84 protein-coding genes and 1 pseudogene (1 of these 85 cut by a window edge) are annotated in these 89415 nt (G+C 70.7%); 38 read left to right on the top strand and 47 right to left on the bottom strand.

Translation table 11 applies throughout. From position 1 onward, the window contains the following. Positions 1-1068: DUF222 domain-containing protein (locus tag AB0F70_RS10090; RefSeq protein WP_357447034.1), on the top strand; the 1068-nt coding region annotated here is incomplete at its 5' end. Positions 1069-1380: 312 nt separating this feature from the next. On the opposite strand, the gene AB0F70_RS10085 is transcribed toward AB0F70_RS10090, so the two are convergent. Further along, entirely contained in the window at positions 1381-2091 is a 711-nt protein-coding gene (locus AB0F70_RS10085) for a GntR family transcriptional regulator (protein WP_357447031.1), read from the bottom strand. Between the two features lie 181 nt (positions 2092-2272). Between AB0F70_RS10085 and AB0F70_RS10080 the strand changes: the two genes are divergently transcribed. The 3 genes from AB0F70_RS10080 to AB0F70_RS10070 all read left to right on the top strand — a co-directional run bounded on the left by AB0F70_RS10080 (position 2273) and on the right by AB0F70_RS10070 (position 6733). Next, complete coding sequence (locus AB0F70_RS10080; protein WP_357447050.1) at positions 2273-3688, top strand: MFS transporter; 1416 nt, start codon at positions 2273-2275, stop codon at positions 3686-3688. After that, a complete protein-coding gene (locus AB0F70_RS10075) occupies positions 3685-4722 on the top strand; it encodes an L-idonate 5-dehydrogenase (protein ID WP_357447028.1) in 1038 nt (345 codons plus the stop codon). The genes AB0F70_RS10080 and AB0F70_RS10075 overlap by 4 nt, the downstream gene beginning before the upstream one ends. A 136-nt stretch (positions 4723-4858) precedes the next feature. Further along, a complete protein-coding gene (locus tag AB0F70_RS10070) occupies positions 4859-6733 on the top strand; it encodes a PhoX family phosphatase (protein ID WP_357447025.1) in 1875 nt (624 codons plus the stop codon). Positions 6734-6760: 27 nt separating this feature from the next. On the opposite strand, the gene AB0F70_RS10065 is transcribed toward AB0F70_RS10070, so the two are convergent. Beyond that, positions 6761-7987 (bottom strand): cytochrome P450, encoded by a 1227-nt coding sequence (locus AB0F70_RS10065; protein WP_357447022.1) that lies wholly within the window; start codon positions 7985-7987, stop codon positions 6761-6763. A 157-nt stretch (positions 7988-8144) separates the two neighbouring features. Between AB0F70_RS10065 and AB0F70_RS10060 the strand changes: the two genes are divergently transcribed. Further along, on the top strand, positions 8145-8780 hold the full coding sequence (locus AB0F70_RS10060; protein ID WP_357447019.1) for a helix-turn-helix domain-containing protein: 636 nt from the start codon (positions 8145-8147) through the stop codon (positions 8778-8780). A 73-nt stretch (positions 8781-8853) separates the two neighbouring features. Continuing rightward, entirely contained in the window at positions 8854-9372 is a 519-nt protein-coding gene (locus AB0F70_RS10055; RefSeq protein WP_357447016.1) for a DUF664 domain-containing protein, read from the top strand. A gap of 45 nt (positions 9373-9417) precedes the next feature. Here the strand turns inward: AB0F70_RS10055 and AB0F70_RS10050 are convergent, their stop codons facing one another. Beyond that, entirely contained in the window at positions 9418-10254 is an 837-nt protein-coding gene (locus tag AB0F70_RS10050; RefSeq protein WP_357447013.1) for an NAD(P)H-binding protein, read from the bottom strand. An 83-nt stretch (positions 10255-10337) separates the two neighbouring features. On the opposite strand from AB0F70_RS10050, the gene AB0F70_RS10045 reads away from it, so the two are divergent. The 3 genes from AB0F70_RS10045 (at position 10338) to AB0F70_RS10035 (ending at position 14573) form a co-directional block, all read left to right on the top strand. Beyond that, the gene (locus AB0F70_RS10045; RefSeq protein WP_357447010.1) at positions 10338-11300 is read left to right on the top strand and encodes an AraC family transcriptional regulator; all 963 of its coding nucleotides are present in this window, start codon (positions 10338-10340) and stop codon (positions 11298-11300) included. A gap of 130 nt (positions 11301-11430) precedes the next feature. Continuing rightward, the gene (locus AB0F70_RS10040; protein WP_357447007.1) at positions 11431-13461 is read left to right on the top strand and encodes a zf-HC2 domain-containing protein; all 2031 of its coding nucleotides are present in this window, start codon (positions 11431-11433) and stop codon (positions 13459-13461) included. A gap of 317 nt (positions 13462-13778) precedes the next feature. Continuing rightward, positions 13779-14573 carry an SDR family oxidoreductase gene (locus AB0F70_RS10035; protein WP_357447004.1) on the top strand — a complete coding sequence of 265 codons (795 nt, stop codon included), beginning with the start codon at positions 13779-13781 and terminating at the stop codon, positions 14571-14573. A gap of 35 nt (positions 14574-14608) precedes the next feature. Here the strand turns inward: AB0F70_RS10035 and AB0F70_RS10030 are convergent, their stop codons facing one another. Beyond that, complete coding sequence (locus tag AB0F70_RS10030) at positions 14609-15529, bottom strand: alpha/beta hydrolase (protein ID WP_357447001.1); 921 nt, start codon at positions 15527-15529, stop codon at positions 14609-14611. 116 nt (positions 15530-15645) lie between these two features. On the opposite strand from AB0F70_RS10030, the gene AB0F70_RS10025 reads away from it, so the two are divergent. Next, entirely contained in the window at positions 15646-16242 is a 597-nt protein-coding gene (locus tag AB0F70_RS10025; RefSeq protein WP_357446998.1) for a TetR/AcrR family transcriptional regulator C-terminal ligand-binding domain-containing protein, read from the top strand. Between the two features lie 78 nt (positions 16243-16320). Here AB0F70_RS10025 and AB0F70_RS10020 read toward each other — a convergent pair whose 3' ends face one another. Further along, complete coding sequence (locus tag AB0F70_RS10020; RefSeq protein WP_357446995.1) at positions 16321-17871, bottom strand: alanine/glycine:cation symporter family protein; 1551 nt, start codon at positions 17869-17871, stop codon at positions 16321-16323. A gap of 291 nt (positions 17872-18162) precedes the next feature. Here AB0F70_RS10020 and AB0F70_RS10015 point away from each other — a divergent pair, with 291 nt between their 5' ends. After that, positions 18163-19335, top strand: a complete 1173-nt coding sequence (locus AB0F70_RS10015; RefSeq protein WP_357446992.1) for a MarP family serine protease — start codon at positions 18163-18165, stop codon at positions 19333-19335. Positions 19336-19368: 33 nt separating this feature from the next. Here AB0F70_RS10015 and AB0F70_RS10010 read toward each other — a convergent pair whose 3' ends face one another. From AB0F70_RS10010 to AB0F70_RS10000, 3 genes are read right to left on the bottom strand one after another with little or no spacing between them, the layout of a single operon-like run. Then, entirely contained in the window at positions 19369-19998 is a 630-nt protein-coding gene (locus tag AB0F70_RS10010; protein WP_357446987.1) for a GNAT family N-acetyltransferase, read from the bottom strand. Between the two features lie 60 nt (positions 19999-20058). After that, positions 20059-20736 (bottom strand): NADPH-dependent F420 reductase, encoded by a 678-nt coding sequence (locus tag AB0F70_RS10005; RefSeq protein WP_357446984.1) that lies wholly within the window; start codon positions 20734-20736, stop codon positions 20059-20061. Continuing rightward, on the bottom strand, positions 20736-21824 hold the full coding sequence (locus AB0F70_RS10000) for an LLM class flavin-dependent oxidoreductase (RefSeq protein WP_357446981.1): 1089 nt from the start codon (positions 21822-21824) through the stop codon (positions 20736-20738). Before AB0F70_RS10000 ends, AB0F70_RS10005 begins: the two co-directional genes overlap by 1 nt. Positions 21825-21913: 89 nt before the next feature. Between AB0F70_RS10000 and AB0F70_RS09995 the strand changes: the two genes are divergently transcribed. Further along, entirely contained in the window at positions 21914-22399 is a 486-nt protein-coding gene (locus tag AB0F70_RS09995) for a MarR family transcriptional regulator (protein WP_357446978.1), read from the top strand. A gap of 69 nt (positions 22400-22468) precedes the next feature. Here the strand turns inward: AB0F70_RS09995 and AB0F70_RS09990 are convergent, their stop codons facing one another. Continuing rightward, positions 22469-22969, bottom strand: coding sequence for an SRPBCC family protein (locus AB0F70_RS09990; protein WP_357446975.1), 501 nt, complete (start codon positions 22967-22969; stop codon positions 22469-22471). 1 nt (position 22970) lies between these two features. Then, entirely contained in the window at positions 22971-23366 is a 396-nt protein-coding gene (locus AB0F70_RS09985) for a metalloregulator ArsR/SmtB family transcription factor (RefSeq protein ID WP_357446972.1), read from the bottom strand. Between the two features lie 72 nt (positions 23367-23438). Here AB0F70_RS09985 and AB0F70_RS09980 point away from each other — a divergent pair, with 72 nt between their 5' ends. After that, positions 23439-23984 (top strand): ferritin, encoded by a 546-nt coding sequence (locus AB0F70_RS09980; protein ID WP_357446969.1) that lies wholly within the window; start codon positions 23439-23441, stop codon positions 23982-23984. A gap of 139 nt (positions 23985-24123) precedes the next feature. On the opposite strand, the gene AB0F70_RS09975 is transcribed toward AB0F70_RS09980, so the two are convergent. Then, on the bottom strand, positions 24124-24447 hold the full coding sequence (locus AB0F70_RS09975; RefSeq protein WP_357446966.1) for a glycosyltransferase: 324 nt from the start codon (positions 24445-24447) through the stop codon (positions 24124-24126). 321 nt (positions 24448-24768) lie between these two features. On the opposite strand from AB0F70_RS09975, the gene AB0F70_RS09970 reads away from it, so the two are divergent. Beyond that, positions 24769-25203 carry a zf-HC2 domain-containing protein gene (locus AB0F70_RS09970; RefSeq protein ID WP_357446963.1) on the top strand — a complete coding sequence of 145 codons (435 nt, stop codon included), beginning with the start codon at positions 24769-24771 and terminating at the stop codon, positions 25201-25203. A gap of 45 nt (positions 25204-25248) precedes the next feature. On the opposite strand, the gene AB0F70_RS09965 is transcribed toward AB0F70_RS09970, so the two are convergent. After that, positions 25249-26763: an MFS transporter gene (locus tag AB0F70_RS09965; protein ID WP_357446960.1), complete on the bottom strand. Its 1515-nt coding sequence runs from the start codon at positions 26761-26763 to the stop codon at positions 25249-25251. Positions 26764-26893: 130 nt separating this feature from the next. Between AB0F70_RS09965 and AB0F70_RS09960 the strand changes: the two genes are divergently transcribed. Then, on the top strand, positions 26894-27448 hold the full coding sequence (locus AB0F70_RS09960) for a TetR/AcrR family transcriptional regulator (protein ID WP_357446957.1): 555 nt from the start codon (positions 26894-26896) through the stop codon (positions 27446-27448). Here AB0F70_RS09960 and AB0F70_RS09955 read toward each other — a convergent pair. Genes AB0F70_RS09955 through AB0F70_RS09925 form a run of 7 tightly spaced genes read right to left on the bottom strand, consistent with a single transcriptional unit; the run spans position 27441 to position 34650 of the window. Next, positions 27441-28043 carry a DUF899 family protein gene (locus AB0F70_RS09955; protein ID WP_357447047.1) on the bottom strand — a complete coding sequence of 201 codons (603 nt, stop codon included), beginning with the start codon at positions 28041-28043 and terminating at the stop codon, positions 27441-27443. The genes AB0F70_RS09960 and AB0F70_RS09955 overlap by 8 nt on opposite strands. Before the next feature lie 57 nt (positions 28044-28100). Further along, positions 28101-28910 carry an HpcH/HpaI aldolase/citrate lyase family protein gene (locus AB0F70_RS09950; RefSeq protein WP_357446954.1) on the bottom strand — a complete coding sequence of 270 codons (810 nt, stop codon included), beginning with the start codon at positions 28908-28910 and terminating at the stop codon, positions 28101-28103. Then, on the bottom strand, positions 28895-29680 hold the full coding sequence (gene hpaH / locus AB0F70_RS09945; protein WP_357446951.1) for a 2-oxo-hept-4-ene-1,7-dioate hydratase: 786 nt from the start codon (positions 29678-29680) through the stop codon (positions 28895-28897). Before hpaH ends, AB0F70_RS09950 begins: the two co-directional genes overlap by 16 nt. Positions 29681-29697: 17 nt before the next feature. After that, a complete protein-coding gene (gene hpaD, locus AB0F70_RS09940) occupies positions 29698-30807 on the bottom strand; it encodes a 3,4-dihydroxyphenylacetate 2,3-dioxygenase (protein WP_357446948.1) in 1110 nt (369 codons plus the stop codon). 2 nt (positions 30808-30809) lie between these two features. Beyond that, positions 30810-32330, bottom strand: coding sequence for a 5-carboxymethyl-2-hydroxymuconate semialdehyde dehydrogenase (gene hpaE / locus AB0F70_RS09935; RefSeq protein WP_357446945.1), 1521 nt, complete (start codon positions 32328-32330; stop codon positions 30810-30812). Next, complete coding sequence (locus AB0F70_RS09930; protein ID WP_357446942.1) at positions 32327-33076, bottom strand: GntR family transcriptional regulator; 750 nt, start codon at positions 33074-33076, stop codon at positions 32327-32329. Before AB0F70_RS09930 ends, hpaE begins: the two co-directional genes overlap by 4 nt. Continuing rightward, positions 33073-34650 (bottom strand): fumarylacetoacetate hydrolase family protein, encoded by a 1578-nt coding sequence (locus AB0F70_RS09925; RefSeq protein ID WP_357446938.1) that lies wholly within the window; start codon positions 34648-34650, stop codon positions 33073-33075. Before AB0F70_RS09925 ends, AB0F70_RS09930 begins: the two co-directional genes overlap by 4 nt. A gap of 812 nt (positions 34651-35462) precedes the next feature. Between AB0F70_RS09925 and AB0F70_RS09920 the strand changes: the two genes are divergently transcribed. Together AB0F70_RS09920 and AB0F70_RS09915 are read left to right on the top strand one after the other, a co-directional pair. Next, complete coding sequence (locus AB0F70_RS09920) at positions 35463-37415, top strand: FAD-binding monooxygenase (RefSeq protein WP_357446935.1); 1953 nt, start codon at positions 35463-35465, stop codon at positions 37413-37415. Beyond that, positions 37412-38875, top strand: coding sequence for an NAD-dependent succinate-semialdehyde dehydrogenase (locus AB0F70_RS09915; protein WP_357446932.1), 1464 nt, complete (start codon positions 37412-37414; stop codon positions 38873-38875). The genes AB0F70_RS09920 and AB0F70_RS09915 overlap by 4 nt, the downstream gene beginning before the upstream one ends. 129 nt (positions 38876-39004) lie before the next feature. Here AB0F70_RS09915 and AB0F70_RS09910 read toward each other — a convergent pair whose 3' ends face one another. Further along, the gene (locus tag AB0F70_RS09910; RefSeq protein ID WP_357446930.1) at positions 39005-39811 is read right to left on the bottom strand and encodes a hypothetical protein; all 807 of its coding nucleotides are present in this window, start codon (positions 39809-39811) and stop codon (positions 39005-39007) included. A gap of 284 nt (positions 39812-40095) precedes the next feature. Between AB0F70_RS09910 and AB0F70_RS09905 the strand changes: the two genes are divergently transcribed. The 4 genes from AB0F70_RS09905 to AB0F70_RS09890 all read left to right on the top strand — a co-directional run bounded on the left by AB0F70_RS09905 (position 40096) and on the right by AB0F70_RS09890 (position 45385). Beyond that, positions 40096-41760: a thiamine pyrophosphate-binding protein gene (locus AB0F70_RS09905; protein ID WP_357446928.1), complete on the top strand. Its 1665-nt coding sequence runs from the start codon at positions 40096-40098 to the stop codon at positions 41758-41760. A 287-nt stretch (positions 41761-42047) separates the two neighbouring features. After that, positions 42048-43352, top strand: a complete 1305-nt coding sequence (locus tag AB0F70_RS09900) for an extracellular solute-binding protein (RefSeq protein WP_357446925.1) — start codon at positions 42048-42050, stop codon at positions 43350-43352. Positions 43353-43358: 6 nt separating this feature from the next. After that, the gene (locus tag AB0F70_RS09895) at positions 43359-44426 is read left to right on the top strand and encodes a sugar ABC transporter permease (protein ID WP_357446922.1); all 1068 of its coding nucleotides are present in this window, start codon (positions 43359-43361) and stop codon (positions 44424-44426) included. Then, complete coding sequence (locus tag AB0F70_RS09890; RefSeq protein WP_357446919.1) at positions 44423-45385, top strand: carbohydrate ABC transporter permease; 963 nt, start codon at positions 44423-44425, stop codon at positions 45383-45385. Before AB0F70_RS09895 ends, AB0F70_RS09890 begins: the two co-directional genes overlap by 4 nt. On the opposite strand, the gene AB0F70_RS09885 is transcribed toward AB0F70_RS09890, so the two are convergent. Continuing rightward, a complete protein-coding gene (locus AB0F70_RS09885; RefSeq protein ID WP_357446916.1) occupies positions 45375-47381 on the bottom strand; it encodes a DUF2264 domain-containing protein in 2007 nt (668 codons plus the stop codon). The genes AB0F70_RS09890 and AB0F70_RS09885 overlap by 11 nt on opposite strands. Before the next feature lie 151 nt (positions 47382-47532). Between AB0F70_RS09885 and AB0F70_RS09880 the strand changes: the two genes are divergently transcribed. The 3 genes from AB0F70_RS09880 (at position 47533) to AB0F70_RS09870 (ending at position 52093) form a co-directional block, all read left to right on the top strand. Further along, positions 47533-48633 carry a substrate-binding domain-containing protein gene (locus AB0F70_RS09880; RefSeq protein ID WP_357446913.1) on the top strand — a complete coding sequence of 367 codons (1101 nt, stop codon included), beginning with the start codon at positions 47533-47535 and terminating at the stop codon, positions 48631-48633. A 79-nt stretch (positions 48634-48712) separates the two neighbouring features. Further along, entirely contained in the window at positions 48713-49723 is a 1011-nt protein-coding gene (locus AB0F70_RS09875) for a hydroxyacid dehydrogenase (RefSeq protein ID WP_357446910.1), read from the top strand. Between the two features lie 60 nt (positions 49724-49783). After that, entirely contained in the window at positions 49784-52093 is a 2310-nt protein-coding gene (locus AB0F70_RS09870) for a glycoside hydrolase family 9 protein (RefSeq protein WP_357446908.1), read from the top strand. A gap of 13 nt (positions 52094-52106) precedes the next feature. On the opposite strand, the gene AB0F70_RS09865 is transcribed toward AB0F70_RS09870, so the two are convergent. Next, positions 52107-53051 carry an alpha/beta hydrolase gene (locus tag AB0F70_RS09865; protein WP_357446905.1) on the bottom strand — a complete coding sequence of 315 codons (945 nt, stop codon included), beginning with the start codon at positions 53049-53051 and terminating at the stop codon, positions 52107-52109. Positions 53052-53133: 82 nt separating this feature from the next. On the opposite strand from AB0F70_RS09865, the gene AB0F70_RS09860 reads away from it, so the two are divergent. Beyond that, positions 53134-53709, top strand: coding sequence for a hypothetical protein (locus AB0F70_RS09860; protein WP_357446902.1), 576 nt, complete (start codon positions 53134-53136; stop codon positions 53707-53709). Between the two features lie 951 nt (positions 53710-54660). Here AB0F70_RS09860 and AB0F70_RS09855 read toward each other — a convergent pair. The 5 genes from AB0F70_RS09855 to AB0F70_RS09835 form a co-directional block, all read right to left on the bottom strand. Then, entirely contained in the window at positions 54661-55389 is a 729-nt protein-coding gene (locus AB0F70_RS09855) for an SDR family oxidoreductase (RefSeq protein WP_357446899.1), read from the bottom strand. 7 nt (positions 55390-55396) lie between these two features. Beyond that, positions 55397-56149, bottom strand: a complete 753-nt coding sequence (locus AB0F70_RS09850) for a hypothetical protein (RefSeq protein ID WP_357446896.1) — start codon at positions 56147-56149, stop codon at positions 55397-55399. Positions 56150-56293: 144 nt separating this feature from the next. Then, the gene (locus AB0F70_RS09845; RefSeq protein WP_357446893.1) at positions 56294-57358 is read right to left on the bottom strand and encodes a hypothetical protein; all 1065 of its coding nucleotides are present in this window, start codon (positions 57356-57358) and stop codon (positions 56294-56296) included. 37 nt (positions 57359-57395) lie between these two features. Continuing rightward, positions 57396-58220, bottom strand: a complete 825-nt coding sequence (locus tag AB0F70_RS09840; protein ID WP_357446889.1) for a class I SAM-dependent methyltransferase — start codon at positions 58218-58220, stop codon at positions 57396-57398. Beyond that, entirely contained in the window at positions 58217-58942 is a 726-nt protein-coding gene (locus tag AB0F70_RS09835) for a hypothetical protein (protein ID WP_357447043.1), read from the bottom strand. Before AB0F70_RS09835 ends, AB0F70_RS09840 begins: the two co-directional genes overlap by 4 nt. A 540-nt stretch (positions 58943-59482) precedes the next feature. Between AB0F70_RS09835 and AB0F70_RS09830 the strand changes: the two are divergent. After that, positions 59483-59853 (top strand): annotated as a pseudogene (locus tag AB0F70_RS09830) (hypothetical protein); the annotation flags it as partial. 509 nt (positions 59854-60362) lie between these two features. Here the strand turns inward: AB0F70_RS09830 and AB0F70_RS09825 are convergent. After that, positions 60363-60620 (bottom strand): hypothetical protein, encoded by a 258-nt coding sequence (locus AB0F70_RS09825; RefSeq protein WP_357446886.1) that lies wholly within the window; start codon positions 60618-60620, stop codon positions 60363-60365. A 138-nt stretch (positions 60621-60758) separates the two neighbouring features. Here AB0F70_RS09825 and AB0F70_RS09820 point away from each other — a divergent pair, with 138 nt between their 5' ends. Further along, the gene (locus tag AB0F70_RS09820) at positions 60759-61280 is read left to right on the top strand and encodes a PH domain-containing protein (RefSeq protein ID WP_357446883.1); all 522 of its coding nucleotides are present in this window, start codon (positions 60759-60761) and stop codon (positions 61278-61280) included. Positions 61281-61426: 146 nt separating this feature from the next. Beyond that, on the top strand, positions 61427-62863 hold the full coding sequence (locus AB0F70_RS09815) for a PH domain-containing protein (protein WP_357446880.1): 1437 nt from the start codon (positions 61427-61429) through the stop codon (positions 62861-62863). A gap of 21 nt (positions 62864-62884) precedes the next feature. On the opposite strand, the gene AB0F70_RS09810 is transcribed toward AB0F70_RS09815, so the two are convergent. The 3 genes from AB0F70_RS09810 to AB0F70_RS09800 form a co-directional block, all read right to left on the bottom strand. Further along, positions 62885-63211, bottom strand: a complete 327-nt coding sequence (locus AB0F70_RS09810; protein WP_357446877.1) for a DUF5808 domain-containing protein — start codon at positions 63209-63211, stop codon at positions 62885-62887. Positions 63212-63312: 101 nt separating this feature from the next. Continuing rightward, positions 63313-64260 carry a diacylglycerol kinase family protein gene (locus AB0F70_RS09805; protein ID WP_357446874.1) on the bottom strand — a complete coding sequence of 316 codons (948 nt, stop codon included), beginning with the start codon at positions 64258-64260 and terminating at the stop codon, positions 63313-63315. A gap of 64 nt (positions 64261-64324) precedes the next feature. Then, entirely contained in the window at positions 64325-65281 is a 957-nt protein-coding gene (locus AB0F70_RS09800) for a WYL domain-containing protein (RefSeq protein WP_357446871.1), read from the bottom strand. Positions 65282-65393: 112 nt separating this feature from the next. Between AB0F70_RS09800 and AB0F70_RS09795 the strand changes: the two genes are divergently transcribed. After that, complete coding sequence (locus AB0F70_RS09795; protein ID WP_357446868.1) at positions 65394-65843, top strand: SRPBCC family protein; 450 nt, start codon at positions 65394-65396, stop codon at positions 65841-65843. Between the two features lie 115 nt (positions 65844-65958). On the opposite strand, the gene AB0F70_RS09790 is transcribed toward AB0F70_RS09795, so the two are convergent. Then, a complete protein-coding gene (locus tag AB0F70_RS09790; protein ID WP_357446865.1) occupies positions 65959-66531 on the bottom strand; it encodes a dihydrofolate reductase family protein in 573 nt (190 codons plus the stop codon). 195 nt (positions 66532-66726) lie between these two features. Between AB0F70_RS09790 and AB0F70_RS09785 the strand changes: the two genes are divergently transcribed. After that, a complete protein-coding gene (locus AB0F70_RS09785) occupies positions 66727-67422 on the top strand; it encodes an alpha/beta hydrolase (RefSeq protein WP_357446862.1) in 696 nt (231 codons plus the stop codon). Between the two features lie 65 nt (positions 67423-67487). On the opposite strand, the gene AB0F70_RS09780 is transcribed toward AB0F70_RS09785, so the two are convergent. Continuing rightward, entirely contained in the window at positions 67488-68081 is a 594-nt protein-coding gene (locus AB0F70_RS09780; RefSeq protein WP_357446859.1) for a hypothetical protein, read from the bottom strand. A 158-nt stretch (positions 68082-68239) separates the two neighbouring features. Between AB0F70_RS09780 and AB0F70_RS09775 the strand changes: the two genes are divergently transcribed. The 3 genes from AB0F70_RS09775 (at position 68240) to AB0F70_RS09765 (ending at position 70225) form a co-directional block, all read left to right on the top strand. Then, positions 68240-68449 carry an EF-hand domain-containing protein gene (locus tag AB0F70_RS09775; RefSeq protein ID WP_357446856.1) on the top strand — a complete coding sequence of 70 codons (210 nt, stop codon included), beginning with the start codon at positions 68240-68242 and terminating at the stop codon, positions 68447-68449. Positions 68450-68497: 48 nt separating this feature from the next. Further along, positions 68498-68995, top strand: coding sequence for a hypothetical protein (locus AB0F70_RS09770; RefSeq protein WP_357446853.1), 498 nt, complete (start codon positions 68498-68500; stop codon positions 68993-68995). 72 nt (positions 68996-69067) lie between these two features. Then, on the top strand, positions 69068-70225 hold the full coding sequence (locus AB0F70_RS09765) for an ROK family transcriptional regulator (RefSeq protein WP_357446850.1): 1158 nt from the start codon (positions 69068-69070) through the stop codon (positions 70223-70225). Positions 70226-70261: 36 nt separating this feature from the next. Here the strand turns inward: AB0F70_RS09765 and AB0F70_RS09760 are convergent, their stop codons facing one another. The 4 genes from AB0F70_RS09760 to AB0F70_RS09745 form a co-directional block, all read right to left on the bottom strand. Continuing rightward, positions 70262-71767 (bottom strand): glycoside hydrolase family 36 protein, encoded by a 1506-nt coding sequence (locus AB0F70_RS09760; RefSeq protein ID WP_357446847.1) that lies wholly within the window; start codon positions 71765-71767, stop codon positions 70262-70264. Positions 71768-71915: 148 nt separating this feature from the next. Further along, entirely contained in the window at positions 71916-73259 is a 1344-nt protein-coding gene (locus tag AB0F70_RS09755; protein WP_357446844.1) for a sugar ABC transporter substrate-binding protein, read from the bottom strand. A gap of 26 nt (positions 73260-73285) precedes the next feature. Next, complete coding sequence (locus AB0F70_RS09750) at positions 73286-74242, bottom strand: carbohydrate ABC transporter permease (protein WP_357446841.1); 957 nt, start codon at positions 74240-74242, stop codon at positions 73286-73288. After that, the gene (locus AB0F70_RS09745) at positions 74239-75162 is read right to left on the bottom strand and encodes a sugar ABC transporter permease (RefSeq protein ID WP_357446838.1); all 924 of its coding nucleotides are present in this window, start codon (positions 75160-75162) and stop codon (positions 74239-74241) included. The genes AB0F70_RS09750 and AB0F70_RS09745 overlap by 4 nt, the downstream gene beginning before the upstream one ends. Positions 75163-75326: 164 nt before the next feature. Here AB0F70_RS09745 and AB0F70_RS09740 point away from each other — a divergent pair, with 164 nt between their 5' ends. Next, positions 75327-76874: a DUF4832 domain-containing protein gene (locus tag AB0F70_RS09740; RefSeq protein ID WP_357446835.1), complete on the top strand. Its 1548-nt coding sequence runs from the start codon at positions 75327-75329 to the stop codon at positions 76872-76874. A gap of 70 nt (positions 76875-76944) precedes the next feature. On the opposite strand, the gene AB0F70_RS09735 is transcribed toward AB0F70_RS09740, so the two are convergent. Both AB0F70_RS09735 and AB0F70_RS09730 read right to left on the bottom strand, forming a co-directional pair. Next, positions 76945-77796 carry a class II fructose-bisphosphate aldolase gene (locus tag AB0F70_RS09735; RefSeq protein ID WP_357446832.1) on the bottom strand — a complete coding sequence of 284 codons (852 nt, stop codon included), beginning with the start codon at positions 77794-77796 and terminating at the stop codon, positions 76945-76947. After that, positions 77793-79121, bottom strand: a complete 1329-nt coding sequence (locus AB0F70_RS09730) for an alpha-glucosidase/alpha-galactosidase (protein WP_357446829.1) — start codon at positions 79119-79121, stop codon at positions 77793-77795. The genes AB0F70_RS09735 and AB0F70_RS09730 overlap by 4 nt, the downstream gene beginning before the upstream one ends. A gap of 99 nt (positions 79122-79220) precedes the next feature. On the opposite strand from AB0F70_RS09730, the gene AB0F70_RS09725 reads away from it, so the two are divergent. Next, entirely contained in the window at positions 79221-80027 is an 807-nt protein-coding gene (locus AB0F70_RS09725) for a DeoR/GlpR family DNA-binding transcription regulator (RefSeq protein ID WP_357446826.1), read from the top strand. Positions 80028-80030: 3 nt separating this feature from the next. Here AB0F70_RS09725 and AB0F70_RS09720 read toward each other — a convergent pair whose 3' ends face one another. The 6 genes from AB0F70_RS09720 to AB0F70_RS09695 form a co-directional block, all read right to left on the bottom strand. Then, entirely contained in the window at positions 80031-80990 is a 960-nt protein-coding gene (locus AB0F70_RS09720) for a PfkB family carbohydrate kinase (protein ID WP_357446823.1), read from the bottom strand. Further along, positions 80987-82003 carry a carbohydrate kinase family protein gene (locus AB0F70_RS09715; RefSeq protein WP_357446820.1) on the bottom strand — a complete coding sequence of 339 codons (1017 nt, stop codon included), beginning with the start codon at positions 82001-82003 and terminating at the stop codon, positions 80987-80989. The genes AB0F70_RS09720 and AB0F70_RS09715 overlap by 4 nt, the downstream gene beginning before the upstream one ends. Next, entirely contained in the window at positions 82000-82890 is an 891-nt protein-coding gene (locus AB0F70_RS09710; protein ID WP_357446817.1) for a carbohydrate ABC transporter permease, read from the bottom strand. Before AB0F70_RS09710 ends, AB0F70_RS09715 begins: the two co-directional genes overlap by 4 nt. Further along, positions 82890-83822 carry a sugar ABC transporter permease gene (locus AB0F70_RS09705; RefSeq protein WP_357446814.1) on the bottom strand — a complete coding sequence of 311 codons (933 nt, stop codon included), beginning with the start codon at positions 83820-83822 and terminating at the stop codon, positions 82890-82892. The genes AB0F70_RS09710 and AB0F70_RS09705 overlap by 1 nt, the downstream gene beginning before the upstream one ends. Beyond that, positions 83819-85147, bottom strand: coding sequence for an ABC transporter substrate-binding protein (locus AB0F70_RS09700; protein ID WP_357446811.1), 1329 nt, complete (start codon positions 85145-85147; stop codon positions 83819-83821). The genes AB0F70_RS09705 and AB0F70_RS09700 overlap by 4 nt, the downstream gene beginning before the upstream one ends. A 71-nt stretch (positions 85148-85218) precedes the next feature. Next, positions 85219-86106: an SIS domain-containing protein gene (locus tag AB0F70_RS09695; protein ID WP_357446808.1), complete on the bottom strand. Its 888-nt coding sequence runs from the start codon at positions 86104-86106 to the stop codon at positions 85219-85221. 244 nt (positions 86107-86350) lie between these two features. Between AB0F70_RS09695 and AB0F70_RS09690 the strand changes: the two genes are divergently transcribed. The 3 genes from AB0F70_RS09690 to AB0F70_RS09680 all read left to right on the top strand — a co-directional run bounded on the left by AB0F70_RS09690 (position 86351) and on the right by AB0F70_RS09680 (position 88410). Further along, positions 86351-87451 (top strand): amidohydrolase family protein, encoded by a 1101-nt coding sequence (locus tag AB0F70_RS09690; RefSeq protein WP_357446805.1) that lies wholly within the window; start codon positions 86351-86353, stop codon positions 87449-87451. 56 nt (positions 87452-87507) lie between these two features. Further along, on the top strand, positions 87508-88152 hold the full coding sequence (locus AB0F70_RS09685; protein WP_357446802.1) for a TRIC cation channel family protein: 645 nt from the start codon (positions 87508-87510) through the stop codon (positions 88150-88152). Between the two features lie 108 nt (positions 88153-88260). Further along, complete coding sequence (locus tag AB0F70_RS09680) at positions 88261-88410, top strand: hypothetical protein (protein WP_357446799.1); 150 nt, start codon at positions 88261-88263, stop codon at positions 88408-88410. 84 nt (positions 88411-88494) lie between these two features. On the opposite strand, the gene pcaC is transcribed toward AB0F70_RS09680, so the two are convergent. Continuing rightward, the gene (gene pcaC, locus AB0F70_RS09675) at positions 88495-88884 is read right to left on the bottom strand and encodes a 4-carboxymuconolactone decarboxylase (RefSeq protein ID WP_357446796.1); all 390 of its coding nucleotides are present in this window, start codon (positions 88882-88884) and stop codon (positions 88495-88497) included. Then, on the bottom strand, positions 88881-89415 hold the 3' portion of the coding sequence (locus AB0F70_RS09670; RefSeq protein WP_357446793.1) for an alpha/beta fold hydrolase. The gene runs 287 nt beyond the window's last position; only the last 535 of its 822 coding nucleotides appear in the window; its start codon lies off the right edge, out of view; its stop codon occupies positions 88881-88883. Before AB0F70_RS09670 ends, pcaC begins: the two co-directional genes overlap by 4 nt.

Raw genomic sequence — 89415 nt, 5'->3', positions numbered from 1 at the left:
GCGGTCCTGGGCGCCCCGTCAACGGAAGACACCCGCACCACGACGCAGCGTCGCGCGCAGGGCCTCGCGGACGTCGCCCGGGTCGTCCTGGACACCAACCAGGCCTCCCCGGGAGCGGCCATCGCGCCGCACCTGAACGTGACGGTGTCCTGGAGCGAGTTCGTCGCTCAGGTCACCCGGACCCGTGACGGTCTGTGCCTGTCTTGCGGACAGGCACGGCCCGGTCGTGGCAAGCGCCTCGGCGCGGGTGTGAAGATCACGGGCACGGGCACCGACGCAGGTGCAGGCGCGGTGAACAGCGGCCCAGCGGCTGGAGAGCCGGTCGGAAGCCTCACTCCAAGCCCGGATGGAAGCCCGGAAAGGCCAGGTGGAGGTCCGAACGGCTGGGGTACGGCGGATACGACGTTGTCCGGGACAGTGTCCGGCTTCTTGTCCTCGGGTGGCCCGGTGTTCACCGAGACCGGCGGCCGTGCACCACGAGCGCTGGTACGCCGCCTGGCGTGCCACAGCGCCATCACCAGGATCGTGTTCGGACCCGACGGCGCCGTCCTGGACGTCGGACGCGCCCAACGCACCGTGTCGGGGCAGATGCGACGCGCCGTCATCGCCCGAGACCAACACTGCGTCTACCCCGGATGCGACCAACCACCCTCACGATGCGAGGTCCACCACGCCATCACCCACTGGGCCGACGGCGGAAACACCTCCGTCACCAACAGCGCGCTGCTGTGCTGGTACCACCACCAGCTCGTCGACACCAAGGGCATCACCATGCACTGGACCGGCAAGCCCGCCACCGCGGACAACGGTGCTGCCGCCGAGGCCCTGCTCGAGACCGGATGGGCCTTCACCGACGCCTACGGCCACCGCATCCGCCTAGCCGAACCCATCGAAGCCCCACCCCCAACGGGCACCGACCAGACCACGGAGCCGCCGTCACCCGCCGAAGCCGACCGACCGGCCAGCCGAACCTGGCGTGACCCAACCCGCCCGATCCGGCTGCCGAGCCCACCGAGCCCACCAAGCCCGCCGGACCCGTCACCGTCGGCGACCGCCGAGGCGGCCTGACCGGGAATCAATCAGGCCGCCTCGCTCCACTTATTTGCCTGACGAGTCGTGTCCGGCCCGCCCGCTGGCCGGCCGGCCAGCCAGCCAGCCGGCCAGGAACACGGTCACCATCGCCAGCAGTCCCGTGAGCCCGAGCACCGCTGCGTAGGCGGGCAGCCCCACGACATCGGGCAGGGCCCACAGGAGCGCCCCGGTCGCGGTGGACGCGGCGGCGGCGACGGCCGCCCCGCCCCGCCCCGTCCCGTCCCGCGAGCGCGCGCACGGAATCTGGCAGCGGCTTCGACGACCGCGCCGAACCCGCGTAGCCGCCAGCTACTCCCAGACGGCGATGCTGCGGCGCACCGGGACGGACCCGTCGTCCGCGGCGAAGAGCTCCGGCGAGCGCTGCCGGGTCTTCTCGATGTCGTCGAACACGGCGCGGAGGTGGCCCCGGAGGCTGTCGCGGGCGCTGGAGGCGTCGCCGGCGACCACCGCATCAAGAATGGAGTGGTGCTCGTCGACGAAGCGGCCCATGCCGTTCGTCTCCTGCAGGCCGAGGCGGCGCGCGCGGTCCAGGTGCCCCTTGGCGGCGACGACCGTCGACCAAGCCCTGCCGTGCCCGCTGAGGCGCAGGAGCCCGTGGTGGAACGCCTCATCCAGCTCGAAGAACTTCTCGAGGTCGTGCCGCGCCTCCCGCTGCTGCTCCAGGTTGGCGCGCAGCTCGGCGACCAGATCCGGGTCAAGGGCTTCCGGGATGTCGTCGAACGCGGCCAGCTCGACCGCCTCGCGGAGGAACTGCGCGTCCGCCACGCGTTCGGCGTCCACCCGGGACACGAACGACCCGACCTTGGGGAACACCCTGACCAGGCCCTCCTCGCCGAGGAGGATCAGGCTCTCGCGCACCGGCGTCCGGCTGACGCCGAGGGACGCCGCGAGCTCGTTCTCCGACAGGGAGGCGCCAGGCGGCAGCTCAAGGGTGAGCACCTTGCGGCGCAGCGTCTCGTAGACGACTCGCCTGTTGGACCGGTTCGAGGCTTCCCCCATGCCCGCGAGTCTAGGCGAGAGGAGGCACGCTTCCACACCACGACGGTTGACACCTCCTTGTCGACGCTGCTTACATACAAGAACTGCCACACATCAGTTAACCGGCGTTCCAGACAGCGACGTCAGCCAAGAAGGCAAGCCAAAGAAGGCAAGGAGCACTCTTCCAATGGCGGAAACAGCTATGACCCCACCAGGTACCCCGTCGGGCACTCCCTCGGACAAGACCGTCACCCGGTCGACCAAGGACCTCACCAAGGCTGCCGTCTCCGGCTGGCTCGGCACGGCCATGGAGTTCATGGACTTCCAGCTGTACTCGCTGGCGGCGGCGATCGTGTTCAACAAGATCTTCTTCCCTGACGTCAGCCCCGCGATCGGCCTGATCGCCGCGATGGCCACCTACGGCGTCGGCTACGTGGCGCGGCTCGCGGGCGCCATCTACTTCGGCCGCATGGGTGACCGGCTCGGCCGCCGCAAGGTCCTGTTCATCACCGTGGCACTCATGGGCGTGTCCACGACCCTGATCGGCGTCCTGCCGACGTACCAGATGGTCGGCATCCTGGCGCCGATCCTGCTCGTCGTGCTGCGGCTGGTCCAGGGCTTCGGCGCGGGCGCGGAGATCGCGGGCGCCACGGTGCTGCTCGCCGAGTACGCGCCCGTCCGACGTCGCGGCCTCGTCGCCTCGCTGGTCTCGCTCGGCACCAACTCCGGCACCCTGGCGGCGTCGGCCCTGTGGGCGCTGCTGCTTGCGGTGCTCAGCGAGCAGCAGCTGCTCAGCTGGGGCTGGCGGCTCCCGTTCCTGCTCAGCTTCGTGCTCATGATCTTCGCCGTCTGGATCCGCACCAACGTCAAGGAGAGCCCGGTCTTCGAGGCTCGTGCCGACGTCGTGGACGGCGTCGCCCTCTCGCGCGACGAGCTCTCCCGCAGCGACGAGCTCTCCCGCGACGAGGCCAAGACCGCCACCGCGGAGCCGGTGCTCCAAGCAGCCCTCAAGCAGCGCAAGGGCAAGGTGTTCTTCCTGGCGCTGGCCCTGCGGTTCGGCCAGGCCGGCAACTCCGGGCTGGTGCAGACCTTCCTGGTCGGCTACGTCGCCACCACGCTCGCGATGGACCGCGCGCTGGCCACCGAGGCCATCATGTGGGGCTCCATCATCGGCTTCGCGACGGTGCCCCTGATCGGCATGCTCGGCGACCGCTTCGGCCGGCGCCCGATGTACACCGCGCTGTCCCTGATCACCATCGCGCTCGCCTTCCCGATGATGCTGCTGATCACCAGCGGCACCACCACCGGCCTGATGCTCGGCATGATCGCCGGACTCAACCTCGGTGTCCTCGGCCTGTTCGCACTGGAGAGCGTCACCATGGCCGAGCTGTTCGGCGCCCGGAACCGGTTCACGCAGCTGGCCCTCTCCAAGGAGATCGGCGGCATCCTCGCCACCGCCATCGGCCCGGTCGTCGCCGCCTCGCTCACCGCGGCCACCGGCAGCTGGTGGCCCATCGCCGCGATGCTCATCGTCTACTCCACGATCACGCTGATCGCCGCCCGGCTCGCCCCCGAGACCCGTGGCCGCGACCTGGTCCGGCTGGAGGACGCCGCATGAGGGCCGTCGTCGTGCACGGCGCCGGCGACCTGCGGGTCGAGGAGCGCCCGGACCCCGTCGCCGGCCCCGGCGAGGTGGTCGTCGCCATGGAGTGGGGCGGGGTGTGCGGGTCGGACGTGTCCTACTGGAAGAACGGCGCGTCCGGCACCGCCGTCCTGCGCGACCCGCTCGTCCTCGGTCACGAGGTGGCCGGCCGGGTGGTCACGAGCGGGCCTGGCGTCACCGGCTGGGAGCCCGGCACGCCGGTCACCGTGCACCCGGCGCAGGCCGCCGACGGTTCGGTCCTGCCGCAACGGCTGGCAGGGCGGACCAACCTGCACTCGCGGGTGCGGTACTTCGGTTCGGCGGCCTTCCACCCGCACACCGACGGCGGGTTCAGCGAGCTGCGGGCGGTCCAGGCCCAGCAGCTGCGGCGGCTGCCCGACGGCGTGAGCACCGAGCAGGGCGCCCTCGCCGAGCCGCTGGCCGTGGCGATGCACGCGGTGAACCGCGCGGGCCAGATCGGCGCGGGTGTCCGCGGACGCGACGTGCTGGTCAACGGCGCCGGCCCCATCGGCTGCCTCGTCGTCGCCGCCGCGAAGCACGCGGGTGCGGCGTCGGTCACCGCGGCCGACCTCTCCGCGTCTTCGCTGGCCGTGGCCAAGGAGCTGGGCGCCGACCGGGTCCTCGACATCGGCTCGGGCGACCGGCTGCCCGAGGACTGCGAGCTCGTGTTCGAGGCCTCCGGCGCGCCGGCGGCCCTGGGCGGGGTGCTGCGGGCCACCGCGCGCGGCGGCACCGTCGTCCAGGTCGGCAACCTGCCCGGGACTGCCGCACCTGCTGCCCTCGGCGACCTCGTCACCCGCGAGATCACGTGGGTCGGGGCCTACCGGTTCGTCGAGGAGATCGGCGACGCCCTCGCTGCCCTCGGCGACGGGCTCGACGTGTCCGCGGTGGTCACGCACCGCTTCGGCATCGAGCAGGCGGGCGAGGCGCTGGCCGCTGCCGCCGGCCCGGGCAGCAGCAAGGTGCTGATCCGCCTGTCCTGCGACTGAGCCCCGGGGCCTGACCTGCACTCGGACCGTCTTTCGCCGTCGTTCACATGGGTGTGGGGACCCGGCCATCTCGGCTACCTACCGTGGCACGCGTCCCGGCCGCTCAGCGGTCCGCGCCCCTAGGTTGGAGCCCTCAGTGAACGCCGACATGCCCCGTCCGCCGTCGATCTCCGAGCTCGCCGAGCTCCGCCTGTCCCGCCGGACCGCGATGGCCGGCGGCCTGGCTGCCGCCGCCGCTGCGTTCTTCGGGGACCCGGACGCCGCGGCCGGCGTCGCGGAGAGCGCGGTCCACGCAGGTGGGCACGGCGGCGGACACGGCGGAGGGCGGCCGCTGCTCGGCTTCCCCGCCGTCGCGCCCAGCACGGCGGACGCCGTCGTGCTGCCGCCGGGCTACCGCTACCAGGTCCTCTACCCGTGGGGCCACCCGATCGTCCCGTCCGGGCCGGCTTTCGCCGAGGACGCGAGCAACAGCGCGGCCGACCAGGCCCGGCAGGCCGGGGACCACCACGACGGCATGTGGTTCTTCCCGCTGCGGGACCGCCGCTCCGGCCTGCTCTGCGTCAACCACGAGGCCACCACCGAGAACCTGCTGCACACGGACGGCCGGGCGGCCTGGTCCCCCGAGAAGACCGCCAAGTCGATGGCGGCGCACGGCGTCTCGGTCATCCAGGTCGAGGAGGACCGCGACGGCGGCTGGCACGTCGCCGAGTCGCGGTTCGCCCGCCGGATCACCATGACCACGCCGATCGAGATCACCGGCCCCGCGGCCAAGCACTCCCTGATGCGCACGAACGCGGACCCCGAGGGCGTGCGGGTGCTGGGCACCCTGAACAACTGCGCCAGCGGCCCCACGCCGTGGGACACGTACCTGACCTGCGAGGAGACGATCAACAAGTACTTCTACTACGGCGAGCAGCCGCCGCCCGCCGGGTCGGTCGAGGAGCGCTACGGCATCGGCTCGGAGAGCCCGTACCCCTGGCACACCACCGAGAGCCGGTTCGACATGCGGACCGAGCCGAACGAGTTCAACCGGTTCGGCTGGGTGGTGGAGGTCGACCCGTTCGACCCGGGGTCGACGCCGAAGAAGCGCACGGCGCTGGGCCGCATGGAGCACGAGAACGCCGTCGTCGTGCGGGGGCGCCGGGGCGAGGCCGTCGTCTACATGGGCGACGACACGCAGTTCGACTACTTCTACAAGTTCGTGGGCGCGGAGCCGATCGCCAAGGCGCGCCGGGCCGGGCGCAGCCCGCTCGACGAGGGCACGCTGTACGTCGCCAGGTTCGACGAGGACGGCTCCGGCCGGTGGCTCCCCCTGGTGCACGGCGAGCCCGGGCTGACCGCGGCGGACGGCTTCGCGGACCAGGCCGAGGTGCTGATCCACACACGCCTCGCCGCCGACGCCGTCGGCGCGACGCCGATGGACCGGCCGGAGTGGTGCACGGTGCAGCCGGGCACCGGCGCCGTGTACTTCACCTGCACGAACAACACCGCGCGCACCGAGACCGTGGACGCGGCGAACCCGCGCCTGAACAACCGGTTCGGGCACATCATGAAGATCGACGAGGACGGCAACCCGAGCGCGGTGCGGTTCGACTGGGACATCTTCCTGCTCGCCGGGGACCAGGCCAGCGGCGCCACGGTCCCGCCGGACCAGGCGTTCGGCTCCCCCGACGGCCTCTGGTTCGACGCCGTCGGCCGGCTCTGGATCCTGACCGACGGCGCCCAGCCCCAGGTCGACGGCGCCAACCAGAACAACCAGATGCTCGTGGCCGACACCCGGCGGGGCGACATCCGCCGGTTCCTGGTGGGTCCCCCGCGCTGCGAGATCACCGGCATCACCGCCACCCCGGACGGCCGGTCCCTGTTCGTCAACATCCAGCACCCCGGCGACACGGGAACTCCGGAGAACCCGCGCGCCAGCTCGAGCTGGCCCGACTACAGCCCGACCGGCCGCCCGCGGTCCGCCACGATCGTCATCACCCGGGAGGACGGCGGGGTGGTCGGCGCGTAGCCCTCTCGGGCGAGCTCCCGGTGAGGGCTACCAGGTCACCGGGAGCTCGCGGAGCCCGTAGACGATCGCGTCGTCCTTGAACGTCAGGTCCTCGACGGGCACGGCCGGACGGATGCCGGGGATACGGCGCAGCAGGGTGTCGACGACGACCTGCAGCTCCAGCCGGGCGAGGTTCTGGCCGAGGCACTGGTGCGCGCCGTAGCCGAAGGCGAGGTGACGACGGCCGCCGCGCTCCACGTCGAACTCGTCCGGATCCTCGAACACCTCAGGGTCGCGGTTGGCCACGTGCGAGAGCGTCAGGACGCCGTCCCCGGCTTTGAGGAGCTGGCCGCCCAGCTCGACGTCCTCCGTCACGGTCCGCGCGAGCACGGGCTCGGCGATGGTGAAGTAGCGCAGCATCTCGTCGACGGCGGACAAGGTCTTGTCCGGGTCCTGCTGGATCGTCTCGCGCGCCTTCGGATTCTGGCTCAGCTCGAGCACGCCCAGCCCGATCATGTTCGCCGTCGTCTCGTGCCCCGCGACCAGCAGGAGGAAGGACAGGCCGACCAGCTCCGCCCGGTCGACGGCGCCGTTCGTCTCACGCTGCCGGAGGATCTGCCGGCCCAGCAGGTCGTCGGCGGGAGTCTCCTCCTTGGCTCGCAGCAGCCCGTCGAGGTAGCCCGCGAGCTCCTGCATGGCCCGCTGGGCGTTGGGGGCGTCCTCTGGCCGATCGTTCTGCTTCACGATCAGCGCCGACCGCTCCTGGAAGAAGTCGTGGTCCTCGTACGGCACACCGAGCAGCTCGCAGATCACCAGCGACGGGACCGGTAGCGCCAGCGCCTGGATCAGATCGACCGGGCGCGGCCCCGCGAGCATCGCGTCGATGTGCTCGTCCACGATCTCCTGGATGCGCGGCTCGAGCGCGGCCAGCCGGCGATGGGTGAACTCACCGAGCACCGCGCGGCGGGCGGGTCCGTGCTCCGGTGCGTCCATGGAGAGCATCATCTTGGGGAACGGCGACGCGGGTCGCTCGGCGGGCTCCAGGTCCTGGGAGCCGATCCGGGGGAACCCGGGGCGGTCCCGGTCGGCGCTGAAGCGGGCGTCCGACAGCACCGTGCGGACGTCGCCGAAGCGGGCGACGACCCAGGCGTCGCTCCCCGAGGGCAGCGTGACCTTGCTGACCGGCTCCTGCTCCTGGAGCCGGACGTGCTCCGCGCGCGGGGCGTAAGGACAGGTGCGTCCGATGGGAAGGGTAGGTAGCGCTTCTGCGGTCACGATCGGCTCCCTTGGCTGGCCTTATCCGGAAGGATTCCCTCCGGTTACTCGGACGCTAACAAACCGGAACCCTTCCGTCCACATTTAGCCCGGCAGCGAATCAGATAGAGCGAATGAGATAGTTGGAGCCGACCCGACGACGAAGGTGCGTGACGCGATGACGGAGCCGCAGGCGCTTCGGATCGACGCGCGCCGCAACCGCGACCAGATCGTCGCGGCGGCCAAGACCCTGTTCGCCGAGCGCGGTGCTGACGTACCGATGGAGGAGATCGCCCGGCGGGCAGGCGTCGGCGTCGGAACGCTCTACCGGCGGTTTCCCGACCGCGAGGCGCTGGTCCGGGAGGTCGCGCGCGAGAGCCTCGCCGTCCTGCTGACGCACGCGAACCGAGCCCAGGCCGACGGCGGGCAGGGCTGGGAGTCGTTCCTCGGCGTGCTCGAGAACCTGCCGGACCTCTGGTTCACCCTGCGCTCCACGGTGCTGTCTCCGGCCATCCGGACGGTCATCCTGGACGACCCCGAGGCTCTGGCTACCGCCCAGGAGCTGCTGTCCGTGATCAACGGCCTGGTCCGCGCCGGGCAGCAGGCGGGAACGCTCCGTCCGGACGTCGACACCGGTGACGTGGTCATCCTGATCACCCTCGTGATCAGCGGGCTGCGGGCCTCCGCCGGAGCGCTGCCGGACACCGTGCACGCCCGGATGCTGGCCCTGACCCTGGACGGGCTACGGACGGGGTCCGGTTCGACGCTGCCCGGCAAGCCGCTCACCCCTGATCCGATGGACCTGCTGCGCTGACACCGCGGCCACCCGGCCCGTCGTGGCATCGTGGCACTGGAACGAGACGTCGAGCTCGAGAGGAACGATCGTCATGCGCGGTACCGACCTGCTCGTAGATGCGTTCGGCCGGATCAAGGAGACGGTGCACAGCGCCGTCCTCGGGCTGTCGGGCGAGGAGCTCGCGTTTCGCCTCGACGAGGACGCGAACTCGATCACCTGGCTCGTCTGGCACCTGACCCGGGTCCAGGACGACCACGTCGCGGACGCGGCGGGCACCAGCCAGGTCTGGTCGGACGACGGGTGGGACCGCCGCTTCGGGCTGCCCTTCCCGGCCGAGGAGACCGGGTACGGGCACGACACCGACGAGGTCTCCGCCGTCCGGGTCCCGTCGGGCGACCTGCTCACGGGTTATCACGACGCGGTGCACGAACGCACGCTGCGCTACCTGAGCACCCTGTCCGACGACGACCTCGACCGGGTGATCGACGAGTCGTGGGACCCGCCGGTCACCCTCGGTGTGCGGCTCGTCAGCGTGATCAACGACGACATGCAGCACGCCGGCCAGGCGGGCTTCCTCCGAGGTGTCGTGCTGCGCCGACGCGAGGGGTGACCGGCGGGCCGGCCGCTCAGGCCCGCCCGCTCAGGCCCCGCCCGCTCAGGCCGACCAAGCGCCGTCGGCCACAGCGGCCTTGACGAAGTCCGCGAAGTCGCGGGGCGGGCGGCCGAGCACCCGCTCGACGTCGCCGCTGACCGAGGCCAGGTCGCCGCTGCGGAACTGCGCGTAAAAGCCGTCCGACACCTGTACCCACTCCTCCGGTACGCCGAGCGCGCGCTGCTCGTCCGCGTACTCCTCGGCGGTCAGGGGCACGTAGCGGACGTCGCGGCCGGTCGCCTCGGCGATCGCCGCGACCGTGTCGTGGAACGTCAGCAGACGCGGGCCGGTCAGCTCGTACGCCTTGCCGTCGTGCCCGCTGCCGGTCAGCGCGGCGACCGCCACCTCGGCGATGTCGTCGGCGTCGACGAACGCCTCCCGGGCGTCACCGGCGGGGAGCCGGACCTCGCCGCTCAGGACGGGGTCACGCAGGAAGTCCTCGCTGAAGTTCTGGAAGAACCAGCGCAACCGCAGCGCCGTCCAGGCCAGGCCGGCCTCGCCGAGTGCCTGCTCGGCTGCCGCTACCGGGCCGTGGTCGGCGGTCCCGGCGGCGGGCAGCGACACGAGCACCGCGCGCCGGACGCCCAGGCCGGCCGCCTGCCGGGCGAACGCGGCCAGCGCCTCGGTCGCCTGCGGGGCGCCGAGCGCGGGGACGACCAGGTACGTCGCCGTCACGCCGCGCAGCGCCGGCTCCCAGGTGGCCGGGTCGTCCCAGTCGAACCGGGTGCTGCCGGAGCGCGAACCCTCCCGTACGGGGATGCCCCGCTCCTGGAGCAGTCGCACCACCCGCCGTCCCGTCTTGCCCGTCGCGCCTGTGACCAGGATCAGTTCGTCGCTCATGCCCTCCAGTCAATCGTTCGCGGCCGACGGCGGGCCATGGCGAGCAGGCTCGCCCGCATACTCGTTCGTCTACGCTGGCGAGCATGGGGGCCAGCTTGAAGGCGGGCATGACGGCGGGCGCGCAGGCGGGCACGGAAGCGCCGACGGCGGCCGCCGCCGACCCGATTGCGGAGATGCTCGACGGGGTCCGCACGCGCGGGGCGGTCTTCCACCAGTCGGCGCGTACCGGCATCTGGGAGCAGCACTTCGACGGGGGCTCGCCGCTGGCCCTGATCGGCGCCCTGCACGGCCCGGCGCTGGTACTCCCGCAGGGCGGCGACGCCGCGCGGCTCGGCCCCGGCGACATCGCCGTGCTGACCGGTGGCGGGCCCTATGTGGTCACGGACGACCACTACCAGCCGACTGCTCCGGCTGTCCCGGTTGCCCCGATCGCTGGCGGGGCCACGACCGTCCCGACCCTGCTGTTCAGCGGCCGGTACACGATGCGCGACGGCGTGCCAGGCCCGCTGGTCGCGGCACTGCCGACACTCGCGATCGTCCGCGCGGACGAGGGATCGTGCCCGGTCAGCCCCACCATCCTGGACGATCTCTCCACCGCCGGGCCGGGACAACAGACCCTGCTCGATCGCACGCTCGACCTGATGCTCATCGCCGCGCTGCACGCCTGGTTCAACCGCCCCGGCGCACCGCTGCCTGCCTGGTACCGGGCCCACGGCGACCCGGTGGTCGGGCAGGCACTGCGGCTGCTCGACGCCGGCCCCGACCAGCCGTGGACCGTGGCGACGCTGGCCGCGCGGACGAACACGTCCCGCGCCGCGCTCGCCCGCCGCTTCACCGCCCTGGTGGGCCGGCCTCCGATGACCTACCTCCGGGAACGGCGCCTCGCGCTCGCGGCCGACCTGCTGCGTCAGCCGGACGCGACCCTCGCCGCCGTCTCCCGCCGCGTCGGCTTCTCCAGCGCGTTCGCCCTCAGCGCGGCGTTCAAGCGCGAGCTCGGCATCAGCCCCAGCGAGTACCGCGCGCGGACGACGGCTGCCGCGCCCTGACGGGCCGGCTCCCCGGACGGCAGGAATCGCCGCGTTCCGGCCAATCAGTGCGTTGACGCACATCGTGTGATTCGTCGTGCGTCCTCCCGATCGCGGTGGAATTATCGCGGATCGGAAGGGGGCATCCGAGATGACGGCGGCACGCGCACTGCAGATTGACGACTGGATGGTGCATCGCCCCAACGTCGTACGCTCGGTCGCCGCCCGCGTGCCCGGCATCGACGCCGAAGAAGCCGCCAGCCGGGCCCTGGAAAAAATGGTCCGCCTCGCCTCCACGGGCACCATCATCGAGGACCCCGCCCCGTACTGGCGACGCGCCGCGGTCAACGAAGCCATCTCCATGACCCGCGAGGCCGGACGCGCCCACCCCGTCGAGGACGACACCCTCGACCGCCTCACACCCCCGGTCGCTGGAGCAGAGCTCGACGCCGAACGGCACGCCGACGTCACCATGCTGCGCGCCGCACTGTCCGACCTGGCCGACGACGACCGGCAGATCCTGCTCGAACGTCACGTCCACGACCGGGCCGTCGCCGACATCGCCACCAACCTCGGCGTGCGGCCCCACGCCGTCACCATGCGACTGCGCCGTGCGGAGGAACGCCTCGCCGGCGCCTTCGCCGCCGCCCATGCACAGGGCGTCAACGAACCCGAGTGCCGCACCACCCGCGCCGCGATGCACGACTACCTCAAGGACCGGCTGCTCCCCCGACGCCGCACCCGGTTCGAGGCCCACATGGACGGCTGCGCCGAGTGCACCAGGGCGTTCGTGGACGTCCGGGAGGTGTCCTGGATGCTCCGCGACCTCGGGCAACACGTCGTCGCAGGAGCGCTGGCCACCGGAGCTCTCGGCGCTGCGGTCGGCGGAGCAGCGGCCGGGGCGGCGGGTGGAGCGGCGGGTGCGGGTGGAGCAGGCGCGGCGGGGGCGGGTGGAGCAGGCGCGGCGGGGGCGGGCGCACCGCGTCCGTTCGGCAAGAAGGAGGCGGCGATCGCTGCGGGTGTCCTGGCGGTGCTCGGTCTCGGAGGTGGCGCCGCCGCGCTCGTCGCCAACCAGCCCGCTGATCCGCCTGCGGCCGAGTCTGCTCCGATTCCCGGTGCGGGTGCGGGTGCGGGTGCCGGTGGTGGTGCCGGTGGTGGTGCCGGTGGCAGTGGTGGTGAGGGCGGGGGCGGTGGCGGCGGTGGCGGTGCCGGCGGTGGCGGTGCTGGCGGGGGCAGTGCTGGTGATGAGGGCGCGGGCGGTGCGGGCGAGGGCGGCGAGGGTGCTGGTGGTGACTCCGGCACCAGCGGCGAGGGTGACGCTGGCGGTGGCGCAGGCGAGGGTGCTGGTAGCGGTGGTGCCAGCGAGGGCGGCGGTTCCACTCAGGGCGGCGGCGGTGAAGGCGTAAGCGATGGCAGCGAGGGCGCCAGCTCCGGCACTGGTAGCGGCGCTGACGACGGTGACTCCGGCGGCGGAGCGAACGCTGGTGGCGGCGACGGCGACGCAGGTGGCGACGACGGTGCAGGTGACGCGGGTGCTGGCGACGGAACAGGTGGGCCCGGCGGCACGGGTGGTGGCGGCAGCGGCTCAGCTAACGGTACGGACAGCCCGCCCGAAGGCGGAGCCGGGTCCGACTCCCCACCCGGGACCAACCGCTTCGAGGGCGACGGCGCTCAGGGTGGCGGCGCCGACGGTTCCGGGACTGCCGACGACCCGCTACCCGACATCGGCGCGGCGGTTACCGACTGGCTCGCCGGGTTTGGCATCGGCGGGGAGCCGTCCGACGAGCAGAACGGCGGATCGGACAACCCCGGAACCGGCTCCGCCAACGGAAGTGACACGGGCGGGACGGACGCGGGCGGGAGTGACGCAGGCGGGAGTGACGCAGGCGGCCAGCCCGCTGCGGGAGGCGATCCGCACACGGGCGGCCGAGACGGCACTGGTGACGGCAGCGGTGATGGCACGGGCGACGGCATCGGCACTGGTGAAGGCACGGTCGACGGCACTGGCACTGGCACTGGCACTGGCGACGGCACCACGACCGCCGACGGCGCGGAGATCGGCATCGGAGCAGAGGTGACGAACTGGCTCGGGAAGCTCGGCGCCATCGGGATACCCGGCTTTCTGCTGATCGTCCTGATCCTGTGGCTCTGGGAGCGGTGGACCCGCGCGGAAGAGGGCTAAGAACTCGGTCCACAACGGCGACGGCCGGCGCGACGACGGCCTCGACAGCCGTCCCGTCCCTGGCTCTCTGGGCGAGGTGCACTGTTTCGGAAGGTGCCAGGTAGGCCGGAATATGTTCGGCTGAGGACCGGTTCTGCGGGCTGTGCTGAATTGTTCGGCCTGGGTGAACTGGGGCGGGCGAGGCTGAACGAAATTCAACAGGCCCGGCACCTGCTCCACGGGTCCACTCACCGGCCGAGCCACGTGCGGGACAGCCCAGTCACGTGCAGGACAGCCAGCCACGTGCGGGCCAGCAAACAAGACAGCAAGGGGACAACATGCGCATCGATCTGACCGGTAAGACCGCGCTCGTGACCGGCTCGACCCAGGGCATCGGCCGCGCGATCGCCGCCACGCTCGCCGACGCGGGCGCCCGGGTGGCGATCAACGGGCGCCGCGCGGAGGGCGTGACGGACACGATCAACAAGCTTCGGACGGAGTCCGCGGACCGTGACCTGGTCGCCGCGGCCGGCGACGTCACCACTGCGTCCGGTGCGGCGGAGGTGCTCGCCGCCACCGGCGACGTCGACATCCTGGTCAACAACCTGGGCATCTTCGGCAGCATGCCGGCGCTCGAGATCGACGACGACGAGTGGCGCCGGTACTTCGACGTCAACGTGCTCGCCGCCGTCCGCCTGATCCGCTCCAGCCTGCCGGGCATGACCGCGCGCGGCTGGGGACGCGTGCTCAACATCGCGAGCGACTCCGCGATAGTCATCCCCGCCGAGATGATCCACTACGGCGTCTCCAAGACGGCGCTGCTGGGCGTCTCCCGCGGCTTCGCGAAGGAGGCAGCGGGCACCGGCGTCACTGTCAACTCCGTCATCGCCGGTCCCACGCACACCGGCGGGGTCGAGAAGTTCGTCTACGAGCTGGTCGACCCGGCCCTGCCGTGGGACGAGGCACAGCGCGAGTTCATGCGGCTGCACCGCCCGCAGTCGCTCCTCCAGCGGCTCATCGAGCCGGAGGAGATCGCGAACATGGTCGCCTACCTCAGCTCACCGCTCGCCTCGGCGACGACGGGCGCCGCCGTCCGGGTCGACGGCGGATACGTGGACTCGATACTCCCCTGACTCTCAGCCGAACTGCCCCTCGGCCGAACTGACCCTCAGCCGAGCCGCTCCCGCAGCCAGCGGTGCGCCCGTCCGAGATAGGCCACGGACACCTCGGTGTCCGCGCCGAGCGACTCGAAGGCGTGCGGGCCGCCGGGGACCACGTCGAACGTCGCGGGAACGCCGTCCGCCGTCAGCCGTTCCGCGTACGCCATGTTCTCGTCGTGGAAGAGGTCGATGTCGCCCGTACCGATCCACGCGGGCGGGAGGCCCGTGAGGTCCGTCCGCCGGGAGGGCACGGCGTAGTCGGGCACCACTGCGGCACCTGCGGTCCCGAGGTAGGCGCTCCAGCCGGTGCGGTTGGAGCGGTTGTGCCAGACGATGTGCCGGACGGCGTCCAGCTCCCGGTTCGCCGCCGTCCGGTCGTCGAGCATCGGGCAGAACAGCCACTGTGCGACCGGCTGCACGCCTCCCCGGTCGTGGATGCGCTGTGCGAGCGCCGCGGCCAGCCCACCACCAGCACTCTGACCGCCGACCGCCACCCGCTGAGGGTCGATCCCACGCGCGGCCGCGTTCTGCTGCAACCAGTCCCAGGCGTCCAGGCAGTCGTCGAGCGGCAGGGGGAACGGATGCTGCGGCGCCAGCCGGTACTCCGCCGACACGACCACCACGCCGAGCTCCTGCGCGATAGCGAAGCACCGGCGATCGTCCAAGACCGCGGCGCCGATCACCAGGCCGCCGCCGTGGATCCACAACAACGCAGCGCCGGAGCCTCCGCCCGACGGCGTGTAGACGCGCGCACCGCCCGCGTTGCCGAACCGGACCTTCTCCAGCGTCGCGCCCTCCGGCGCCTTGGCATCGGGGATCAGCGGCGTCAATCGCTGCATGAGCCTGAGCAGCAGCGGGTTGCTCACCGGCGTCGTCCGCATGATGCGGTAGGCCCGCCGGAGCTCCGGGTTCACCTCGGAGAGCTTCATGCCGTCGCGCCGATCACGACAACCACAACTTCAACCACTTCGTCAGCCATGGTGCTCCCTCGTGACTATCGAGACCTTGCGTCTCGTAAGTGGAGAATAGCCCATAGGATCGGTGCATGACAGGCACGAGGACCGGGCGGCCGCGGAGCGAGGCGACCCGGCTGGCGATCCTCGAGGCCGCCGCGGCCCTCACCACGGAGCTGGGCTACGACCACGTCACGATCGACGCGATAGCGTCGCGCGCCGGGGCCGGCAAGCAGACGATCTACAGGTGGTGGTCGGCCAAGCCGATGGTCGTCGCGGACGCCGTCATCGAGGGCTTCCTCCGGCTGCCCGCCCTGGACCTCCCCGACACCGGCGACCTGAGCGCCGACCTCAAGGCGTGGACCACCACGTCGGCGGCCGCGATGGGCGACTCCCGCTTCCTGCAGGTGGTCCGCGCACTGGTCACGGCGGCGACGGGCCCCGAGCAGGACGCGAGCCGGCTCTACGAGCACATCATGAGGCCGACCTACGAGCCCCTGCTGGCCCGGCTCAGGCGGGATCAGGACGCCGGCCTGCTCAGCACCGCCGTCAGCGCCGAGTCGGTCGCCGACGCCCTGCTGGGCACCCTGCTCTTCCGGGCGCTCGCCCGGCTGCCGATGCCCGAGACGATGGCCGGGATCATCGACGCCCTGCTGGCTCCCACTGCTGCTGCGGGGACTGACTGTTGAGTGCTGGGTATTCGCCCTTTCTGACGCCGCAGAAGGGCAAATATCCAGCACTCAACGGGTCAGCCGGCGCCAGCCCGGTCAGTCGCGGTCGGGCTGGTTCTCGGACCGTTCGCCGGCCGCGACCTGGAGCCGGCGGTCGGCGCGTTCCTCCCAGAAGGTCGCGTTCTCGATGCCGAGCCGCCGCGGGTCGAACTGCGGGTCCAGGCCCCGCTTCTTCTGCTCGCGGTAGTCCTTGAGCGCCTTCAGCGCGGGACGCTGGAGGAACAGGATGCCGATGATGTTCAGCCAGGCCATCGAGCCCACGCCGATGTCGCCGAGTCCCCAGGCCGCGCCGGCGGTGGTCACGGCGCCGTACGCCACCGAGACGAGCACCAGCGCCTGCAGCACGCGCAGCATGCCCCGCGCCGCGAGACGGTTCTTCATCTTGCGCGTGAGGTAGGTCAGGTTGGTCTCGGCCATGTAGTAGTACGCCACGATCGTGGTGAACACGAAGAACGCGAGCACGATGGCGATGAACGACGGGCCGGCACCCGGGAACACCGAGTCCAGGCCCTGCTGCACGAAGCCAGGGCCCGGCTCGACGTCGGTGCCAAGACCGCCGGTGCCCTCGTAGATCGCCTCGCTGGGCCAGGTCTCCCCGGCGAAGGTGTTGAACATGCCGGTCGAGAGAATGATGAACGCGGTAGCGGAGCAGACGAACAGGGTGTCGATGTAGACCGCGAAGGACTGCGCGAAGCCCTGCTTGGCCGGGTGCGAGACCTCGGCGGCGGCAGCGGCGTGCGGGCCGGTGCCCTGACCGGCCTCGTTCGAGTAGATGCCGCGCTGCACGCCCCACTTGACGGCGAGGCCGAGGATCGCTCCGAACACCGGCTGGACGCCGAAGGCGCTGCCGAAGATCAGCTCGAACACGCGGGGGATCTCGCTGAAGTTCATGAAGAACACGATGGCCGCGATGAGGATGTAGAGCAGGGCCATGGTCGGAACCACGATCACGGCGAAGTGCGCGATGCGCTTGACGCCGCCGATGACGATGAACGCCAGCAGGATCACCAGGCCGACGGCGGTGGCCCAGGTGGGGACGCCCCACGCGTTGTTGATGGCCGAGGCCATGCCGTTGGCCTGCACGCCCGGCAGGAAGAAGCTCATCGCGAGGATGGTGACCGCCGCGAAGACGATCCCGTAGGTCAGCGACAGGCCACGGGCCTTGTGCTTGTACGCCTTCTCGAAGTAGTAGGCCGGGCCACCGCGGTACTCACCGGTGTCCGGGTCCTTCTCCTTGTAGATCTGCCCGAGGGTGCACTCGACGAACGAGGTGGCGGCGCCGAGGAACGCCGAGGTCCACATCCAGAACACCGCGCCGGGGCCACCGAAGGCGATCGCCGTCGCGACACCGCCGATGTTGCCCATCCCTACGCGACCGGCGAGCGACATCATCAGTGACTGGAAGGAGGACGTGCCGTTCTCCGACTTCTCGCCCTTCTTGAGCTGGCTGAGCATGTCGGGGATGTGGCGGACCTGGAGGAACCCGGTGCGGAGGGAGAAGTACAGACCGGCGAGGAGGCAGAGGGCGATCAGCGGGATCGACCAGATCAGCTCGTTCGCGGTGCCGATGCGATCGGCGAAGCTCATAGGTGCTCCAGGGTAGGACGATTCGGACATGCGCGCGGGTGAAAAATCTGTGCACCCGCGGCGGCACCCTAACTGCCGCCGAGGCGCTCGCGCACGACGCGCGCGCACAGCCGCACGTACGACCGCACGCACGACACCCGAAGGAAAGGTGAAAGTGGCGGTGAACTTCTCACCGCAAATCGGCGGATCGGGTGATGGACGTGCGTTGCGGGCCGCGGCTCGCAGGTTCAGCGCTTACGGTCATCTCATCCTGCCCGACCGCCCGCAGCCCGCCGCCCCCGAAGGATCCCCGTGCAGCTGTTCGACCTGGTGCTTCTCGTGGTGCTGTTCATGGCCCTCATGGCGGGTCTGAGCCGTGGCCTCCTGGCTACGCTCGGCGGCCTGATCGGGCTCATCGTCGGCGGCGTCGCCGCCTTCTGGGCGGTCCCCGCCGTCAACGACCTGCTGCCCACCTCCGAGTGGCGCGGGCCGGTGTCCGTCGCCGTTGCCATCCTGCTGCCGCTGTTCTGCGCGTCCGTCGGGGCGGGGATGGGCAGGAGCCTGCGCCAGGGTGTGGACCGCACCTCGCTCCGTCCGCTCGAACGGCTGCTGGGCGGGGTCGCGAACGTGGGCGTCGTCGCCCTCGCGCTCTCGTTCGTCGGCAACGCGGTGAGCGCCACCGGCGCGCCCGGCGTCGCCTCGGCGGTCTCGTCGTCCGCCGTCCTGCGCACCATCGACGAGCTGACGCCGCCCGCCGTGGGCCGGCCGCTCGCCGAGATGCGCTCCATAGTGCTCGACGACGGCCTGCCGCGGCTGAACATCCTGATGGTGCCGCGCGACACTCCGGTGGTGCCCGCCGTCGACCTCGACAACGCCGAGCTGGAGGCCTCCGCGCAGTCGGTGGCCCGGATCTCGGGCATCGCGTACGCGTGCGGCAAGAGCTCGACCGGGTCGGGCTTCGTCGTGGCGCCCGACCGCCTGGTGACCAACGCGCACGTCGTCGCGGGCGTGGACCTTCCGGTCGTCGAGCTACCCGGTGGCGAGGTCCGGGAGGGCCGGGTCGTGTACTACGACCCCGTCGACGACCTTGCAGTGATCGCCGTCAACGGGCTGGCCGCCGACCCGCTCGCCATCGCGCCGACCCTGTCGGTGGGCGACCGCGCCGTCGTCCAGGGGTATCCCTACGGCGGCCCGTTCACCTCGGGCAGCGCCGGGGTGCTCAGCGTCAGCACCACCCGCGTGCCGGACTCGTACGGGCGCGGCGCGAACGACCGCGAGGTCTACTCCCTGGCCGCCGAGGTCCGCCCCGGCAACTCGGGAGGCCCGCTCCTGACCACCGGCGGCGACGTGGCCGGCGTCATCTTCGCGCGCGACGTCTCAGAGGAGAACATCGGCTACGCGATGACGAGCGCCGAGCTGCTCCCGGTCGCCGCCCAGGCCACCGGGCTGGACACCGCGGTGTCGACGGGGCAGTGCGCGAGCTGAGTGCCTGAACAGCGGCCAACGGCAGGTTCAGGTTCAGGTCGTCGCCCGGTAGACGAAGCCGGCGAGCGGCGCGTGCACCTGCCAGCCCAGCGCCTCGTACAGGGCGCGGCCCTCGGCGCTCGCCCCGAGCACGCCCGTCGAGGCGCCCCGTGCGACGGCGTCGTTCGCCAGCGTGCGCATCACCAGGCTGCCCAGGCCGCGGCGCTGGTGAGCGGGATCCGTCCCCACCTGGTCGACGACGGCGCTCTCGCCGGTCACCGCGATCTGTCCGCGGGCGGCGACCGCGCCGTCGGCGGAAAGCACGCGGACGAAGGTCACGCCCGCCTCGGTCTCGGCGGCCAGCGCATACCCGTCCGGGGCGCGCACCTCCGACGGGCGCAGCTCCGTGGCCATGAGAACAGTCGGCGGCCCGGACGTCCAGCCGGGCGGGAGCCAGGACGCGACGAGCTCCGGCGCGACGAACACCTTGAGCCACGTGTTCGCCACCGTGACCGACCCGGCGACCCTGCGGACGGCGGCCTCGTCGGCGTCGAGCAGCACGTACCGCGCCACGTGGTGCGGCAGGCCGACGTCGATACGGAAACCCTCCGCCTGCTCGACGGGCGGTGCGGTCCCCCGCGAGACGGCCCAGCCGAGCACCCACTGACGTGCGAGCCGCGTCACCATCGTTCCCCTTGCGTCCAGTTTGCGTCCAGTGCCGATCCGTCCAGTGGCAGCCTGATGCTATCGAGCGTTCTCCAGGTCGGTCGCTGTCAACCGGTCGCCGTCCAGCAGCTCCCCCAGCTGCCCGGCCTCGACGTTCGCCCCGAACACCGGCGTGCCGGGCTCCATGCGGATCCCCTCGGCGAGCTTTCCGACGACCACCGGGTCGAAGCCGAGCGCGTCCACGATCGCGGCAACCGTCGCGACGTCGGCTTGGTCGTCGCCGGCGATCCCTATCGCTTTGCGGCCGGGCAGCCCGGCCGGCCGGGCTCCGCCCTCGAGGTCGTGATAACCCATGTGGTTGAACGCCTTGACGACCCGCGTGCCCGGGAGCGCGGCCTGGACGAGCTCGCTCGTCGACTCCCCCGGCGGCAGGATCCCGTCGCGCGGGCCGTCGATCTCCCACCAGTGGTTCATCGTGTCGATGACGAGCTTGCCCTCCAGGGCAGCGGCCGGGATCGACCGGTACTTACCGAGCGGCAGGGCGAGGACGACGGCGTCCGCCTCGCGGGCCGCCGTCTCCCCGTCGACCGCGCGGGCCCCCGGTGCGAGGACCTCCACGGTGAGCGTGATCCGGGCCGGGTCGCGAGAGCCCGCGATGAGCACCCGGTACCCGGCCGCGACCGCGAGGCGGGCGAGCACGGTCCCGACCTTGCCGGCGCCGAGGATGCCGAGGGTGCGCACGGGGGCCGCCGCCATCACGCCACCTCCACCTTCGCCGGCTGCTCGGCGAGCAGCTCGCGGACCATCGGGATGACCTGCGTGCCGTAGAGCTCGACGGCGCGCAGCCGATCGCTCGCGCGCACCGTGCCCGCCGAGGAGTAGATGAGGTCGAACCGGCCGACGTCGAGGGCGCCGATGGCGCGGGCCATCTTGCGGGCGACGGTCTCGGGCGAGCCCACGTAGAGCGAGCCCTCTGCGACGTCCGCCTCGAACTCCTCGCGGCGCACGGGCGGCCAGCCGCGCAGGGCGCCGATGCGGTCCCGGATCACCTTGTACCCCGGGTAGAACAGCTCCATCGCCTTCTCGTCCGTCTCGGCGACGAAGCCCGGCGAGTGCATGCCGACCGGGTAGGCGGTGGTGCCGAGCTCCCTGGTCGCCCGGCGGTAGAGGTCGACGTACGGCACGAACCGCTCGGGCGCCCCGCCGATGATCGCGAGCATCAGCCGCAGCCCGTACTGGGCGGTGCGGATCACCGACTGCGGGGAGCCGCCGACGCCGACCCAGGTGGTCAGTCGGCCCGAGTCCGTCTTGGGGAAGACCTCCGCGTTCTCCAGCGAGGGCCGCAGCTTGCCCTCCCAGGTGACCGGCTTCTCGTCGAGGAGCTTCACGAACAGGTCGATCTTCTCCTCGAACAGCTGGTCGTAGTCGCGCAGGTCGTAGCCGAACAGCGGGAACGACTCGGTGAACGAACCGCGCCCGAGGATGACCTCGGCCCGGCCGTTGGACAGTGCGTCGACGGTCGCGAACCGCTGAAAGACCCGCACCGGGTCGTCCGAGCTCAGGACGGTCACGCCCGAGGCGAGCTTGATGTTCGAGGTGGTGGTCGCGATGCCGGCCAGCACCGTCTCCGGCGTGGAGATCGCGAACTCGGGCCGGTGGTGCTCGCCGACGGCGATCACGTCGATCCCGATCTGGTCCGCGAGCACGGCCTCCTCGACGGTGCTGCGGATCGCCGCGCCGTGGGACATGACCCCACCGCGGTCGTTCCGCGGCAGGTCGCCGAAAGTGTCGATGCCGAACTCGATGTCGCCCAGCTCGATGTGGCCCAGCTCGATGTCGCCCATAAGGACTCCTCCACGACTGCCCTGCACATTTGATTGACGTGTCAATCATGTACCCGATATGGTTGACACGTCAATCACTGGGGGTCACCGTGACGCAGGACACGCCGCCCCGCCCGAGCCGAGCCGGCACCCGGCAGTCACCGACGGCGGACGAGCTGCGCATCTGGCGCGGGTTCATCGAGACCGCGCAGGCGCTGAACACGCGGTTGAGCAGCCGCCTGCACGAGGAGTCGGCGCTGTCGCCCGGCGACTACGCGGTGCTGCTCGCCCTGAGCGAGGCGGACGGGCGCCGGCTGCGCTCCTCCGAGCTCGCGGACGCCGTCGGCTGGGAACGCAGCCGGCTGTCCCATCACATCTGGCGCATGGAGGGGCGCGGCCTCATCCGGCGCGACGACTGCGCCGTCGACTACCGCGGCGCCGAGGTGGTGCTCACCGACCAGGGCGCCCGCGTCTTCCGGAGCGCCTCGGTCCCGCACCTGCGCGCGGTCCGCGAGCTGTTCGTGGACGCGCTCACGCCGGAGCAGCTGGACCAGGTCGAGGAACTGACAAAAGCCCTCCGAACCGCCCTCCGTTGAGTGCTGGGTATTTGTCGATTTTCGGCTCGTGACACGACAAATACCCAGCACTCAACGACGCGGCGGGGGTCAGGATGCTGCCAGGGCGGCCGCCAGTTCCTCCAGGAGGTCGTAGCCCTCCTGCATGCCGCCCTCCATCCCCGAGTCGATGATCAGGTCGCGCAGCTCCTTGCTCGAGGTGACCGTGCGGACCGTGAGCGTGGTGCGCCCGTCCAGCTCGGTGAGGGCGTAGTGGTTCAGGGTGGGCTCCGAGTCGCCGTCGGGCGCTCCCTCGTAGACCTCCGTCTGCACCATGCTCGCCGGCGCGTCGATCTCGCGGAACTCGCCGTGGAAGCCCACCTCGAACCCGCCGTCGGCCGTCATGACGTACCGCCACGCGCCACCGACGCGGAGGTCGACGGACGCGCTCGTCACGGTCCCGCGCTGCCCGGCCCACCAGCGCTTGATCAGGTCCGGCTCGGTGAGCACCTTCCACACGAGGTGGCGCGGTGCGTTGAACTCCCGGGTGACCAGGATCTCGGTGTCGCTGGGCAGTGTCAGGACGGCACTGCCCTTGGTGGTGGTAGCCATGTCAATCTCCTCTTCCTGTTTCCTCTTCGGTTGTTGTCGTTGCCTTGGATGCTTCGGTCGCCTCGGACGCCGTTCGGGTGAGCTCGTCGAGGACGTCGTCGACCAGGTCGAACCGCTCGTTCCAGAGCCGCTCGTAGCGGACCACCCACTCGTGGACCGCGCGCAGCGGCGCGCCGTTCACGCGGTACAGGCGGCGGCGCCCGTCGTCGCGCACGTCCACCAGCCCCACCTCCCGCAGGACCCGCAGATGCTTGGACACCTGCGGCTGGGCGAGCCCGAGCAGCTCGGTCAGGTCGCCCACCGCGAGCTCGCCGCCGGCCAGGGCGTCGAGGATCTCGCGGCGGCGCGGCTCGGCCACCGCGTTGAACGCGTCGGTAGTGGTCGCTGCTCGTGCCATGGCTCAAACATATACCCATATGAGCATGCGTCAAGAGGCGGAGTGTCCCCGGCCCCGGGTAGCGTGAGGGGCATGACGACGACCTCGGAGAATTCGCAGTACCTGCGTCTGCTGGGCGAGCAGGTGGGCCATGAGCTGGCGGCGCACCTGCAGTACGTGGCGATCGCTGTCTGGTTCGACAGCCACGACCTGCCGCAGCTGGCCGCGCACTTCTACCGGCAGGCGCTCGAGGAGCGCAACCACGGGATGATGATCGTGCAGTACCACCTGGACCGGGGCATGCCCGTGCAGATCCCCGGGACTCCCGCGGTGCGCAACGACTTCGCGGACGTGATCGAGCCGCTCCAGCTCGCGCTGGACCAGGAGCAGCAGGTCACGCGGCAGATCGAGGCGATCTTCCGCGCGGCGCGCGAGGAGGGCGACGCCCTGGGCGAGCAGTTCCTCATGTGGTTCCTCGAGGAGCAGGTCGAGGAGGTCGCCGCAGCGACCACTCTCGTCACCGTCGCGAAGCGGGCCGGCGACAACCTGTTCGACCTGGAGAACTACGTGGCGCGCGAGACGATCGGCGACGCGGGCGAGTCCGCCGCCGCCCCGAAGGCCGCGGGCGGATCGCTCTGACCCACCGCGCCCGTTGAGTGCTGGATATTCGCCCCCTTTCTCGCTCGAGAAGGGCGAATACCCAGCACTCAACGGTCTGGGGTCGGTGGCTGCACCCGCCGGTCACCGCCGGGTCAGGAGCTTCCGCATGGCGGCTACCTCACCAGGGATCGGACGGCGCAGGCGGAGCGCCGTTGGCGCTTCTCGCAGGGCTCGGACCACACCGGACCGGTGGTCCGGGCCCTGCGCCGCGACGTGCCGGATCTCGCCGACGGCGTCGCGCCACGGCAGCCCGCAGTGCGCCGGGCGCCCACCACGAGTCGTCGTCGGCGAACGCCACGAACTGCGTGCGCGCGGCCCGCACCCCGACGGTCCGGACCGCGGCCCCGACGTTTCGGGGCAGCCGGATCACCGTGACGTCCGGGTGCGCCGCGGCGACGGCGTCGACGCTGCCGTCCGCGGAGCCGTTGTCCACCAGGATCACCGGCGCCCGGTGGAGGGCAGGGACGCGAGCAGGTCGGTGCGCCGGTTCCGGCTCCCCTCAGCGCTTCGACTCGTCGGGCGCTTCCAGCCTGGGCGCGGGTCCACCCAGCCGCATCCGGGACTACGGCGGGGAGCGTCGGCATGGCGCGCACCTGGCGCCGGCCTGCGGAGATAGCGTCGGGCATCGTGCCCGAGTTGCGGGACACCCAACTCGTGGAACTGTTGCCCAGCGGGTCGGAACACCAGGCAGTCGGCACACCGGGTCAAGTCACCGGGCCGAGTCACCAGGTCGGACACCAGGCATCGAGAGGGACGGGTTCGCATGACGACCACGGGCGATCCTCGGGTCGACCCGCTGCGCGCGGAGCCGGGCACCGCGCCGGTCGACAGGCCGGTCACCAAGCCGGCCGCCGACCAACCGACCGCCGTCGCCCAGCTCCGCTCCGCGCTGGCCGACCTGGCCGACCCCGCCGAGACGCCCGGGCGGTCCGCCGCCACCCGCACCCGGGGCGTGCGCCGGCCCGAGTGCCGCGTCGCCCGCGCCGCCCTGCACGACTACCTCCACGGACGTCTGGCGCCCAGCAGGCGCCACCGTGTCGAGCTCCACCTGGACGGCTGCGCCGGGTGCACGCGCGCGTTCATCGACGTCCGCGAGGTCTCCTGGACGCTCCGCGGCCTCAGGCGACGGCTGGTCGCCGACGGCCACCGGGGCGGACGGCACCGCGCGCCCGGCGCCGGTACCGCCAACCCGACCTGAGCCGTCGCAGTCCCGCAGGACCGGTGGCAACCGGCCCCCGCAGGCTCATCGGGCGTTCTTGCCCTCTGCCGGGATGAGCCGCCACGCGACCAGGGCGGCGACCGCGGTCAGCACGGCCGCCACCACGCACGCGACCTGCAGGGAGGCGACGAACGCCTCCTTGGCCGCGTCCAGGACGTCCGCCCGTTCGCCGGCGACCGCTACCGCAGAGGCGAGGGAGTCGCCCGCCTGCGCCCGGTCGCCGGCGGTCAGGTCGGCAGGCAGCGCGACACGTGCCTGATAGCCGAGCGTGACGAGCGAGCCGAGCACGGCGACGCCGAGGGCCACCCCGAGCTCGTAGGCGGTCTCGGAGATCGCCGAGGCCCCGCCCGCCTTCGCCGGTGGCACCGCGGAGACGACGGCGTCGGTGGTCAGCGTCATCGCCAGCCCGACCCCCAGGCCGGCGGGCACGAGGGCGAGCGCGAGCCATGCGTAGTGGTCGGCGCCCTCGGCCACCGCGATCGCGACCATGCCGAGCGCCGTGACCCCGAGGCCGAGGGCGATGGCGGGGCCGCGGCCGAACCGCGTGATGGACCAGCCCACCACCACGACCACGACGATGGAGGCGATGGTGGCCGGCAGCTCGGCGATACCGGCGACCAGCGGCGAGTAGCCCCGCACGAGCTGCAGGTACTGCGAGAAGAAGAACAGCATGCCGGTGAGCGCGAAGATCGCTATCAGGTTCGCCGCCACGGCTCCGCTGAACGCGGGGATCTTGAAGAGCCCGACGTCGAGCAGCGGGCCTCGCCCGTCCGCGACCAGCCGGGCCTGACGCCGCACGAAGCAGAGGCCGGCGAGCACCGCGAGCGCCAGCACCCCGACCGCCAGCGCGTCCACGCCCTCGGAGGCCGCGTGCTTGATCGACCACACCAGCGGCATCACCGCCGCGAACGACAGCACGACGGACAGGACGTCGAGGCGCCCGGGTTCAGGGTCCTTCGCCTCTGGCAGCAGCACGGTCCCCGCGATGACCAGCACGATGACCACCGGGACGTTCACGAGGAACACCGAACCCCACCAGAAGTGCTCGAGCAGCGCGCCGCCGACCAGGGGCCCGACCGCGGCGCCACCGCCGGCCGCCGCCGACCACGCCGCGATGGCTCGGCTGCGCTCGCGTGCCTCCGGGAACAGCGTGCGGATGAGCGAGAGCGTCGAGGGCATGATCGTCGCGCCCGCCACGCCGAGCAGGAGGCGGGCGAGGATGAGGATCTCGGCGCTGGGCGCGAAGGCCGCGAGCGCCGAGGCCGCGCCGAACGCCGTCGACCCGATGAGCAGGAGGCGCTTGCGCCCGACCCGGTCGGCAAGGGTCCCCATCGCGACGAGGAGTCCGGCGATGGCCAGCGAGTAGATGTCGCCGATCCAGAGCACCTGGGTGGCGGTCGGCGCGAGGTCGCGGGTCAGTGACGGGACCGCCAGGTAGAGGACGGTTCCGTCGATGGCGAGCAGGCCGACCGCGAGCACGAGGACGGCGAGCGCGGCCCACCGGCGGCGTGTGGAGAGGGCGGGAGATGAAGCGGTCACCGCACTACTGTACCGTCCAGCCGGTACAGTTTCGATCGGCGGGCTCTGTGTAGTTGGGCTCTATAGTCCATGCCGAGCAGTGCGTGTCGAGAGCAGTGCGTGTCGAGAGCAGAGGGTGAGGTGCTGGTCAGTGGGTCGGACGGCGGGCAGGGACCCGGAGCAGACGCGCGCCGCGCTGCTGGACGCGGCGAGCCGCCTGGTCCGCGAGCGCGGGATCTCGACGACCCTCGACGACGTCGCACGCCGCGCCGGGGTCTCCAAGGGCGGGCTGCTCTACCACTTCGCGAGCAAGCAGGAGCTTTTGCTGGCGATGGCTGCCGACTGGCTCGAGCGGTTCAGGGTCGCGGTGCTGGCCGCCGTTCCCCCGGACGACGACGCTCCCGGACGCCTGGTGCGCGCCTACGTGCGGGTGTCGATCGAGGGCGCGCTGGACCCGGCGGCGTCGCGCGACGCGCTGGTGGTGATCGCGCACCTGTCAACGGTGGACGCGGTCACCGAGCTCGCACGCGCCGACGCGCAGCGCTGGCAGGAGGACCTACGCGCCGACGGCCTCCCCGAGGACGTGCTCTCGCTCGTCCTCGCGGCCGCGGACGGCGTCAGCGCCCAGCCGGTCTGGGGCATGGAGCCCGCGCCGGAGGAACTGACGCGGCTCCGCGAACACCTGCTCGCGCTGACGTTCAGCTGAGCGCGTCGGAGCGGCCGGCTTCGATACGGGACCATTGGGCGATGGGGCGTCCGTTCGTCACCCAGTGGTGCCGCCCGGGTTCTTCGCTCCAGGGCTGGGGCCAGCCCTCGGGCGAGTCCTCCCACGTCTCCTGGCGTCCGTAGACGGTCATGTCCAGCAGCCCGTGGGTGGGGGTCATGACCTCGACACCGCGGCCGCCGGTGTAATAGGTCTCGAACACCCGATCACCGTCGCGGACGTAGCAGACGAGGTGGTGGACCTGCCAGTCGCGACCCTCCAGGAGCTGTGCCGCAGTCTTCTCGGCCGAGTACCACGGCATGTCCAGACCCATGAAGTCGCGGTAGCGGACGCTCTCCTCGTACGGGCCCTTGCAGAGGGTGGCGTACGTGATGTCGCGGGAATGGAGATAGGACAGCTCGCGTACCTGGCAGTTGAAGAACGTGCAGCCCTCGCACTGCTCCGCGGCGGGCCGGCCCGGCCACCAGGCGTGGAAGTACGCGATGAGCTGCTTGCGGCCCTCGAAGACGTCGAGGATCGTGATCGGCCCGTCCGGACCGATCACCTCGATGCCGGCGTCGACCTCCACCATCGGCAGCCGCCGCCGTATCGAGCCCGCCCAGTGGCCAGTACCCGGTGATGACGTGCGCGCGGGCTACTCCCCCGCGTCCGCCTCGTCCTCGCTGCTGCCGATCCAGGTGTCCGCCAGGGCTTCCGAACCGCGGGCCAGCAGCGCGACGTCGGCGCCGACCAGCACGAAGGATGCCCCCGCCTCCAGGTACGACCGAGCCACCGTCGGGTCGAAGGCGTTGACGCCGACGGGCTTGCCCGAGGCCCGCACCGCCTCGAAGGTCGCGCGGACGGCTGCGGTGACGTCCGAGTGCGTCTGCTGACCGAGCACGCCCATGGAGGCCGCCAGGTCGGACGGGCCCACGAAGACGCCGTCCACCCCGTCGACGGCCGCGATGTCCGCCGCGTTCTCGACGCCGGTCGCGGACTCGACCTGCACGAACAGGGAGACGTGCCGGTCGGCGTCGGCCATGTAGCCCTCCACGCGGTTCCAGCGTGCCCCCCGGGACAGCGCGCTGCCCACGCCGCGGATGCCCCGCGGCGGGTAGCGCACCGCCCGCACGACGGCGGCCGCCTGCTCGGCCGTGTCGACCATGGGCACCAGCAAGTTCTGCGCACCGAGGTCGAGCAGCTGCTTGAGCACCACCGCGTCGTCCGACGGCGCCCGCACCACCGGCGTGACCGGGTACGGCGCGACCGCCTGCAGCAGCGCCGACGTGGTCTCCAGGCCGATCGGCGAGTGCTCGCCGTCGATCAGCAGCCAGTCCAGGCCGGCGCCCGCGCAGATCTCCGCCACGAGCGGGCTGCCGGTGCACACCCACATGCCGACCTGCGGCCGGTCGGAGCCGGCGATGCGGTCGCGGAACGTGGGCGCGAGGGTCAGACGAATCGGCACGAGACGGTCCCCAGCTCTCGGTAGTCGGCAAACACGGTGTCGCCGGGCTCGATCCACACGGGCCGCGTGAAGGAGCCGGCGAGGACGATCTCCCCGGGCTCCAGCGCGTCGTCGTGCTGGGCGAGCTTGTTCGCCAGCCAGGCGACGCCGGTGGCCGGGTGGTTGAGGACCGCGGCGGCCACGCCGGACTCCTCGATGGTCTCGTTGCGGTAGAGCAGCGCCGAGACCCAGCGCAGGTCGGTCTCGTCCACCCGCACCGGGTTGCCGCCGTAGACCATGCCACCCATCGCCGCGTTGTCGCTGATCGTGTCGACGATGGTGCGCCCGGACATCTCGATGCGCGACGACAGGATCTCCAGGGCCGGCACCACGTACTCGGTAGCGCGCAGCACGTCGAACACCGTGACGTCCGGCCCCTTGAGCCCCTCGCGGAGCACGAAAGCCAGCTCCACCTCGATCCGCACGTTCGAGAACCGCGAGTGCTCGATGACCGAACCGTTGTCGAAGACCATGTCGGCGAAGATCGCGCCGTAGTCCGGCTCGGTGATGCCGGTGGCGGCCTGCATGACCTTCGACGTCAGCCCGATCTTGCGGCCCACCGGGCGGCGTCCGGCCTCGATGCCGCGCCGGCGCCACGTGTTCTGCACCGCGTAGGAGTCCTCGACGGTCATGCCGGGATACCGCGCCGTCAGGAGCGGCACTGTCGTGCGGTCGGCCTCCGCGCGGGCCAGCTCGTCGGCGATGGTGGTGATCGTCGCGTCGTCCAGCATGCGCTCCCCCGCCCCCGTCACAGCTGGTGTCCCAGCTTGTACTCGCCCTGCTTCCACGAGGGCAGCTCGTCGTCACCTGTGCGGGCGGAGTCCTCCGGACGCGTGTAGGAGAACCCGTCCGCGCCGATGGTCACGGCCATCTCGGAGGTGTCGGTCCGCGCGACGACCTGCTGCGGCTTGCCGTCCAGGTCCAGGACGAGCGACGCCTCGGTGTACCAGGACGGCACCACCGGGTTGCCCCACCAGTCACGGCGCTGGTTGTCGTGCACGTCCCAGGTCACCACCGGGTTGTCGGGGTCACCCGTGTAGTAGTCCTGCGTGTAGATCTCCACGCGGTGCCCGTCCGGGTCACGCAGGTACAGGTAGAAGGCATTGGACACACCGTGCCGGCCCGGGCCGCGCTCGATGTGGTCGGAGAGCCGCAGCGCTCCGAGCTTGTCGCAGATCGCGATGATGTTGTGCTTCTCGTGCGTCGCGAACGCGACGTGGTGCATGCGGGGGCCGTCGCCGCCCGTCATCGCCGTGTCGTGCACCGTCGGCTTGCGGCGCATCCACGCGGCGTACGTCGTGCCCTCAGCGTCCTGGATGTCCTCGGTGACGCGGAAGCCGAGGTCCTCCATGAACTTCACCGCACGCGGCACGTCCGGCGTCACCTGGTTGAAGTGGTCCAGGCGCACCAGTGCACCAGGGGTGTGCAGGTCGTACCGCCACGCGAGGCGTTCGACGTGGTCGACGTCGTAGAAGAACTCGTACGGGAAGCCGAGCGGGTCGACCACCCGCACCGAGTCCCCGATGCCCTTCGTGAAGCCCTCGGCGCGACGCTCGACGCGGCAGCCGAGCTCGGCGTAGAACGCGACCGCGCGGTCCAGCTCCTCGGGGCTGCGCACCCGGTACGAGAACGCGGCGACGGCGGCCACCGGGCCCTTGCGGAGGACCAGGTTGTGGTGGATGAACTCCTCGAGGCTGCGCAGGTAGACCGCGTCGTCGTCCTCCTCGGTGACGACCAGGCCGAGCACGTCGACGTAGAAGCTCCGCGAGGCGGCCAGGTCGGTGACCACGAGCTCCATGTAGGCGCACCGCAGGATGTCCGGCGGCGGCGCCAGGGGCGTGGGGATCGGGTCGGTCATCTTCAGGCTCCCTTGCCAAAAGTCTGGTTGTGCACCTTGCCGAGCGTGATGTGCACGGCCTGCTGGTCGGTGTAGAAGTCGACAGAGCGGTAGCCGCCCTCGTGCCCGAGACCGGAGGCCTTGACCCCGCCGAACGGCGTACGCAGGTCGCGCACGTTGTTCGAGTTGAGCCAGACCATGCCCGCCTCGATGGCCTGCGAGAAGTTGTGCGCGCGCTTCAGGTCGTTGGTCCACACATAGGCGGCCAGCCCGTACTTCACACCGTTGGCCAGCGCGAGCGCCTCTTCCTCGGTGTCGAACGGGGTGATCGCCACGACCGGGCCGAAGATCTCCTCCTGGAAGATCCGGGCCGACGACGGCACGTCGGCGAAGACCGTCGGCGCCACGTAGTTGCCGGTCTCGAAGCCCTCCGGACGTCCGCCGCCCGCCACGAGCCGGCCCTCGGTCTTGCCGATCTCGATGTAGGAGACGACCTTCTCGTAGTGCTCGGGGTGCACCAGCGCGCCCACCTCGGTCCGCGGATCCTGCGGGTCACCGACCACCACCCGCTTCGCCTGCTCGGCGTAGCGCTCGACGAACTCGTCGTAGACAGCCCGCTCCACGAGGATGCGGCTGCCGGCTGTGCAGCGCTCGCCGTTGAGCGAGAAGACGCCGAAGATCGTCGCGTCGATCGCGGCGCCCAGGTCGGCGTCGGCGAAGACGATGGCCGGTGACTTGCCACCCAGCTCCATCGACAGGCCCTTCAGGTACGGGGCCGCGTTGGCGAAGATGAGCTGCCCGGTGCTGCTCTCCCCCGTGAACGAGATCAGCGGCACGTCCGGGTGCTTGACCAGCGCGTCGCCCGCCTCCTCGCCGAGTCCGTTGACCAGGTTGAACACGCCGGCCGGGAGCCCCGCCTCCTCGAAGATGCCCGCCCACAGCGACGCCGACAGCGGCGTGAACTCCGCGGGCTTGAGCACCACGGTGTTGCCCGTCGCCAGCGCCGGGCCGAGCTTCCAGGACTCGAGCATGAACGGCGTGTTCCAGGGCGTGATGAGGCCTGCGACGCCTATCGGCTTGCGGTTGACGTAGTTGATCTGCCGGCCGGGGACCTTGAAGGTGTCGTCCGCCTGCGCCACGACGAGGTCGGCGAAGAACCGGAAGTTCTCCGCGGCCCGGCGGGCCTGGCCCAGCGCCTGCGTGATCGGCAGGCCCGAGTCGAAGCTTTCCAGCTCGGCGAGCCGGGCGTCGCGGGACTCGACGATGTCCGCGATCCGGTGCAGGATCCGCGAGCGCTCGCGCGGGAGCATCTTGGGCCAAGGTCCGTTCAGGAAGGCGTCACGCGCCGCCGCGACGGCCAGGTCGACGTCGGCCTGCTTGCCCGCCGCCGCCTGCAGGTAGACGTCGTTGGTCACCGGCTCGAGGACGTCGAACGTGTCGCCGTCGGCGGAGTCGACGAACTTTCCGCCGATGTAGTGCTGGATACGGCCGGGCAGGTCGGCCGGCACGTGGCGGGTCGGCTGATTGGTCGGCTCGTCGGTCACGGTGTCTCCCTGAGTGGTGTCGGGCGGGGCACTGCTCTGTCGGCCCTGCCTGCCCTGTCGGCGCGGGCGTCCAGAAAGGCCTGCATGGTCGCCCAGCGGTGGTTGCGTGCGGCGATCTCGACCTCGAGCGGGTCGGCGCCGCCGGCGATCAGGTCGAGGATGTGGGCGTGCTCGGCCACGGAGTCCCTGGCCCGGCCGGGCACGAACGCGAACGTGGAGTCCCGCAGGCCGGACAGCTGGGCCCAGCCGCGGTGGACCATGTCGAGCAGCAGCTTGTTGGGGCACGACTCGAACAGCACCGAGTGGAACTGCCGGTTCAGTGCGGTGAACGCGTGGGGGTCGAAGTGGTCGAGCACCGCGCGCAGGTGGTCGTTCACCTCGGTCGCCCGCTGAAGGTCCGCAGGGGAGATGGCGCGCGCGGAGAGGCCGGTGGCGGCCCCCTCGACGACGCCGAGGGCCTGCATGGCGTCGACGTACCCGTGCTCGTCGACCATCGCGACGCGCGCGCCGACGTTGCGCTCATAGGTGACCAGGCCCTCGGCCTCCAGCCGCCGGATCGCCTCGCGCACCGGCACGACGCTCATCGCCAGCTCGTCGGCGATGCTCTGCAGCACGAGCCGGTAGCCGGGGCTCAGCTCGTGCAACGCTATGCGGTCGCGCAGGTAGTCGTACGCGAGCTGGGACTTGCTGAGCGCGCCGGCGAACGCGGTCTCGACGGCCGACGCCGTCACGTCGCCGCCGGTCACCGCGACTTCCCATGCCCGTCAGGGGTCGGGGCCTGGGCCCCCTGCACCTGCGACTTCCAGGACTCGTACCGCGCCCGCCACTCGGCGTTCGGCGGGAACAGCCCGTCCACCGGGTGGCCGGCGGCCACCTGCTGCGCGACCCACGTGTCCTGCTCCTCCTGGGCGATCGTCGCGTCGGCCACCTCCTCGGCCAGGTGCGGCGGCACGACGACGACGCCGTCCGCATCGCCCACGACGATGTCACCGGGCAGCACCGTCGCTCCGCCGCAGGCGACCGCGACGTCGGTGTCCCACGGGACGTGCCGGCGGCCGAGCACCGCCGGGTGCGGACCGCCCGAGAAGACGGGCAGCCCCGTCGCGGCCACGGCCTCGAAGTCGCGCACGCCGCCGTCGGTGACCACCCCCGCCGCGCCGCGCACGTGCGCGCGCAGCGCCAGGACGTCGCCGAGGGTCGCCGACCCCTTCTCGCCGCGCGCCTCGATCACTATGACCTCGCCGGCGCCGACGGTGTCGAACATCCGCTTCTGGGCGTTGTAACCGCCGCCGTGCGCGGCGAACAGGTCCTCCCGGTTCGGCACGAACCGCAGGGTCCGCGCGCGGCCGACGATCGTCGCACCCGGCACGTTGGGCCGCACGCCCTCGATGATCACGTTGTCCAGGCCGCGCTTGCGCAGCTGGGCGGAGAGCCCCGCGACGGGCGCACGCCGCAGCTTGTCCGCGAGCTCTTCGGTAAGCGCGAACGGCTCCGCCTCGGCACCGGGCTCCGGCGTCAGGCCCGCCGCCTCGCGGCTCCCCCACGCCTCCGCCCGCTGCGTGTCGTCGACCTTCGGTCCGGCACCGACGTCAGAGAACGGCACGTCACCCTGCACCACCGTCGTGACCAGGCGGCCCGACGTCGGTGCGCCGGGCGCCGCCGGGGCGTCCACCTCGACCTCGACGACGTCGCCCGGCACCACCACGCTCGAACCGGCCGGCGTGCCCGTGAGCACGAGGTCGCCGGTCTCGAGCGTGAGGTGCTGGGACAGGTCGGCCACGAGCTGCGCGAACGGGAACAGGAGCGCGTCCTCGTTCGTGGTGTCCTCCTGCACGAGCTCCCCGTTGACCCAGGTGCGGACCCGCAGCCCGGCGGGATCGACCGCGCGGGCGTCGATGAGCGCAGGGCCGACGGGCGTGTAGCCGTCGCGGCCCTTGGAGCGCACGTTCGAGCCCTTGTCGGCCCAGCGCAGGTCGTAGACACCCAGGTCGTTGGCTGCGGTCACGGCGGCGACGTGGTCCCAGGCCTCCTCGACCGGCACGTGCCGGGCGGGCTTGCCGATGACCAGCGCCACCTCCCCCTCGAACGCGAGCAGCTCCGTGCCGGCCGGCCGCTCGACTACGCCTCCGGTGGCGGCGAGCGAGCTGGTCGGCTTGAGGAAGTACGACGGCGCGGCGGGCCGCCGTCCGCGCTGCTCGGCGCGCGACAGGTAGGCGATGTGGACGGCGACGATCTTGCCCGGCCGCTCCGCGAGCGGACCGCTCGCCGCTGGTGTCCGCGTCGCGGAGGCCTGCGCTTCGGTACTTGCGTCGGTACCCATGAGCTCCCTTGCCCGTCGTTCCGCCGGTCTTCTCCACCGCTTCTGATGTGACCCCTGGCGCTTTGTATCTCAAATCGTATATGGTCCGTGAGAACCCGGCAAGGCCACCCCGGCCGAGCCCACCACCGGCCCGCCAACGACGGCAGGCCCGGATGACGAGGGAGTCATGCGATGTCACGCCTAGGGTCTGTCTGGTCTCACAAAGGGCCTGAACGGCTCGCCTGCCAGGCGCACCCGATCGCCGGCTTCGTACAGGCGTATCTGCCTGGTGTCTCGCCTGCTGGCGTTTCAAGATGCTTCTCTGGTCATGCGGTGTCAGAATCAGAGTGCATTTCGCGGACCGGCAAGCAGCCGGCCCCGTCATCAATGCCTACTGACAGAACCCTTGCCCGCTGTGACCACCACAGGTCGCGGCACGGTGAGGGCCTGAACGACGTAGGAACCGGTCCCGAACCGCATCCGTGGCCCGAGGACCGGACGCCCGAGAAGGGCGGTGTTTGCGAACCACCACATTCCCAAACACGCTGTAGTCCCGGACGGACCCTCCGCGGCCCTGGTCCAGGCGATGGGCACGACAAGAGCGGTGACCATGTACCCGGCGGGCATGACGGTGATCGGGCTGGCGGCGGTCCTCATGCCGCGCGACCCGCACCGGCATCCCGGTGGGGCCGGACCACGAGGAGCTACAGGCTGCCAGCCCGATCTACGGCCTGGCCAAGGCCTGAGGCCTCGGCGGCGCGCCCGTAAGCATGCGGGCAAACAGGTAGGCCGGTAGGCAGGCAGAGCCGCACCACGAGCAGAACGGAAGAACGATGCAGTTCCACCATCACGGTTACGTGTCCGGTGACCCGCGCGTCCAGCCGGCCGCGGGCTACGGTCTCGAGCGTCCCGCCGAGCTGCCGGACGAGGTCGACGTGCTCATCGTCGGCAGCGGCCCGGCGGGCATGATCGCCGCGGCGCAGCTCGCGCAGTTCCCCGACATCCGCACCCATGTCGTCGAGCGGCGGGCGGGACGCCTCGAGATGGGTCAGGCCGACGGCATCCAGGCGCGCAGCGTCGAGACGTTCCAGGCGTTCGGGTTCGCGGAACGCATCACCGCCGAGGCGTACCGGATCACCGAGATGGCGTTCTGGAAGCCCGACGCCGCGAACCCGGCGAACATCGTCCGCGGCGCCGTCCCGCCGGACGACGCCCACGGGATCAGCGAGTTCCCGCACCTGATCGTCAACCAGGCACGGGTGCTCGACTACTTCGCCGAGGTCGCGGCAAGGGCACCCGCGCGGGTGACCCCGGACTACGGGCTGGAGGTCGTCGGCCTCACCGTCACGGACGAGGGCACGCATCCCGTCACCGTCACCCTGCGGCACACGACCGGACCGCAGGAAGGCAGCGAGCGCACGGTGCGCGCCGGCTACGTCATCGGGTCGGACGGCGCGCACAGCGCCGTCCGGCAGGCGATCGGCCGCAAGCCCGTGGGCGACCGGGCCAACCACGCCTGGGGCGTGATGGACGTGCTCGCGGTGACGGACTTCCCCGACGTGCGCACCAAGTGCGCCATCCAGTCGCACGACGGCGGGTCCATCCTCCTCATCCCCCGCGAGGGCGGATACCTGGCCCGCTGGTACGTCGACCTCGGCGAGGTGCCGCCGGGCGAGGGCGCCCGCATCCGCGCGACGTCGCTGGACGAGGTGATCGCGCGGGCGAACCGGATCATCCACCCGTACACGCTGGACGTGAAGGACGTGCCCTGGCACAGCGTGTACGAGGTGGGCCACCGCGTCACGGACGGGTTCGACGACGTACCCGACGAGCTCACCGGCATCCGCACGCCCCGGGTGTTCCTCACGGGCGACGCCTGCCACACGCACAGCGCGAAGGCCGGGCAGGGCATGAACGTGTCGATGCAGGACGGCTGGAACATCGCCTGGAAGCTGGCCCACGTGCTCACGGGCCGGGCTCCGGAGTCCCTGCTGGCCACCTACTCGGCCGAGCGGCAGGTCGTCGCACAGGACCTCATCGACTTCGACCGGGAGTGGTCGCGCCTCATGGCCACACCCCCCGAGGACCTGCCCGACCCGACCTATCTCGAGGACTTCTACGTCAAGACCGCCGAGTTCCCCTGCGGGTTCATGACGCAGTACCAGCCCTCCATGATCGTGTCCGAGCCGGTCCATCAGCACCTCGCCACCGGCTTCCCGGTGGGCAAGCGGTTCAAGTCGGCCCCGGTGGAGCGCGTCGCCGAGGGCAACCCCGCCCACCTCGGGCACCACGCCCGCGCCGACGGGCGGTGGCGTGTCTACGCGTTCGCCGACGCCGCGGCGCCCGGCGATCCCTCGGCGCTGCGGGAGTGGGCACAGTGGCTGGGCACGGCGCCCGACTCACCGCTGCTGCGCCACACCCCGGCCGGCACCGACCCGGACTCGGTGCTCGACGTCAAGGTCGTCTACCAGCAGGACCACTTCGGCGTGGAGTTCCCCGACGTGCCGGAGGTCTTCAAGCCCCGGGTCGGCCCGTTCGAGCTGGTCGACCACGAGAAGGTGTACGCGACCGACCCCGGGCATGACATCTTCGAGCTGCGGAGCATCGACCGGGGCGGCGTGGTGGTCGTCGTGCGGCCCGACCAGTACGTTGCCGCTGTGCTCCCTCTGAGCGCGACGGACGAGCTCAGCGCGTTCTTCGCCGGGGCACTGCTCCAGCCGGACACCACGCCGCGGAACACGAACGCGAACACGCACACGCACACGCACACGAAGGAGAACACATGACCGACACCCGCGAGTCCGACCTGCTGGACTCCGTCCCCGACGGGCTGCTCATCGGCGGCGCGTGGCGGCCCGCCGCGGCCGGCGCCACGCTCACCGTCGAGGACCCGGCGACCGGCAAGACGATCAAGTCCATCGCGGACGCCGGCGCGGAGGACGGCATGGCCGCGCTCGACGCCGCCGTCGACGCGGCGGCCGCGTGGGCGGCCACGCCGGCCAGGACCCGTGGCGAGATCCTCCGCCGCGCGTTCGACCTCCTCCAGGAGCGCAGCGAGGACTTCGCCCTGCTGATGACCCTGGAGATGGGCAAGCCGCTCGCGGAGGCCCGCGGCGAGGTCACGTACGGCGGCGAGTTCCTGCGCTGGTTCTCCGAGGAGGCAGTGCGCATCACCGGCCGCTACGGGCCCAACCCCGAGGGCACCGGCCGCATCATCGTCAGCCAGCACCCCGTCGGGCCGTGCTTCCTCATCACGCCCTGGAACTTCCCGCTGGCCATGGCCACGCGCAAGATCGCGCCCGCCCTGGCGGCCGGCTGCACGGTGGTGGTCAAGCCCGCGGCACTGACACCGCTGACCACCCTCTACTTCGCGAGGCTGCTGCAGGACGCCGGTCTGCCCGACGGCGTCGTCAACGTGATCACGACGTCCAGCTCCGGCGCCGTCTCCGAACCCATCATCAGCGACCCGAGGCTGCGCAAGCTGTCCTTCACTGGCTCGACGCCCGTGGGCCAGAAGCTCCTGGCGCAGGCGGCGCCGGGCGTGCTGCGCACCTCCATGGAGCTGGGCGGCAACGCCCCCTTCGTGATCTTCGAGGACGCCGACCTGGACCAGGCGGTCAAGGGCGCCCTGGCGGCGAAGTTCCGCAACATCGGGCAGGCGTGCACGGCCGCCAACCGCTTCATCGTGCACTCCTCGGTCGCCGACGAGTTCGCCCGCAGGGTGACCGCCGCTGTGAACGACTTCGTGATCGGCCGTGGGACCGAGTCCGGCGTGACCATCGGCCCGCTGGTCGACGACAAGGCAGTCTCGAAGGCGGAGGCGCTGGTCCAGGACGCGGTGGCCCGGGGCGCGGAGCTCGCCACCGGCGGCTCGCGCATCGACGGGGCGGGCAGCTTCTTCGAGCCCACGGTGCTGACAGGCGTCACGCCGGGCAGCGACATCCTGCGCGAGGAGATCTTCGGCCCGGTGCTCGCCATCGCCACGTTCGACACGGAGGACGAGGCGGTGGCGCTGGCCAACGACACCGAGTACGGGCTCGTGAGCTACGTCTACACCGAGAGCCTGTCGCGCGGCCAGCGCATGATCGAGCGGCTCGAGACCGGGATGATGGGGCTCAACGTCGGTGTCGTCTCCAACGCGGCGGCGCCGTTCGGCGGCTGGAAGATGTCAGGCCTGGGCCGCGAGGGCGGCGCCGAGGGCATCCACGAATATCTCCAGACCAAGTACACGCTCACCCCGGCCTGACACCGACCCCCGCCCGGCACTGGCACTGGCACTGGCACAGCAACACCCCTTGGTCGTGGGCGTGACCGTTGCGCCTGGAACAGGCACGTAGCCGCAACGGTCACGCCCACAACCAAGAGGTGGTTGGTGCTACTGGACGTCCACCCAGTAGCTGTTGGTGTTCAGCTGCCCGTTGCCGGTGAAGACCTCAGTACCCGCCTGGACGCTGGTGAGGTACTTGGTGTTGCTGATCCACCCTCGGTTCACCAGGTTGCCCGTGAAGTCCCGCAGGTTGAAGTTCACCGAGTTGGTGTTCGAGGTGCGGACGAACGAGAACACGTTCCACCCGGTGCCGTTGCCGGCGTCGATCCAGCCGCGGTACAGGTCCCAGGTCCCGCCGCCGATGTTGACGGTCGCCTGGCGGGTGCCCGCAGGCCCTGCGCCGCCCGACTTGTACGGCCAGATCATGATCTCGTCGCTGGGACCGGTCGACGCCCCGGGGTTCGACTGGGTGTGCAGCCAGAGGTCGTAGGCGACGTTCATGGTGCCCGAGCCGGTCACGCCGTAGTCCCAGGTGGTCGGGACGCTGCGGTTGGCGTTGAGCCGCACCGGAAGCTCAGTGCCCGAACGCTGCCAGCCCCAGTGCCAGCCGAGGACGACGCTGGAGTAGCTCTTCACGGAGTTGGACTGCCCGCTCCACTCCCAGTTGGTGCCCCAGCCGATCGTGTCGCCGGACTGCCAGTTGTCCCACACGCACTGCCATCCGGAGCCGGACCCGCTGCCCCAGAGGTTGTTGACGACGTAGTACTTGCCCATCGCGATGTTGCCGCCGCTCGCACAGGTGCTAGCGGCCTGAGCCGGCGCGGCGGTGGCCACTACCGGCACCACTGCGAGGCACAGCGCGGCGACGATGCCGGTGATCCGATGTTTGATCGATGCGGTTCGACTCTGACGCATCTCGGTCCTTTCGGTCAGGTCCCCCTCGGGCCGCCATTGGCCCGAAGCAACCCGCTCAATAGCGGGTGCTGCCAATGATGGGGTGAAGTTTCGGAAATGTCCATGGTTTGACATGAAATCGTCGAAGCGCTTCCGCGCCAGGAGGGGGTAGCTATACTTCGGAGCGTCAAGGCGGACGAACCGCCTGCGCTCGAAAAAGGGGTGCGCGGCAGCCCGCGAGCCGGGCCGCACGGGACACATACGGACCGCACCACTCATCCGTCACTGTTTCCCTGGAGGCCCTCGTGCCCACCGTGTCCGCACACGTCGCCCGTACCGTCGCCCGCCACGTCGACCACGTCTTCGGGGTCATGGGCAACGGCAACGCCTGGTTCCTCGACGACCTCACCCGCTCGACGCGGGCCCGGTTCACCGCCGTCCGCCACGAGGCGGGTGGTGTGGTCGCCGCCGACGCCCACTTCCGCGCGTCGGGCCGTATCGCCGCAGCCACCGCCACCTACGGCGCCGGGTTCACCAACGCGCTGACCGCGCTCGCCGAGGCCGCCGCGGCCCGCGTGCCGCTCGTGCTGCTGGCCGGCGACGAGCCGACGTCGGGCCCGCGGCCCTGGGACGTGGACCAGATAGCGCTCGCGGCCGCCGTCGGCGCCCGCACCTATACCGTCGGCCGCGCGGACGCCGCGGCCACCAGCGTCATCGCCATCGAGCACTCCCTGACCTACCGCGTGCCAGTGGTGCTGGCCATCCCCTACGACGTCGCCGCCCTGGAAGCCGGGCCCATCCCCGACGCGCCCGAGCCCACGCTCCCCGCGCCGATGGCCCCGACCGGGCCGTTCGACGCCGCCGCCATCACCGATCTCGCCAAGCACCTCGCCACCGCCGAGCGGCCGCTGCTGCTCGCCGGCCGGGGCGCCTGGCTCGCGGGCGCGGGTCCGGCACTGGGCGACCTCGCGGAGGCGACCGGGGCACTGACCGCCACCACCGCGCTGGGCCGGGGTGTCTTCCCCGACGGCCGGTACGACCTCGGCGTCGCGGGCGGCTTCGGCGCCGAGCGGGCGATGGAGCTGGTGCGCGAGGCCGACGTCGCCGTCGTGGTCGGGGCGTCGCTCAACCAGTTCACCATGCGGTTCGGCGACCTGTTCGCGCCCGGCACCCGCGTGGTCCAGGTCGACACCGCGCCCGCCGCGACGCACCGGCACGTCGGAGGCTTCGTCCGGGGCGACGCCGACCTCGTGACCCGCATCCTCCTGGACGAGCTGAACACCCTGGCCGCCAAGCCGTCCGGCTGGCGCGAGACGGTGGACGTCGCGGCGGCCCGGCGCTACGACACCGGCCCCGCGGACGGGATCGCCCCCGACGGGCGCCTCGACCCGCGCGCCGTCGCGCACCGCCTCGCCGACCTGCTGCCCGCCGAACGCGTGGTCGTCTCCGACGGCGGGCACTTCATCGGCTGGGCCAACATGTACTGGCCGGTCGCCTCCCCCGACCGCATGGTCATGGTCGGCACCGCTTACCAGTCCATCGGGCTCGGCTTCCCCAGCGTCGCGGGCGCCGCGGCGGCCCGGCCCGACGACGCCGTCGTGCTCACCACCGGCGACGGCGGCGGGCTGATGGCGCTCGCCGACCTCGAGACCGCGGTCCGCACCGCCGGCGGGCGCGGCATCACCGTCGTCTGGAACGACGCCGCGTACGGCGCCGAGGTGCACGTCTACGGGCGGCAGGGCATCACCAAGGAACCGATGCTCATCCCCGAGACGGACTTCGCGGCGCTCGCCGCGGCGGTGGGCGCGGAGGGCGTCGTCGTCCGCTCGCTCGCCGACCTGGACCGGCTCGCGACGTGGGCCGCCGAGCCGGTCGCCGACCGCCGCTTCCTGCTGCTCGACTGCCGTATCTCCGGGGACGTGGTCGCGCCGTACCAGGAGGAGATCCTGCGGGCGAACCGCACCCGCTAGGACGCCAACGGCGCGCAGACCGAGACCGGTACCGATCACGATCGGTGCCGGTCTCGATCATTATCGATCACCTCGCACACCACCTCCAGCAGTCCCAGAAACCGCAGGATCTAGCCGGTTCGCGGCCCTGCGGGGCGCCTGCCTGCCCGAGCGCTTGTTGACGCTCCGCGACGCCGGGAACGAGCATCGGCGATAGGTACGGGAGTCCGTCACGTCGGCTCGCCGACGCGCATCCGCCGACCGGTTGCCGTGGAACCCGGCCTCTCAGAACAGACAAAGGAGTCACTGTGCGAAGCATTCAGTCTGCCCGCCGCGCCGCCACGACGACGGCGGGTGCAGCGCTCACCGCGCTCGCCCTCGCCGCCTGTGGCGCGACCTCGGGCGAAGGCTCCGGGGAGGACGGTCCCATCACGCTCAGCGTCGCGACCTTCAACAACTTCGGGTACACCGCCGAGCTCCTCGCGAGGTACTCCGAGGAGCACCCGGACGTCACCGTGGAGCTGATCGACGCGGCGGACGCCGAGGACGCCCGGACCAACCTGACCACCAAGCTGGCCGCCGGGGGCGCGGGCCTCGCCGACATCGAGGCGATCGAGGTCGACTGGATCAGTGAGCTCGCTCAGTACCCCGAGCTGTTCACGGACCTGGCCGACCCGGAGCTCGAGGGCCGCTGGATGGACTGGAAGGTGGCGCAGGCCACGACGCCGGACGGCAAGCTCATCGGCTACGGGACCGACATCGGCCCCCAGGCGATCTGCTATCGCCAGGACCTGCTCGAGGAGGCCGGTCTTCCGTCCGAGCCGGACGAGGTCGCCGAGCTCCTCGGCGGCGCGGACGCCACCTGGGACGACTACTTCGCGGTCGGCGCCGACTTCGTCAAGAGCTCGGACGCCGCCTGGTACGACTCCGGCGTGGCCACCTACCAGGGGCTCGTCAACCAGGTCGACCATGCCTACGAGAACCCGGACGGCACACCCAAGCCCCTGGCCGGCAACTCCGAGATCAAGGAGCTGTTCGACACGCTGGTGGCGCAGGACCGCGCAGGGCTGTCGGCCGGCCTCCCGCAGTGGGGAGAGGACTGGGCCACCGGGTTCCAGAAGGATGCCTTCGCCACGATGCTGTGCCCGGCGTGGATGACCGGCTCGATCGAGTCGAACTCGGGCGGCGTCGACGGCTGGAACATCGCCGACGTGTTCCCCGGCGGCGGCGGCAACTGGGGCGGGTCGTTCCTGACCGTCCCGGCATCGGGCGCGCACGTCGAGGAGGCCAAGGAGCTCGCGGCATGGCTCACCGCACCCGAGCAGCAGACTGCCGCTTTCGAGGAGGCCGGCAACTTCCCGTCACAGGTCGAGGCGCAGCAGTCGGAGCAGGTCCAGTCGTTCGTGAACGAGTTCATGAACGACGCCCCGGTGGGCGAGATCTTCACGAACCGCGCCCTGGCGGTCGAGACCAACCCGTACAAGGGCCCGAACTACTTCGCGATCCACCAGACGGTGCAGCTGGGTCTGGAGCGGGTAGAGACGTCGGGCGAGGACCCCGCGACGTCGTGGGAGAAGACGATCGAGGCGTACGAGACGCTCGGGCTGGAGTAGGACGACATGGCCGCACTCGAGCTGGCGGAGCCGATGACAGGTTTCGCGCCACCTGAGCCCCGCACGCCACGCAGGCTCGGTCTCTCGCAGAGGCTGAGCCGGTGGGACGTCAAGGTCTCCCCCTACCTCTACATCTCGCCGTTCTTCGTCCTGTTCGGGCTCACCGGCCTCTTCCCGCTCGCGTACACGGCAGTGGTGTCGGTGTACGAGTGGAACCTGCTGGGCGGGCAGGGCGAGTTCGTGGGCTGGCAGAACTACGCCGACGTGCTGGGACAGGCGACGTTCTGGAAGTCGCTCGGCAACACGTTGTCGATCTTCGTGCTGTCGGCGGTGCCCCAGGTGATCATCGCGATCACGCTGGCGGCATTGCTGGACCAGAACATCCGGAACGCGACGTTCTGGCGGATGGGCGTGCTGGTGCCGTACGTGGTGGCGCCGATAGCGGTCTCCCTGATCTTCGGGCGCCTGTTCGCTGACCAGTTCGGGCTCATCAACGAGCTCCTGGGTACCGTCGGCCTGGACCCGGTCGGCTGGCACCAGGACCGGCTGGCCAGCCACGTCGCCATCGCGACCATGGTGAACTACCGCTGGACCGGCTACAACGCCCTGATCTTCCTCGCGGCGATGCAGGCCGTGCCGCGCGATCTGTACGAGGCGGCGACGATCGACGGCGCCGGGCCCCTGCGTCAGTTCTTCTCCGTGACGGTGCCGCAGATCCGCTCGACGATCATCTTCGTCGTCATCACCGCGACCCTCGGGTGCCTGCAGATCTTCGACGAGCCGCGACTGTTCGATGCCGCCGGCCTGGGTGGCGCTGACCGCCAGTGGATGACGACGGTCCTGTACATGTACGACGTGGCCTGGGGTAACCAGCGCGACTTCGGACGTGCGGCGGCCGTGGCGTGGATGCTGTTCGTGCTCGTCCTGGCGATCGGCCTCGTCAACTTCCTGCTCAGCCAGCGGATCGCGTCCTCGGGCAGGCGGATACCGAAGGTCAGGCGTTCGGTGACCCGCCGGATGCTCGCCGACGCCCGCAGGGGCACCACCTCGACGACGGACCGGAGGGACTCATGAGCTCGGTCGCAGCCACCGCCCAGGGTGCCGGCAAGGGGGCCGCGAGAGCGGCCGCCCGCAGGCGCGCACGTAAGCAGCACACGAGACAGCACACGAGACAGCGCGGCACGAGACAGCACGGCGCGGGTTCGACGATCCGTCGGGCGGGCTGGATCACGTACACGGTCCTGGCGATCGTGCTCGTGGTCTCGGCGTTCCCCCTGTACTACACGCTGCTGCTGGGCTCCTCGGACCAGGTGTCGATCTCGCAGCGGGCGATCCCGCAGCTGTGGCCCGACGCGAGCATCTTCGCGGGTTTCGCCGACGTCATGGCGTCCAGCCAGATCAACTTCTGGCTCGCGCTCACCAACTCCCTGGTCATCGCCGTGGTGGTGTCGCTGGCGACAGTGCTGACCTCGACCCTTGCCGGGTTCTCGTTCGCGAAGCTGCGCTTCCCCGGACGCGATGCGCTGCTGGTGTTCGTCATCGCGACCATGGCGGTCCCGACACAGCTGGGTGTCATCCCGATGTACATCCTCATGTCGGAGCTGGCGTGGATCGGCAAGATCCATGCGGTGATCGTGCCGGCGCTGGTCAGTGCGTTCGGCGTCTTCTGGATGACGCAGTACCTGGAGTCGGCACTGCCCTACGAGCTGATCGAGGCCGCCCGGGTCGACGGCGCCTCGATGCTCAGGACCTTCTGGAGCATCGCCGTGCCCGCGGCCCTGCCCGCCGCTTCCATGCTCGGCCTGTTCGTCTTCGTGATGCAGTGGACGATGTTCTTCTGGCCCTCGATAGTCCTCGGCTCACAGAATCCGACGCTGCCCATCGCGGTGCAGAACCTCACGGCGGGTTACCGCGACGACTACTCCTTGATCATGGCCGGGGTCTTCCTCGTCACGCTGCCGCTCCTGCTCGTCTTCGCCTTCGTGGGCCGCCAGCTCGTGGCAGGCATCATGCAGGGAGCGGTCAAGGGCTGACGACGAACGTGAGCAGCCGCTGAGATCCGGACGGCATGGTGACCCGCACGACGCACGCCCCGCCGGCCCCGGGCTCCACCACCAACTCAGGGTCACGGTCGAGCGTCAGGCCGGAGGCCGAGCGGGACAGCCCGATGAGGACCGCATGGATGCTCACCGCGCCGGCCTGCCGTGTGGTCGTCACGGTGGGCACCCGGGCGAACGTGCCCAGCGCGTTCCCGCCTGCCACGTCCTCGGCAACAGGCTCGCCGGCCTGGCCGAGGACGGGCAGCAGCACGCTGACCAGGCCTCCCCGGCCGGTCAGCCGCAGCTGGCGCCCCACCCGCTCGGCCCGCGGCGGCGTGTCGCCGGCCACCGCCCAGCCGCTGTCGACGACGGCGACGCCCTCCCCCGCCTCGACCCGGTGCACGCGTAGCTCCCAGGGCCCCTCCAGCACGCTGACCGTCTCGATGCGCGTCCCGGCAGCCTCGACCACCGTGTCGCCGTCGACCCAGGTGGGGACGTGCCACGACCCAGCCCAACCGTCGCCGGTCGTCGTCCGGTGGATCCGTCCGCGGCGCGAGATCCGGCCCTCCTGGACCAGGCCGACGTGGTTGTCCGGCACGAGTGGCGCCGCCTCGCCCAGGACCGGGGCCGTCGCTGTCGAGTAGGCCAGCCGCGAGTAGAGCGGATCGTCGGCGACGCCGGGATGGTGGTTGTCGGTGCCGTGGTTCGCCACACGCACGATCCCGTCCTCGACGGTGGACGACACGACGAACCCCGGCGCCGGCATCGTCCGGGTGCGGCTCACGACGGCTGCGGGCAGCGGCTCCTCGGCAGCCGTCCAGAACGGGTCCTCGGCATCGACCAGGAGACAGACGAACGCCTTCGACAGCCAGAACGGGGACGCGGGGGCGGAGTACCCCTGGATCATCGGCGGATACGGGCCGAACCAGCCGAGGTACGGCACACCGTCCTCCCCGATGGCGCCGTGGTCCAGGAAGTGGCGCAGCATCGCGCTCGCCAGGTGCCTGGTCTGCCCGGGCGGCCACTGCGAGCTCTTGTCGAGCACCGCCGCGAGCGGTGCGGCCGCCGCCGCCCAGCGGTAGGTGAGCGACCTGCCGAGGAAGAGCGGAGCGCCGTCCGCGCCCACGAGGTCGTAGTAGGACTCGAGGAACTCCGCGAGCCGCGAGCGGTGTGCGGCTCGCGCGGCCTCCGACCGCCTGGCGAGGTGCGAGGCGGGGTCGAGCGACCGGCACATGCGGTGCCACAGGACGGGGTAGAAGTGCATGGCCCACCCGCCGTAGTGGTCGAACCGGTCGCCCTCCCCCGCCCCGTCGCGGTACCAGCCGTCGCCGACGTAGAAGTCCTCGATCCGTGCCAGGTCGGCGTCGACGACCTCGAGCTGGACGTCGCTCAGCTGATGGTCCGTCGTCGCAACGAACGTGGCGACGACCACCCGGAACCAGTGCCAGTTGTTGTCCGGGACGTCCACCGTGAACGCCCCGAGCAGCCACTCGGTCACGGCCGCGCGGTGCTCGTCCGAGAGCCGCGCCCAGATCCAGCGCCGGGTCTGGTGCAGCGCCAGCGCCACGGAGGCGGCCTCGACCAGAGCCTGTATGCAGTCGGGCGAGACCCTGGGCCAGGCCTCGGGGTGGGCGACGTCCGTACCCGCGACGAGCCCGGAGGTGTACTGGTCCAGGAGCTCAGGGGCGACCTCGCCGGTTCCCGACAGGCGCCACGCGAAGAGCAGGAACGTGCGCGCGTACCCTTCCAGCGCGTCCGAGTCCGTCCCGTTCCACGACGGGGGGCCGTCCAGGACGATCCCGGCACCGCTCGCGGTCGCGGAGCGAGCGGCCGAGTGCAGCAGCCCGTCGGCCGCCGCGATCCAGTGCTCCCGGGTGAAGCCGGTGGACGGGCTGGTGGCGGGGTCGGCCGCCGGTGAGGGGCCCCAGGCCTCCGGCCAGGAGTGCGGTGTACGGGCGGACCCGTCGGCAGGCCGGGGCGTCGGTGTCATGCATCGATCCTCACGGCGCGGGCGAGCGGCGTCCAACAGAGGTGATCGATTATGATCGGTTTGCTCGCCGCCGGTCCGCACCGGCGTCCGGCATCCGGCACCGTGGCCGGTACCCGGCACCGTGGCCGGCGGAGTGACGACAGGGGTGCTCATGACCGCACGTGAGCGAGAGCTCGGCGCACGACGCAGGGCGGCGATCCTGACGGATCTCGGCCTGCACGGTTCGGTCCGCGTGCAGGAGATCGCCGACCGGTTCGGCGTCTCCCTGGTCACCGCGCGCCGCGACGTCGCGTCCCTGGCCCGGCAGGGCATGCTGCAGCGGGTCCACGGCGGTGGGGTCCTCCTTCCCACCGAGACGGACGACGGTGCCCGGCACGGTGTGATCGGAGTGGTCATACCTTCCGGCCACGGTTACTTCCAGGAGATCCTCGCGGGCGCCCGCCAGGGTGCACGGGAAGCGGGCGTCCGGCTCATCCTGGCGACGTCGTACTACGACGAGGCCGAGGAGAGCCGCATCGTCGATCGGCTGCGGCGCGCACGCGTCGACGCCCTCCTGATCGCCACGGCACGCCCGACCGACGCACGGCTCCCGTCCTGGTTCGCCACCATGGACAAACCCATCGTGCTGGTCGAACGGCAGTGCGCAGCGCGCGGTGTCGACTACGTCCGTTCCGAGCACGAGGCGGGAGTGGAGGTCGCACTCGACCACCTCGCACAGGAGGGCCACGAACGGGTGGCGCTGGCGGTGCTGGCCTCGACACCTACCTCGGTCCGGCTGATCGCAGGGTTCGAGAGCGCGCTCGCCGCGCGGAGCCGGATGCACGCCCCGTTCGCGCCGGTGACCTTCACCTGGGAGGACCAGGACCTGTCGCAGCGCAACGCAGCGCTGGAGTCGCTCCTGGACAGGTGCGCGGCCACGGGGACGACCGCGGTGATCATCCATTCCGACGACGACGCCGTCGCGCTCCTCGGCCTGGCCCTCGAACGGGGCGTGCGCGTACCCCAGGACGTCTCGATCGTCGCCTACGACGACGTACTGGCATCGCTCGGCTCCGTCCCGCTCACCGCGGTCGCACCGCCCAAGTACGACGTCGGCCGCCTCGCGGTGTCGGTCGCAGCGCGCCGGGTGACGGCCGGGGACCGCGCCGCGACCCAGCGGGTCCGGCTCGTCCCCCGCCTCGTCCGGCGACGCTCGACCGCGCCACCCGGCACCGCGCGGCCGGCACCGCACGACGTCGGTGATCGCTCTTGACCGCTTTGTCGGGTGAGACGGGGCCCGGCCGCGGCACGACGGGATGATCGTCCGAACAGCCCCGGACGATGAGGATGCCATGTCGCGACCAGCCCCGTTGACGATCTCCTTCGCCATGCAGCCCGCACTCCTGCCTCGCCTCTTCGACGAGGAGACGATGCGCAGGCTGGCGACGCTCGGTGATCTGCGCACCGAGGTCATCGATGACCTCACGGCTCCCGCGGCGCGCAGGCGGCTGCACACCACCGACCTCCTGATCACCGGCTGGGGCTGCCCCGTGATCGGGCCGGCAGTCCTGGCGAGCGGCCGGCTCCAGGCCGTCGTCCACGCCGCCGGGACGGTGAAGAACCATCTCTCCGCCGACTTCTGGGCCTCGGGGGTCGCCGTCAGCTCGGCCGCCGACGCCAACGCCGTCCCGGTCGCCGAGTACACCGTGGCGCAGGTCCTGCTGGCGAACAAGGAGCTCGACGCCATGCGGGCCGCATACCGCGACGAGCGGGCCGGCGCGGACTGGAACGAGCGGTTCCCGGAGGCAGGTAACTACCGGCGGACGGTGGGTGTCGTCGGCGCGTCCCGGATCGGCCGGCGGGTACTGAGCCACCTGGCCGCCTTCGACCTCGAGCTGCTGCTCCACGACCCGCACGTCGACGACGCGACCGCGCGCGAGCTCGGCGCGCGCCGGGTCGAGCTGGACGAGATCTTCCTGGCGAGCGACGTCGTGACGCTGCACGCGCCCGACCTGCCCGAGACCCGGCACCTGGTCGACGCCCGCCGTCTAGCGCTCATGCGGCCGAACGCCACGCTGGTGAACACGGCCCGGGGCGGCCTGGTCGACACGGCCGCGCTCACCGAAGCGGTAGTGGCCGGCCGGGTCCGCGCCGTCCTCGACGTCACCGAGCCCGAGATCCTTGCCGCCGACTCTCCCCTGTACGAGCACCCAGGGGTGGTGCTGACCCCGCACGTGGCCGGGTCGGTCGGGGGCGAGCTGCGCCGGCTCGGTCACACGGCGGCCTACGAGGTCGAGTCCTGGGTGCGTACCGGAAGGTTCCGCACCCCGGTGCATCCCGAGACCCTCGCCATCATGGCCTGAGGCTCGCAACGCTGAACGGCGCAACGCTGAACGACAGAGAAACTACAGAAAGAGGACAACGTGGTCCGAACACCATGGCGCATCGTCGCGCCGCTCGTCGCGATGACCCTGGCGACCGGGTTCCTGCCCGCCGCGGGGGCCGCCGTCGGCGAGGAGGAAGAGCTGCTGGTCAACGGCACGTTCGACGCGGGAAGCAAGCCGTGGTGGACGAACGCCGGGATGGCACCCGACGTCTCGGCCGGCGAGCTGTGCTTCGACGTGCCCGCCGTCGCCAACCCGTGGGGGGCGATCGTCGGGCAGAACGACCTGGCGTTCCGGCCGGCGACCGAGTACACGCTCAGCTTCACCGCGCGGGCGGACCGTGCAGTCACGATCCGGCCGGTGGTGCAGTCGACCGACGGATCCGCGGGCGCCGCCTACCTGACCAGGAGCACGCCCGTCGGGACGGGGCCCACGACGACGACCTACACGTTCGTCACGCCCGACCAGGAGCTCCCGGTCAGCAACACCCTGCACTTCCAGCTCGGGGGCGGGGGCGCGTACGGGGTCTGCCTCGACGACGTGAGCCTCACCGGTCCGGCGTTCGAGTACGTGCCGGAGACCGGACCGGCCGTCAAGGTCAACCAGGCGGGCTACCTGCCGCACGGCCCGAAGGCGGCGACCATGGTCACCGCTGAGACGACGCCGCAGCGGTGGAGCCTGGAGTCGGCGACCGGCAAGGTGCTCACCCGCGGCTTCACGAGACCCCGCGGTACCGACCCCTCGTCGGGCGAGCGGGTGCAGACCATCAACTTCTCCTCGTACACCAGGTCCGCGCGGGACGTGCGTCTCGTGGTGGGCGACGTGTCGAGCCACCCGTTCGACATCGACGCCGACGTCTACCAGAGCCTGCGCGCGGACTCGATGGCCTTCTTCTACACGAACCGCTCGGGCACCCCCATCGACGGTGCGGTCGCCGGCTCCGGGTACGCGCGGGCGGCGGGCCATGTGGGAGCGTCGCCCAACCAGGGCGACGTCTCCGTGCCGTGCCAGGAGCCACGGGCCTGGATGGACGGCTGGACCTGCGACTACACCCTCGACGTCACAGGAGGGTGGTACGACGCGGGCGACCACGGCAAGTACGTGGTGAACGGCGGGATCTCGACCCACCAGCTGCTGACCGCCTACGAGCGCACGCTGTACGCCGACGCCGTCGACCGGGGGGCGCTCGCCGACTCGACCCTGCGTGTCCCCGAACGTGGCAACGGCGTGCCCGACATCCTCGACGAGGCACGCTGGAACCTCGAGTTCATGCTCAAGATGCAGGTGCCCGACGGCGAACCCCTGGCTGGCATGGCGCACCACAAGGTGCACGACGTCGAGTGGACCGGGCTGCCCATGCTCCCCGCGGCCGATCCGAAGGCCCGCGCCCTGCACCGGCCGTCGACGGCCGCGACGCTCAACCTCGCCGCCGTCGCGGCGACCGGAGCGCGGCTGTGGAGCGAGATCGACCCCGCGTTCGCAGAAAAGCTGCTCCAGGCGTCGACCACGGCGTACGAGGCGGCGCGGGCCCACCCGGCGCTGTTCGCCCCGCGCGCGGACGGCGAGTCCGGGGGCGGCCCGTACGCCGACTCCGACGTCTCCGACGAGTTCTACTGGGCCGCCGCGGAGCTCTATCTCACGACCGGCGCCGCCCGGTACCAGCGGGACGTCGCCGCGAGCCCCCTGCACCGGGCCGACGTGTTCTCGGGCGACGGCTTCTACTGGGGTTCGGTCGCGGCCCTGGCCCGCCTGGACCTCGCCACCGTGCCCTCGCGACTGCCCGACCGCGGCCGGGTGCGACGTTCGGTGGTGGCCGGCGCGGACCGCCTCGTCGCGCTCCAGGAGCGCGAGGCCTTCGGCCAGACCTACACGCCGTCCGACGGCCGCTACGCCTGGGGCTCGAACAGCTCGATGCTCAACAACCAGGTGGTGATCGCCACCGCGTTCGACATCACCGGGCGTGCGACGTACGCGCGGTCCGTGCTCCAGGGGCTCGACTACCTGCTGGGCCGCAACGTGCTCGGCACGTCCTACGTCACGGGCTACGGCACGGTGTACGCGCAGAACCAGCACAGCCGCTGGTACGCCCACAGCCTCGACCCGAGGCTGCCCGCGCCGCCCCGCGGGACGGTCGCCGGTGGACCCAACTCGAGCATCCAGGACCCGGTCTCGGGAGCATGGCTCGAAGGCTGCCTGCCCCAGTGGTGCTACGTCGACGACATCCGCGCGTGGGCGGTCAACGAGATCACCATCAACTGGAACTCGTCGCTCGCCTGGGTCGCCTCCTTCGCCGCCGACCTGGGCGACGGGTCGGCTTCCCGGGGCTCGGGGTGGTACGCGCACCCGTAGCGCCGGAGCACCGTCAGGGCCGGCCGTCAGGACCCGCGGCCGGCCCGCCGTGCACCCGCCCGAGGAAGTCGCGCACCAGACCGACGACCTCGTCGAGGTTCGTCTCCAGCAGCCAGTGCCCGCCGTCCAGGAGGTGCAGCTCGGCGTCCGGCAGGTCGCGCAGGTAGGCCCGCGCCGACCCCTCGGGCATGTAGCCGTCCTGCGGGCCCCAGGCGATGAGCGCCGGGGGCCGGTGCTCGCGCAGGTACGCCTGGTAGCGGGGGAACCACTCGAGGTTCTCGCGCAGCCCCTCCATCAGACCCACCATGATGCCGCGGCGTTCTGGGGTCCAGAGCTGCGCCCACGCCACCGTCCACAGCTCGGGCGGGACGAGCTCGGCCAGCTCGTCCCGCACGTCGTTGAGGAACTCCTCGCGGAATCCCTCCTCGGTCACCGCGTTCTCCAGCACCGCGCGCCCCTCGGGCGTCGGGTTCTTCCAGTAGTCCCGCAGCCCCTGGTACTTCGGCCCCAGCTCGTCCTCGTAGATGTCGCCGTTCTGGACGATCAGCGCGGCGACCCGCTCGGGCGCCCGGATGGCGAGGCGCAGCCCGACCTGCGAGCCGTAGTCGTGCAGGTACAGCGCGTACCGGTCCAGGCCCAGCCGGGCACAGAACGCGTCGAGGAAGCGCGCGTACCCGTCGAAGGAGTACTCGAAGGTCGCCAGGCCGGGCGTGCCGCTGTACCCGAAGCCCGGGAAGTCGGGGGCGACGGTGCGCCAGCGGTCGGCGAGCGCCGGCATCAGGTCGCGGAACTCGTACGACGAGCAGGGATAGCCGTGCGGGAGGAGGAGCACCGGCCCGTCCGGGGGTCCGGCCTCGCGGTAGAACACCCGCACGCCGTCCAGGTCGAGCGTGCGGTGGCGGACGGCGCGGGCCATGTCGGCGTGGCCGGTGGCTGGGTCCATGGGTGATATCTCCATGATCCTCACCATCGCGAGCCTCCGTGTGGCTCGCAACGGGGTGCGGGGCGCCACAATCGCGAGGCCCTGCCATGATGAACGAGTGTCCGCCTACGACCTGCACGTCACCGACGCCGACCCGGCCCGCGTCGTCACGGTCCTGCCCGGGAGCGGCTACACCGCCATGGGCCCCCTGCTCTGGTACGCGCGCAGCGCGCTGCGCGACCTGGGCTGGACGGTCCGCACCCTGGAGTGGACGGCCAGGCCGTCCTTCGGCTCGGCGCGCGAGGCGTACGCGGAGATCCTCGACGGCGGCGGCGCGCCCGGTGAGGACGCGCTGCACCTGGTCGTGGCCAAGTCCCTCGGCACGCTCGCCATGCCGATGGCGGTCCGCCTCGGCCTGCCAGGCGTCTGGCTCACCCCCGTGCTCACCAGCGAGCAGGCGCCCGACGTCCGGGAGACGGCGGCCGAGCTGGACGAGGACCACCTGCTGATCGGCGGCACCGCCGACCCCCTGTGGGACGGCGAGCTCGCGGACGGCTCGGAGGCCGACGTCCTCGAGGTGGAGGACGCCGACCACAGCCTCGAGGTGCCGGGCACCCGGGCCGAGAACCTGGCGATCCTCGACGAGGTCATCAGCGCGATCGAGGAGTTCGCGGGCTCGTTCGGCGAGGAATGACGGTCGCCTGGCAGGGCCGGCGGCTCACCCCGCTGGCTCAGCCCCGGACGCCGGCTCCGGCCCGGGCAGGATGTTCTGGTTGACGTTCAAACGTGCCATGTGGGCCCGGCCTCCGGGCCCACCGTCCGGCGGAACGCCCTGGGGAAGTTTGGTGCGTCGGGCCGGTGCGCCCCTCCCCATACCAGCGGAACAGTTAGCCCCGTTAGTGATGCAGAAACGGCTAGATTCCGCCACTCCTGTGCCGCTTTGGCATCCGTAGGCAAGCGTTGTCGCCCGTGGTCGCTGGAACCGTGTCACCTCGCGTGTCAAGAGCAGCATCCGTGTCAGGGAACATGTCACCGCTTGGATCGGTACGGCGAGCTCAGAACCGGATTCCGTCCCACCTCATGGATCAGGTTCCCGTATCTGGGCACGTGTCCGATTTGCCACTTGTTCGGGCCGACAAGGTACATCGTGCGCACCTGCGCCCCCGACGCCGAACGCGGACAGGACCTCCGCCACACCGCGGTGCCCTTGACTCGAGCCAGTCTTCACGACGCACAGCAAGCACACGATGGCGAGCGAGACCATCCGGTGAACCACCGTCTATAGCGACGACAGCAAGCACGCAACCCCAAGAATCCCGGCTATCCGACCACGTTGTGCTGCCAGGCACAGCAAGCTTCGTTGGAGTAGGTAAGCGACCGCGATCCCTGGAGCAGCCATTCTTGCGAAGGTTCTGCCCTGAGCTACGCGCGCGGCTCTTGAGGCGCTTGTACGTCCGCTTCAACCTAGCCCTGGACCCTACCGCTACCGCGATCCTCCGGCACTACCCGAGATCTAAGGATCGAGTGTCCAGCGCTCGTTATGAAGTCCGTCATCGCGGTGCGCAGGAGGCGCGGCGACATGGCCCCGCCAGACGCCGTCGCATCGGCACCAGGGTGCAGGCAAACCACTTCTATGGCTGTAGTACTAGGCGATAAGGCCGCCGTCCACAACTAGCGCCTCGCCAGTGATGAAGCCAGCTTCCTCACTGACGAGGTATGCCACAGCAGACGCAATCTCTTTCGCATCCGCGAGCCGTCCAACAGGAATGCCCGAAGCAAGATCCTGCTTGTAGGCCTCAAATGTGGTCGCCCCCGAGGCGGCATAGCGCCGTGCCAGATCGTCAATAATGTCCGAATCCACTGCGGAAGGATCCACTTGGTTCACCGTGATTCCGAACGACGCGAGGTCCTTGGCTGCAGATCGCGTCAGACCCAAAAGCGCGTGCTTGGACACATTATAGGTTGAGTTGTTACTGGTGCCACGATGTGCGTAAATCGACCCGATATTGACTATCCGGCCCCAGCGCCGTGCCTTCATTCCAGGCACGACCCGACGGATGAGATGAAAGGGAGCGACGAGGTTAACAGCCAAGGTCTGTTCGATCTCAGCGTCACCCACCTCTTCGACCGACGTCTTTGTCAGCAGAACACCCGCAGAGTTTACGAGGATGTCGACGTCCGGAAAATCAGGAATGACGCCGGTTCGCAGATCGATCTGAATGCTGGTGGCACCCGTTTCTCGACTGATTTCAGCCGCGCGTTGGCTGTCCGAGTGGTACTGAAAAACCACGGAGATGTTGTTCTGAGTCAGGGCCCGTACGATACTGCTGCCGATTGACCCGGTACCACCTGTGACGAGAGCGCTTCGTTCCATAAACTATCTACTCCGATCCAAACGAGTACTGTGACTGGACACTGAGCCATGAGGCTACCGCACCGACCACTGTGGACTCAAGACCAGCGAAGTGATGGTCTCCGCCCCCAAGGAGCAAGACGCTGAGTTCCGAGAATAGTCCTGCTAGGTACTCCGACACCTGATCGGCAGAACTAGTAAGGTACGGATCTGATGTACCCATATACACGTGACCGGGGCCTAGACGGTTGCTAGGTTCCCAACCACCATCAAAGTCCAGAATCCTCATTGCATCGGAGCTCAGGAGGTCGACCAGCGCGGCTCTGGTGATCGGTATCGGATATTCGGTGCGACCTTGGCGGACTCCATATTCTCCAGGCGGAACCAACGTCATGGAACCAGTCTCGATGTCCCCTGCGGAGAGCAGCCTTGCGAGTTGCGTAGCTATCGGCTCCCCGGTGTAATTCTCCTGCACTACCCTGCTACTGCCGGGCGACAACAACGAGATAGGAAGTTCATCCCCGACTTGCCCAGCATAGTTCAAGACCTTTTCACATCCAAAGCTATGTCCCTGGAAGGCAACAACCTCGCTCTGTTCGGCTGCGACCTCATGCATCGCGCGAAGATCGAGCACAGATTCTCCGAATAACTCCAAGCTCCCACCGAGATAGTTATACGCGCCGGCCACCCCGGCCGCCTCCACTATGCAATCTCGGCCGCGAGTATTCATAGTAAGAAATCCCAGACCGAGATCCTCGAACATCTCAGCGAAAATCTGCACGAAATGGTTCTGATAGAAATTTCCGCACTTGCCATGCACATGCACCAGAGTCGGCATTCGGGGCGTTGCCGGCCGAACGATTACTCCATGAAGTTCGACGCCGTCTAGTGTCTGGGTCGAAATGAATCTCATAGTGACCCCGCTTCAATCTTGTTGAGGAATGGCCGGGCGCTCCGGCGAGCCCACGACCTCGTACTCTCGCCGCGAAATGGCGCTGGGAGGCAACCGCCCTGTCGCGAGTTCGTAAATCGTCATTGGACCGTCGTTACTGTCCTTAGGGGCATCAGCAAAGTCCCATGCGCGGCTGAATGCCTTAGCAAGGCGCACAATCACTATCGGATCTGTGGAATAGGTGCCGGCATTGTTGGCGGCTTCTAGCTTGGGCGAGTGGTAGGCCAACACGTCTCCCCACACTCCCATGTCACCGTGTTCATGGATATCAAGATCAGTCAGAACCGTGCTCCACGAATCTTCCGAAATGAGTCGGCAGTCATGGTTTCGGTTGCGCGCATGAAATGCGATTATACGCTGTGTCAGCTCGTCTTGAAGTTGGTCGATCGACCGATAAACCACTAGGCGCCTGATGACAACGTTTCCATTGCAGCCAAGGGTGCTGATACGGCGATAGTAGTCCTGACCTTGAATGGTATCTAGAAAATTGTCGCCCGCATGATGCACGAACCGGAGCACGTCCCTATTTCGAGCAGCAATGATATTTGTCGTGAATTCAGAGGCCCTGTACGTATACTTGTCGACGGGCAGTGACTGCTCCACTGCCGCGCGGTTAACGGCGCGCTCAAGGTCGGACAGTGAGTCCGTGAAGAGCTGTGCGAACAGATTGTCACCGTATGGATTGCGCTGAAGCAGAGTCGTGAAACTGACCTTTAGGTTCGCAACCAAACCATCCAGTTGCGACTCAATACGGCCGACTCGGGTCTCTTGTGACGCCGCACGGGCCAACGTCGAGATGTCCTGAGCCATTCCGCTCAACGTGATTGCGACGAACAGGAGAGCGCCAATTACCGTCTGGTCGAAATTATCCAGAACTGGACTACCGTCCTTGTCTCTGATGACAACTCCGAGCAAGATCGGCAACACTATTGACGGGACTACGTAGAGCACCCATTTTCCCGCAAGCCTGCCAACTTGCAGAAACGCCCTGCGCCGCTCCTGCGCCTCATCGTTCAGTATGATATTAACGATACTCATGCGGGTCTTGCTAGAGAGTCGTCCATCTGCCATGCTTCTACCACCTTGTTCGTCTCGGCGAGAAAATGAACGTTTCTATGCGACGCATAAACCTGTCTCGTTTAGAATCCATGTGAGTTCCCTCGATACTAAAGAGTCCGCCGTAATGGCGCTCGACGGTCTCCCACGGGCGTCCGTAAAACCAGACACCATCCGCTGGAACCACCTGAGCAGTCATCGCTAGCACTGCCTGCAGACGCCTGTCGTGTCGATATCGATCCGAAAGGATGGCAACGATTTCTCTCACGTCGACGATGCCACCCTGCTCGACTATCTCGCTAGTAAAGAAGTACTCGTTCGCGAAGTTGTTCACGGTCAGGAGATTTAGCGGCGCGCGCCGATAGTATTGATCCAGATGCTTCAAGCGCTGATACCCTTCTCGATTAGTGAGAACGCGCTCAATAAAACGCCCGTTTCGGCGAAGGGCTTTGGCGATACTGCTATAGAAGTCAGCGCGGGCAGGATAATCCACGTTGCCGCTGACGAGATCCCCGAGGATCACGTCGAACCGGCTTTTCAACGTCGGCAAGTAATCCTGCCATCGCGCAAATGTGACGGCCTCTGTGGCGTCCGTGTAGACACGCTGCGCTGAGACGTGGCGGTGGAATGACTCGCTGTAGTCAATAACGTGCACAGAGCCGACGCGTTCTTCAACGCAAAGATCGCGATACTCGGGCGTCGAACCGAGGATCAGGACGTTTTCCGCTCCGCGTAGATGGCTCCTGATGAACTGGAGCTGCGTCTGCGGGGGCCGACCGGGCGGCAGCATGCTCCACCAGTCAATGTGGGTGAGCCACTTGTTCAGTTCGCGGCCCTCAGTCATCGCTCGAAGATCTCGACAATCTGAGTGATTGTGCTCGCAGGGTTTGACGCGCTGAGCAAACGTCGTCCGATGCAGAGGCCCGACACGCCTGCTTCCTTCGCTTCAGCGACACGGGACGTCGTCTCAGAGTCAGGCCCCGGTGGGCCACCCGCCAAAACGACCGGCAGCGGATCAACTGCGGCGACGATTCGCCTAAGCCCGTCCCGACTACCTGGCCATGGAACCTTAATGATGTCGGCGCCCAGTTCGAGGGCGCATCGCGCTGCGTGAGCCTGTTGTGAGGCATCCAGGATAGGCACGCCATCTTGACTACGAGCGTAGGAAGCGGCCAAGACTGGAAGCCCGAATCCGTGTGCGTCGGCGACCACGTGGCCAAGCTGGGCGAGCATCACGCCCTCGTTGGGCACGCCCAGACTCACATGAACCGCCACCGCATCAGCCGCGCAGCGGATAGCCTCCGCGACGCTGGTCACGATCACCTTTGACGCCACGTCATGCCTCACCGTCGAGCCGGCGACGTTCACCACCCTACCGACCGACGGTATGTCGCTAAACTGGGATCGGAAGAATCCGGGGTATCCCATTACCGCGCTAAATCCCAACGCATGCGCGGTGCTAGCGACCGCGCCCGCAGCAGCTTGGTTTTCGTGCGGCCCGGATACATATCCATCGTCAAGCACGGCGAACAAATAGCTCCCGGCGGCATTCCTCAGACGCCGCATCCTGACTCTCAGACCGTACTCAGCCGATGAGTGAGCACGAGCGTAGGAAACCGCCTCGTTTTGAGCGCCGGGCGTTGCCACCATCACTCGTTCACACAGTCAACTGCTAAACAAAACACCAATCCGGTCGCCGTGAAGTTCCGACGGATTCTGATCCAATACGGGTGCTTCGCCTGCGCTACCATTGCGCTGCCTCCGCTCTCAGTTTGGACCGCTCCCGAGACAGCGGACGCTATGTTGATTGTAGCGCTCCTTGTCAATCCCCAAGGCGACGAGTCGACTTTTTTGACGAGAAGCGGCGATTGCATGTCTGGAGCAGACTGGCAGATCCCACAGCCTGGACGCCTCCCGATCTTCTATCTCGTGATGATGTCGCTGGTTCGGTGAGGGCTTTTTGCTGGTACCTAGTTGCTGTTAATATGGATGGTGCCGGTTGCTTGCTAGTGGGTGATGGCGGTGTTGCGGAGACAGGCGGGGTTGCGGGGAACGTGGCCGGTGCGGGCGGCGTGCTCGTTGATGGCGACTTTGCGCATCCATTGGACGGGAGCCGGCGTGGGGCTGAACTTCAGGTGGCCTCCAACCTGGTGCTGGCCGAGCTGTCCTGGACCTACGCCGAGCAGACCCAGGTCAGCGACCGGATCCGCCAGCCCGAGTCCGTCACGGCCTGGCGGATCATCGCCGCCCAGACGATCGACTCCACCATCGCGGAGCTGATCGACAGCAAGTCCTCTCAGGCCGCCAGGGCACTGGACGGGGCGGGTGACGAGGACATCGCGTCATCCACGCAAGCCCAGTTCGAGGGCCTCGTCGCGATGCTCGCCGACGCGCTCGCCGCCGAAGGCACCGCCTGGACCATCGAATCCACGGACGGCCCTATCTCTCTAGAGACAGCACTACGGGCGGCCCGGTAGCGCCAGGCTATCGACGGACCGCACCATCGAACGGAGCAGCGCTGTCGGAGTCATCGGCTGGGTCCTCATCGGCTGGATCATAGGCGCCATCGCCCGCGCGATCACGCCCCGCAAGGCGGTAAGCAGGCTAGCTCATCGCGTTGGTCATCGAGGTGCTCGGCGCCCTGCTGGGCGGCTGATTCGGCAAAGCGCTCTTCGGCGTCCCGGCCAAATCCTTCTTCTCCCTGACTATCTGGCTGTGGGCCTGATCGGATCACTGCTCGTCCTGGCCAACTGGGGCGCGGTGACCGGTAGAGAGCGCTGACAGCGTGCCTGTGAACCGTGATATTCACGGACACCGCCCTCGCCTGGTGTCCCCCGCTCAGGCCGTGGTAGCGGTCTGAGCGGGGGACCGGAAGAGCAGTTTGAGCAAGCTCCCAGCCGGTCAGACGGCGGACCCGCGGAGGCAATCCGCTCGGCCGCTGCCTCGAAGTTCGGGGCGAGGAACGGGTTCGCCAGCTGGCGCGAGCTCACCCAGCTGGGCACCACCCGCTTCTCGGCGCCGGACACCGACGCGGTCGGCGGAGGCGGCAGGGTTCGACCTCCAGACCCTCCCGCCGCGCCAGCGCGAGCGCCGCCACGACGTCGTCGGCCTGCCGACAGCGGACGATCAGCGCCGGCCGGTGGTCGACCATCGCGTTCCACACCGTGCGCGCCTCGTCGAACCCGGCATCGCCCGGGCGCCGGACGTCGAGCCCCGACACCGCGGAGCCGTCGATCGTGTCCATGCTTCGCTCCTCCTCGAGCAGGGTCCCTCGTGCGGGCGCCCCGGTGCACAAGAGACCGTCCGGGGGCGGAGGACTCATCGCGGTCGGCCAGACCCGAATGACGTTGCCGCCGCCGGTCCCGCTTGGGACCATGGGGCGGTGACCGCGCCGACGATCGACGAGAGTCCGGATCCGCCCCTGCGTCTGCGCCCGCCACGGCATGCCGTGGACCCGCGCGCCGTCGGCTGGTGGTCGCTGCAGCTCGTGCTCTGGATGGCGGTGCCCGTCGTGATCCTCGGCGTGCTGGGCCTCCTGATCCCTCCTGCCCGCCTGTGGCTGCTGGTCCCCGCGGGCATCCTCGCCGTCCTCGGGGTACTCGCCGCCGTCACCCTCCCCCGGCTGTGGTTCCGCCACCACCGCTGGGAGGTCACCGAGGAGGCGGTCTACACGCGCACCGGCTGGTTCTTCCAGGAGTGGCGGGTCGCACCACTGTCCCGGATCCAGACCGTCGACACCGTCCGCGGGCCGCTGGAGCAGCGCTTCGGGCTGGCGACGCTCACGGTGACGACGGCATCAGCGAAGGGTGCGGTGAAGGTCGAGGGGCTCGACGCCGAGACGGCCGCCGACCTCGCCGCCGAGCTCACCGTCGCCACGCAGGCCACACCCGAGGACGCGACCTGAGCGCCGACGACCCAGCATGGGAGCGGCTGGACCGCCGGGCCTTCCTCGCCGGCGGCATCTACACCGCGCTGCCCACCGCGGGCGCCGCGCTCATCACGGGCTACTGGCTGGCCGTCGGCAACACGGTCGGCACGGCCCTGGCCTGGGTGCTGCCGGCCTTCGTGGTCATCACCGCCGCCGGGGCCGCGTCCGGCGAGTGGATGTGGCGCGTCACCAGCTATCGCGTCGACGCGGAGCGGTTCCACGTCCACACCGGCGTCGTGTTCCGCAAGCGGCTCGCCCTCCGCCGGGAGCGGATCCGCTCGGTCGACCTCACCGCTGACCCGGTGCTGCGCGTGCTCGGCGCGGTGACCGTGCGCGTGGGCACCGGCGAGAAGGCAGGGGCCGAGGGCACCGTCACGCTCTGGCCGGTGCGCCGCGCGGACGCCGAGGCGCTGCGCGCCACCCTGCTCGCGCACGCCGCCCGGCCGGACGCCGACGGCGGCGGCGCGGACCCGGCCGACGGGTCGCTGGCCCGGTTCGACCGCGGGTGGATCCGGTTCGCCCCGCTGTCCTTCCTGACCCCCGCGCTGGGGGCCGCCGCGGGCGGCGGCCTGCTCCAGGTGGCCGAGTGGTTCGGGATGCAGCAGCGGGTGTTCGACGTCGTCGGGTCATGGTTCGGTCTCGCCCCGGTGCTGCTCGTCGCCCTCGCGCTGGCCGTCGCCCTGCTCGTCGTCGGCGGCGTGGCCACTCTGGCGCTCTGGGTCGAGACCTGGTGGAACCACACGCTGGACCGCCAGGCCGACGGCACGCTGCAGGTGCGGCGCGGCCTGCTCACCACCCGGTCGATCACGCTGGAGGAGTCCCGGCTCCGCGGGCTGGAGGTCGTCGAGCCGCTCGCCGCCCGCCTGGCCGGCGGCGCGCGCGTGGACGCCGTCGCCACCGGGCTCACGACGGACGACGAGGACAAGACGGAGAGCCGGACCCTCCTGCCCACCGCGCCGAAGGAGCTCGCCGACCAGGTGGCCGCGAAGGTCCTCCGCGAGCCGACCCCGCCGACGTCGGCGCTCCTCACACCGCACCCCGAGGCGGCTCGGGGCCGCCGGCTGCGCTGGGCGCTCGGCACGGTGCTGGTGACCGAGGCGGGAGTGCTCGTGCTCGGGGCGCTGCTCACGCCCGTGCTGCTCCACGTCGCCTGGATCAGCGCCCTCGTGCTCTTCCCCGTGGCGATCGCGCTGGCGAACGACGCCTACCGTGCGCTGGGCCACACCCTCACGGGCGCGTACCCGGCCGGCTATCTGGTGGCACGCAGCGGCACCGTCCGGCGCGCGACGGTGGCGCTCCAGCGGCGCGGCATCGTGGGCTGGACCGTCCGGCAGTCGTGGTTCCAGCGCCGGGCCGGGCTCGTCACCGTCGTCGCGACCACTGCCGCCGGCACCGGCGCGTACGCCGTCCGCGACGCGGCAGAGGCGGACGGTCTCGCCCTCGCGGACGCCGCCGTCCCCGGCCTGCTGCGGCCGTTCATCGACAGTGCAGTCGGCGACAGTGCAGTCGGCGACAGTGCGGTCGGCGCCGACGCCGAGCAGAAGGTCACGCGGAGCTGACGGCTCCGCGAGGACGACGGGTCAGACGCCGGCCTTCTGCCGCACCACGGCGACGGCCTTGCCCATGTTCACGCTCCAGCCGACGCCGAACACGCGGGGCCCCACGACGTGCTCGGCGTCGGGGTTCCAGAGCCGTTCCCGGGCGCGCTCCAGGGTCGGGACGCGGAGCTCGTACGGGACCACCGACGCGATCTTGCCGTGCCAGGTCCGCTCCTCCTTCGGCCTGCGCAGCTCCTTCACGACCGCCGCCGCCGTCAGCGCGAGCGCTACCAGCGTGAGGAACTTCTTCAGCCCTCCGCCGCCGTGCGCCGCCTTCTCGACGTGGTCGGTGTGCTTCTTGCGACCCATCTTGATGCCTCCCGTGCTCTCGGTGTCAGCTGCTGGTTACCAGCTCTGCACGACCATCCTGGGGCATGTGCCCGCCACTGGCCCGTGCAACGCGCGGACGGTCAGCGGACCCGTACGGCGCCAGGCTGGATGGTGATGCTGACCCGGGTGGTCTCCCCGAGGTCCTCGCCGTCGATCTCGAAGACCCGCGGCTCCATGAGCTCGAGCCGCAGGCTCCGCACCCGGAGGTGCGTGGCGCTGTCGCTGCTCTCGGCCACCGTGCCGCCCGTCGCGAGGCGCTTGATCCCGTTGTCCCAGACCAGGTTCCGCATGGTGTCGAGCCAGCCCGCCGCGCCGTCCGCGCTCAGGAGGAGCAGGTCGAGCTCGCCGTCGGAGGGGTCGGCGTCGGGCAGCAGGTTGAAGCCGCCCTGGAGCGTGCCGCAGTTGCCGACGAGCAGCGTGTGCACGCTGTCCCCGTCGTGCGCCTGGCCATCCGCGGTGATCCGGACCTCCAGGGTGTCGCTGGCGGCGAGCGCGCGCCCCATCGACTCCACGTAGGCCAGCCAGCCGACCTTGTCCTTGAGGTCCTCGTCGGTCTCCGTGATCATGTGCGCGTCGAGGCCGAACCCGGCCATCACCGCGAACGCGTGCCGTTCGGGCCCGCCGGCGAGCTCGATCTCCAGCCAGCCCACGTCGATGGCCCGCGCCTCGCCGCCGAGCGCCCGGGTCAGGGCGCCGGGGATGTCGTTCAGCGGCACGCCGAGGTTCCGGGCCAGGAGGTTGCCGGTGCCGAGCGGGACTATCGCCAGCTCGGTGCCGGTGTCCGCCTCCGCGAGCCGTTCGGCGACGGCCCGGACGGTCCCGTCGCCGCCGGCGACCACCAGCAGGTCGGTGCCCGCCGCGAGCGCCTGCGCCGTGACGCCCTGGCCGGCGTCGTCCTCGCTCGTCTCGAACCAGATCGCCTCGAAGGTGGTCCCTGCCGCGGAGGCCGCCCGGTCCAGCCCGGACTCGAGGTCGGCCCGGGTCGTCTTGACCGGGTTCCAGATGATGGAGAGGCGTTGTGCGCTCATGGCCGCATGTTTCCACAGCCGGTCGGGAGCCTCGACCCGAACCCGCCGGTCACGGGTCCGTCGTTCACAGGTCCGGCACCGCCGCGGCGAACCGCTGGGCGAGCGCCCTGACCGCTTCTTGGAGCTCGGGCCCGCCCTCTACCCGGAACGGGTAGGGCACGCTCGCGAGCCATTCCTGCGCGTACATCGCCGGGTTCCGGGTGCTGCCGACCAGCACGCACCCGTCGTCGGCCGCTTCGAGCCGTCCCATCTGGGCGCCGACCCAGGGGGCGACGTCGGCGAGCGGGGCGTCGAACACGACGCGGGTGGTGAACTGCCATCCGGTGCCCAGGTGCTCCTGGAGCGTGGCCACTGGGTCGAGGCCGTCGGGTGGCGTGAACTTCCGGTCGGTGTGCTCGACCGCGTGGACCCTGTCGACCCGGTAGGTGCGGGTGGCGTCGGCGCGATGGGAGTGGCACAGCAGGTACCAGCGCCCGTACCGCACGACGACGGCCCACGGGTCCACCTCGGCGACCCACTCGCTCCCGGACTCGCCGCGGTAGGTGACCAGCACGCGCCGTCGGGCGGCGATCGCGGCGACCAGCTCGCTCGTGACGGCGGTGTCGGGGCGGGCGGCGAACCGGTCGGGTGCGGCGGACGCGTGCTCGCGCAGCGCGGCGGCCTGCCTGCCGACGTCCTCGGGCAGCGCCCGGATCACCTTGCCGAGCGCGGTGTCGACGAGGTCATCGCCGTCGGCGTCGGGGTGGCCGTCGAGCACTGCCATGACCAGGCCGAGCGCCTCGGTCTGCGTGAAGGTGACGGGCGGGAGCCGGGTCCCGCGGCCGAGACGGTAGCCGCCGTGCGGGCCGCGGGCCGAGGAGACGGGGATGCCGGCCTCGCGCAGGATCTCGACGTAGCGCCGGGCGGCCCGCTCGGTGACGCCCAGCCGGTCGGCGAGCTCGTTCGCCGTCGTGCCGGGGCGGGTCTGCAGGACCTCCAGCGCACGGAGCGCACGCGCGGTGGGGCTCATCTCGGAGGGCACACGTGCAGGCTACGGCCATGTCGGGAACGCGTGCCCGGGGCGCGTGCCCGGCGCACGTGCGAGTGAGTCCCGCCCGGGTCACGGTGAAGGAACCCGACGAAAGGAGAGCCTCGTGGCCAGCATCACGAAGTCGATCGACGTGCATGCCCCCGTGAGCACCGTCTACAACCAGTGGACGCAGTTCGAGGAGTTCCCCCGGTTCATGGAGGGCGTCGAGGAGATCCGCCAGCTCGACCCGACCCACACCCACTGGAAGACGAAGGTGGGCGGGGTAGAGCGCGAGTTCGACGCCGAGATCACCGAGCAGCACCCGGACGAGCGGGTCGCGTGGACGAGCCGGACCGGGCCGCAGCAGGCCGGCGTGGTCACGTTCCACCGGCTCCAGGAAGATCAGACGCGGGTCACCGTGCAGATGGACTGGGAGCCGGACAACGCCACCGAGAAGGTGGGCAGCGCCCTGAACTTCGACGACCGCCGGGTCCAGGGTGACCTCGACCGGTTCAAGGAGTTCATCGAGTCGCGCGGCACCGAGACGGGCGCCTGGCGCGGCGACGTGAGCTGACCGTCCTGCGCTGACCGTCCTGCGCTGACGGGTGCGCTGACCGTCCCGGGCCGATCGGTCCGGGACGGTCAGCGCATGTGACGGTCACCTACGCGACGGTCGGTGCGCGGGACCGTCAGCGCACCACCTCGAAGATCTGCTTCTGCACGCCGTTCTTGTACGCCTCGTGCTCGACGAGCCGGAGCTTCTGGGCCGCCTTGTCCGCGTCGCTGAACAGCGGCTTGCCCTGGCCCAGCAGCACCGGGAACACGAGCAGGTGGTACTCGTCGATGAGTCCCGCGTCCGCGAGCGCCCGGGTCAGGGAGACGCTGCCGTGCACCTGGATCTCGCCGACGTCGGAGTCCTTGAGCTTCGCGACGTCGTCCAGCGAGCGCAGGATGGTGGTCTCGCCCCACCCCTCGGTCAGGTCCGCGTCGGTGAGCGTCGTCGAGACGACGTACTTGGGCAGGGTGTTGTAGCGCGTGAACTCCTCCATGTCGGGCCAGACCGGCGCGAACATCTGGTAGCTGGCCCGGCCCAGCAGCACAGCGCCCGCTTCCTCCTGCTCACGGCCCTTGAGCTCGTACGCCTCCGGTACGGGGGCGACGGTCTTGAAGGTCCACGCGGTGTCGTGCAGCTCGGGGTCCCCGCCGGTCGGGTCGACCTTGCCGTCGAGCGAGACGAAGTGGGTGGCGACGATGGTGCTCATGGGGGGTTCTCCTGGGTGGTGACGGTTCAGGTAGTGGTGGCCTGGCGGATGCTCGGCCCTCTGCCAGCTCTGACGACCGGCGACCGAAAACTCATCGGCCCCCGGTCCGGATGCAATCCGGAAGTAGAACGTCCGGAACTGGCTCTAACGTGGTGCTCAACGGCATCCTGCCGCACTCACCTCGGGAGAGAAATCATGGACATCCTGCTCATCGGCGGCCTCTGGCTCGACACGTCTGCCTGGGACGACGTGGTGCCCGAGCTCGAGGCGCTCGGCCACCGTGCCGTGCCGGTCGCGCTCCCCGGACAGGGCGACGGCTCGACGACGGCGACTCTGGAGGACCAGGTCGCCGCGGTGCTCGCGGCAGTGGACGCAGCAGTGGACTCGGGATCCGGAAAGCCGCTCGTCGTCGGCCACTCGGCCGCGTGCACCCTGGCCTGGCTCGCTGCCGACGCACGCCCCGAGAAGATCGCCGGCGTGGTGCTGATCGGCGGGTTCCCGTGGGACGAGGGCAAGCTGTACGCCGACCTGTTCGAGATGACCGACGGCGTCATGCCGTTCCCCGGCTGGGGGCCGTTCGAGGGGCCGGACTCCGCCGACCTCTCCGACGAGGTCAAGGCTGCCCTGGCGGCCAAGGCGGTACCGGTCCCCGAGGCGGTCGCCCGAGGTGTGGTGCACCTGGCCGACGAGCGCCGGTTCGAGGTGCCGGTCACTGTCGTGTGCCCGGAGTTCACCGCCGAGCAGGCGAGGCAGTGGATCGAAGCCGGCGACGTGCCGGAGCTCGCGCGGACCAAGAACGTCGACCTGGTCGACCTGGACTCGGGCCACTGGCCGATGTTCACCCGCCCGGCAGCCCTGGCAACCCAGCTGGCGAAGGCCGCAACCCCCTGACCCCCTTCCGTTGAGTGCTGGATATTCGCCCCTCTTTCGCGTGCGAAGGGGCGAATATCCAGCACTCAACGCTTCAGGCCGAGGGAGCGCAGCTCCAGGTCCGCAAGCTTGCGGATCGCTGCCGGGTCGCCGGCTCGCCATGCGGCCACCGGGTCGTCCGAGATGCGGGTCAGGGACCTCAACGGCTGGTTCGTCAGGGCGCGCAGCGCGAGCAGCTGCGGATCGGCGCCCGCGAACCGCCGGGCCGCGGTCGCGCGCCGGATGAACCGGATCCGGAACGGCACGTACAGCACGGCGATCAGCAGCACCGGGATCAGGAACACCGCCAAGCCGACGAGCAGCGCGATGTCGGCGACAGTCTCGGCCTGGGACCGGCCGGCGGCGGCCAGGCTCTCGGCAGCGGAGGCAGCGCCGCGGAAGGGCGCGGCCAGGTCGTCCCCCACGCCCGGGATACCGCCGATCCGGCCCTCCACGTCGTGGAACCGGCCGGCCATCTCGTCGGCCGCCGACGCCGTCGCCAGGCCGGGCTGCCCGAGAGTCAGCGTCGCGTCGTGGGTCTCGCGTCCGGCCCAGGCCCAGCCCGCGATCCAGGCGAGCAGCATCAGGTCACCGAGCACCTGACGGGCGCCTCGGGCGGGCGCTGCTGCGTACAACCTCATGGACAACCTCATGGACAACCTCATGGTCTGGCCCTCCGGACGTCGGCGGGTCGCACGCGCACCGTAGCGGAACGGAGCCGGTTTCGGGGGCCACCGCGCGACCGATCTGTGGTTGCATACTCTCCGACTTTGTTTCCGACATTGCGGAGGTATTGCCCATGACCACCAACGACGAGCTGAGCCGTACGTTTGTCGAGTTCGACGGCGACGGCGACGGCCGGATCACCGCCGACGAGTTCCGTCAGGCCATGGCCACGCGCGGCGAGGAGACCTCGGACAAGGACCTCGAGCAGATCTTCGGCAAGGCCGACAACGACGACGACGGCAAGATCAACCTCGCCGAGTTCACCGAGGCCTGGGACGCCTGAGCGCACCACGGGACCACGAGCACGGGACCGCGAGCACGGGAGCTGACCATGGCGCGTGACGACCTTCCCCTCGCCAACGACGGGAACTTCGACCAGGTCGTGCCCGCCGGCCCTGTGGCGCGGTTGTTCACGTACGTCTCGGAGACGGTCGGGCTGCTGGCCGGGCCCGCGCTGATCGTCGCCCTCGACCTGGTGGGCGAGCTGCAGTGGCAGGGAATCCTGGGCGGCGTCGTCGTGACGGTCGTGGTGGGCGGCCTCAGCGCCGCGTCGCTCGTGGCCACGGTACGGATGAAGCGCCGGACGGACCGGCTGGCGCGCAACGGCCAGCCGGCGACCGCACACGTCGTCGACTCCCGGACGGTCTCGATCGGCGAGGAGACCGGGACGGAGCTGACCCTGCGGATCAGCGGCCCGGACGTGCCGGAGTTCGAGACCACCCACCGCGGCACGGATCACCGCACCGGCGAGCTCGGCGACGAGTTCCCGGTGGTCGTCGACCCCTCCGACAACATCTTCATGATCCTGCCGCGCCGGTCGAGGGCCTGAGCGGGACGGAGTCCTACGCACGCCCACCGCTCGGTTGGGCCGGCGCCCGCCGGGCGCGAGAGGATGACCCTCGTGACGAAGCCCGAGAATCCCCAGGTCCGCGACCTCAACCTCGTGCGCACCTTCCGCGAGGTCCGCGCGGGTTCCGGGTCGACGACGACGGAGCTGGTCCGGGCGACCGGGCTGTCCCGCCCGAGCATCAACTCCCTGGTGTCCGAGCTGACGGACCTCGGCTGGGTGGTCGCGGTGGAGCCGGTGCCGAACGGTCAGGGCGGCCGCCCGCCGCAGCGCTTCCGGTTCCACGCCGAGATCGGCAGGATCCTCGGGATCGACATCGGGGTGCACCGGATCAGCGCCGTGCTGACGGACCTCGCCGGGACGGTCCTGGCCGGGCACGAGCTGGCGGTCGAGCCGACGGCGGCGCCCGCACAGCGCCTCGACCGGCTCGACGAGGTCGTCGAGGCGGCGCTCGCCGGCGCGGGTGCGATGCCGGAAGCTGTCTGGTCGGTCGCCGCCGCCGTGACGGGTCCGGTCGACGCGCAGGGCCGCACCTCGATGGTGAGCCCGCTGCCCGGCTGGGCAGAGGTCGACCTCGTCGGACATCTCGGCCGCCGGTTCACCTGCCCCGTCCAGGTGGAGAACGACGTCAAGGTGGCCCTCCTCGCCGAGCACGAGTGGGGGGTCGTCAGCGACGCCCGCGACGTCGTCTACATCCTCGCCGGGCTGCGCACCGGAGCGGCGGCACTCGTCAACGGCCGGCTGGTGCGGGGCCACGGTGGCGCCGCCGGGGAGATCGGCGCACTCCCCGCCGTCCGCTGGCTCACGGCCCTGGAGGACCTGCAGCACGTGCCGGGCATGCCCGAGTCACTGCGGGAGAGCGAACGGTCCGCGTGGACGTTCCGGCAGGCCCGGCAGGGCAACGCCGAGGCACGCGAGGCGGTGTGGCGGTACGCGCGCGACCTCGCGACCGGGGCCGCCGCCGTGGTGCTCACGCTCGATCCCGAGATAGTGGTGCTGGGCGGCGGCAACACACCCTGGGCGGACCTCTGGGGCGCGGAGTTCGGCGCGATGCTCAGCAAGAGCGTCGTGCGGATGCCCCAGGTGAAGGTGTCCTCCCTGGGGCCCGACCACGTCGCGCGCGGGGCCGTCCGGCTGGCCATGGCCGACGTCGAGTCGACCTTCTACGCCGAGCGGCTGCTGCCCGCCGAACGCCCGAGCGCTCGGGCCTGACCGGCGAACGCCCGCCCAGGCCCGAGCGGCAGCCGCCTAGAGCGGGTACTGGCCCGGTCCGCCGTCGATCGCCGGACCGAAGTCCACCAGGCGCGAGCCGATCCGGTAGCGGTAGCGGTCCACCCGCTCGGTCTCCGGCGCGTCCGTGAGGAACTCACGCAGCGCCGGAAGGTCGGCCGGCTCGATCCAGTCGGGCGGGTCCGAGACGGCGCGGAACGCCGAGAGCTGCGCGCAGTCCCGCAGCCACTGCATCTGCTCGTCGCTCAGCAGGTTGCGCCGGCGCCGGAAGTACACGACGTCGGGGTCGAGACCGATCAGGCCGCGCATCCAGAGCCGGTTCACACCGTTGAAGACTGCGTTGCGCGCCATGGCGTCGGACGGGTCGTCGCTGGCGTAATTGTCCCACATGGGCGCCACGTCAGGCCCGGTGCGCACCGCGTTCAGCACCCCCAGCGACGGAAAGACCGGCGCGCCGGACCCCAGCAGGTAGACGTCCGGGCCGACGGCGTCCCGGATCAGCTCGATCGCCGACCGGTAGGCGGCCTCGCGGTCGATGTCCTCGGCGCGCACCCCTGCCACGGCGCCCGCATTGATGAAGTCGAGCTTGAGGTAGCTGAACCCCCAGTCGACGGCGCGCGTCACCGTGTCCACGAGGAAGTCCCGCGCGTCCTGCCGCGTGAAGTCGAAGGTGTAGTAGTCAGTGCCCCAGTTGGAGCCGGCGCGGACCGGGACGCCGTCGCCGTCGCGCAGCAGCATCTGCGGGTTCTGCCGGACCACCCGCGACTGCGGCAGCGCGATGAACGGCGCGATCCACAGCCCGGGGCGCATCCCGCGGTCGGTGATCGCGCCGGCGGCGTCCTTCATGCCGGCGGCGAACTTCTCGTTGGGCGTCCAGTCCCCGACGAGCTCCTCCCAGCCGTCGTCGATCTGGACGGTGTCGAAGCCCAGCTCCGGGAGCTGCGGCACGATCTTGTCGAGGTCCGCGCGGGAGACCGTCTCGTACAGCGAGTACCAGGACGACCACACGGTCCCCGGATCCTCGCCGCGTACGCCGTACCGGTCCGCGAGCAGGTCGCGGTACCGCGTGAACACCTCGTCCTCGGTGCCGGCCAGCAGCACCCAGGAGGCGTCCCGCCCCGTCTCGGTCCAGGCGGCGAGCACGTCCCGGTCGGCGTGCAGCCTGGGGGTGTCGCCCTCCAGGCAGCCGAGCAGGTGCGCGGTGGCGCCGTCGGTCACGGTCATCATCCACGACGCGTGGTGTCGCGACGGGTCGTCCCAGCCGGTGTCGTCGGCTGTCTGCCTGCGCCGGCCGTCGGCGACGCGCAGCGGCTCCTGCGTGAGCCGCCGCCAGCCCGTCGGGGACCAGGAGTTCTGTCCGTTCCGGTAGACGTCGCCGTCGGCGATGCCGTGCAGCACGGACACGCGTGAGGCGTTCAGGAAGGTCTCCGCGACCCCGGTCGCCGGCCGCGCCCAGCTCGGCCGCTCCGCGCACACCGCGCCGTCGAGGCGCATCGGGACGGTGGCCTGGGTTCCAACTGACATGCGTTCTCCTCGTGGACGGCGGGAGCGGCGACGCGCACCGCTCCCGCCGTGGGACGGACCGACGCGAGGTCGGTCGGTGTGCCGACGGCGGAGGCCGCCGGCCGGTCCGGACTGCTCGAGCCGGTCTGACTGCTCGAGCCGGTCCGGACTACTCGAAGAGCGACTCGACGGCGTCGTTCGCCTCCCCCAGCCGCTCGGCCGGGTCGGCGCCCTGGGCGATCGCCTGCATGGCGTCCTGGACGGCGGCGTTCACCTCCGCGGCGTTGTTGAACGCCGGCACGGCGAAGATCTCCCCGGCGTCGGCCACGCCGACGAACGCCGACGAGTCGAGGCCCTGCTCCTCGCGCGCCGCGAGCGCGGCCTCGGTACCCGAATTCAGCGCGGGGAACACGAGGCCCGCCTCCCCCACCGTGTCCTGGCAGGCCGGCGAGGCGAGGTACTCGACCCAGGCGGAGGCCTGGTCCGGGTGCTCGGTACCGGCCCAGACGGAGTCGGCGAGACCGTTCGTGGCGGCGGTACGCCCCTGCGGCCCCTCGGGCACCTGTGCGAAGGCGAAGTCCACTGGCACGTCCTCGGCGAGGTACGTGGACGCCGTCCACGAGCCAGTGATCGTCGAGGCCGCCTTGCCGCTCGTCATCACGGCCTCGGTGCCGAGCGTGGACTGCTCGTCGAACGGCGGCGCGTACCCGTCCTCGATCAGCGTCTGCAGCCAGCCGGCGGTCTCGACCAGCGGGGCGGAGTCGAAGTTGAAGGAGGTGGGCGCACCCTCGTCGTCGCTGTAGGTGAACCCTGCCGAGTGGGCGAAGTTGCCCCAGCCGTTCTGGCCGACTGCGCCGTCCGCCCACTCGGGGTAGTACCCGTAGCGGACGACGTCGTCCTTGTCGTACGCCGGGTCCAGGCCCGTGCGGCCCGCTGAGTCGAGCGACATGGCCCGGACCAGCTCCTCGAAGGTGCCGCCGTCGTCCGGGTTCCAGGTCAGCGCGCTCATCTGCTCGGCGCTGAAGCCCGCCTCCTTCGCGACCTCCGTGTCGTACAGGAGGGCCACGGTGTCCCAGTCCTTGGGCAGCCCGTAGCGCTTGCCCTCGAAGACCCACCGATCGGCGAGGCCCTCCTTGAAGGCGGCGAGGTCGACGTCGGAGGCCTCGACGGGGTCGGTCAGGTCGAGGAGCTGACCGTTCTGCACGAACTGCAGGTAGTACGAGATCTGGTTGGTGAACACGTCCGGGGCGGTCCCGGCGGTGATCTGCGTGCTCAGGTTCTGCCAGTACTGCGCCCACCCGGTCTGGGTGAGCGTCACCGTGATCTCCGGGTTGAGCTCGTGGAAGTCGTCGGCACACTGCTGGTACAGCGGGAGCTGCGTGTCGTCCCAGAGCCAGTAGTCGATCGTCACGGCCTCGCCGGCGGCATCGTCGCCACCGGTTCCGGAGGAGCACGCGCTGAGCGCCAGCAACGATGCGGCACCGAGCGCCGCGAGCGCCTTGGTCCTCTTCATGGTTTTCCTTTCGGTTCGAACGGGGGTCATTTCCCGCCGGAGAAATTGAGGGACTGCACGAGCTGCCTGCCCAGGAGGACGAGCAGCAGGAGTACGGGCACGACCGACAAGGTGGCGCCGGCCATGAGCCCGGTCCAGTCGGGTGCCGTGTTGGGCGACTGCTGCTGGAACACCCCGAGCGCGACGGTCAGCACGCGGGTCTCGGGTGAGCTCCCCGCGACCAGCGGCCACAGGTAGTCCTTCCACATGCCCACGAGGGTGATGAGCATCATCGTGGCGAGCGGTCCGCGGCTCATGGGCAGGGCGATGCGCCAGAAACGCCCGAGGCTGCCCACGCCGTCGAGCATCGCTGCCCCCTCGACGTCGGTCGGCAGGGACAGGAAGAACTGGCGGAGGAAGAAGATGGTGAACGGGCTCATCAGCAGCGCGGGCGCGACGAGCCCCACCATGGTGTTCAGCAGGCCGAGCTCCCGCATGAGGGCGAAGTTCGGCAGCAGCGTGAAGATGCCCGGGACCATCAGCCCCGCGAGGACCAGGCCGAACAGCGCGTCCCGGCCGCGGAAGTGCAGGCGCGCGAAGGCGTAGGCCGCCGCCGCGCAGGACAGCGTCTGGATCACTGCCACGGACCCGGCGTAGAGCAGCGAGTTGGCGGTGTAGCGGACGAAGTCGATGGCGGCCCCGGTGCCGCCCGCCGCTACCGACTCCTCGACGCTGGTCAGCCCGAGCACGCGCCGGAAGTTGACCAGCGTCGGGTCGGTCGGCCAGAGCCGGCCGGCCTCCTCGATCAGCCCGGCGGCGGGCGTGAACGCGGTGCGCACCATCCAGAAGAAGGGGAAGACCGTCGCGACGATCACCACCGTCACGGCCACCCAGGCCATCACCCTGCCCGGTCGGACGGCGGGGCGTGGCCGGCGGGCGGGACGCTGCCCGACGGCGGGGCGCCAGGCCCGGCTGGTCCGGAGAGGTGTGGCGATCGCGCTCATGACAGGTCCGATCGGTTGGCACGCATGAGGCGCATCTGCACGTAGGTGAGCACCCCGAGGATGACGACGAGCAGGATCGCTATCGCGGAGGCATAGCCCATCTTGTAGAACGCGAATGCCTGTTGATAGATGTAGTAGTAGATGACGCGGACCTCGGGGATCGGGTTGTTGCCGTACCCCACCTGCACCAGGTCGAACACCTGGAACGACCCGATGAGCGACACCACGAGCACCAGGGCGAGGACGGGCCGGATCAGGGGAAGCGTCAGCCGGAAGAACATCCGCGTCTCGCTCGCGCCGTCGAGCGCGGCCGCCTCGTACAGCTCCGCGGGCACCTGGAGCATCCCGGCGTACAGCAGCAGGGCCGTGTAGCCGAGGCCGGACCAGACCGAGATGCCGACGACTATCCAGAGCGCCGCGTCGGGGTTGTAGAACGTGACCCCCTCGATCCCTATCGAGTCGAGCAGGTTCTTCAGGAAGCCCACGTTGGCGTCCAGCAGCCAGCCCCAGATCAGCGCGATCGCCACGTTGGGGACCAGCCAGGGCAGCAGCAGGAGCGAACGCACCCAGGTGCGCAGCCGCAGGCGCTGCATGAGCGCGGCGAGGCCCAGCGCGAGCACCAGCATGACCACGAGGTTCCCGAGCGCGAAGACGGCGGTGATGCGCAGCGACGTCCACACCTGCGGGTCGGCGACGAGCGTCCGGAAGTTCTCGGCGCCCACAAAACCTGGGTCCTTGAGCAGGTTGAAGTCCGTCATCGAGTAGTAGACGCCCCGGACCGTCGGGTACAGGTAGAACAGGACGAAGCCGAGCAGCGCGGGGAACAGCAGGACGGCGGCGGCCCACTTGTCGGCCCTGCGCAGCCGCGGCACGGCCGGCGTGCTGCGCCGGCTCAGGTCGACAGTCATCGCTCTCGTCATCGAGACCCTCCTCATGGGCTGCGGCCCACTTCGGGCCAGGCGTTAGGCAAGCAGTTTGACAGAACTATGTCAAGCCTCTTGCATAACCTGCTCACTCCTGCTGTGATGGCCGCACGGCGCCGGGACGTGCCCGGCGTCGTTCGCTCGGTCAAGGAGGACTGTCGATGTCAGTTCCACGCACCACGCCAGGTCACCGAAGAAGAACTTCCGCCGCCGCCCTGCTCGGGGTCGTCACGCTGGGCGCCATGGCCCTGCTGGGCGGCACGGCCGCCTGGACCAGCGCCGCGGCCTCGCCGGGCGCCTCGTCCGGCGGCGACGGCGGCGACGGCGGCAAGCGCGGCGGTACCCGCGCCGTGACCCAGACCGTGACGCTCGAGCCGACCGCCGCGCTGGCGGACAACCCGCTCAAGGGATTCCTGCCGTTCGCGCCGGAGCCCGGACAGCCGCTCGACGCCGCGGACCCGTCGTTCCCCCACACGCTCGAGTGGTTCTACCTGCCGGTCGACGCGGTGGTCACCGGCGAGGACACCTACGACTGGACGCGGGTGGACGCCTACCTCTCCAGCATCGCCGAGCGCGGCCACCAGTCGGTCCTGCGCTTCTACCTCGACTACCCCGGCCGCGACTCCGGCGTGCCCGCGTACCTGCTCGGCCCGGGCGGGATCAGCCAGGAACGCCGCTACGACTTCTGGGACAACAACGGCGTCAGCTTCTCCCCCGACTACGACGACCCGCGGGTCGTGGACCTCATCACCGGCTTCATCGACGCCCTGGGCGAGCGGTACGACGGCGACCCGCGGATCGCGTACCTCACGGCCGGGCTGGTCGGCTTCTGGGGCGAGGACCACACGTACCCGATGAACGGCCTCGTCGAACCGACCAACCCGGACGGGACCGACTGGATGCCGTCGGCGGCGACGCGCGCGACGATCTGGGACGCGTGGGACGCCGCCATCGACGAGACGTGGCTCCAGGCGCGCTACCCCACGGCCGCCGTGGCCTCCCACGGGTTCGGGCTGCACGACGACTCGTTCGGATACGCGACCCTGCCCACCACGGACTGGCACTTCCTCTCCCAGGTCCAGGCCGCCGGGATGACCGAGGCGTGGCGCACGGCGCCGATCGGCGGTGAGCTGTACCCGCCGCTGCAGACGTGCATCTTCTCCGAGCCGCTCGACTGCCCGAACGCCGCGGCGGAGATAGCGGCCGGCCGCGACTACGACGTCTCCGGCTCGACCACGGCGTCGCACGCCTCCTGGATCATCAACCACCAGGCGTGGGCGACCGGGTACGACGGCGACGACCGCGAGCGCGCCGTCGCCGCCGCTGCCGCCCTCGGGTACGACCTCGCCGGCACGCAGGCCACGCTGACGAACAACGGCGGCGGGGCGTCCGTCACGCTGACCCTCACCAACCGTGGCGTCGCGCCCTTCTACGGCGACTGGCCGGCCGAGCTCGTCATCCTGGACAGCGCCGGCGAGGTGGTCCGCCGGACCGTCGTCGACGCCGACCTGCCGAGCATCCAGCCGGGAGCCTCCGCCACCGTTGAGGCTTCGATCGACGGCGGTGGCCGGAACCTTGCCGGTGCCACGGTGGCCTTCCACGTGCCCAACGTCATGGCGGGCGGGGAGCCGCTGCGCTTCGCCAACACCACGCAGGACCAGGACGCGCCGGGGTACCTCACCCTGGGCAAGGTCCCGGGACTCTCCTGACCAAACCTCCCGTTCGCCGGTCGAGCCTGTCGGCACCCTGGGGTCTCGACAGGCTCGACCAGCGGGGAGCTCAGGTGTGCAGCAGGTCCGTGCTGAGGCGGTCGACCACGTCCCGCACCGCGTTCCGTGCCGGGGCGAGGTACTTGCGCGGGTCGGTCACCGCGCCGTCTGCCGCGAGGTACTGCCGCACCTCTGCCGTGTAGCCCACGTTCAGCGCCGTGCCGACGTTGACCTTGCGGATACCGGCGGCGACGGCGGCCCGGAGCGTCGGGACCGGCACCCCCGAGGACCCGTGCAGCACGAGCGGCACGGGGAGACGCTCCGCGAGCCGGGCGATCAGGTCGAGGTCGAGCTCCGCCGTCGCGCTCGTCATGGCGTGCGAGCTGCCCACGGCGACGGCGAGGCCGTCCACGCCGGTCCGCGCCACGAAGGACGCCGCCTCCTCCGGGTCGGTGCGTACGCCCGGCGCGTGCGCGCCGTCCTTGCCGCCGATCGCGCCCAGCTCGGCCTCGATCCACAGCGAGGTGCGGTGCCCGGCGACGGCGAGCTCCGCCGTCGTCGCGACGTTCGCCTCGTACTCCAGGTGGGCGGCATCCACCATGACCGACGAGATGCCGAGCGGCCAGGCGTTCGCGACGACCGACCGGGCCAGCTCCAGGTCCTGGACGTGGTCGAGGTGCACCGAGACCGGCACACCCGCCGACGCCGCGACCTCGCGGCAGCCCGCGACCAGCGGCGCCATCCGCCCGCCGTGGAAGTTCACCGCGTTCTCGCTGACCTGCAGGATCCCGGGCAGGCCGGCCGCCTCGAGGCCCAGGACTATGCCCTCGGCGTGCTCGAGCGTGATGACGTTGAACGCGAGGACGGCGCCCTGGGCCCGCACGGCGTCGGCGACCAGGGATCCTGTCGCCGCGAGCGTCACAGCGCGCTCGCCGGTCCGCCCACGACGACGCTGCTGCGCAGCGCCTCGGGCAGCAGGTCGCCGTGCGCGGCGGTGAGCTCGTCGCACAGCGCCCAGATCTGCTCAGGGGTCAGCGTCGAGGCGGTGTTCGGGTCCATGAGCGCGGCCTGGCGGACCAGGAGGGGGTCGCCGGTGCGGGCGGCCTCCACGGTGAGCCGGCCCACCGAGACGTACGCCTGGTTGACGGCGGCGCACTGGATCGGCAGCGCCCCCATCGCCACCGGCGTGATGCCCGACCCGTCGACGATCGCGGGCACCTCGACAACGGCGTCCTGTCCCAGGTTGTCGATCAGCCCGCGGTTAAGGACGTTGACGTGCACCTCGCGGCGCGTCCCGGTGACCATCGAGTGGATGATCTGGGGCGCGTACTCGCTCGCGCCCTCCTCGAGCTCCAGCTCGCCGCCCGCGGCGAGGGTCTGCTTGGCCCGGTCGAGCTCGGCGAGGTTCTCGCGGCTGATGCCGACGTACTCCAGCGGCTGCAGGCGGTAGCGGTCGATCTGCGCGTCGGAGCGCAGGAACCACGACAGGTACTCCGACGAGTGCTCGCTGGTCTCCGTCGGGTAGTAGCCGATGCGGCGGAAGATCTCGACGCGCACGCGGCGCTCGAGCTCAGGGTCGGTGCGGATGCGGTCGCGTAGCACCGGGTAGAGGTCCTTGCCCTCGTGCTCCCACTCCAGCAGCCAGGCCTGGTGGTTGACGCCGGCCGCGCGGAAGCGGGTCTCCTCCACCGGGACGCCCACCAGCTCCGCGAGGTCGTGAGCGGTCCAGTAGACGCTGTGGCACAGCCCCGCGACCTTGAGCTCAGGGGCGACGACGGACAGCCACCAGACGTTCATCGCCATCGGGTTGGTGTAGTTGAGCAGCCAGGCGTCCGGGCACAGCTCGCGCATGTCGGCGGCCAGCGCCGTCAGCACGGGGAACGTGCGCAGCGCGCGGAAGATCCCGCCCACGCCCGTCGTGTCGCCGATCGTCTGGCGCAGGCCGTGCCGTGCCGGGATCTCGAGGTCGGCGATCGTCGCGTCGACGCCGCCGACCTGGATCATGTTGATGACGAAGTCCGCGCCGTCGAGCGCCGTGCGGCGGTCGAGAGCCGCGATGACGGTGGCCCGGCCACCGAGCTGGCGGTCGACCTGCCGCGCGGTCGCCTCGGCGACGTCGAGCCGCTCGGGGTCGATGTCGTGGAGCACGAGACGTGCGTCCACGAGCTCGGGAAAACGCAGGATGTCGGCGACGAGCTGCCGGGTGAAGACGACGCTACCGGCGCCGATGAACGCGATGCTGACCATGCCGTCGATCATCCGGTGGCCCGCGCGACATGTGCAAGAATGCGATCAGAATCCGCGTTAAACGATCAGTCTGAGTGAGCGGTTCAAGAAGGGAACGCCATGGCGAACACGGCGGAGTCGGAACCACGCGCCATCTCGCACAAGCGCACCGAGCGCATGATGCGGACCCTTACCTACGTCAACGAGCAGGGCACGGCCCGGCTCACCGACCTCGTCCGGGAGCTGGGCGTGTCCTCTGCGACGATGCGGCGCGACCTCGCCGCCATGGAGGAGCAGGGTCTGGTGGTGCGCACGCACGGCGGCGTCCGCGCGCTCGACCCCACCACCGAGGTGCCCGTGCTGCTGCGCGACAACCGGTTCCGGGACGCGAAGGTGCGTATCGCCGAGCACGCCGCGGGGCTGCTCCCGGCGGGGCGCTACTCGGTCGCCATCAGCGGCGGCACGACGGCGGCCGCCGTCGCCCGGGAGCTGGCCACCCGCCCCGACCTCGCGATCGTCACGAACGCGCTGACCACCGCCACCGAGCTCGCGTCGCGCAGCAACCTGAAGGTCATCATGACCGGCGGGTTCGTGCGGTCGAGCTCGTTCGAGGCCGTCGGGGCGCTGGCCGAGAACACGTTCAACGCCATCAACGTCGGCACGGCGTTCCTGGGCACCGACGGCATCAGCGTCCGCGGCGGCGCGACCACCCACGACGAGACCGAGGCCCGCACCAACCACGCGATGCTCGCGCACGCCGAGCACGTGGTGGTCGTGGCGGACGGCTCGAAGGTGGGCCGGGTGACGCTCGCGAAGGTCGCCGACCTCTCGGAGATCGACGTGCTGGTGACGGACTCGTCGGCCGACCCGGAGGCGCTCGCCGCGATCGAGGCGGAGGGCGTGGAGGTCCAGGTAGTCCCGGACTGAGGCCTACGTTCGCCGCCCGGGCGCCAGATCAGGGGCGGTGGTGACCTGCACCTCCTGGGTCAGACGGCGGGCCTGGGTGGGGTCCAGGATGGCCGCGCCCGGGACCTGGGCGTTCGCCGTCCCGGTCGCCGTCGCGAGCGCCAGGGCCTCCGCGAGGTCGTCGCCGCCGTCGAGCGCGACGAGCAGGCCGCCCAGGAACGAGTCGCCGCTGCCCACCGGGAAGCCTCCCGTGTGGCCGGTGAGCTGTGCGCGCAGCACCTGGGCGCCGTCGGTCGCCCAGGCGCCGGCGGCGCCGTCGGTGATGACCACCAGCCCCCCGGTACGCGAGTGCACCGCGGCGAGGAGCTCGGGCACGGACGGCTCGACACCATCAGCACCACCCGCCCCCACCAGCTCCAGCGCCTCCGCGCGGTTGACCTTCACGAGGTCCGGACGGGCGCCCACGGCGTCGTGCAGCGCCGCGCCGTGGCTGTCGACGGCGACCCGCACCCCGGCGTCGTGCAGGCGCCACACGGCGTCCGCGAGCAGACCCTCGGGAGCGGACTCCGGCAGGCCGCCCGAGATCAGCCACCACCCCGGCCTGCCCGCCGCGAGCTCCACGGCGGTGTCCAGCGCGGCGGCAGCCTCGCTCGCGGAGACCGGGACGGCACGCTCGTAGACCTCGGTGAGCCGCCCGGTACCTGCCGAGAAGATAGAGATGCAGGCGCGCGTCGGTTCGGTGCCGGGCACCACGTGGACGTCGACGCCGTCGGCCCGGGCGCCCGCGGAGACGTCCTGCCCCGCGCCCCCGCCGAGCACCGCCACGGCGGAGACCCGAGCGCCGAGCGCCGCGGCCGCACGCGCCGCGTTCAGCGCCTTGCCGCCCGCGACGCGGTGCACCGAGCGTGGGCGCTGGATCCCCTCCAGCTCGTCGACCACGTACGTGACGTCGAGCGACGGGCTGAGCGCTATCGCGGAGATCACCGCGCGAGCTCCCGCTCCAGGTCGTCCAGGGTCGCCTGCCGTCCCGTCCCGCCCGAGCCGAGCGTCGACAGGGAGCCGGCGACGGTCGCCCACCGCACGCGTGTGCGTTCGTCCGCGACGCCGTACGCGAGGGCGGCCAGGTAGCCCGCGTCGAAGCTGTCCCCGGCCCCCGTCGTGTCCACGACGTCGACCGCCACGCCCGGCGCACGCACGACGGCGCCGTCTGCGCCCACCGACCAGCCGCCGTCGGCCCCGTCCTTGACGACCACTCGCGGGCCGCGCCGCGCGATCCGGACCGCGAGCGCCACGTCGTCGATGCCGTCGTGCGAGTCCGCCGGCTCGCCGAGGGCACCGGCGATCGCGCGCAGCTCGTTGCGGTTGGGCAGCAGCAGGTCCAGGTGCGGCAGTACCTGGTCGAGGCCTGCCCACGCCTCCCCCGGGTCCCAGTTCGTGTCAAGGCTCGTAGCCCAGCCCTGGGCCCTGGCGCGCGCGAGCACGCCGGGCAGGTCCCGCGCCAGGCCCGGCTGCAGGAAGTAGGACGCGACGTGCAGCAGCCCTGGCGCGCTCCGTGCGTCGAGCACCCGGCTGACCCGCTCGCCGGTGAGCGTCGGGATGGTTCCAGGCACCGTGAGGATCGCCCGGTCCTCGGGTGTGGAGAGGATGACGGACAGCCCGGTGGGCTCGTCGTCCGCGACCTCGACGGAGCCGACGTCGACCCCGCACCCGCGCAGGGCGTCCAGCGTGAACGCGCCGAACGTGTCCGCGCCCACCCGCGCCACCAGCGACGTCGGTACGCCCAGGCGTGCGACGCCCGACGCCGCGATGCTCGCCGAGCCGCCGAGCACCAGGTCGCCGGAGTCGGCGAGCTGTTCTGCCTGGCCGAAGCGCGGCACGACGTCGCCGCGCAGGACCAGGTCGACGTTCGCGTCCCCCACCACGACGACGGGCAGCGGTACGTGCGGCGGGTGCGGTCCGGCGGCGCCGGTACCGGCGGCCGTCTCGTGCTCGGTCATCCCTTGACTCCCGTGAACGTCATGGTGGCGATGAACTGCTTCTGCGCGAAGACGAAGAAGAGGATCAGGGGCAGCGTCGCCACGACGTTGCTCGCCATGAGCAGCGACCAGTCGGTGCGCCGTGCGCCCTGGAAGTTGGTGATGCCCAGCTGCAGCGTAAACGCGCTGGGGTCGTTGATCGCGATCAGCGGCCAGACCAGGTCGTTCCAGGAGCTCAGGAGCGTGAAGATCGCCAGCGTCGCGAGCGCCGGCCGGGCGAGCGGCAGGATGATCCGCCAGAACGTGGCCCAGCGGGAGCAGCCGTCGAGCTCTGCGGCCTCCTCGAGCTCTGCGGGCAGCGACAGGAAGAACTGGCGCATCAGGAAGATCCCGAACACCGAGGCGAGCCACGGCACCATCGCCGCCGCGAGGGTGTCGATGATGCCGACGCGCGCGAACATCACGTAGGTGGGCACCATGAGGAGCTGGGTAGGGATCATGATCGTCGCGATGATCATGAGGAACCCGGCGTTGCGCCCCGGGAACTTCAGCCGGGCGAAACCGTAGCCCGCGAGCGAGCACAGGGCCAGGTGGGAGACCACCGCGACCAGGGACACCAGCACCGTGTTGCCGGTCCACAGGAGCACGTCGGTGTCGCGGAACAGCTTCACGTACCCGTCGAGCGTCAGCTCGGAGGGGAAGAAGCGCGGCGGGAACCGGTTGATCTCCGACTCGGGGGTCAGCGAGGTCAGGAACATCTGCACGAACGGCGTGGCGAACAGCAGCGCCACGGGTACGAGCACGAGGTGCGACCAGCCCGTGCGGCGCTTGCGGCGCGGCAGGGGTTCCGCCTCGGTGGCCGACGGCGGCGCGGCGAGCGGGCCGGTGGGAACGCGGATCATCGTCATCAGAATCCACCTACGGTGCTGCGGCGCGAGTAGATCGTCACGCCGATGGTGATCGCGAGGGTGACGGCGAACAGCCCGTAGGCCACCGCCGACGCATAGCCGAACTCGAGGTCCTTGAAGGCAGAGGTCCAGAGGTAGTACACGATCGTCTCGGTGGCCTTCAGCGGCCCGCCGCGGGTGGTCGTGTACACGAGGTCGAAGAGCTGGATCGCCTGGATCGTCTGCCAGATGCCGACGAACACCGTCACGGGCGCGAGCTGGGGGAACGTCACGTGCCAGAAGGACTGCCAGCGGTTGGCGCCGTCGACACGGGCGGCCTCGGTGAGCTCGGCGGGGATGTCCTGGAGCGCGGCGAGGTAGATGACCGTGGTGAACGCGGCCTGCCCCCACAGCGACATGATCGCGAGGACCGCCATCGCCTGGTGCGGGTCCTCCAGCCAGCCCTGCTGCGGCAGCCCGAGAACACGCAGCACGTTGTTGACGAGCCCGAACTGGGGGTTGAACAGGTACGTCGTGAGGATGCCCGTCGCGGCGGCGGAGACGACGAAGGGCAGGAAGATCAGGGTGCGGTACAGGCCGACCAGCACGATGCGCCGGTTGAGCGCCACGGCGAGGCCGAGCCCGAGCAGCACCGAGGCGGGCACGAACAGTGCGGTGTACAGCAGGGTGTGCCCGGCGGCCGCCGCGAGGTCCGCGTCGGTGAGCATCTCGCCGTAGTTGTCGAAGCCGACCGGCTCCGGCGTGGAGAACCCGTTCCAGTCCTGCAGGGAGAGCAGGAACGCCCAGACCGCGGGGAAGATCGAGAGCCCCAGCACGACGAGGGTCGCCGGCGCGACGAACCCCCACCCGGTGAGGCCGTCCCGGACCCGGCGGGCAGAGGCGGGCCGCCGGTGAGGGACGGCCCGCCGGGTCCGGACGGCGGTCGCCGTCACTTGTCCGCCAGTGCGGCGGTCGCCTCGTCGGCCGCCCGCGACAGCGCCTCGGCCGGCTCCCCCTCGCCCTGCAGCACCTGGGAGATGGCGGTGCCGATCGCCTCGGAGAGGTTGACGTAGCCGGGGACGGTAGGGCGCGGGATCGTCGCGTTCACGCTGTTCTCGGCCATCACGTCGAGGCCGGGCATCTCCTCGACCTGCGCCTGGAACTCCGGCGACCCGATCTCGCTCTCGCGCAGCGGGAGGTTGCCGTAGACGACGTTCCAGCGCACGTCCTGCTCGGGGTCGGTGAGCCACTTCGTGAACTCGTACGACCAGTACTCACGGTTGGTGTCCTGGTGGTCGAACAGCACCCACAGGTCGGCGCCCGAGATCGTCGTCTGCACGCCGTCGGTCCCGGGCAGGGGCACGACGCCGTAGTCGGTGCCGGCCACCTTGAGGTCGTACAGCGACCACGGGCCCGAGGTGATCATGCCGATCTGGTCGCTCGCGAAGATCTGCCCGAACTTGGTGTCGGTCTGGTCGAGGTACACCGACTCGTCCTCGACGGCCATGTCCCGCAGCAGGGTGAGCGCCTCCACCCCGGCCTCCGAGTCGAAGGTCGCCTCCGTGCCCGACTCGTCGAGGATCTCGCCGCCGTTCTGCCACAGGTGCGGCCAGAACTGCCAGGTGGTCTCCTCGGACCCGGAGACCGAGTACGCGTACCCGTAGGTGCTGGTCGCGGGGTCGGTGAGCTCCTTCGCCGCGGTGCGGAAGTCGTCCCAGGTCCAGTCGGCGGTCGGGTACTCGACGCCCGCCTCGTCGAAGACGGTCTTGTTGTAGATCAGGGAGAGGTTGTCCACCACCGAGGGGAACCCGATAGTGGCGTCGCCCGTCGGCCGGGCCGTCGCCTGCGCCGCACCCGAGAACTCGTCCCAGCGGACGGCGGGGTCCGCCACCTGCTCGGTGATGTCGAGCGTCCGCTCGGACTCCGCGAGCTCGCTCGCCCACGAGCCGAACGCGTAGGAGATGTCCGGATAGGTGCCGCCGGCGAACGACGACGACAGCTTCTGGAGCAGGTCCTCCGTCGACGGCGCCCCCGACGAGACCTCGATGGTCACGTTGGGGTGCTCCTCCTCGAACTCCTCGGCGAGCCCGGTGAGGATGGTCTGGGCCTGGTCGGCCTGGCCCGTCCACCAGGTGAGCGTGACGTCGGCATCCTTGTCGAGCGTCGTCGCACCCTGCGCACCCGAGGAGCACGAGGCGAGCAGGGCCGTCGTGGTGAGCAGGGCGGCGGCGCCGGCGGCGGCCCGTCCTCGGGAGGTACCTCTGTGTTGACGCAGCATGATCGTCCTCGTCTCTTCTGCGTACTTCGCTGTCTTCTGTGGGTAGTACTTTCAGGCGTGCGGGCTCGGTGTCAGGGGAGCACCACTGAACGGGTGAGGTGCCGCGGGTTGTCCGCGTCCAGCCCGCGCGCCCCCGCCAGCTCGATCGCGAGGCGCTGCGCCTGCACCAGCTGGACCAGCGGATCGAGGTCCCAGTGCTGGACGGTGGCGCCCGTGCGCTCGATGTCGGCGGCGAGCGCCGGGTCGGCGTCGCCGAACAGCGTCACCAGGCTGGTCTCCCCCGCCACGGCGACGGGTCCGTGCCGGTAGTCGAGGGCCGGGTAGGACTCCGACCAGGCCTGCGCTGCCTCGCGGATCTTGAGCGCTGCCTCCTGTGCGAGCCCGTAGCTCCAGGACCTGCCGAGAAAGACGAAGTGGTCGAACCGCTCCGGGTCCACGGGCAGCGGCACGGCGAGCACCGCTGCCGCCTGGTCGAGCACCGCCGACAGGTCCTCGCCGAACCCGGTGCGCGCCAGCGCGAGGACCGACGTCGGGAACCGCGTCTGGACCACCGACTCCTCGTCCGCGAAGTCCAGCACGAGCGCCTCGTCGGCCGCCACCACCACCGGCGAGCCGGCCACACCGACGACCGCCGCCTTCACCGTGCCCGCCGGCACCAGTGCGAGCGCCTCGAGCACCTCGCTCGTGGTTCCCGACCGGCTGATCACGACCACCCGGTCGTAGGGGCGACCCGGCGTCCACTCCGACGCATAGGCGGCATCGGTCTCGCCGTGCCCGGCCCGCTCGCGCAGGACGGCGACCGACTCGGCGACGAACGCACTGGTACCGCAGCCGAGCAGCAGAACCCGCTCGCCCGGCCGGCCCAGCACCCGCGCACCCTCCCCCGCCGCGGCGACGGCGCGTGCCCAGACCTCGGGCTGGCTGCGGATCTCACGCTCGGTGATGGTGCTGATGCTCACGTGCAGCTTCCTGTCGTCGTCCGGGGCGCCCGCTGCCGGGCACCGGTGCTCGGCGCCGACTGCTCGGCCCCGTCGACGCCCATCGTGCTCGACAGTTGCGCGGCAGTCACCAAGACTGGCGAACTCGATCACTCTGAGTGATTGAATCGCGTAACAAGTCGGCAATCTGCTCACGAATACCCGATCCTCGGTGACGTGCCGCTCACGTCGAGCACTTTCCAGCACCGTCGCCGAGGAGCCAGCAATGAGCCACGACCACAGCCCCCTGGGAGCCACGGGCCCCACCACCGTCTCGGTGCCGGACCTCCGGCTCGTCGACTGGGCCCCGCGACCCCAGGTCAGCGTGCCCGCCACGCGGGTCTCGCGCGCGTCGGTGCCCGCGATCGACGTGCACAACCACCTCGGACGCTGGCTCACCACCGACTGGTGCGCACCCGACGTCGCGGCGCTGCTCCGGATGATGGACGACGCCGGCCTGGAGACCGTCGTCAACCTCGACGGACTGTGGGGTGACGAGCTGGAGGCCAACCTCGACCGGTACGACCGGGCCCATCCGGGACGCTTCCTGACGTTCTGCCAGGTCGACTGGACCCTCCTGAGCCAGCCCGGCGGGGAGCGCGAGATCCAGGACCAGCTGCGCGACAGCGCCGCACGCGGCGCCCGCGGGGTCAAGGTATGGAAGAACGTGGGGCTCACGGTCATGGGGCCCGACTGCGAGCTCGTGGCTCCGGACGACCAGCGCGTGGTCGACGTGCTCACCCTGGCCGGCGAGCTCGGCCTGCCCGTCCTGATCCACGTCGCCGACCCGAAGGCGTTCTTCGACCCGCTGGACGCGCACAACGAGCGGTTCGACGAGCTCGCCGGCCAGCCCGACTGGTCGTTCGCCGACCGTGACCGCTACCCGTCGTTCGACCAGCTCCTGGACGCCTTCGAGAGGCTGCTCGTGGCGACGCCAGGCACGCAGTACATCGGCGCGCACGTCGGCTGCGTCGCCGAGGACCTCGACCGCGTCGAGCGGCTGCTGCGCGCGGCCCCGAACCTCGCCGTCGACATCGCGGGCCGGCTCGGCGAGCTCGGGCGGCAGCCGCGACGGTTCCGCCGCCTCGTCGAGTCCTTCCCCGACCGCGTGCTCTTCGGCACGGACGCCTTCCCGCTGTCCCCCGAGCAGCTCGAGGTCTACCTCCGCTTCCTCGAGACCGACGACGAATGCTTCGACTACGCGCCGGGCGACGACGTGCCGCCGCAGGGCCGCTGGCAGATCTCCGGCGCCGGCCTGCCCGCACACCTGCTGCCCGCGCTGTACGCGGGCAACGCCCGCCGGGTGCTCGGGCTCGACCAGGGCTGATCGCCCGTTCCGCTCTACGCTTGCCTGTCAGCGTTTCCCGCGGAAAGGAGCCCCACGTGGCGTGGACGTCGCTCGCCCTGGACCTCCTGGGCGTCTTCTTCTTCGCGGTGTCGGGCTCGCTGCTCGCCGTCCGGCGCGAGTTCGACATCGTCGGCTCGCTCCTGCTGGGCACCTGCGTCGGCCTCGGCGGAGGCATCCTGCGGGACGTGATCCTCGACGCCGGCGTGCCGCGCGCGTTCGACTCGCCGATCTACCTGGTCCCGCCGGTCGTCGCAGCCGTGGTCGTGTACTTCTTCGCCCACGCCGTGCAGCGCTTCCACGACCTCCTGCTCACGTTCGACGCCGCGGGCATGGCCCTCTTCTCCGTCACGGGCACGCTGGTGGCGCTCGCGGCGGGCATGAACCCGACGGCGGCCGCGATCCTCGGCGTGGTCACCGCCGTCGGCGGCGGCGTGATCCGCGACGTCGTCGCCAACGACGTGCCGCAGATCTTCCGCGCCCGCGGGCTGTACGCCATCCCCGCGCTGATCGGGGCCGCGCTGACGAGCCTGGCCTCCTGGGCGGGCTGGTTCGGTGTCGGCACCGGGACGGCGATCGCCGCGGTGGTGTTCGCGCTGCGGATGGTCTCCCTGAGGTACCGCTGGGGAGCGCCGCCCGCGGGCGGCCACCACGGCCCGGCACTCCCGCCGCCGGCGGTGTGAGACCGACCGAGAATGCCGAATATGCCCGAGATGCGAGTAACTGGGAACGGGAGCAGTGTTGAACACAGCACGGCGCGACAGTGCGCTGTGAGGAGGAAGGAGATCAACATGCCCTCGTGGCTCATTCTCGTCCTGGTCGGCGTGGCTCTCGTGATTCTCGGTGTCGCCACTGAGATCGGCCAGTTCCTCATCTGGATCGGTGTGATCGTGCTCGTGGCCAGCCTGGTCATCGGCCTGGTCAACCGCAGCCGGACATAGCGCCGGAACGTACCGGACCTCTCCAGGCCGCGATCTGCTGATGCCCCCGGCAGGTCGCGGCCTGGGCCGTTCCCACGACCGGTCTCAGACGAGCCCCTCCTCGCTCAGCACCTCCTGGGCGATGGCGAACGCGCGGTTGGCGCTCGGCACCGAGCAGTAGACCGCGGTCTGGAGCAGCACCTCCCCGATCTCGTCGACGCTCAGCCCGTTGCGCACGGCGGCGCGAACGTGCATGGCCAGCTCCTCCCAGTGGCCACCGGCGACGAGGGCGGTCAGCGTGATCATCGACCGGCTGCGCCGGTCGAGCCCAGGCCGGGTCCAGATCTCGCTCCACGCGTACCGGGTGACGAGGTCCTGGAAGTCGGCGGTGAACGGCGTGGTGCCCGCGACGGCGCGGTCCACGTGCGTGTCACCGAGCACCTCGCGCCGCACGGTGGTGCCGTCTTCGCGGTGCTGGTCCTCGCGATCGGTCATGCCGCGACCCACCCCGCCACCAGCTCCCTGACCAGCGCGGCAACCTCCTGCGGCCGCTCGGCCGGCACCAGGTGCGCCGCCCCGTCCAGCACGTGGAACCGGGCCCCCGGGATAGCCTGCGCAATCTCTGCGAGCTGTGCGGGCTTCGTCGCCCGGTCCGCCGCACCCGCTATCGCCACGACGGGGACACCGACGACGCCGAGCCGCCCCCGCAGGTCGTGGCCGCCCAGCGCGCGGCACACCGCGGCGTACCCGAACCGGTCGGCGGTCTGCAGGTCGGCCAGCAGCCGCAGGGCGACCTCCGGTGCGCGATCCAGGAACTCCGGTGCGAACCACCGTCCGGCCGCCGCCTCCACCTGGGTAGGGGTGCCCGCCCGCTGCACCAGATCGGCTCGTTCGGCCCACGCAGTCGGTTCGCCGAACCGCGTCGCGGTGCAGATCAGCGCGGCGCCGAGCACCCGGCCGGGCGCGTCCAGCAGCAGCCGCTGGCCGACCGCGCCACCGACTGAAACCCCCGCGTACCAGAACGGC

The organism is Promicromonospora sp. NPDC023805 (genome assembly GCF_040639635.1).
Taxonomy (GTDB): domain Bacteria; phylum Actinomycetota; class Actinomycetes; order Actinomycetales; family Cellulomonadaceae; genus Promicromonospora.
The sequence above is the reverse complement of the archived record's forward strand: the minus strand, read 5'-3'. Positions and strand labels throughout refer to the sequence as shown.

What these genes read in the sequence shown, in the direction of transcription:
- AB0F70_RS09805 (WP_357446874.1), bottom strand. Translation starts at nt 64,260, where the DNA reads ATGAGCGCACAACGCCTCTCCATCATCTGGAACCCGGTCAAGACGACC.
- AB0F70_RS09680 (WP_357446799.1), top strand. Translation starts at nt 88,261, where the DNA reads ATGCCCTCGTGGCTCATTCTCGTCCTGGTCGGCGTGGCTCTCGTGATT.
- AB0F70_RS09775 (WP_357446856.1), top strand. Translation starts at nt 68,240, where the DNA reads ATGACCACCAACGACGAGCTGAGCCGTACGTTTGTCGAGTTCGACGGC.
- AB0F70_RS09810 (WP_357446877.1), bottom strand. Translation starts at nt 63,211, where the DNA reads ATGGGTCGCAAGAAGCACACCGACCACGTCGAGAAGGCGGCGCACGGC.
- AB0F70_RS10005 (WP_357446984.1), bottom strand. Translation starts at nt 20,736, where the DNA reads ATGGCGGCGGCCCCCGTGCGCACCCTCGGCATCCTCGGCGCCGGCAAG.
- AB0F70_RS09760 (WP_357446847.1), bottom strand. Translation starts at nt 71,767, where the DNA reads ATGTCAGTTGGAACCCAGGCCACCGTCCCGATGCGCCTCGACGGCGCG.
- AB0F70_RS09745 (WP_357446838.1), bottom strand. Translation starts at nt 75,162, where the DNA reads ATGACGAGAGCGATGACTGTCGACCTGAGCCGGCGCAGCACGCCGGCC.
- AB0F70_RS09770 (WP_357446853.1), top strand. Translation starts at nt 68,498, where the DNA reads ATGGCGCGTGACGACCTTCCCCTCGCCAACGACGGGAACTTCGACCAG.
- AB0F70_RS09755 (WP_357446844.1), bottom strand. Translation starts at nt 73,259, where the DNA reads ATGAAGAGGACCAAGGCGCTCGCGGCGCTCGGTGCCGCATCGTTGCTG.
- AB0F70_RS09825 (WP_357446886.1), bottom strand. Translation starts at nt 60,620, where the DNA reads ATGGACACGATCGACGGCTCCGCGGTGTCGGGGCTCGACGTCCGGCGC.
- AB0F70_RS09880 (WP_357446913.1), top strand. Translation starts at nt 47,533, where the DNA reads ATGACCGCACGTGAGCGAGAGCTCGGCGCACGACGCAGGGCGGCGATC.
- AB0F70_RS09840 (WP_357446889.1), bottom strand. Translation starts at nt 58,220, where the DNA reads ATGACTGAGGGCCGCGAACTGAACAAGTGGCTCACCCACATTGACTGG.
- AB0F70_RS10085 (WP_357447031.1), bottom strand. Translation starts at nt 2,091, where the DNA reads ATGGGGGAAGCCTCGAACCGGTCCAACAGGCGAGTCGTCTACGAGACG.
- AB0F70_RS09725 (WP_357446826.1), top strand. Translation starts at nt 79,221, where the DNA reads ATGGCGAACACGGCGGAGTCGGAACCACGCGCCATCTCGCACAAGCGC.
- AB0F70_RS09910 (WP_357446930.1), bottom strand. Translation starts at nt 39,811, where the DNA reads ATGCGTCAGAGTCGAACCGCATCGATCAAACATCGGATCACCGGCATC.
- AB0F70_RS10080 (WP_357447050.1), top strand. Translation starts at nt 2,273, where the DNA reads ATGACCCCACCAGGTACCCCGTCGGGCACTCCCTCGGACAAGACCGTC.
- AB0F70_RS09970 (WP_357446963.1), top strand. Translation starts at nt 24,769, where the DNA reads ATGACGACCACGGGCGATCCTCGGGTCGACCCGCTGCGCGCGGAGCCG.
- AB0F70_RS09980 (WP_357446969.1), top strand. Translation starts at nt 23,439, where the DNA reads ATGACGACGACCTCGGAGAATTCGCAGTACCTGCGTCTGCTGGGCGAG.
- AB0F70_RS09875 (WP_357446910.1), top strand. Translation starts at nt 48,713, where the DNA reads ATGTCGCGACCAGCCCCGTTGACGATCTCCTTCGCCATGCAGCCCGCA.
- AB0F70_RS09890 (WP_357446919.1), top strand. Translation starts at nt 44,423, where the DNA reads ATGAGCTCGGTCGCAGCCACCGCCCAGGGTGCCGGCAAGGGGGCCGCG.
- AB0F70_RS09710 (WP_357446817.1), bottom strand. Translation starts at nt 82,890, where the DNA reads ATGACGATGATCCGCGTTCCCACCGGCCCGCTCGCCGCGCCGCCGTCG.
- AB0F70_RS09990 (WP_357446975.1), bottom strand. Translation starts at nt 22,969, where the DNA reads ATGGCTACCACCACCAAGGGCAGTGCCGTCCTGACACTGCCCAGCGAC.
- AB0F70_RS09920 (WP_357446935.1), top strand. Translation starts at nt 35,463, where the DNA reads ATGCAGTTCCACCATCACGGTTACGTGTCCGGTGACCCGCGCGTCCAG.
- AB0F70_RS09885 (WP_357446916.1), bottom strand. Translation starts at nt 47,381, where the DNA reads ATGACACCGACGCCCCGGCCTGCCGACGGGTCCGCCCGTACACCGCAC.
- hpaD (WP_357446948.1), bottom strand. Translation starts at nt 30,807, where the DNA reads ATGACCGACCCGATCCCCACGCCCCTGGCGCCGCCGCCGGACATCCTG.
- AB0F70_RS09730 (WP_357446829.1), bottom strand. Translation starts at nt 79,121, where the DNA reads ATGGTCAGCATCGCGTTCATCGGCGCCGGTAGCGTCGTCTTCACCCGG.
- AB0F70_RS10045 (WP_357447010.1), top strand. Translation starts at nt 10,338, where the DNA reads ATGGGGGCCAGCTTGAAGGCGGGCATGACGGCGGGCGCGCAGGCGGGC.
- pcaC (WP_357446796.1), bottom strand. Translation starts at nt 88,884, where the DNA reads ATGACCGATCGCGAGGACCAGCACCGCGAAGACGGCACCACCGTGCGG.
- AB0F70_RS09985 (WP_357446972.1), bottom strand. Translation starts at nt 23,366, where the DNA reads ATGGCACGAGCAGCGACCACTACCGACGCGTTCAACGCGGTGGCCGAG.
- AB0F70_RS10030 (WP_357447001.1), bottom strand. Translation starts at nt 15,529, where the DNA reads ATGAAGCTCTCCGAGGTGAACCCGGAGCTCCGGCGGGCCTACCGCATC.
- AB0F70_RS09740 (WP_357446835.1), top strand. Translation starts at nt 75,327, where the DNA reads ATGTCAGTTCCACGCACCACGCCAGGTCACCGAAGAAGAACTTCCGCC.
- AB0F70_RS09865 (WP_357446905.1), bottom strand. Translation starts at nt 53,051, where the DNA reads ATGGAGATATCACCCATGGACCCAGCCACCGGCCACGCCGACATGGCC.
- AB0F70_RS10020 (WP_357446995.1), bottom strand. Translation starts at nt 17,871, where the DNA reads ATGAGCTTCGCCGATCGCATCGGCACCGCGAACGAGCTGATCTGGTCG.
- AB0F70_RS09835 (WP_357447043.1), bottom strand. Translation starts at nt 58,942, where the DNA reads ATGCGGCGTCTGAGGAATGCCGCCGGGAGCTATTTGTTCGCCGTGCTT.
- AB0F70_RS09925 (WP_357446938.1), bottom strand. Translation starts at nt 34,650, where the DNA reads ATGGGTACCGACGCAAGTACCGAAGCGCAGGCCTCCGCGACGCGGACA.
- AB0F70_RS09700 (WP_357446811.1), bottom strand. Translation starts at nt 85,147, where the DNA reads ATGCTGCGTCAACACAGAGGTACCTCCCGAGGACGGGCCGCCGCCGGC.
- AB0F70_RS09780 (WP_357446859.1), bottom strand. Translation starts at nt 68,081, where the DNA reads ATGAGGTTGTACGCAGCAGCGCCCGCCCGAGGCGCCCGTCAGGTGCTC.
- AB0F70_RS09750 (WP_357446841.1), bottom strand. Translation starts at nt 74,242, where the DNA reads ATGAGCGCGATCGCCACACCTCTCCGGACCAGCCGGGCCTGGCGCCCC.
- AB0F70_RS10075 (WP_357447028.1), top strand. Translation starts at nt 3,685, where the DNA reads ATGAGGGCCGTCGTCGTGCACGGCGCCGGCGACCTGCGGGTCGAGGAG.
- AB0F70_RS10035 (WP_357447004.1), top strand. Translation starts at nt 13,779, where the DNA reads ATGCGCATCGATCTGACCGGTAAGACCGCGCTCGTGACCGGCTCGACC.
- AB0F70_RS10060 (WP_357447019.1), top strand. Translation starts at nt 8,145, where the DNA reads ATGACGGAGCCGCAGGCGCTTCGGATCGACGCGCGCCGCAACCGCGAC.
- AB0F70_RS10040 (WP_357447007.1), top strand. Translation starts at nt 11,431, where the DNA reads ATGACGGCGGCACGCGCACTGCAGATTGACGACTGGATGGTGCATCGC.
- AB0F70_RS09715 (WP_357446820.1), bottom strand. Translation starts at nt 82,003, where the DNA reads ATGACCGAGCACGAGACGGCCGCCGGTACCGGCGCCGCCGGACCGCAC.
- AB0F70_RS09785 (WP_357446862.1), top strand. Translation starts at nt 66,727, where the DNA reads ATGGACATCCTGCTCATCGGCGGCCTCTGGCTCGACACGTCTGCCTGG.
- AB0F70_RS10050 (WP_357447013.1), bottom strand. Translation starts at nt 10,254, where the DNA reads ATGAGCGACGAACTGATCCTGGTCACAGGCGCGACGGGCAAGACGGGA.
- AB0F70_RS09690 (WP_357446805.1), top strand. Translation starts at nt 86,351, where the DNA reads ATGAGCCACGACCACAGCCCCCTGGGAGCCACGGGCCCCACCACCGTC.
- AB0F70_RS10025 (WP_357446998.1), top strand. Translation starts at nt 15,646, where the DNA reads ATGACAGGCACGAGGACCGGGCGGCCGCGGAGCGAGGCGACCCGGCTG.
- AB0F70_RS09790 (WP_357446865.1), bottom strand. Translation starts at nt 66,531, where the DNA reads ATGAGCACCATCGTCGCCACCCACTTCGTCTCGCTCGACGGCAAGGTC.
- AB0F70_RS09845 (WP_357446893.1), bottom strand. Translation starts at nt 57,358, where the DNA reads ATGAGTATCGTTAATATCATACTGAACGATGAGGCGCAGGAGCGGCGC.
- AB0F70_RS09855 (WP_357446899.1), bottom strand. Translation starts at nt 55,389, where the DNA reads ATGGAACGAAGCGCTCTCGTCACAGGTGGTACCGGGTCAATCGGCAGC.
- AB0F70_RS09895 (WP_357446922.1), top strand. Translation starts at nt 43,359, where the DNA reads ATGGCCGCACTCGAGCTGGCGGAGCCGATGACAGGTTTCGCGCCACCT.
- AB0F70_RS10000 (WP_357446981.1), bottom strand. Translation starts at nt 21,824, where the DNA reads ATGGGCGACATCGAGCTGGGCCACATCGAGCTGGGCGACATCGAGTTC.
- hpaH (WP_357446951.1), bottom strand. Translation starts at nt 29,680, where the DNA reads ATGCTGGACGACGCGACGATCACCACCATCGCCGACGAGCTGGCCCGC.
- AB0F70_RS10055 (WP_357447016.1), top strand. Translation starts at nt 8,854, where the DNA reads ATGCGCGGTACCGACCTGCTCGTAGATGCGTTCGGCCGGATCAAGGAG.
- AB0F70_RS09915 (WP_357446932.1), top strand. Translation starts at nt 37,412, where the DNA reads ATGACCGACACCCGCGAGTCCGACCTGCTGGACTCCGTCCCCGACGGG.